The organism is Streptomyces sp. NPDC012637, from assembly GCF_042954805.1.
Taxonomy (GTDB): domain Bacteria; phylum Actinomycetota; class Actinomycetes; order Streptomycetales; family Streptomycetaceae; genus Streptomyces.
On the sequence record NZ_JBIBDS010000001.1, the window covers coordinates 930,697 to 1,026,852 of the forward strand.

Genomic DNA, 96,156 nt, shown 5'->3' on the forward strand with positions numbered 1-96,156 from the left:
CCCTTCGCCCCGTGCCGTTCGGCGGCCTAAGTCCGCTTCCGCGACCGCCGATGATGCGCTAAGGTCACCGCCCAGCGGCATGAAGTGAACGCCGTTTCCGATCAGCCTCGCCCACGGGGGTCGTGTACCGGACAAGGACCCTTAGGTCCCACGCCCCGCACACAACCTGCGCTCCGCGCACGACGTCTTGGGGTCCGTGGGCGATCCCGGCAGGGAGACGATCGTGCCCAGGTCCGGCAGCAACCGCGTCAAGAAGCTCGCCCGGGAAGAGCACCGAAGGCTCGGCCGCAACCGCAGGTATCCCGCCGTGCGCGCCCAGATCACAAGTCCTGGTCCCGTCCAGCCCAGCACTGAACTCGTTCCAGTGTGCGGGAAGCTACAGGGCGGCTACACGATCTGGGGATACGAGGTCCCCATCTACCGGTGCGCCCGCCCAGCTGGCCATGAGGTTCTCGACAGCATGGGCGACATGCCCCCGGGCGACTCCTGCATCGGCAGATTCAACGACCCTGCGCACATCGTGCACGGCGAGTACATGGCCCTGGTCGCCCAGGAGACGGCGATGAACACCGACCCCACAGAGTTGGCCGCCTGGTTCGAGGAAGAGAATCGCGCGCACGCCGAGGAACAAGAGATCCTGCGCCAAGAGTTCGGCGGAGACGAGCACTTCTTCGCTGACATGGCCGTGTAAACGCCTGCGCGCCGTGGACCAAATCTGCCTGGTCTGCGGCGCGCACGCGAGCACATCGCCATACCCGCCGTGCGGGTTCTTCTCCTCGAAAAAAGCCCGACGTCCAAGCATCTAGTGTTCACAGAATGTGTCAGTCGTGGTCGGCGACCACGCACCAAAGCTCCCCTTCCCCCTCCAGCCGCTCAGAGGCTTCGCTCAATCTGTGACTCCCGCGAGGCGGATGCCGGGATACGCAGCAGGCCCCCGATATATCCCGGGGGCCTGCTGCTCAAGGACTCATCGTGGGTTAGTTGGCCTCGCTGTTGCTGTCCTGCTCGGTCTCGGCCGCCGCGGGCCGGCGTGCGGCGACGACGGCGCCGATGCCGGCGGCGACGAGGAGGCTGGCGCCGCCGAGGATCCACGGGGTGGCATCGGCTCCGGTGTGGGCGAGGGAGCCGGCCGGCGCCTTCGGCGTTGCGTTGTCGGTCGCGTCTGCCGCTGGGGCGGTCGAGGAGTCGGCGTCCGGCGTGACGGAATCCGTCGGGGTCGCCTTCGACGCGCCCGAGGTGCTGTCGGTGGGCTCGTCCCCAGGCGTGGACGGGGTGGCGGTCGGCTTCTCGGTCGGCATGGGCTTCGGCGGGGTGGCGGTCTTGGCGTTGGTGACGGTCACGGTCACCGGGGCCCCGGGCGTCACGCTGAAGCTCTTCGAGGGCCTGTAGAGGTCATAGCCCGTAGGTGCCTTGACCTGCTTGACCCAGCACTCGGCCTTCCTGCTGGTCACCGGCAGTTCACCGGTGGCGGTGCCCTTCGGGCCGGTGGTGAGTGTCAGCAGGGTCGCCTCGCCGCAGCCGATGTTCACGGTGGAGCCGGGAAGGAGCTTGCCGGTCTTGTCGTCCTTGGCCTTCAGGAGCACCTGGGCCGGCTTGAACGGGTCGACGATCGTCAGGCGGGCGGCGGCGCCCGGGGTGACGATGACGTCCTGGTCAGCGACGACGTCGTGGAGCGGGCTGCCGGAGGAGGTCTCCTTCAGCCGGTAGACGCCGGGGGCGAGGTCGGTGAAGGTCAGCTGCCCTTGGGCGTCCGTCTTGCCGGTGCCCGCTTCCTGGCCGGTGGCGTCAAGAAGGAGGAAGGCAGCGCCGGGCAGGACGTCGCCGGCCGGGTCATTCTTGACGATGGAGACGCTGCCCGTGTCGGGGGCGGGGGTCTGGGTGGAGGTGGCGGAGGGGGTCGGCTCGGGCATGTTGGCGCTTGCGGCCGGGGCCCAGGTGAGGGTGCCGGTCACCGCGGCGGCGACGGTGGCGGATCGGACGGCGACGCGGACGGTACGAGCGTGCACGAGAAGAGGGCTCCTTGATCAGGTCGTGGAAAGGTCATCGGGTCAGGCCGGGGCCAGGGCCCGCAGGAGAGGGAATGGCGGGTGAATGGCCGGTGGGCTGCTTGGCCGTCGCCGTGGCGATATAGAGGTGGTCACGGGTGTGAAAGGGAACGTCCTTGGCCGCCCGGTGGAACGGCTCGGTGGAGATCAGCGAGGCGGTGAAGGCCGCGACGAGCGTGGTGGGCGTACCGAATGAGAAGCGCGCCTGCCAGTGGGGTTCGCTCGGATATCCGCCCCAGGCTGTCCAGGTCGGGCCGTCGGATCCGGTGGTGGCGTACCGGTGCCGCACGCCCCCGAGCCCGTCCGGCGCGAGGAAGATCTGCGTGCCACCGGTCTTGACCTGATGACTCCAGCCACGGGCGAACAGTGGCGCGTACGCCTCGTACGGCGCGGTCGCGTCCTCGTACAGCCAGTCGCGGTCGCTGTGCCGGTCTTCCAGGTAGAGGTCGAGCAGTTCGGTGTGGAGATCGTGCAGCAGCTCGACCGGTGTGGAGGCGTCGAGGGTTATCTGCCAGGCCGCCGGGCCAAATGGGACGCGGTTGGCGGCGATGGTCCACGTTCCCTTGCGGGGCTTGTCGGGTTCGAGGACGAGGCTCGTCCACAGCCGCAGGCAGGGGCTGGTGGCGAAGGCCGTTCCTTCCTCGGGTTGGTGCAGTGACCAGTCCTTGTCGAAGGGGAAGGGCCAGGCGGTATGGGGACTGGCTGGGCCGGGTCCTGCCAGGTGGCGGGGAAGGACCTTCACGGTCTGGGTGGGGTCGAGATTCTTGAACGGGTCGGCCGACACGAAGTGACTCCTGGAAGGGCCGTGCGGAACGCTGGGCATCGGGGAACGGGCGGGCGGCCGGTCACCGGGTGCGGCCACCGCTGCGGGTGGCCGGCGGGACGGGGGCCTTGTGAGCGGTAAGGCCCGTGGTGCGGCGCGTCGCCGACGCGGCCCAAGCGCCGGGGAACCAGATGGCGGTGTACTGCCCGATGGCGTCACGCAGCCCGGTGGTGACGGCACCCTCCCACGGCGGCTTGCCGGGTCGGCGGTACGTGTCGAACGTGCCGTACTGCTTGGTGCCCTTGCGGGTGTTGTGGGCTTCGTCGCGGCGTTGAAAGGTGCCGTGGTCCACGAAGTTGAGCGCGACCGCGTCGATCTCTCCCCGATCCGCGTGGACGACCGCCAGGCGCAGGCCGCCGTATGTGTCCGCGTGGATGTTTCCGGTGAAGCTGATCCGCAGCCGCAGCGGTGCGCCCGCGACGGGGGTGGCGTAGTAGGTGTTGCCCACGACGGTGCTGTCGGGGAAGGGGAGGCACATTTCGGCGAAGAACTCGGGGGCCTGCAGGGACAAGAGGTGTCTCCGGTCGAGGTCGAGCTGGCGTCAGCGGCCCGGGCTGGGCAGGGCTGGGCGGGTGGTGGTGCTCCAGCGCGGGACGCTGGGGGCGGGGAGCGTGGCCGGTCGGCGTGAGACGGCCCGCTGCACGTCGAGCGGGGTCGGGGCCGGCGGGCTTGGCGGGAGGATGGGGGTGAGCTGGGCCATGCCCTCGACGTAGCTGTGGGTGTCCTGACGCCAGCGCGGCAGCGGGGCCGGGTCGGAGACGCACTCGGTGACGGCCTTGAGCAGGGCCACGGGGGTGTCGGTGCTGGCGGTGGCGTACCAGGCGGGGCGGTCGATGGAGGTGCCGGCCCACAGGCTCCAGCGGGCGTCGCGGGTGGTCAGCTCGGCTTCCGGGTCGAGGCGGCCGGTGGTGAACTCCAGTCCGGCGAGCCCGTCGGCGGACTGGATTGCGAAGACTCCCCAGCGGGGGTTGTCGATCTGCCAGCCGCGTTGAATGAGGGGGACGACCGCGAGGAACGGATCGCGGTCCATGCTCCCCGGGTCGGGCGCGGCGAGGTAGGCGTCCGGGCCGTTCTCGTACGCCTCGGCGAGGGCGGTGGTGAAGGCCCGGACGAGCTCGGTGGGGCAGGAGTCGTTGAAGCAGGCTCCCCAGGCCGGCGCACCGAATGGGTCCTTGTAGGCGTTGATCCGCCACAGGCCGTCGTCCTCGCCTTCGGGGAGGAAGCCGAGGCGGACCTTGCGGTCCGGGGAGTTGACGTAGACATTGCCGAGGTCGTCGTGCTCGAGGTCCCAGCCGAGGTCGAGGAGCGGGGCGAGCGCGGGATCGCCGATCCCGATGGAGCCGGCGAGATGGCGCGGGGAGACGTAGACGTCCCCGTCGTTGTCGGAGCGCGGGTCAGGCTCAGGGCTCATCGGACCGCCTGTGTGGTCACGATGATCTCGTCGCCGGCTATGTCGAGGCGCTCGTTGACCTCCGCGGTGTCGCGGCCGGTGACGATGTAGAACCCGGCCCGGGCTGTGAAGAGGTCTCCGTCGGGCGGCAGGAGGATCGGGTCACCGGTCTGGCGGGTCCACTGCACCTGGCGCAGCCAGGGAGTATAGGCGGCAAACGGCTGGTTGATCCGCCGCTCGGTGAGGGTGCCGGAGGCTGCCGGGTAGAGCATGCGGATGCCCGCGGCCTCGCGCCGGGTTGGAGTGAGGTCCGGGCTGTTGCCGCAGGCGAGGTCGGCGGCGGCCTTGGGCAGGTCGATGCCGGTGGCGAGGCGGACGAGGTGGCCGATCATGTCGCCGCCGATGCGTGCGTTGACCTCGATCAGGCGGGGGCGGCCGTCGACCAGGCGCATCTCGACGTGCTGGACGCCGTCGGTGATGCCCAGTGTCTTGATCGCGGCGGCGGCGACCGGGGCGACCTGGACGAGGAGCGGGTCGTCGGGGTCGACGGTGTGACCGGTCTCCTCGAAGTACGGCGGCGGGCCGAGGCTCTTGCGGGTGACGGCAACGGCGGTGGTCACACCGCGGTGGGTGACGCACTCGACCGAGATCTCCGGGCCGTCGAGGTACTCCTCGACAAGGACCGCGGTGTCCTCGCGGCTCTGGCCGGCACCGGCCGAGGCGAAGGTGAAGGCGTCGGGCAGCTGCTCGGGCCGGTCGATGCGGATCACGCCGATGCTTCCGGCGAACGAGGCTGGCTTGATGACGGCGGGGTAGCCGATGGTCATCGTCGCCAGCTCGGCCTCCACGAGGGACCGGGCCCTCATCGAGGCCGCTGAGGGCACGCCGTGGCGGGCGAACAAGGTGCGGGCGGTGGCCTTGTTGCGGCAGGCCCGCATCACCTCGACGGAGTTCGTGGGCAGATCGAGCACGCGGGCGAGGCGAGCGGTGGGAACGAGATGCCACTCCGTCCAGGTGACCACGCCGGCGAGTTCATGGCGCTCGGCGAGGGCGCGGCCGGCGGCAAGCAGGTCGGTGGTGTTGTCGAGGTCGGCGACGGCGTGATCAACGATGTACGGCTTCTCCCACGTCGGCTCGGTGCCGGTGAGCAGGACAACGTCGTAGGAGGCGGCGACCTGTTCCAGGCAGTAGCCGCGGTACGTCTCATCGCCGGGAGACACGACGAGCAGGCGGGGGCGAGCGGACAAGAAGTAGCTTCTCCGAATCGGTGGAGGACTGGGCAAGGTGATGGGAAAGGACTGTCAGGCGGTGCGGCGGCGCCGCAGCTCGAAGGCGGTGGCCCACTCGGGGTGCGCGGCGATCAGCCGCCTGGCGTAGAGGGCGGTGAAGTTGTTGTTCAGCCCGACCACGCCGTTGGGGAGTTGCCGGCGCAGGTCCTCGAAGAGGTTCTTGAGACCGACGCGCGTGGCGCCGGCCGCGAGCCGACGGGCGGCCATGCGCTCCAGGGCACGGTAGACGTGCGGGTTGCGGGCGTCGAAGGCGTGGAACTGTTCGGTGATGGTGCGACCGCTCGCACGGTTCGCCGGAGGGTGGGCAGGGGGCTGGGGCACGGGACGGTCTCCACGGGCTGGGGAAAGGGTCAGGTGCGCAGGGCGGGGTCGGTGCGCAGGCGGGCGAAGGCGAGGAACAGTCCAAGGGCCTGCAGGACGGCACATCCGGTGATGACATGGCCGAGCGCGTCGGGTGGGGTGATCGCGGTCAGTACGCCAGCGAGGGGGAAGGGCAGCAGGAGGATGAGGATGGTCGCCGACAGGGTGCTGCCGAACCTGTCTGGCGGGATCAGGCGGGAGCGCAGGGTGCGCAGGACGACCGTCATGCCGCCCTCGGCGGACATCAGGACCGCGACCAGGACTAGGTACGAGAGGAAGTCGGGGGCCTGGGAGACGGCGAGACAGGCGAGCGAGCCGAGAGCGGCGCAGGCCGCGCCGACCGGCCACAGGCCCAGGCGGTCGATCGCGAACCGGCAGACGGTGACAGCGAGGAGAGTGGCTGCTGCGGCTGCTGACCAGACCAGTCCGACGGCGGTGGTGGACTGGCCGTAGTGGTTGACGACGATCACGGGGCCCGCGGCCTGAAGGAAGCCGGTGGCGAGGTTGGACAGGGTCAGGCCGGTAACGAGCCAGCCGAGCGCAGGCAGGGAGCGGATGGTGCGCCAGCCGGTGATCAGCCCCGCGCCCGCGTTGTTCTTCGGTGCGCGGGCCGGGGCGACCGGTGACGGCGGTGTGCGCAGCGCGAGGAGAGCGGCGAGCAGCGAGAGCACCGTGATCACGGCGAGCATCCGGGGCGGGCCGGCGAGCAGCAGCAGACCTGCGAGTGCCGGTCCGGCCAGGGTCGCGGTCTGGTCGATGCCGAGCAGGACGGCTTGGACGCGGTGGGCCTGCGGCCCTGCTCTGCGGCCCGCGGCGGCGCCGGCGGTCTCGGCCGCGATGTAGCTGAACTCGGTGAGCACTCCTGTGATGGCGGCAAGGGCCATGACCGTCGCGCTCGCCACGATGCCGGCGGGATGGAGGTAGAGGACGACCGCGCCGGCGGCGATCACCAGCGTGCGGCCGAGGGAGGCGAGGAAGAACACGACCGAGGCGCCGCGCCGGTCGACGACCGCGCCGGCCCACCCGAACGCCGCCAGCCTCGGTATCCACTCCAGGGCGAACGCCAGACCTGTGAGCACGGCCGAGCGGGTGGTGGCCAGGACCAGGAGCGGGATGCCGTAGGTGGACATGGCGAACGCGAGGGCGTCCGCCGTGCGCGGCAGGTAGATGCTGCGCAGCAGTCCTGCGGTGTGGCGAGCGTGCCGGGGCATGGTGTGCTCGGTCACGCGGCGGGCTCGGACTCGGCGAGGCGAGCGGCCTGGGAGTACGTGTCCAGCCACTGGCACAGCAGGTCGCTGATCCGGGCCAAGTCCTTGTCGGCCTGTGCACTCGGCAGAGGGGCGCCCGTCGGGCAGCCGGGGCTGTCACCCGAGCTGGGAGCGAGGGCCTTCGCCATGAGGCCGAGGCTGTGCTGGACGCGGCTGGTGAACTCCGAGATCCCGCTCGGGTACGCGTGTCGCCGGGCCCAACGGGCGGTGGCGTCATAGACGTCGGCCAGTTCCATACCGGCCTCGGTCAGGCCCGTTCCGACGCCCGGACGGACGCGGATGAGACCGAGGGTGCGGGCTTGGTCGGTGGTCTGGCGCAGCTGGTGCGTGGAGAGGTCGGCGAGGGTGCTGGCCAGTCCCCGCGGCGGGATCGGGCCGTTGTCGTCGATCTCGGTGATCAGGCGGATCAAGGGGGGCGAGGACAGCATGGTGACGGTGTCCCGGAGTTCGGCCGTGTTGCAGGAGGTGGTCATCGGCGCGGGCCTCCCGCCGGAAGCGCGGCCTTCGGGCGTGCGGTCGCGGCGTGGGAGAACAGGTCGTGGTTCTGCCACGTCGGGGCCGGGGTCTGCCCCGCTCGGGCCGGCGGGGGCGCTGTTGCCGGGGCCGGCAGGCGCGATTGGTTGCTGACCCATCGTTTCGGGGTGGGTTCGGCGCCCGGGCGTCCCCAGACCGGGTGCCGGGCGGCGTGCGCCAGCGGGTGTCCGGCGGACCACGCGGACAGGGCCCCGAAGACGGGTGCCAGGCCGTCGCCCGCGGCGGACAGGCGGTAGGGCTGCCCGATGCCGTCGGAGTCGACCAGGCCGTCGGCCACGAGCTGGCGCAGCGGGGGGTAAATGTTGGTCCAGTCACTGCTGGGCATGACGATCCTGGCCAGCGCCCGGCCGCTGACCTCTTCGCGGGACTTGAGCACCCACAAGATGGCTGCGGCGTGCCTCCGGGTGAGGAGGGTCAGGCTGTCCTCGATCTGCTCGATCGCTGGCAGCGGCCGGTCGGTCTTCTCCAGATGCTCTTCGGCCCAGGTGACGATGAGCGGAAGGATCGGCAGCAGTGCTGCCCCGCGGTCGGTGTGGCCGTAGGTGACGTGGCGCGGGGTGTGCTGGGTGCGCTGGAGGAGGCCGGCGTCGCACAGGGACTGCAGCTTGGGGTGGAGCTGGCCGTTCTGCAGCCAGGACACCTTGGCCGCGATCTCGCTGTACCGCAGCGGCGGGCCGGACAGGGCCAGCATGATCCGCACGTTCCATCGCGGAGTGATCATGGCGAGGGCCTCGGTGACCCGGGCGATGTCGGCGTCGGTGTCGGGAGGCAGACCGGTGATGGCCAAGGGAGGAACTCCTGGGTGGGTGAAAGGGGAGGGCCCGCAGAGGTCAGCGGCTGCGAGCGGCGCTCGCGGCCGGGACGGGAGGGGCGGGCGCGGCGGGTACGGCCGACGCTGAGCCGGGGGATGGCGCGGGTGCGGGGACGGGTCCGAGGCTCTGGAGAACGGCGGAGGCCGTCCTGGCCTGGACGTCGCGGACGGAGACCGCTTCGGCGAGCCGGCGGGAGCAGTCGAGAACGTGTGACACCTCATGTCCGCCGATCTGCCGCTCGGGATGGACGAGTTGGGCGAGGCGGTCACGGTGGGAGGCGATGCTCCGCTCGGCGTGGGCGACTTCGTCGTGCATACCGAGCAGGGCGGACAGCATCCCGGGCGGCAGATCCTGCGCGTGGGATGCGAGGTCGCCCAGCGGTGCTCTGTACAGGTCCTCGATCCGTCCGGCTATCTCGGTGGACGTGAGGTCGGGCAATCGGGGTCTTTCACGGTCGGCGGGCCCGGACCGCCCCGGCACGCTGTGGTGCCGGGGCGGCGACGGCCGAAGGCAGCGCGATGGTGGCCTTGGGCTGCGTGAACTGGACTGGCCGGAGCTGCCGTACGAGGGGCGGCATGGTGCGCAGCAGGTCGTCGAGCGCGGCGCGGTAGCCGTCGCGGGCGTCGAGCGCCGCCTCCAGCCACTGCGCGTCCATCCGCAGGGTCTCCGCCGACAGCTCGCCCATGTCACGGTCGGGCGCCATGGCCGCGTGCACGCGGTCGCGGACACGGGCGACCTGCTCCTCGGCCAGGGCGAGGAACGACCGCAGCTCCAGGGCACGGGTCACCGCAGGAGAGGCATCGGCGCTCATCGCCGTCTCGTACAGCTTGGCAACGGGGGCGCCGATCACCTCCCGCAGACGGCCGTCGACGGTGCTGGGCTTGAGCCGGGCGCTCATCGCTGCGCTGCCTTCGCCGTTAGCGCCGCCGATGCCGGTGCGGTCGCGGGCCGGTACGGCGGGCTGGTCTGCACGGCCGGGCCCTTACGGCCGGCGCGGTGGGCACGGGCAAGGCGTTCGACGGCGAGATCCTTCTTCCCCGGGGCATCCGGGTCGAGAAGCCACCGCACGACCAGAGCCCGCCCGTCGCGTGCGGTGACCGCGGCGTTGACGCGGTGGGCGAGGTCCATCGTCGGGTCGTCGACCTCGCTGGGCTGGGTCTCCAGCGCGGCCAGCAGGTCGTCCTCCGTGCGGTCGAGCACCGCCTGGGACTCGGCCAGAAGGCCGTGCCACTTGACGATGTCGGTGGCGTCAGGATGGGCAGCCGGTTCCTCGGCAACCGCGGCCGTCAACTGGGCCATGCCCATTCCGAAGCGCGTTTCGATCTGTTCGGTGAGCACGCCCACGACATCCTCTGTGCCGTCGGGTATGTCGTCGGACAAGGAAAACTTCTCTCTCGGGACACGGCGGCCCGGTTGTTCACGGAACGGGACTCGACGAGCGAGCGATCAACTCGGTCACGAGGCAGGCGGTTTGTCGCCGGGTGCTTGTCAGTCGAGGCACATGCGGACGTCGCGGTAGACGTAGGTGCCGGACACCCAGCCCTTCACGCCGGTGGTCCGGTCCGTGATGTAGTGCCAGTTCCCGATGGTCCTGTGGACGGTGAAGCTGTGGCCTCGGTAGAGGATGCCGACCGCGGTGGAGCGGGTGGTCGCCTTGGAGCGGATCGTCACCGCGCGGGTGCCGATGACCCACGGTCCGGGCCGGTCGCAGTCTCGGATCGTCGGCAGGGCGGTCTGCGCGCTGCTGGGCACGGCCGACGGCGCGGCGGTGGCCGCGGTCGCGGACGCGATCGGCAGGGCGAGCGCGCCGAGCATCGCTGCGGATATCGCAATTCGGGTGGAGCGCATGCGGAATAAACCTCCGTACGAGGAAAGGGGAATGCGAAAAGAAGCGGACCGGGCCTTTCGCCCCGTCGGCCGTTTAAGAGTCCGGAGAATCGCCGGTTTGGCCAACCGGCGATCGTCGGCTATGTTTCGCCGCGCCAGCCCGCCTTGTTGTTCAGCGCGATCGGCCACGCGGGCGCGGAGCAGCTGCCTTTGATGGGAGAACCGGGCGGGTCGGCGACGCGGTCGGCCGGACCGGCGGGAGGGGGCCAGCCGTGCCGCAGAGCCGGTCGTCGCACCACTGAAGGGCTTCCTCGACCGTGGCGAAGCCTCCCTCGCGCAGGGTGTGGGTCCAGGCGTCGGTGTCGACCTCCTCGACCACGACCCGGAACGGAGATGGGGATCGCTCATCGAGGGCGCGAAGTGCCACCACGGTGACCCAGTCGTCCGGGTCGTCGCGGGTGTAGGAGTAGCCCATCGCGTAGCGATCTCCGTCGGCCGCGAGGCGTCGCTCCAGAACCCGCGTGGCCTCATCCGCCGGCTGCGGGCCCAGCTCGGGGTCGACGCCGATGGCGTCGGGAGGGCAGCCGCGGTGAATCAGCCAGGACTGCGCCATCGCGGGCAGCGGCAGCGAAGCCTGCTCGAAGCTGAACGTCCGCTTCCCGTGGTCCCGTCGCAGAGGGATGGCGAGGTACTGCAGGGCGCCCGGGTGCCCGTAGGTGGCTGTGCGGTCGTACAGGACGTAGAAGCTGTGCACGCCGTCGGCGGTGTGGTGCTCGGCAAGCGGGACGAGCATGTCCTCGCGCACCGCGACCTGGCGGTAGAACTCGAGGCAGATCTGCTCATCGGCGTCGAACTCATCCAACTCGAAGTCGACTTCAGGCACGTGCCCCTGGTCGGGCGTCGATGCGGTGGCGGACAATAAGGGCCTTTCGGTGGGGTATCAGCACTGTTGTGCCGGTACGGACGGCCATGCCCCAGACCGAGCCGGTGTCTCCAACATCGGGGGCGTGGGCAGCCGGCATAGGCGGGTCCTCCGTGGTTCAGCGGGCGTGATGGTGCGAGGGGCTCTGCGCCGGGCGGGGCAGTCCCAGCATCGCGGAGGCCAGAGGTCCCGGCCTCGGCACCGGGCCGCGGGTCGTCAGCTGCGGGGAGCGGGAGCGGGCCGCATGAGTGCGGGCGCTCAGCGGACGGCGGGTCATCCCCAGACGGCGTCCGACCTCGTCGTAGACGTCGTTACCGGCCCGCGGCCGGACCGCGACGACGTGGATCTCCCGCCGGTACGCGGACTCCTCGGGCGCAGGCCGCACGCCGTAGACGACGCGCCATTCCTTCCGGGAATCGACGAACAGCTTGCGATAGCCCTCCAAGTCACCCGTGAGCCGGAGCCCGAAGCGCTCGGCGTTCACCACTTCCTGCAGATAGGAGAGGGTGAGGTCACGGATGTCGCTGGGAGCCTGGAGGAGATCAGTCAGCGCGCGGGCATCGAAGCTGAGGCCGAAGGCCGGCTGCTGCCCCGTGCTCACGACGTCAGCTCGCCCGGCTCGTCAGCGCCGGGCACCTCGGGTTCCGCCGCGTTCGCCCTCTCCGTGCGAGCGGAGGGAGGCGGGCCGGGCAGGATCCGGTGTGCGGGACGCTCCGGGGAGGTCATGCAGGCCGACAGTGGCCCCCCGGGTGCACGGATCGCAGCGATGGCGTGGGTGAGGAAGTCCCGGTGCCACACGAACAGGCCGGACAGGCCCGCCTCGGGGTCCTTGTGCTGCTGGTACGCGAGCCACAGGGCGTGAAGCCACGCCACGACGTCGTCGTGCTCCTGCCACTGCAGGCACCAGGGCGCCGCCGTGGTGACCTCCGCCCCGTAGACGGGCAGGAGGAAGTCGTCGACCCAGTCCGACAGAGCATCGAGCTCGTCCTCCCGTTCCTCCCCGTCCAGCTCCAGAATCGGTCGCGGCTCCGGCGGCGCAGCCGGTGGCGGTCCGCCGGGTCCCGGCATGCCGAACGCCGCGAACGGTGATCCGCCGGGGGACGGTGCGGAGGCCAGATGGTCGAGCTGCCGCGCCTGCTGGGCGGACTGATCCATCAGCCGTCGGACGCTGGCCTCAATCCCCTCCAGCTGGGGGTCCGGGATCCGGACCGGCTCCAACTCTCCGTCGGACGAGGGTTCTACGGGGTCGTTCATGTAGGGATGGCCTCCTGGAAGGCGTCGGAAGCGGGGACGTGGAAGCGGCGACGGGCAGAGCGCCCGTCGGACCGTGCATCACGCATGGCGCGGCGCCGCCGAGGGCCGAAAGACCACGGGTCTTTTTCCGCCGCTGCACATGCGGTTGTGGTGTCAGGCGGCGAGAACCACGTCCCCCTGGGTAAGGGTTTCGCGGACGGTCTGGGTGAGCCGGTCGGCCGCGATGGACGCGTAGTGCTCGGTCTTCTCCACGCCGATGAAGTCACGGCCCTCCAGCAGCGCTGCGACGCCCGTGGAGCCGGAGCCGGCGCAGAAGTCGAGCACCGTGCCGCCCGGCGGGGCGATCTTGACCAGCTCGCGCATCACCTCGACTGGCTTCTGCGTGATGTGCTGGCGGGCCTTGCCCGAAGGCTGCGACGCGCTGTACATGCCCGGCAGGTAGACCGGGTTCCGGGAGCCGTCGATTGACCCGTTGGACGCCCAGACGATGAACTCGCAGTTCTGGGTGAAGCGGCCCTTCTGGGGCCTGGCCTGCGGCTTGTGCCAGGCCAGCACGCCGCGCCACAGCCAGCCGGCCGCCTGGATGGCGTCCGTCGTGACGGGCAGCTGGCGCCAGTCGGTGAACAGCAGCGCGGTCCCGCCGGTCTTCGTCAGCCGGTGGGCTTCGGTCATGATCTGCGTCAGCCAGAAGCCGTACGAGCGCTGATCCATGTTCTCGCCGGTGAAGTCAGCGAGGGTGTGCTTGGCGTCGCCGGAGGTGTACTTCTGCTTCGCCGAGCGGCTGGTGCGCTCCTTCGCGGTCCGGCCCCCGCTGTTGTACGGCGGGTCGGTGATGACGGAGTCGACGCAGTTGTCCGGCAGGCCGGCGAGAACGCTCAGGGCGTCGCCCTGGTGCAGGGAAAAAGGCAAAGAGAGACCCCGATTCGGGTGTGTGAAGATCCAGGAAGAAGACCCCGTCGCGCAAGGAAAGCCTCGTAGGCCGGAATTGGGCATGCAGAAGCCCAGGGCCACGGACCGAGGAAGGGCGAGGGGATTCCCAAAACTGTAGGGGCGAATTCGCCGACGACCAAGAAGTGCCATGCCTAGGTGCCGGATTCCGGCACCTCACGCCGACTTTTTGGTCAACCGCCAATCTGCACCTACTGTTTTTGAACCGCCCGGAGCACACTGCCGACGGCAATTCCTTCCCCCTGCCTCGCGGAGGTTCCCCCTGCCCCGGCACACCTAGCTCACCTCCTGGCCTACGGAGCGAGCGGCAACTCGCCCGGACCGGCCAGCACCTCGATCGCCCACCACGGCCGCCGCGCCCCTTCCACCACGCCTCGCGCACGCGGCAGGCCGCACACTGCACCCCGAAAGGCCGTTCCGTGACGTCTCGTTGCCCGCCCCTGCCCGAAAACGACTCCGCGCGAGCGGACGAGGCCGGTTGAAGGCGCTCGCCGCCGGCATCGGCGTCGTCTTCCTCTCCCCTCTCCTCCTCGGCGGCACGGCCATGATGATGGCCAGCTCAAGCGAAGCCGCCACCCGCACCAGCGCCATCGACCAGTGTCTGCCCACCCTGGACACCGACAAGATCACCGACCAGGTCACCAAGATTCTCGACGGCGCGGACGCCTCCGCCGTCCGCATCGAGGGCCTGTCGCTGCCCGCCGAGCAGATCCCGAACGCGCAGACCATCGTCGCCACCGGGATCAGCCTCGACGTTCCCAAGCGGGGGCAGATCATTGCGCTCGCCACGGCCATGCAGGAGTCGAGGCTGCGTAACCTCTCCGGCGGTGACCGCGACAGCCTTGGCTTGTTCCAGCAGCGCCCGTCGCAGGGTTGGGGCACTCCCGACCAGATCCGCGACCCGGTCTACGCCTCGGAGAAGTTCTACAAGGCACTGCTCAGCGTGCGCGGTTGGCAGCAGATGACCGTGACCCAGGCGGCGCAGGCCGTGCAGAAGTCCGGCTACCCGGACGCCTACGCCCAGTGGGAGCCGCTGGCCACTGCCCTGCAAAAGGCCATCGCCGCCACCTTCCCCGGCAACTCCGGCGGTTCCGACAAGGACACCGACGACACCGCACTGTCGGGCTGCAGCACGGCGGACGGGTCCCAGTACGGGCCGATCCCCGAAGGGGCCGTGCCCAAGGGCTACTCGATCCCGAAGGACACCGATCCGCGCGCCCGCACGGCGATCGTCTGGGCGATGCACCAGCTCGGCACGATGTACCAGTGGGGCGGCTCGTGCACGGCCCCGCGCGGCCCGGACCCGATGGGCCGCTGCGACTGCAGCTCGCTGATGCAGCAGGCGTACGCCAAGGCCGGTATCCAGCTCACCCGCACCACGTACACGCAGGTCAACGAGGGCAAAGCCGTCTCCGTCAAGGCTCTGAAGCCCGGCGACCTGATCTTCAGCCGCGGCACCGCGGCCCGTCCGGAGCACGTCGGCATGTACATCGGCGAGGGGCTCGTGATCGAGGCCCCGCGCACCGGCAAGCCCGTCCGGATCACGCCGCTCAAGGACTGGGACGTCCTCGCCGCCCGCCGCGTCCTCTGACGCCGGCCCCTTCTCGCGCCGCTCGCGCGCCCCTCCCCCTCTTCTTCTTCACCTCCGCCCGGGCCCGCTTGGCCTGCGCACGCAAGGAGCCCTCCCATACCCATGTCTCCCCTCGCCGGCCACCTCATCCACCTCGCTTACGACCCAGGAATTACCCCCCAGGGCGGCGGCCTGCCCGGCCTGGCCGTGCTGAAGAACGTCGTCAACTCGATCAACCTGTTCGGCATCATCGCCGTTGTCGGCGCGCTCGCCGTCAGCCTCGCGGTCTGGGCGTGGGGCCACCACACGGGTGGCCACCAGGCCGAGGCGAACGGGAAGAAGGGCGCCACCGTCGCTGCGGGCGCCGCCCTCGGACTGGGCGCCGCCAACGGAATCGTGGCCTTCTTCTCCGCCCTGGGGTCGCAGGTTCACTAAATGACGAAACGAATCCTCTCCCTTTCGGCCTACGGGGTCGGCTGGTCGGCCCGCCGCCGCGCCGCCGTGATCGCGATCGGGCTTGCCTGCTTGCTTGCCGTCACCGGTGCGACCGCCTACTTCTCGGGCCGCGGCGAACAGCACCGTCCGACGGCCAGCAGCCCGGCCCCGACGAGCAGCTCGCCGCCGGCGGACGCCGTGCGCGAGCCGACGCCGACAACGGGTTCGGTGCCCCGGCCGCCGCGGATCTCCGACCCCGTCGCGTTCGCCAAGGAAGCCGCCGCGATGCTCTGGTCCTACGACACCCGCACCACCAGCCGCGCGCAGCAGCTCACCGGCATGGAGGCGTGGATGACGAAGGAGACCCAGTACAGCGACTGGGTCTCGATCTCCGCGCAGGTGCCGGACCCGACCCTGTGGTCGCGGATGACCGACCAGCAGCAGTACGCCACCGCCACCGCGGCTGAGGCCCACTACCCGGCCGCGTTCAAGCAGGCCCTGGCCGAGGACCCCGCCGCGATCACCAAGGCGTACATCTACGCCGTCACCGTCACCGGCAAGCAGCGGATCGCCTGGGCCAAGGGCGGCGGAGGAGCGGAGGACCGCTCCGTGACCCTCGCCGTCCAGTGCCGGCCCTCGGCCGACTGCTCGCTCGTCGCCATCGCCCCGCGCGTCGCGCCCTGACCTAAGGAGGTAGCTCCCCCATGGGATTCTGCGACCTTCCCCTCGCGGACAAGGTCTGCGCGGTCGGCGAGGCAGTGGACTTCGCGTCCAACCCCGGCAAGGCGATCGGCGACTGGATGGCGAAGTCCGCCGGCGAACTCGCCGCCGCCTCGGCCGACCTCGCCGCCAAGGCAGTCGACGCCACCACCCAAGTCGACCTGAACGCGGGGTGGTTCCGCGACAACTACGAAACGATCCTGCCCATCGGCCTGGTCGTCCTCGTGGCCACGTTCTGCGCCCAGCTCGTCCGGGCCGCCATCCGGCGCGACGGGCAGGCCCTGACACAGGCGTTCACCGGCACAGCGTCCGGTGTCATCTTCGCCTTCGCGGCCATCGCCCTGACCACCGTCGCGATCGAAGTCGTCGACGCCTTGTCGGCCGGGCTCCTCAAAGCCTCCAACCTGTCGATCGAGACGGCCGTAAGCCGCATCGTCAAGGTCGCCCAGATCGGAGCCCTGTCAGGTCTCGGCTGGCTGGTGATGGTGTTCGCCGCCCTCGGTGCCGCGATCGGCGCCGTCCTCTACTGGTGCGTGATGATGGTCCGCAAGGTCGGCATCCTCGTCATGGTCACCCTCGCGGTGTTCGCGGGAGCCGGCGGCGGCTGGGAAGCCGCACGCCGTTGGCGCAAGGGCTGGATCGAGGCCACCGCCACCCTCGTCGTCTCCAAGCTCCTGATGACAATCGTCTTCGTGCTCGGCATCGCCGCGATGGGCAAGACCGACTCGAAGGACGGGCTCGCCGCCCTCGCCGACGTCATGGCCGGCATCGTCATCATGATCCTGATCCTGCTGTGCCCGTACGCCACCTTCAAGTTCGTCCACTGGGCCGCCGACGGGACCGACGGCGAGTCCATCCACCGTGCCGGCGGCGCCGGTGCGCAGCTCGCAAAGCAGCACGCAGAGAAGGCGACCCGCAAAGCCGCCGCGATGGCGGCAACCGCAGCAACCGGTGGTGCCGGAGCCGGTGCGGGAGCAGGAGCTGCTCCGCAGGGACCGGACTCGATCCCCGGCGGTGGCGGGTTCCCCGGCGACGTCGCCTCCTCCCCGTCCGGCGGAGGCGGAGACCAGGAGAGTTCGCAGACCGGAGGCTCTGGCGTCTCGCCAGGCGGTGACGCCGTCAAGTCCGGCCTGGAGAAGGCGGTCCAGCCTGCGCCGACCAGTGTCTCCGACGACACCAGCGGCCAGGTGGGCGGCAGCCCGGCAGCAGGCGGCGGCTCCGGACCGGGCGCCGCAGCCAGCCAGGGCGGCGGATGGCAGTCCAGCCCGCCGACCACAACGCCGCCGCCACAGGGAGCTCCGCCGTCCTCCGGCTCGACGGTCGGCACGAGCAGTCCGGCCTCGCCGCCGCCTTCGACCGGCCTCTGATCCCCTGCCCGATACCGGGGGCGGGAGGTGACTCACCTCCCGCCCCCACTCCCCCGCGCCTCCAGGACCAAGCCCTTGTCTGATCTCTCCGTCGCCCCGGTCACGGTGAAATTCCCCCACCGCTCCCGCCGCGGCATCCTCCTGGGACTCTCCCTTCCCCAACTCCTCCTCGTCTCCTTCGCGTTGGCTCTCCTGCTGGTGACCGTGGTCACTACGGGGCTGCTCGGCGCCGTCGCCTTGGCCCCGCTGTGGGCGGCGGTCGCCGCGCTCGTCGCGATCCGACGGCATGGGCGCTCGCTGATCGACTGGGCTCCGATCGTGGCCCGCTACGCCCAGCGCCGCCGCGCCGGGCAGACGCTCTGGCTCGCCCGGCCCGTCACCCGCCCCCGGCAGGACGGCGTCCTGCACCTGCCCGGCACCGCCGCCTCCCTCAAGGTCGTCACCCCCGGCAACTCCGCCAACGGCGCCGCCGCCGTCCACGACCCGCACCAGCAGACCCTGACCGCCATCGCGCGCGTCTCCTCCCGGGCCTTCGTCCTGCTCGACCCCGCCGCACAGAACCACAACGTGGCCGGATGGGGGCGTGCGCTCGCAGGCATCGCCCGCACCGGGCACGTCGCCACCGTGCAGGTCCTGGAGCGCACCGTCCCCGACTCCGGCGACACCCTCGCCCGGCACTGGGCCCAGCACGGCCGACCCGACACCCCGGTCGCCGGACAGATCTACTCCGAACTCGTCGCCGCCGCCGGCCCCGCCGCAGCCCCGCACGAGACCTACCTCGCGATCTCCCTCGACCTCAAGGCCGCCAAGCGCCTGATATCGCAGGCGGGCGGTGGTCTGCCCGGCGCGTTCACCGTCATGGAGCAGACCACGGCCAGCGTCGCCCAGGCCGCCCGGAACGCAGGTCTGATGATCACAGGCTGGCTGAGCGCCCCGGAGATCGCCGCCGTCATCCGCACCGCCTACGACCCGAAGGCCCTCTCGGCCCTGCAGCAGTGGTCCGAGACCGGGCACGCGGAGGCGGACCCAGCGGCCGCCGGGCCCGTCGTCCAGGTCGAGGAGTACGACCGGCTCGCCACCGACACCGCCCGGCACGCGACGTACTGGGTGGAGAACTGGCCGCGCACCGAGATGGGCGCCGGGTTCCTGCACGGCCTGATGTTCAGCGCCGGCGTCCGCCGCACCCTCTCCCTCATCTACGTGCCCCAGGGACTCGAGTCTGCGCTGCGCGACGTCCAGCGGAAGAAGGCGGCGATCATCGCCGATGCGAGCGAGCGTGCCCGTCGCGGACAAGTCGACAGCGAGGAGGACTCCGTCGAGTACGCCGACGTCAAGCAGCGCGAGCGACAGCTCATCGCCGGGCACGCCGACGTCGCCCTGACCGGCCTGGTCACCGTCACCGCCGACACCGACGCCCTCCTCGACGCCGCCTGCGCGCAAATCGAGACCGCCGCCGTCACCGCCGGCGTCGACCTGCGCCGCCTCAACTACCAGCAGCCCGACGCCTTCGCCGTCTCCGCTCTCCCCCTGGCCCGCACCACTCTCTGACCCCGCCGCCCCCCACACCGTTGCGGCGGCAGGAAGGCCCCCACCCCTTTGAGCTCCCCTCCGCGTCCCGACGACGCGCACCCCTACCTCCGCGCCGCCACCGCCGGCGTCCGCCACCACGCCCGCGCCCTGGCACGGCCGACACCGCCGGATCCGGTGGACCGCGTCCACCTCGACGTGCTCCACGCACACCTGACCGCGCTGCACCGCTTCCTCGACCAGCTCGCCGAGACCACGCGTCCCCCGTATCCCGGCGCAGGCCGGCACCTCGCCACCGCGCACACCCGGCTCTGGCAGGCCACGGCCGAGGTCCACACCGCTTTTCACCTCCTGCCGGCCACCTCCGCAGACTCGACCGAGTGCCGCCCCGAGCGGCTCCCAGAGGGACCTCCCGTCCTCACGATCTGCCAGCGCCACCTCGCCGCCAGCCACATCATCCGCCGCAAGACCACCCCAGCCGACCTCAACCGCCCGCACACCACCCCGTGCGCGCGATGAGCACCACCCGCCGAATCGAGGGCCCCCGATGAGCCACCGGCCCGCCCGCAGAGCCCGCCGCGCCTCCGCAAGTCCGCTGTTCACTCCGCACGGCACCGACCGAGCCGCGCGGAAGGCCGCTCGTCGCCGGCTCGCCGAAGCCACCGCCAAGGCCCGCGCCGAAGCGGCCGCCCACCCGGCGGGCACCGCGCCGGCCGAGCACGAGATGCCCGCCCCCCTGTACCCGCCGAACGGACGCCCCGGACCTGCCTCCGCCCGCGGGAACCGGCTCAAGCTGCCCGCCCACCGCATGACCACCGCCATCGCGGCCGGGGCGTACCCCTTCCTCGCCGAGGGCGGACTGGGAGCAGAGGGCATCTACGTCGGCCGCGACGTGCACGCCGAAGCGTCGTTCGTGTTCGACCCGTTCGCGCTGTACGGCAAGGTCGAGGGCTTCACCAACCCGAACATCTTGCTGGCCGGCGTGATCGGCCAGGGCAAGAGCGCACTGGCCAAGAGCTTCGCCCTGCGGTCGGTCGCCTTCGGGTACCGGATCTACGTGCCGTGCGATCCCAAGGGAGAGTGGACGCCCGTCGCGCAGGCGCTGGGTGGCACGTCGGTCGCCCTCGGCCCCGGACTGCCGGGCAGGCTGAACCCGCTGGACGCCGCCCCCCGGCCAGCCTCCGTCTCCGAGGCCGACTGGGCCGGCGAGCTCCGCAAGCGCCGCCTGCTGCTGCTCGGCTCCCTGGCCCGGACCGTCCTGGGCAGGGACCTGCTGCCGATGGAGCACACCGCCCTCGACGTCGCCCTCGACTCGGTCGTCACCCGCGCCGCCACCACCGGCCGCACGCCGCTCCTCGGCGACGTCGCCGCCGCCCTGAACAACCCCGACCAGCTCGACTCCGCCGCCGGGATGATGTCCGGGCGGCTCGGGGACGCGGCCCGCGATCTGGCGCACGCGATGCGCCGTCTCGTCCACGGTGACTTGGCCGGCATGTTCGACGCACCCTCAACCGTGGCGTTCGACCCCGGCTCCCCGATGCTCACCATCGACCTGTCCCGGCTCGGCGGCTCCGGCGACGACACCGCCCTCGTCCTCGCCATGACCTGCGCGTCCGCCTGGATGGAGTCCGCCCTCACCGACCCCAACGGCGGCCGACGGTGGATCGTCTACGACGAGGCATGGCGCCTAATGCGCCACGTCGGCCTGCTCCAGCGCATGCAGGCCCAGTGGAAGCTGAGCCGCGGCCTCGGCATCGCCAACCTCATGGTGATCCACCGCCTCAGCGACCTTCTCACCGCCGGCGACGCCGGATCACAGGGCCGCGCCCTCGCCGAGGGCCTCCTCGCCGACTGCTCCACCCGCATCATCTACCGCCAGGAAACCGACCAGCTCCACGCTGCCGCTTCCCTGCTCGGCCTGACCTCCGTCGAGATGGACGCCATCGCCCACCTCAACCGCGGACGCGGCCTGTGGAAGGTCGCCGGACGATCATTCATCGTTCAACATCTTCTCCATTCGCGCGAGCTGTCGCTGTTCGACACCGACGCCCGCATGCACTGAAAACCCGTGGGTTCGCGCCGACTGAAAGACCACCACGCCTTATGCCTGACATCGCAAACCCCGACTACTTCCTCCAGCTGGCCCGCACGCTCGACCGAATGACCGCGGACGTTCCGATTGCCAAACAGCTTCGGCGCGGCGACGACATCAGCCCGGCCATCCGGACGATGGTCAGCGACGCCGGCTGCGTACTGACGGAGATCAGCGAGGAACTGGCGACCAGCTATCGGCACGAGATTCTCCACCGCTTGACCCATGGTCCCGCCGAACGCTTCGGTACCGCCGCACTCGCCCAATGCGCGGTACCCCTAGGAACCGCGCTCAGCCACCTCGGCCACGTCGTCGAGCGGCTCGGATTTGTTCACGGACACGTTCTGCAGCCAGGAACCGGGGCAAGGACCCCTGTTCCGCTCGACTTCCGTCAGCCCCTCCAGGAGCACCTCGACCGCATCGCCCCGCTGTTGCGCACTGCCGCACAGCAGTTGCGCACCAACGCCGTCGAGCTCTCCCGGATCCGCGACGCCCGGTCGAAGACCAGCGCTGTGCCTCTGACACCCATCGGTGCCCGACAAGGGCGCGTCGTGCGCTGAAGCATCGAGTTCAGTCGCCCGTGGCGAACACACGGCAACAGAGACATGCGCGAACCGATGGCAGCCACTCGCCACGAGCCAACCAGAACGGAGCCTCCGTGTCGCACCCCGATCCCGAACAGCACGATGGCGGCGCTGTCCCCGCCACCCTTCACCGCCACGCCCGCCGGGACGCCGAGCCCTTCCTAGCCGCGCACCCGCTCCCTGACGAGCCGCTGCCGCTCCCCGACCTGACTCCCTACCTCACCGCGCTCGCCGAGGCGGAGACGCCCGCCGAGGTCAGCGCCGTCACCCGCCGGCTCGTCGAAACCACCACGCCCGTGCTCGACCACATCGCCGGCCACTTCGTGGCCGTGGCCCTCTGGGCTGGCCACGAGCGCCGTCACACGCCACAGGCGGTGCGCCTCCTACGTGACGCCGCCCACGGTGTCCGGTCGGCTCCAGCGCAGGTCATCCGGGCTGACCTGGAGAACCTGCTGGCCCACTACGCCCCGCCCGCAATAGGCCCAGGTGAGGAACAGGCCGACCGGACCGCCGTCTCCCACCCGTCGTCCCTGGGCCTGGGTCCTTCGGCAGCCTCCAGCCCTCCACCCTCCCGCCGCTAGAAACGCGTCCTTCACGATTCGACTTGGGAGCACATGCCCTCACCCCGCGCTGATCTCTCCGCGTTCGCCGAGGAACTGGCTGAGCGGCTGCCCGGCCGCTGGACCAGCGAGTACACCCACCACGACTCCTACGAAGAGCAATTCCCTGCTGCCGACAGGCTCTGGGACGCCGGGCACGTCGACTACATCGTCAGCCAGTACGTCGTCGGCCACCACGCAGTCCTGCTCGACCAGGACGGACGAACGCTCTATGTGACCGACCGGCCCCGGTACCGCCACCAGTTCGTCGTGGCACCGCTGGAGCCCGAAGATCCGGAGTTCAGGTCCCACCACTTCGCTGGCGTCAAGGAGCCGAGCGGCATCGCCGTCCCCGACCAGCCTGCGCGTGCGGCGGCCCAGGTCACCCTTCGCCTGCTGCCCCGCTATCAGCGAGCCCTGGACACCGTGCTGCGCAACGCGGCCGTCCAGCCCGAACCACCGCACCGCCCCGGACCACCCAAGGTGGCCGATGTCGTCACCCTGACCTGGTACGAGGACGGCGCACTCGGCACGCCGTACAAGAGCGTCCCCGCAGACGCCCGTACGACGCTGTACGCCCTCGGGTGCCAGTACCACCCGCACGAGGCCGCATTCCTGCTGCCCGCCGCGTACGGCGAGGACGGCCGTGCCCTGCGCCTGCGGGTCCTGGTCCACCACCTCGCCCAGAAGGGCATCGGCGTGAACCTCCGCCACACCACCACACCGACGACCACGCCCCCGCGCCTGCCCGGTCCCGCGCCCGCCAGCGCCGCCACCGCGCGCCACCGGTAGGCCGACCGCCGGGCCGGAACCCCACATCGCCCCCGCCTGTCTGTCCCCCCTTCCTTCCGCCTTTCCACAGTACGAGGAGCACTCATCCGCACTGCCCGCCGCACCCTGCCCTTGGTCACCGCAGCTCTCTGCGTCGCCGTGGGCGCGACCGCCTGCACCAGCGACGACAGCGGCCCCTCGGCCAAGAAGACGGCGCCCAGCGCCACCGCCGCGCCGACGCCGGTCCCCGCGCTCACCCCGGCGCAGGCACGCGACGCCATCACCCACTACTCGACGACCAACAACCTCGCGCACGTCAAGCAGGACCGCGCACTTCTCGACACCGTCGAAGGCGGTCCCCGCTATGCGATGTCGCTGGCTGACCTCAAGCAGGACGAGGCCCTGCCGAAGGCGGACCGCGAGCCGTACCGGCTGTGGTCGTACGACCTGTCGGCGACCGACCTGTACATCCCGCGCCTGCAGGACGGACAGCAGCGGTGGTTCGCGGCCGTCACCCGGGGTGGCAGCCAGCAGCAGTTCGCCCGTGTCCTGGTCATGGCCGAGAACACGAAGTCGATGCAGTGGGAGATGGTGGCCACCGTCGACATCGACGATCCCAAGCAGCTCCCGACGATCGTGCTCGACAAGGACGGTTACGCCACCGCCGTCGACGCCTCCTCGAAGTCCCTGACCGCGCCGGTCAGCCAGCTCCGCTCGGCCGTGACCGACAACTTCGCCACCGGAGGCGAGCTGACCGGGAAGAAGGTCTTCGCCCCGACTGCAGCCTCCCAGCGGCAGATCAAGGTCCACGACGAGACGACCCGGAAGTTCGGCCCGCGCGGCACCACCCGATTCGCTGCCGCCGACCCGCAGTTCACCGACGCGTACGCGCTGAAGACCACCACGGGCGCTCTCGTCGTCTTCTCCCACACGCACACCCAGCACGACGCCGTCGCCGCCCCGAGTCTGCGGATCATTCCGGAGAAGGAGGACCGCGCCTGGCTCGGCACCAGCGCGAGCCCCGCCTTCACCTACACGTTCACGTGCTCGGACATCGCCGCCGTGCCGAGCGTGCCCGAGGCGTCCAGCCTCCTCGGGTACGGCTGCCGGCGCACCGACGCCGAGGCCGCTGGCCCGAGCACCTCCGTCTAGCGGGACCTGTACGCCAGCACCCCGACTTCGTTACCCGCTCGGCTACGCGCTGAGCGATGGCTATCGCCGGCGCCTCCTGGTAGGCACAAGGTCGTCGGGCAACCCAAGGTGCTGGGTGGCTTCCTGGAGCGGCTGGGTCAGCGGCCGACCAGCCAGGATGCGGTTGATGGCCTGTCCAGCTTGCACCAGGGATACAGCGACACCAATGACATCGCTGAACCCGCTCGGGCGGGGACGAGTCCGGATCTGCCACTCATTCGAACCGCTGCCCACGGGTGCCAAATACAGCTTCCCCGTGTCGCGGGTGGTGTGACTGAATCCGCTTAGGTGCCGATACACGAGGTACGACGGCTTCGCTCCATAAGCGGTCATCAAAGTCTCGGTGTTCCTGAGTTCGTTCTTCAAACGGGTGATCTCTGGGGTGAGCTGGCTTTGCCTACCGGCGACATCGCGGCGGATGCGGTCCTCGTCCCCGAGCTCACCAATGGCCCAACCCACTTCAACAGCAGCGTTGATGAGCTTGACCAGCTCCTCATCACCGTAGGCGTCCACCGCCTGCAAGGCAGCCACCCCGCCGTCGATGAGCCATGGCAGCGCCAGTGCGTGGGTCACCAGGTTGCGCGTTACCGGGGCGACCAGGAGGCCGTTTCCGGCCTTCGTCTGCTCCAGTACGAGCCAGGACGAGTCCGTAACGAGCATCCACCAGCTCCATGCGGTGCGCGCCACGGCCTCATGCTCGCGCTCGAACGCCACGCCCGTACCGGCAGCAAGGCTGTCGCGAGCTGCGACCAGCTGCTCAATGACTTCCCCAGACCGCCGAGCGGTGGCTTCGTCATGGGTGAACTGCACCATCACCCCAGCTTAGGCACGAAAGGCCAGACGAGAAGGGTGGCCGCCCCGAGGGCTGCCCTCTCGCCACCGACTCATCCGCCGTCCCGGACCAACCGCCTGTACCGGCGTCTCCCCGCGCGGCGGCCACACGTCTCCCTTCTCGTCCGCCCTTTTGGAGAATTCCCTGACCACGCCCCCGATCACGGTCGTCATGGCCTCCCGCCTGCGCGAGGACCGTCTCGACTACCTGACCGCCATGCACGCGAGCCTCACCCGGCAGTCCGTACCGTGGGAGGCGGTGATCGCCCTCGACGGCGCCGATCCGAGCAGTCTGCCCGCCCCTCTCGCGGCCGACCCGCGCATCAGCACGCTCGCACTTCCCCGCCCGGTCGGCGCCGCCTGCGCCCGTAACCTCCCGCTCGCCCAGGTCCGCACCAAGTACGACGCCATGGCCGCCCGGCTGTCCACCTTGGAATCCACTGGCGTGGGCTGGTGCGCCGGGTGGAGCATGGACCTGCACCGTCATGAACTACTGGGCACGGCCGCAGGACACGATCCCGATCGGGCCGACCACGATCCTCGCTCGCACCGACCTCGTCCGCGCAGCCCCGATAGGTGGCCTCGTACAGGGCGAGGACTACATGGCGGCCGTCGGCGTCACCAACCTCGCGCCCGGGATCCTGCTGCGCCTGCCGGTGTACCGATACCGCAAGCACCCTGGGCAGATGACTGCCCATCACGAATACGACCAGCTGGAAGCGGCAGCGCGCGAGCACGCCTGGCAGTACGGACACGCCCTTCGCACCGCCGCCCCAAGCGCGGTGCTCCGGGAACTGCAGTTGCCGAAGCTGCTCCCCGTGACCATGCAAGACAGATGAGAAAACCGGGCTCTTATGGAGAGCTCCGTGACCTACCTCTTCCCGTGGCCGCACCGTCCCGGCCCCGCCGTTGAGAACGCCTCACCGCCAGATGGTCACCAACACCCCCCAGGATGTCAGTGCCGCCGTGTACGTTCCGGATACGAGGTCAGTTCAGGCACACATGGTTGGATCGGAGAGCGAGAGCCAGTTCATGGTACGAAGCACACCGATCACACGCAGCGGACATCTCAGAGGTCGACCTGGAGACTTCTGGGACATCGCCGAGCTCAGGGCCTCTGGGATCCTTGCTCCGCAGTCCGGAATCCGAGCCGATCGACGGGGTTCACATGCCGGCCTGCTAATGCGGACACCGAACATCCCGCACAACGCCACTGGTTGGCGCACGGACGGATTGTTGCACTACCTGGGTGCTTCGCCTGTCTTCGACGGACCTGTACAACACTGGGGTGCTTTGAGTCATCCCTCGAATGCTCGACTCCTCGCAGCGGCCGAGGAGGGGCGTCCCATCCATGTCTTCGAGACAGGAATGCGCACCGCGCGTTACATCGACGAGTTCATCCTAGAAGACGTGGGGCCATCTGAACCCGTCCGGGTTGGGAACGGTTTCGCCTACCCACCTGTCTTCAAGTTGCGTCCTACAGAGACCGTGGCTCATGTTCCGGGGCAGCTCGCCGCTGTCTGCGACACGCAGGTGGTGAGCTTCAGGTCAGTCGAACGTGCCGATTTGCTGTGCGATCAGAGCGCCCTAGGTACCGCAAAACTCCGTCCGGAGAACAGACTCGTCCTCAACTTCTGCCGCCACCTGAACCGCAGCGGCCATTCGACCCTCAGCCTGCAGATCAGGCATACACCTAATCACGCTCCCATGTTCACGGACATTTGGGTGGACTCGGCCTATCTCCTGATCGAGGCGAAAGTGAAACCCGATCGCGAGAGCGTCCGAATGGCACTGAGCCAGTTGGCCGACTACACACGCTTTCTGGACCACCCAAAGAGGGCAGTCCTGTTGTCTGCACGGCCGACGCCCGACGTGATTGCTCTCGCCCACTCCCAGCAGTCGGCAGTTATCTGGCCCACTCTGGGGGGCAATTGGGTTTCGAGCATCGGCTGGCTCAGCCAACTCGGCATCTCTCAGGCCCCGGAGTAACTTCACAACTGCAGTGCCGGGTGTCATTTGTCCCCATCGGCGCCTCACGTGGAGCGGCAAAAGGACTGAACCGCCTACCCGACCCGGTCCCCGGCAGGTGCCGACTCGCTGAGGCGCAAATCGTCTTGGGCGCGATTCCGGCTGCACGCACCGGCGAACGTCGTCCTGCCGCCTCCCCTCGACCGCGTGACAGGGCGATCACGGAGCGGTTTCTCGCCGCGCACGACAGGGTCGTCCATCACGCGGAACCGCGGCCGTTCCAAGCCGAAGCAACCGCCCGCATCCGCGCCCGTGCACGGCACCTGGATGGCAACGGCCGACTCCGGCCGGTAGGGCGACGCCACCCGACTCGGCATCGCCGCGGCCGACGGACGGCAGCCGGCTAGTTCCTACAGGGCGCCTGGCTCAAGTGCCGCACCGTCCTGGACCACGTTTCCGCAGTGCTCGGCCAGCGCCGCCCCGTCGTCACCCCATAGCTCGAGGACACCGATGTTCTCGTACGGCTGGCCGGCGCTTTCGGTGACGCCGAGACCCGGCGCGAGGAGCTCGCCTACGGCACTCCGCTGACGACCCCGAGCGCAAGGCGTGGACCTGGTCGGCCGTCGACACGTGAGTCACCCACGTCGAAGCGTTCCTGCGCATGCCCGCGCGCTGCTCCCCGTCCCAGTGCCCTGCCCTGGCCGTCTCGGCGCCACCCGGCGCTCTCCCGCCGGCCGCCCCGTACCCCGCCGCTGACCTGCGGCACCACCATAAGGAGACCCCCTCTTTGGATCGTGGCACCCACTTCACCTTCGGTACCCACGAACAGCACGGCTTCGTCGCCGCCTTCCACGCCTCCATGCCGGCGCACCTGGCCCACTGGTACCTCGAGCGGGAGCAGTTCGAGCCCGTCCCCGACCAACCGAGGCTGTTCCGGCTGGCCGAGCCCGAGCGCGACGGGCCGCGCCGTACCCGCCAGGCCGTCCACGACCTGCGCCGCCACGGGTACACCGTGCACGCCGACGTCGCCCTGGATCCGGCCGCCTCGGCCAGCCCGCCGCGCCCAGCTCGGCCCAACGGGCTGATGGAGCGCCGTCGCCGAGTCGCCCAAGCCGCGGCCGGCCGGTCACCGCAGCGCGGCCCGGCACCGACCACCTCCCCGCCGTCGGCGCGACCGATCCCGCCGAAGCCCACCTACGCACCCACCGTCCACCTGACCGCCTCCGCCGCGGCTGGGCGGTCGCGGTGACCCCGGATGCGAAGCCGATCAGCATCACCCGCGGGCCGGGCGGCGAGGTGGAAGTCGCCGGCGTTTTCGACGCCTTCGCCGGAGACATCCTGCGTCGCGCCGGCTTCCTGTTCGATCCGTCCCTGAGCGGGCACTGGATCCGGCTGCCGTTCGACATGGGGCGCGACTGGGAGAACGAGCACGCGACCTGGGCGGCCGACATGCTCGCCGCCGCCCGCTACCCCGTGCGCCTTGCTCCTGGCCTGCGCCGCGAAACCGGCGGAGCGGTCGTCCCCGCCGGGCCCGCACGCCCGCCAGTCATCACGGCGCAGGCCCCTCCCGGTCGCCGGGCCGCCCGCTGACCCACACCGACCACCAGGAGGAGCAGATCCTTGACACCCGCGCGACCGACGTCGCAGTCCTCGTCGCCCAAGCGCGTGGCTTCCACGCGCGGATGGCGGTCATCGACCGCGAGATGGAGACCGCGCTCGGCACTGTCCGTGATCGCTACGGGCGGACGGTCCACCCCGATGCCGCAGCAGCAGCGCGCACCCGCCGGAACCAGGCCGCTGCCGAGGCATACGCGGCGCTTCTCGCCCCGCACGCCGACCAGCTGCTGAACCTGGCCCGCCGGGTGCTGGACGAGCTGCCGCCCGCTCGGCACACCGTCGCCTGGCGCGACCTGCTCGGCGCCCTCGCCACCTCCCACGCCGAGATCGCCCGCGTCCTCGACCGCCCCGCTGCCTCTGGCTCGGCCGCCGAGCGCGACCAGCACAGCGTGGTGTGGCCCCACCTCGCCGCCTGGGCGGATTACGGCTCCATCGCCACCCACCTCGCCGATCTGAACCACCAGCCGAAGCCCGAGCTGCCCGACGAGGAACGGCAGATGTGGACCGAGAGGTCCCACGCCGCCCGGGCCCGGGGCGAGCTGGATCTGATCGAGTCGTGGTACGCGGCCGACGGCCGCCAGATCACGCTCGCCTATCTGGTCGAGGACGAGACCTCGACGGTGATCGCCCTGGCCGGAGCCCCGGACACGCCGGGCTGGGAAGTGATCGGGCATTACGAGCACGAGTACGCCGCCGGACAGGCGCTCCCACGCCCCGTCCCGCCCGGCGTGCTGCGGCCCGACATCTCACGGTTCGACCGCCCGGAGCCCGCGCCCGAGCGGCCCCTGCAGGAGCTGCTCCGGGACGTCGTCGAGGCCCGCGCCGCCGGGGACGTCTCCGAGGTCCTGTTCAGCGCGACACAACAGGGCCACGACGCCGGGCCGATGGTCCGTCTGCAGGAGCTCCTGCAGACGGCCGGAGTATTCGCGAACGCTCTGGAAAGCGTGCAGGGCCGGCAGATCGCAGCCCGGCTCGACGCCCTCGGCCGTCAGCTCGACTTCCTCACCAGCGAGGTCCGTTCCACGGCCGAGGATCTCGAAGCCACCGTCGCCGTCCTGCCACCTCACCGCGTGCCGACACCTCCGCGGATCCGGCCGCGCCCCGCTGTGGACACCACACCCCCGGCTCCGCCTCCCCGCACTGCAGTCCCCGTACGCCGCACGTAGCGGCCCCGCCCGTTCCCTGACAGAAAGCTCCCGTTGTCCCTGACCGCTTCGACCGACCCGACACCACGCATCACCTACGGTGCGGTGCTGGGCAGCCCGCACGTCGCCCGCCTCCTCAGCGGCACCCTCACCGGCCGCCTCCCCAACGCCATGGCACCCGTCGCCATCGTCCTGTGGACCCTCGCAGCCGGTGGCAGCATCGCATTCGGCGGCCTGCTCTCCGCCCTGTACGGGCTCGCGTCCGCGCTGTCCCAGCCGGTCAAGGGACGGCTCATGGACCGCTACGGCCAGACCGCCGTGCACCTACCGACCGCGCTACTCAACTCCAGCCTGCTCATCTCCCTGCCGGTCGCAGCACCGTACGGCGGGCAGGCGCTCGCCACGACCATGGTCGTCGCCGCGGGGCTGACCTCGGTGCCGTTGGAGGCCGGGCTGCGGGCCTTGTGGCCGAGCGTGCTCCCCGATCCTCGGCTGCGGCACGCCGCCCTCGCTCTCGACACCGGCACGCAGGGCCTGCTCTACATCGTCGGCCCCCTCGTCGCCGCCGCTCTGGCCTCCGTGCACAGCCCCGCCCTCGCGCTCACCGTCACCGCCGTCCTCGGCCTGACCGGCACTCTCGTCGTCGCGACCGCGCCGCCGTCCCGCTGCTGGCGGCCCTCCCCGACAACCGCCGGTAGACACGCGCGGCGGCTGGCCGGTGGCGAACTCGTGGCACTATTCGTCTCCCTCACCGGCATCGGCTTCGCGATCGGTTCCCTGAACGTCTGGGCGGTCGCCATGGCCGACCAGCACGGCCGGGACATGCTCTCCGGCCTGTTGCCAGCCGCTTTCTCGACCGGCAGCTTCCTCGGCGGCCTCGTCTACGGGCACCGCGCTTGGCCCGGCTCCACCCCGCGCCAACTTCTCTTCGCCACAGTCGCGTTCCTGGCCGGGTGGCTGCCGCTGCTCGCCCTCCCCGGCCCACACGCGGCGACCGTGGCAGTCGTCCTGCCCGGCGCGTCCCTCACCGTCGTCGTCGCCTGCGCCTACCAGGTCACCGACGCCCTCACCCCCGCGGGCCGCACCAGCGAGGCGTACGCGTGGCTGATCCTTTCGATCGGCGTCGGACAGGCCGCTGGCACCGCGCTGTCCGGGCGCCTCGCCGACCACGTCCTCGGCATCGCCGCGCTCCCCGCCGTCGGAGCCGCTTTCGCTCTCACCTTCCTGCTCCTGGCCCGCCCCGGCCACGCACCCGCCCTCCGTGGCTGGAACCGCCGCGAGCACGCCTGAGCAGGCACCTGACTGCCCGCCTTTGCACACCTTCAAGGAGATTCATTCATGGCTGTACGTACGAAGTGGACCGTCAAGCACGTGTGCGGTGACGAGGTCGTCCATGACCTGTCCAACCGGCCCGCCGACCGCCGCGCCGGCTTCGCCCGTTGGCTCGCGGCCAGGGACTGCACCGAGTGCTGGAAGGCGGCGCGCGACGCCGACACAGAGTCCAAGGAGGAGTGGCTCGCGGCCAAGCGCGCCGAGGAGCAGCAGGCCGCCGCCGAGTGGGCCGAGAAGTTCGACATGCCGCCGCTGGAGGGCCCTGAGCGGGCCCTGGACTGGGGCGCGCGCTCTCGCCACCAGCTCATGACCGCCGCGCACACCGCGCTGGTCGTGGAGGGGACCTGGGACGAGGCGGACTGGGCGGAACTGGAGGAGAAGGCCCGTACGGTCACCAGGGCTGGGTGGTGGATCGACCAGAGGGACGCGGAGGGCTCTGACCTGCTCGAACTCCTCGACGCAGCCAGTGAGGCGGATCTCGGGACGGAGAACCCGTTCCGCTGACGCGGACGGAACATAGCCGACGATCGCCGGTTAGCCAAACCGGCGATCCTCCGGACCATTGTTCCTCCCACCGCCACTCCGCTCCGTGTGGAAGGAATTCTGATGACCCCGCCGGCCCGTACGCCTGCGCCCACCCCGGCCTTCGCTCCGACGCCCGACCCGCTCACCCCCGCCCGGGACATCATGCACGCCCATTTCCAGGCCGGCGACCAGGTCGTCGTCCTCAAGGGCGTCGCCGGCGGGGAGCTGTGGGGTGACGCGATGCGCGTCGTCGCCCCGTCCTGGCACACCCCGACCGACGAGGACGGATGGCGGCTTCGCAACGCAACGGGCGGAGCCCAGACGTACATCACAGCCCACCCCCGCTATCTGGTGCACCTCTCGCGGCGCTGCCCGGACTGCCTGATCTACCTGCGCGCCATGGAGGACCACCTCCTGCCGAAGTTCCCCGGGCAGGACGCGCTGGTCGACTGCAGCTGGTACACGACCACGGCCCTCGGTCAGCTTGTGCACGTCGCCGACGCGCGGGGTGGCCGGTGAGCCTCCCCGTCCGCCGTCCCGGCCGCGCACTCGCCCTCCTCAAGGCCAAGGCCCGTGCCACCGCGAATCCGGCGAACCCGACGTGGCCCGGTCGTCTGGCGGCGGACCTGCGTGAACTCGGCGCGGACTGGCGGGAGTCGGCCGAGGTCTGCGCGGATGTCGCCTGGGCGGCCCGCGCCGCCGGGCACAGCGTCCTCAGCCTGCTCAGCCCGGACCAGATCGCCGCCTCCCACCTCGACCCGCACCCCGCCCGCACGTACCGCCACCTCTATCTGAGCGGCCTGCGGTACGACTTCCGCTGTCCCACGCTCCAGTTGGTTGTCGAGCAGCTCGATCCGGCCGTGCGGGCGGGGCTGGACTGCTACAGCCGGGCCCTGTACGCGTTCGCGCTGCTGGGTCAGTCCCGCCCCGAGGGCCTGGACCTCATGGACGAGGTCCTCGCGGAAGCCGGCGATCACGGCAAGACCCTGCATGTTCTGCTGCACGGCCTGTGGCTCGACCAGGACCTTGACCAGGGCGCGGAGCGGCTGCTCGCCCTCAGCAGCCGGCCCCCGTTCGACACCGGAACGGATCCGATCGTGCTCTTCCGCGTGGCTGGCGCACTGCGCCGACTCGGCCGGTACGACGAGGCGTTCGCCGCCATCGACCGGGCGCTGGATCTTCTGCCTCCGGGCGACGCGGCAGTGCACGCCGGTCTCGTGCGCGAGCGCTCCTTGATCGCTGCCGTCCGGGACGCGCGCCGGCATCGCTGCGCCCGAGCCCTCAAAGGCACGACGGCATGATCCTCCGCGTCAACGAGCGCTCCCACACTCCGCACGACCCGCTCAGCGCGGCCCTGGGGCGTCCGCTATCGGCGGAGGAGGTGCTGACCGAGCACACCGTCGTCGCTCACTGGCAGGGCCTGTACTACTTCACGCTGGACGGCGACCAGACGATGTGGACAGCCGCCCAGTGGGCCGAGCACCTCGAAGATCCCCTGGTGCAGTGCCGGGACGGTCGGCGGGCAATCTTCCACCTCGACGCCCGGCTCCACCCCGACGACCGTGACCTGGCCGATGCGGAATGGGCCGAGGTCGCCCACCGCCTCGCCCGCGCCGCCGGCATCGAGACACCAGGCGACAAGAACGGCTGCGCCTGGATCTCCGTCCAGGGGCAGCGTGGCCGCCTCGACCTGATCGCGAGCCTGATCAGATACGACGGCACTTGGCAAAAGCAGCCCGCCGACCATCTGCGCCGGCTACAGGAGGAAGCCCGGCGCATCGAGCAGGACCTGCACCTCACGCCCGTACACGCTGCAGCCGAGCAGCGGATCGCCTCCCGGCCGGTGCCAACCGCCTCGACCCAGCTCGCGACAGTCCTCGCCCAGCTCGCCGATGAGCAATCCGGTCCGCTGGCCACCGTGCGCGGACTCGTCGAGCACACCGCCCACCGCATCGCCCAGCAGCCGGGGGCCGCCGGCCACGACCTCGCGTACCAGCTGGAGCTGATCGCCCGACGCCTCCACGGCATCCAGCACGACCTCGACACCACGGCCGCCGCTCTGATCACCGCACCCCGCCCGCGCGTGGCCGCCCCGGCGCCGCCCGCCGTCCAAGCCCCCGCCGTCCAAGCCCCCGCACGTCGATCACCGTAGGAGAAGCGTCTCTTTGCCCCTGGCCGACCGATTCCTGACCGTCCGCCGCGATCCGCACTCCGAGGAGGTTCTCGCCCGCGGCGGAGACCCCGAGGCTCACAGCGTCCTGCAGCGCGCGGGCTTCGTCCCGGTGGTCCGCGTCCACGAGACCTACCACCGCGCCCCCAGCAACCTCATCGAGGACGACGAAACCCGCCTCGGTATCGAAGCCGTGGCCCGGCTGCGGGCTGTCGGATACCACGTCGACTGCGACGAGGACTTCGACACCGATCGCCGCCCGGCCCACGATCCGCCGCTGGGCTCCGTGGTCTCCCATCTCGCCGCACGCATCCGCCAGGCCACCAACACCTGGGAGGCCGCCGGAGTGCTCACCGAGCTGACCGCGGCCCACGACGGCATCCTCGCCGCCCTCGAAGAAGTCCTCCTCGCCACTGCCGAGTTCCACGACGGTCTCGGCGACGCCGCCTCGCCCTACACCGCGCGCCGTCTGCGCTACGTCGCCGACGAGCGCCTCCGCATCATCCGCAGCGACCTCGCCCACACCCGCGACGCGCTCGCGGACCGCAACGCCCCGCACCCCGGCCGCAACACCTGCACAGAAGAGGTCCCCGCCACCGAACGCGAACGCTCCGCCGTGTGCGCCTGCCCACCACCGCCGCGCACCGCGCCGGCCCCGCCGCCGCCTCCCGTGGCCGCCGGGCTGCGCCGCTAACAACGCCCCATCCCGCCAAGGACACCATGCACAACCACGAAGACTCCGAGCGCCTCGCCTCGTACGCCGATGTCCTCGCCGGCGAACTCCCCGGCGCCTGGACCAGCAGTTACCACCCGTGCGACCACAAGGACGACCTCGCCGAACTGGCCGACCGGGTCTGGGATCTGGATCTCGTCGCCGAGTCCCTCGTCGAGCAACCGCTGACGCAGGCAGCCGTTCTGAGCCGCCCAGACGGCGCCCAGCTCGTCGTCCTCGACCGGCATGACGGACGCGACGGATTCCTCATCGCCGCCGTTGCCCCCCGCAGCCTCCCCGACGAGGCGTACCGCGGAGTACGCGAGCCGAACGGCATCGCCCTCGTGGACGACCCCTTCCTGAGCGCCGAGCAGGTCGCCAGCGATCTGCTGGCCCGGTACGACTCCGCGCTCGCCCAGGCCCGCCACAACGCGGTCGACAGCGTCCATCCGTCCCAGCCGGAGCGGGTCGTCCTGACCTGGCAGCCGGATGGCAGCCTCGCCGCCGCTCCCGTCGGCGAGACCGCCGCCGCGATTCTGGCCGCCAACGGCTTTCTCCCCGACGAGCAGACCGGCATCTACCGCCTCAGCGGTGACGACACCGCCGCGCAGGCACGCGCCGTGCGCGCGACCGGCCGGCAGCTCGACGCCCAGGGCATCGGCACAGCTCTCCAGCACCCCTCGGGCCGGGTCGCCCCCACGTCCACTCCACCTGCAGCACCAGCCCCGACTGCGTCCCGGGCGGGGGCCACCCGGGTGCGATGAAGCAGAGCCAGCCCCGCTCTGACATACCCCGCCACCGCTGAACTGGAGAAACGTTCATGGGCAACCGCGCTGACGCCCGCGGCAGCGATGTCGAGATCTACCGCAAGGCCCTGACCGACACGATCCACGCCGACACCCGTACCGGTGCTACCGAACAGCTCCTCAACCTGCTCGACCAGCTCGGCCTTAAGCGCCAGGAGGTCCGCACCGCCGGCCCCGTCTACGTCTGGCACGAGGTCCCCGAACACCTCGGCTTCGACGAGCAGAAGCGACTGGCGAGCCGCGCGATCCCCGCCCTTCTCACGGCCGGATACAACGTCAACTGCACCGCCGATGTCTTCGACGAAACCGCCTACGAGCAGGCCGTGCACGAGATCCGCTCTGGCCAGAGGCGCCCGTCCGCCGGGCACCCGCCGCCGGCGGCTACTCCTTCGCGCCGCGCGCCGTCCCGTCGCACCCCGTAAGCCCTCACGGTGGTCCCGGCGTCTCGCCGGGACCACCCGCACCGCACACACCTGACTTGGAGAACCCTGTAGTACCCCGCATTCCCCCGCCGGTCTCTCGGCTTCTGAAGCCCCGTCTCGCCACCGCGCTGTTCCGACGCTACCTACGCGCCTGCATTCCCACCGGCCCCGACCGGACCGTACCCGTACCGCTGGCCGGCGCCCGTCCCGAGGCGGTCCTCGACGAGTCCCGCCGGATCGGCCACGGCCACCACCACTGACCCCGAACCCGCCCTGGAGAAGCATGACCCATCCCGTCCCGAACCTGGTTCATGTGGCCGACGAACTCAGCCACCAGCTCGGCCAGCTCGCCGACCATCTCGCGCAGCTTCCCCCTCATGACGCCACACAGGTCATCGCCCGCGTGGTAGATCCCGCAGACGGAGTCCTCGGCGGATTCACCCACCTCGTGGCCACCAGCAGCGTGTTCGCCAAGAACCAGGCCGAACGCGGCACGCTGCCGGCCGAGGTGTGGCTCGCCTTGGGGCGGGCCGCGAACGAACTCGACGCCATCGGTGGGGACCTGGACGAACACCGCGACACCCTCCAGCACATCAGCACTCGGCCACGCGCCCAGGCGGAGAAGCCGGCGTCCCCCGCTCCGCTCGTCGTCCGGCGGCGCCGGTGAAGAAGCAGTGGCAGGGCTGGGGCCCGGGCGAGCAGGCCGAACAGCACTACCTCGTCGAGCCCCGTGCCCTGGCCGGTGGCGGCGACGTCCGCCACGTCTCCGAGTTCCTGCGCGCCTCGGGCTGGCGCGACAGGTCAAAGGCAGGCGGTCCGCTCTTCCTGGAAAGCCCCGACCGCGCCGTCCAGATCGCGTACGACCCCTACGTGCTTCCGGGCGGCTGGACGATCCACGGCCAGGCGGTCGGAAACCAGTCCGAGTGGTGGGCGATCCTCGGCCGGCAGACCCCGGTGGAGATCGTCGCCGGTCTCACCGACGCCCTTACCCGGCCCCGCTCCGCCCACGCCCCCAACGTGTGGGCTCCACTGGAAGAACAGCACTGGCACGCGCGTGCCGACGGCCTGCACTACACCGCCACCAGCCCGGACGGCTCGGCCTGGATGCAGTTCCACCACGATCCGAACGGCCGCGCAATGTGGTGGTCCGAGGCGAAGGACCAGCAAGGCAACGGGTGGAACGCCCAGTTCACACCCAGCACGCCGATGCACCTCGTGCAAGCCTTCTCGACCGCTCTCGCCAGCCCCGAGCCCGTGATGCGCCCGCGGGGACGCGTCCCGCACAGCGTGCAGATCCGCACCACGTCCGTGTCCGTCCTGCCCTCCCAGCTCAGCGCCTGGCAGCAAGCCCGGATCACCGCCGCCCGGGCCGCCACCTGGGCCCGCAACTCCGTCCGAAGCCCCCGGCCTCGCACCACCACCCGGCTACACGCCCACACCGGCGGCACCCGCACGCACCGCTGACCCGAACGTCTCTTACCCCAAGGAGCCCCTTGCCCGCACCGACCCTCGACGACATCCGCAACGCCACCGAGACCTTGTCGCGCCTCACCGAGTACCTGCGCGATAACCCCGAACCGGCCGAAGCACTCGCCCTCGTCGAGCCGCTCCTCGACGAGTACACCGGCGTCCCCATCCAGCTCGGCGACGCCCTGCGCGCCCTCGCCCGCGCCCTGCAGGACCACCCCGACCGGCCGCGCGGCCCCGAAGTCAGCCTCCTGTTTGCCGAGTTGCGCACTGCTGCGTGGGAACAGACCGACCAGTACGCCCTTCACTACGCCATCGACGACCTCCGTGCCTTGTACGCGAAGACTCCGCCGCCCGCGCAGGGGTGTGGCCGGTGCCGGTGAGCGAACGGCAGCTCGCTGCCTTCGCCGACAAGCACGCCTGGCGGATCCCGTTCGACACCACCCCGCGCCACCTCGCCGGCCCCGGTGACGTCCGGCACGTCACGCACGGCCTGGCCGCGGCTGGGTGGACCCACACGTCCGACCCGCTCAGCGCCGAAATCGTCCTGACGAGCCCCGACCGCCGACACAGCCTCCAGTTCGACCCGCAGTCCGCCACCTCCGCCTGGTGGCGGCTGCGGGCCGAGCCCACGGACACCGAGCCGCGCTGGTACGCCGAGTTCGGCGAGCTCGTCCCCGCCGAGGTCCTCGGCAGCCTCACCGCCGCCCTCATCGCCCCGCCGCCCGCCCAGCGGCCGGACCTCTTCCCCGTGCTGGAGTCGGCGGGCTGGCTGCTCGACGCACGGAACGCGGCTCGATCAACCGACGCCATGTGCCACGTCGAACATCGGGCCGACCCAGGCGACAGCGCTACGGCGTACTGGCACGTCGAGACCTGCGAACCGGGATACGGCACCCCGATGGGGCGCCGGATCTGGCACGCCTGGTTCGACGGCCGTACGCCCGAACACCTGGTGAACGCCTTCATCACGGCGCTCGCCGACCCGGCCCCGATCCAGCGCGGCATGTACGACCGCACTGCCCACCACACCGCCGTGCAGAAGCCGAGCCCGCTCAGCCCGCAGCAGGTCGTCGACGCCCACATCAGCCGGCTCGACACCATCCGCGCCCAAGCCCGAGCGACCGCACGCCGCCGCCCACCGGCCGCGGCAGCCCCGGCGAAGGCGAACACCGCACGTCCGTCCGTTCGCCGCTGACCCCGATTGGACACCCTGATCATTTCCCTCAACCCCACCGACCACAGCGAGTTCCTCAGCCACCTCGACCTCTTCGTGCGCGAGAGCGAGCGAATCCTCGCCGCTTGGGACGCGTACTCCGAGGACCACACCGACCTCGACGGCTGGCCGTACGACGAGGACGCCTACGGACTGCGCAAGAGCCGGCGAGATGCCGACACCGCCGAGGCGTTCGAGTCTGTCCGCGCCGGTGCCCGTCATCTGCTCGCCACCGCCGAAACACAGCTCACCGCCCTGCCCGCACGCACCGTGCAGAACCGCTGGGTCTGGCAGCTCGGCACTCTCGACAACGCCCTCGAACGGCTGGAGTCCCTGCACGCCGAATGGCTGCAGACCCGCGACAGCCTGCCCGCCAACGCCCGGCCGGGCACCGACATCTACGAGGACGCCCTCGCCGGCTACCACGCTGAGGCGTGGAGCTACCTCGACGACTGGGCCACCCACGGCCGCGCCATCCTCGACATCCACGCCGCCGCCCTCAAGGCGCCGCCACGGATTCTGAGCGCCGCGCGGGTCCCGGTGGCAGCGGCGGCCCGCCGCCGGGCGGGGAGGCCCGGGTGACCATCAAGATCGAGCAAGCGCTCATCTCACCCCGCTACCTCGCCGGCCCCGGCGACCCAGCCTGGGTTACCACCGCCCTGCACGAGGGTTCCGGATGGAGTCACGGCCACGACCCGCTCATGCCCCGGGTCATCCTGACCAGCCCGGACCAGAAGACAATGCTCCGCCTCGAGCCACACCTGAACGAGCCGTGGTGGCACCTCTCCCACCGCGACGGCCGCACCGGATCCGTCTGGAACGCGTCCTTCGGCGGCGGAACACCCGTCGAGCTGATCGCCGCGGTCACCGACGCGTTCACCGACCCCGACTACCACGCACGGAAGGGCGCCGACCCGTACCAGCCGCTGCGGCGGGCCCGATGGGACGCCGCCCCCAACGGCCAGTTCCGCTCGCCGGACGGCCGCGTGACGGGCGAGCGCTTCAACTTCTCCGGCAGCCGCAACTGGCGCATCACGGCCACCCTCGACGAGGACGACCCTGTGTGGCACGCCTGGTTCAGCGGCGGCACGCCCCCAGCCGTCGTGGCCGCGTTCATGCAGGCCCTCGCCGATCCGGAGCCGGTGCGCCGCTCCCACGAGCAGACCATCGGCTTCCCCCGCCGCCGGATCACCCTGCGCTGGCAGGAGTGGCCGGCCGAGAGCGTCGCCCGGGCGCTGCCCGAGCGGATCGAGCGCCTCGCCTCCCGGCGCACCAGCGCTCCGCCGCCCGCGCCGCCCGCTCCACCGACTGCGCGTCGCCGCACCCGCTGACACTCCCTCGGCCGCCGAGGCCCGCACCGTTCAAGGAACCGCCGCTTGCCCCCTGCTCCCTCCTCCAGTTCCGACGGCTACGACATAGCCCTGAAGATCCTCCTCGGCGCCCTCGCTATCTTCCTGCCCCTCGCCTCGATCGCCTGGCTGGTCAGCAACCTGACCGCCTGGGCGACCGGCACCGGCCCCTGGGTGCCGTACCGGCCCGGCGACGCCCTCCTCCACCCCGCACAGCTCTGGCCCCAGGCCGGAGAAACGTCCCTGCTCATCAGTACGCGGATCGTCCCTGTCCTGCTGACGCTTCTCCTCGCCGCCGGCGCCGGCGTCCTGTGGTTCCGCTACAAGAACCGCACCGGGGGCCGGAAGAAGGTCGACGGAATGGCGAAGGCCCGCGACATCGAGCCGCTCCTCGCCAAGTCGATCGAGGCCAAGGCCCGCTCCCTCAGGCCGAGCCTGAAGGACGCCAAGCACATCGCGCCGACCGACACCGGCATCCTCCTCGGCAACCTCGCCGGGACCCGCCACGAAGTGCGGATGGGTTTCGAGGACGTCGCCGTCGCGATCATGGCCCCGCGGTCCGGCAAGACCACCTCCCTCGCCATCCCCTCCATCCTCGCCGCGCCGGGCCCGGTACTGCTGACCTCGAACAAGGCCGCGGGGGACGCCTTCACCACCTGCCTCGATGCACGCGAGCAGGTCGGTCGGGTGTGGTCGATGGACCCACAGCAGATCGCCCACGCCGAGCGGACGATGTGGTGGAACCCGCTCGCCGACGCGCGGACCCTCGACGGCGCGGGCCGACTCGCCGGGCACTTCCTCGCCGCTTCCGTCGACGCCTCCCAGCAGGGCGACTTCTGGTCCAAGGCCGGCAGCAACATCCTCAGCCAGTTGTTCCTGGCCGCGGCGCTCGATGAGCGGCCGATCACCGACGTGATGCAATGGCTGGCCTTCCCTGCCGACCGCACCCCGCTCGACATCCTGCGGGACCACCAGTTCACCGCCGTCGCCTCCCAGCTCAAGGGCACCGTCGAGGGCCCGCCGGAAACCCGTGACGGCATCTACGAGACCGCCCGCCAGTACGCCTCCGCCCTCCTCAACAGCGAGATCGCCGCCTGGGTCACCCCGCAGAAGGACGTCCCCGAGTTCCGGCCGGCCCAGTTCGTCACGTCCAGGGACACGCTGTTCCTGCTGTCGAAGGACGGCGGCGGCGGTGCCTCGGCGCTGATCGCCGCGTGCGCGGACTCCGTGATGCGGGCCGCGACCGCCCAGGCCGAGCGCGCCGGCGGCCGGCTGGACCCGCCGATGCTCGCGATCCTCGACGAGGCCGCCAACGTGTGCAAGATCAGTGACTTGCCCGACCTGTACTCGCACCTTGGCAGCCGCGGCATCATCCCGATCACCATCCTGCAGAGCTACCGCCAGGGCCAGAAGGTCTGGGGCGACGCGGGCATGGACGCGATGTGGTCCGCAGCCACCGTGAAGGTGATCGGGTCCGGCATCGACGACCCCGACTTCGCCGACAAGCTGAGCAGGATGATCGGCGACCACGACGTCGAGACGACGTCGACCTCGATCTCCGAGTCCGGCAAGTCGACCTCGATCAGCATGCGGCAGGAGCGAATCCTGCCCGCCGACGCGATCCGCGCCCTGCCCAAGGGCTCCGCCCTGTGCCTGGCCACCGGCATGCGCGTCGCGATGCTCGACCTGCGCCCGTGGTACCTCGAACCGGGCGCCGAGGAACTGGCCGCAGCCTCCGCCCGTGCCTCGAAGGCCATCACCACCCGGGCTGTCGCCAAGGCAGCGCCGAAGCAGAGCGACTTCGGTCCCACAGCCTAGGGCCCGGGAGCCCGGGTCCTGAGCCCCGTTCTTCCACGTGCGCGGCGTCCATCGGGACCTTGACGAAGCACGCGCCTCACCGACCGTCCTCAACTCCATCCACCACGAAGAGGGGTCTCAAATCCCGCTCGTCGGCTCCACCGCCCCTCACGTGGCCCGCTGCAGATGGGCCCGCCCCGCTGGAATCGCCAGCGCCGCGTTGAGGGCACACCGGCCCCCTTCTAAATCCCCTCACCGGAGTTCCCTGTGCCCAATACACGTCCTGCGACGGAGGTGTTGTCGGTCTCCACCAGCGACGGCAGCACGCTGTCCGTCTACCGCGACATCCCAACGCTCCCGCGGTCCGACGGCGCGACGATCGTGCTGGTGCATGGTGCGTCGGTCACCGCGGACCTGTGGCGTGTCCACACCCGGCACCTGACCGGCATGGGCTTTCGCGTCCTGCGCTACGACCAGCGCGCGCACGGCCGCACCCCACGCGGCCGAGCACCGATGACCATTGAGCAGCTCGCCGACGACCTGCACCAAATCCTGCGCGCCCTCGCCCCCACCGGGCCGCTGGTGCTCGCCGGACATTCCCTCGGCGCACTCGTCCTCCAAGAACTCGCCGCTGGGCGCCCGCAGCTCCTGTCCCGGATCCAGGGCATGGTCCTGCTGTCGGCCACCGCACGCGGGGCGAGCGTGCTGCCCGGACGCGGCCCGCGCGCCCTGCTGCTGGCCGCTGGGCGCAGCCTGTTCGCCCTGGTCTGCGCCCACGCGCCTCAGGCTGTGGACCGGGTGCGGCGCCTGCTGCCCCACACCCACCGCTACGCCCTCACACCCCGCGCCAGCACCGCGCCTGACGGACCGCCGCCGTGCCGCCACGGCGTACGCCACACCCTCACCGATGACCTCGCAGCGCTATGGCATGCCCTGCGCTGCTACCGGGCCGACCACCTGCCCGTGCTGGAGCAACTCGGCGAGCGGCTGCTGCTGATGGCCGGCGCGGACGACGAGCACATCCCCGCCGCCCACACCAGGGAGATGGCTGACCGCCTGACCGCCGCCCGCCTGGAGATCCTGCCCCGCACCGCACACGCCCTGCCCATCCGTCACCCCGCACTCATCAGCGCCCGCATCGGCTGCCTCGCAGCCGGGCCGCGCCCCCGCCATCACCTCCTCAAGGACCCGCCATTTCCGAACTCCCCGCATTCCGAGCAATTTCACTAGGCGCCGGCATTCAGTCCAGCACCATGCTCGCCCTGTCAGCAGAAGGCGTTCTCCCGAAAGTCGACTACGCCATTTTCGCCGATACCGGATGGGAGCCGAAATCCGTCTACGACCATCTCGACCGCATCGAGCGTGAGATCGCAAAGCCCGCCGGGATCCCCATCCTGAGAGTCTCTTCCGGAAACATCCGAGATGACGCCCTTAATCCAAATCACCGGTTCGCCTCAATGCCCCTCTACATCCTCAACAAGGACGGCCGACCTGGGATGACCAGGCGCCAGTGCACCGGGGAATACAAGGTGAAGCCCATCAAGAAGAAGGTTCGGGAGCTCCTTGGATATCCCTATCCGATACGGATCCCCAAGGGTGTATTCGTGGAGCAGTGGATCGGCATATCCACCGACGAATTCCACCGCGCCAAGGACGCCGACGTCAAGTACATGCGCAACATCCACCCCCTCATCGACATGGGGTGGTCACGCTCCGACTGTATCCGATATCTGACTTCGCTCGGCCTGGCCGACACGCCGAAATCAAGCTGCCTCGGATGCCCATTCCACGGAAACGCCCAATGGAGAAAAATCCGCGACACCTGTCCCGAAGAATGGCGCGACGTCGTGGAGTTCGACGCCTCCATCCGGCAGGGCAATGCCCGCGCGAACGCGAGCGGCAACCGCCTCCTGGGCGAGGCGTTTCTCCACCGCTCCCGGGTACCGCTGAGCGAAGCGCCGATCGACCACGTCACGGCTGCCGAGTGGGCCGCCCTCCAGCAGGAGCTGGGCGCAGCACCGGACACACAGGAGCTGGAACAAGGCGTGGTGGACGGGTGCTCGCCGTGGGCATGCCGCGGTGAAGCCGAGCCGGTTCAGGACGACTTCGGGCTGGCCTCTTGATCCTGGATCTGTTCGCTGGGCCGGGCGGCTGGAGCCATGCTCTGTCTGTGCTCGGAGCCCGCGACGTCGGCCTCGAGTGGGATCCATGGGCCTGCAAAACCCGGGCGGCAGCAGGACAGTTGACGCTGCGCACTGACGTGGCCCTTTATCCAGCGTGGCCGTTCGTCGGGCGCACCCGGGGGTTGATCGCGAGTCCGCCGTGCCAGGCGTGGTCGATGGCCGGCAAGCGGCTCGGCCTGGTTGACCAGCCCCTGGTCCACCAGGCCGTCGCCGACCTCGCCTCCGGCCGCGACACCCGCGAGAAGCTCCTGGCCGCCTGTCGGGACGAGCGATCCCTGCTCGCGGCGGAGCCCATGCGCTACCTGCACGCCCTCCATGCTGTCGGCGATCCGGCGTGGGTGGCCATGGAGGAGGTCCCCGACGTCCTGCCGCTTTGGCGCCAGTACGCGGCCGTACTGCGCCGCTGGGGTTTCTCCGTGTGGACCGGGATCCTGAACGCGGCCGATTACGGCGGACCCCAGACACGCCGACGAGCGATCCTGCTTGCCTCCCGTGTACGCACCGCTGAGCCGCCCCCGCCGAGCCACGCCCAAGTCGCCGAGCCGGACACGTTGTTCGGGCCCGGCCGCGCTCGCTGGGTGAGCATGGCCGAGGCTCTCGGCTGGGGAGCCACCGACCGCCCAGTGCCCACCCTCTGCGCCGGCGGCGGCCCGGGAGGCGGCCCCGAGCCGTTCCCGTCCGGCTCCCGCAAGACCCTCTCCGACGCCCGTGCACGTGGCACCTGGACTCACCGGGCCGACGCAGTCGTGCTCCAATCCCGCCGGGAGGGAGCCGGGTGGGCTGCCCGGCACGGCACCCGAGACAACCGCCCCGCCGACGCCCCGGCACCCACGTTCACCGCGGAGGCGCATCGCTGGTCGTGGTCCCTGCGGAGCAACAACCAGGCCAACGCCACCGTCCGATCCATCGCAGAGCCGGCAGGGACGCTGTTCTTCGGGCACCGCGCGAACGAATGCACCTGGGTCGCCGAACCTGTCAGTCCACAGCACGTGGACAAGCCCGAGGTCGTCCCGGAGCCGATACGGATCACCGCCCGCGAGGCCGGCATCCTCCAGACCTTTCCCGCCGACTACCCCTGGGCCGGGAACAAGGGCCAGGTATTCAGCCAGATCGGCAACGCAGTCCCGCCGCGCCTGGCCGCCCATGTCCTCGCCCCGCACATCGGCGTCCCGTTCAACCCCGACAACTTCACCCTGGCCGCCTAATGCCCCACACCCCCAACAGCGAAGACGAGGCACCGTACGAACCGACCGAGCGCCCGCCAGTGCACTACGCCGAACAGGCCCTGCTCGGCGCCCTCCTTCTCGCCCCCACCCTCCTTGAGGACTTGGCCGAAGTGGAGCCGGCATCCTTCGCCAACCCCTTCCACGCCGCCGTCTTCGCCGCGATGCGCACCGTCCGCGCCCCAGAGAGGGAAGCCCACCGGGCCGGGCCGGACTGGTTGAACGTCGTCCTTGCCAAGGCCCAAACAGAGGCCGCTGGACTGACTCCTTCGTTCCTGCACACCCTGATCTCCGCCTGCCCCCGGCCGAACCACGCGCCCGCGTACGCGGCGATGGTCCGATCCGAGCACGCCCGGCGCACAGTCCGCCTTCACGCCGAGAAGCTCGCCCAGGCCGCTGCGGACACCACGGTGCCGGACCGCCCCGGACACGCCCTTGCCGCAGCCGATGCACTCGCCCGCCACCTGGACGAGCTCGCAAGCCGTTTCCCCTCCCACTCCAGCCCCATGCCCCGCACGCCCCCACCCTCGTCGGCCCCGCCGCCGACAGACACGGAGGGGGATCTGGAGGCCGAACAGTGTCTGCTCGCAAGCGGCGTGGCCTGGCCCGTGTACGTGAAGGAGATGCGCTGGCTCAGCGTCGACGACTTCCTTCACCCCGTCCACGCCGGGCTATGGCAGTGCGTGACCGCGCTGGCCCACCGCGGGGATCCCGTGGATCCGGTCACCGTGCTGTGGGAGGCCCAGCACCGCAGCGTCCTGGCCGCTGGCATCACCCCGGCCGACACGCTCGCCCTGCTGTCGACGCCCGTCGGCTCCCCTGACTACTGGGGCGAGCGGCTCGTCGAGCGCACCCTGCTCACCCGAGCCCGCCACGTAGCCGACAGGGTCACCGCCTACGCCGACGACCGGGCCAACAGCGTGCACCAACTGGTCACCGGCAGCCGCCGGGCGCTCGCCGACCTGCACGCTGTCCGCAGCCGCTGGCAGCGGGCGACCCGTCCGCCCATGGCCACGACTGCACAGGCCGAAACCACAGTCGCCGCGCGTGCCAGCCCCCGCAGCCGCAACATCATCCCGACCACGCCCGCCCGAGTCCCCCTTTCCCGACCTACCCCTGGCCGGACCCCGTAGCCGAAAGGCCCTGATGCCCTCCGCCCCCGCCGACGCCCACGTCCACTTCGCACTCCACCCGGACCACCATCCCGCCGTCATCGCCACCACGTCCGGCCCGACGAGCGACGCCGCCCGCTCCCGCCTGCACGACCTCGGCTTCCGCAGCACCGGCACGACCACGATGGTCCTGGCCCGCATCGACCGCGAAGAGCCCCGCTACACCGCCAAGGCAGCCGAACAGCTCCGGCAGTACGGCTTCACCACCGAGATCGCCCCCGCCCTCCAGGAGGAGATCGACACCGAGTGGACTTGGGCGAACTACCCCATGCCCTGGTGCAGCCGCGACGAGATCCGCGAGGTCGGCGCCGAGGCCCAGCGCATCCACGACGACATCGCCTCAGGCCGCCTGACCATCCACCTGCACGCCCACGACGGCCACACCACCGTCGCCGTCGGCTCCTACACCACCGGCGTGCGCCGGCACGTCCACCTCCACGGTGAGAACCACCTCCGACAGGTCTCCAGCTCGTACGACGACGAAGCGGAGGCTATCGCCGAGTTCCACCGGCTCTACTCCGTCGCCGTCCGACCCGGCCCCGCCCCGCTCACCGACCTCGAACAGGCCGTACGCCAGCTCCCTTCGGGCAAGCCCCCGGCCACCACCGAAAGCGTCCCCGCGCCTGCGGCCGAACCGCCGGTCGCGGAGCCCGGCGAACACGAGGCGCTCCTCCAGGTCCTGTTCGACGAGGAGCGCCAGTGGGAGAAGTACCGCCCCTGCGACGAGACGACCATCGCCTCCCACGAATCCCTCACCGCACGAGTCGAGTTCGACCACGAGGCGCGGCACCGGACCGACGTCGCCTGGACGATCGCCGAGTACGACGGCCCGGTCGGCGAACGCCTCTGGCACGCCACCATCACCGCCGGCACCCCCGTCTCCCTGATCCGCACGATCCTGCAGCATCTCGACGCCCCGCCCTTCACAGCCGTCGGGGAAGCACACGACGTCCTCCGGGCCGCCGGATGGCACCCGGCGAGCCACCCCGTCCGCACCACCTGGACCGCCGCAGCCAGCGCCATCACCTTCGAGCACACCCCGCACTCCGCGACCGACCGCTGGACCCTGTACGGCGGGGACAACCTCGACCTCGCGGCTTGGACGATCCGCCTGTCCGCCGGCGTGGGCGGAGACCTCCTCGCTGAACTCGCCTCCACCACCACTACCCTCGTCGCCGCCCCCACACCCGCCCCCGCGCCACGGCCTGCCCTCGCGCCTCGGCTTCCGATCGCCGTCCCGCGAGCCCGAGCGGCGCACCGGTGACGGGCTCACCGCCGCCGCTGGTCACACGCGTGCCCACCGAATGCGACAAGCCGCTGACATGTACCGATGCCCACTATGTATTGCAGTCGGACACTCTGTACCGAGACGCACTTCCGCCCTCCGAACCGTCCAAGGAACTGCCCGTCCCGGCGCGCGGGTGCAGCCGGCTCCGCTACCTTGTAGCCGCATGACGGCGTTGATCATCGGCGGCAGCGGCTTCCTCGGGTCTGAGCTGCTTCGTCAAGCACGTTCCGCAGGCCACGTCACGGCCGCATCGTTCAACTCCAATGCGCCCAACGGCGCCACGGGCGCATGGCACCACCTCGACCTGCGCGACGCCCGCCGGATCGACACGCTCCTCGACGCCATGACGCCGAGCATCGTGATCAACGCCAGCAGTGGCGACGCCGATTGGTCCGTCACCGCCGACGGCTCCTTCCGGCTCGCCACAGCAACGGCGAGGCGGGGTGTCCGCCTGGTCCACGTCTCCACCGACGCGGTGTTCTCCGGGGCCGACGTGCACTACGACGAGACGGCGCTGCCAGATCCGGTCACTCCGTACGGGGCCGCGAAGGCGGCCGGCGAAACGGCGGTCCGGCTCCTGCATCCCGCCTCGGTCGTCGCCCGTACCTCGCTGATCATCGGCGACGGCGGGTCCACGCACGAACGCCTCGTCCACGAACTCGTCGCCGGGACACGGCAAGGAGCACTGTTCACGGACGACGTCCGCTGCCCCGTGCACGTCACGGACCTGGCAGCCGCTCTCTGGGAACTCGCTGTCTCCGACGCCGCCGGCGTCTTCCACGTGGCCGGCCCCGATGCCGTCAGCCGATACGCGCTCGGCGTGCTCGTCGCCCGCCGGGACGGACTCGATCCCGCCCTTCTGCCCGCCGGCCGCCGGACAGGCAGCAACCTGCCGGGACCCCTCGACGTGCGCCTCGACAGCCGCGCTACTCGGCAACGGCTGAGCACCCGGCTCCGCGGAGCACTGGAGTTCCTGTGCGACACGTGAGGCGAGCGGGGAACCGTTCCCAGCCCGATGACGGCTACTGGCCGAGCACCGTGGTACGTGCGCGCCGTGCGCGTCCAAGAGCTTCGCCGTACGAGTGCCAGCGTTGCAGAATCGCCTCAGCTCCATATCGGCAGACCCGTCAGCGAGGCAGCATCGTGTTCTCCCTCTTCCACCGGCGCAAGGGCGGCGCCCCCGAGCTCGGTGCTACGGCCCCGGGCGAGATGGGTCCGTTCGGTGTCTCCCCTCATCCGGACGACGTCGGCCGTTCAAAGCCCGATCGACCGGTTCTGGCCCGATGGATGAAGGACGCCGACATGTCGCGCCATCCACTCGGGGATCTGTTCGATGTCGAAGAGGCCGAGCTCTGGCTCGGCGTTCTTGACCAGATGCTGAGCGACATCGACGCGATCGCCGGCGAGGACCGCCGCTGGAAGGACAAACGCGCGGAGTTCGCGAAACTGACCTCTATGTCCCTCCTGCTAGACATGCGGGCAGAGTTCACCATGGCCATCGCCCTTGCCAGCAGGGGCATCTCGTACCAGCTTGGGAACACCTCGGTGCGGAACCCCGACTTCCTCGTAGAGGACGTGGAGGGCACCATCGTCGCCGGCCTGGAGGTCACGACCGCCGCCCCGCTGGGGATGACACACCTCGCAGAGCGCATAGAGCACGAACTCCGAAAAGCTGGCCTCGTCGAAGTGGGTGTCCGTCTCACGTTCAGCCACTACCCGACGCGCCTCAAGGCGGACGTCCAGGACGCGATCATCCGTGCCCTTCTCGACCGCGCCCCCACCGTTGTCGCGGGCGGCATCACGGAACCGGTGGTCGTCGAGTGCGACGACGCCCTGGTCAACGCGGGGCGGTTGACCGTCACCGTGCGCGTCGAGACCAGCAAGGATCCGCTGGACTGGGAAGTCAGTGGCGCGGAGCTCGCTGGGCCCATGGCATCGGCCGTCTACGCCGCGCTCAACGCCGGCACCGAGTCACGGAAGGCCGAACAAGGCCGCTCGCTCGCACCTGCCCCCGTTCTCCTGGCTGTCGACCTTTCGCGCTACGGCGCCGCATGGATGCGATCGGGTTGGGTCTGGGCCCAAACGCTCGCGGCCTCTGAGCACTTCACCTCCGGCTATCCCTTCGCCGGGGTTGCGGTCTTCGGCCAGAGTCTTGTGACTCCCGACGTAGTGGGGATCGGCGTGGCGATCAGTCCCCACCTCGCCCCAGCAGGCCGTCAGCAGCTAGAACGCCTCTGCAAGAAGCTCGGCTGGGCACACCACTGCCCTTCCCCACCGGAGAGCGCCCAGCCGGGCTCGGTCGACCACTGACTGCGGCGCCTGACCCACTCCGGGGGTGCCAGTGGTCCCGTGCCCTCGTGGGGCATCCGCCGGATGCGGCTGCCCCACGTCCCTCCCTTCAGGGAGCTACCGCAGGGTCCGCCGTCCGAGCGTCAGGAGCCCGATCCACAGTGCGCCGCTCGCGCCGAACAGGGACACCCAGGTGTCGGCCGGTACGTCGAAACCGGCGAGAAGCGCTCCGAGGCTCACCACCCCGGACAGTCCCGTCAACGCTCCGGCCAGGCCCTGGCCGATACGAAGCCAACGCGGCGGCCGGGATGTCGTCGAGGCAGCGGATTCGAAGGTGGGCATGGGAGTCCTCCCGTTCGTACTGAACCTGGGCTGCTCGGTGGCTTCGTTGAGCAGCACGGCCAAGCTACGGTCGGGAGGCCGGATAGCGGCAGGTACACGAATTGGCTCGAATACCAAGGGGGGTGGCGGCCGTGGAAGCCACCGGTTGTGACCGAACTGAGTCGGCGCCAGGTTGCGAGGACGGTCATGTGCACGTCTCCGGTGTCGGGCGGCGCCAAGAGTGGTCCGTGACGATCGGGTTCCGGCAGGGCGCCAGCCAGCTACCTCATGCCGCCTTCCTCCGCATCTCCCCCTCGGCACCGGGTTCTCGGGTCATCCTCGAGGAGTCCGTTATCAAGGGGGTCGACTGGGAACGTGTCCTCGCCGTCGGCTACGCCCAGTACCTGCTCGGCTCGGACGCCGCCCGAAGCGTTGACGAGATCGGGTGCGCGCGTCCGGAAGGCGGCAGCGACGGCTTCTCCGGGCTCGTCGCCGACCTCTACCGCGGCAGCATCGCGGCGCAGCTGCCGCCCAGGCAGGTCCTCATGCGCATTCTCCAACGCGGACCGGACAGCGTGAACGACCTCAATAAGGAAGCCCGGGACCGCGGCCTGCTCGGGCCTCATGATCCGCGCCTCACCTTCCGCCCCCAGCCACCGTCGTCGCCGGTCCAGCATCATCCGCGGACTCTGCCGGCCGACGCGAGACCGACGTGGCAGATGGATGCGTCCGCCGAGGGCGCCATGCTGTTCGACCTACCAGGAGCGCAGGACTACGTCTTCCACGTGGGCGTCCGCTTCTGCAGGGCTGACGAGAAGGGCATCCCGCCCCGATACCTCTGCGGTCCGGCGGGCGGCAACGGGCCGGCTGGCGTGTTCCCTCAGGCCCTCGAAGTCCGTCCTGCGACCTGGCACGCCGGGGGTGCCACGGTGAACCTGACCGCCAAAGCCATCTTGGCGTTGCCCCTCGCCCTGGCTCTGGCCCTAGGCCCCGAGCTTCAGATCGGCCATCTCCCGACGGCGATGTCCACGGCCCTCACCGGCAATCATCCACGTCGAAGCCCTCAACATCTCCAGGCCGTCGCCAGCGTGCACCGCTTCGCCCTCCACCAGGGCACCAAGCCCCACGACCTGGTCGCCCAGGTCTGGCGGGTGGAACTCCGGACGGCTATGGAGTGGGCGCGGAGAGCGCGGAGGGCTGGCCTTCTGGACACCCGCGCCAACGAACTCAAGGCGCTCAGTCCGCCGAGGTGGCCCAGGCGGCCCGGCACGGACCTGCGCACAGCCCACACCTGACAGCAGGGCGTGGCCGTCAAGTCTCCCCCCGAGCACCTTGCGGGCGCTGTCGCCCGCACGAGGGACGCGGTAGCAGGCGCATCCCACTCTCCGCCAGGCCCATGGCGGGTGCGGAGGCGCGAGCCGTCTGCAACGGAGGTCTGTCTCAGGCTTGGTGTGCTGCGTCTGGGGCTTGGTACGTTCGGGCACATGACGCTGCGTTCGGTGGATCTGCGTAAAGAGTCGGTGGAAGCCGTACTGGACCGTGTCGAGCGGTCACTGGGGACGAGTCTGGATCGCGAGAGCGTGGTACGTAAGCGCCGCTCGGTGGGGGCGCGTACGGACCGGGGCACGTGGGTGCGTGTCGAGCGACGCGGGCTGGACCGGATCGGAGTCCAGGGAGGGGACGGCACCGCGTCCGCGGAGGCGCTGTCCGAGGTCGCGAAGCCGGCCTGGTTCGCCGGGGTGGCGTGGCGGGACGAGACGGAGCCGGTGATGTGGCGGGCGGACGAGACGGAGCTGCTGCCCGGGGTGCCGGTGGGCAGCGCCGTGCTGACAAAGGAGCCGCAGCTGTCCGAGGAGTGGTGGGCCGCGTTGAACACCTCCCTGGATGCTCTCGGTTCGCAGCGCACCAACCGGATCGCGACGCCGGACACCGAGACCCTGACGCAGGAACTTGTCACGGGGACGATCCACGGTGTCTTCCCCGACGTCGATACGACCCTGGGCGAGTGGCGTCCGGCCCACGCGGACTTCAACTGGGCGAACATGACGGCTCCGGTGTTCTGCGCGTTCGACTGGGAGGACTGGGGTATGGCCCCGCGTGGCCTGGACGCGGCGAACCTGTGGGGGGCGTCTCTCGCCGTCCCATCCCTCGCCTACCGAGTCCGCAGCGAGCGACGTGACGATCTGGAGAGTCGGGATGGCCGGCTGATGACGCTGTTCGTCGCCGCGAAGATCCTCGGCCCCTACGCCGACCCGGACGACCCCCGGCTGGGGGCCGCCCGGGAGACGGCGGAGCGAGTGGTGGTGGAACTTCAGACGCGCTGCTGACGACGGGCCCGGAGGAGCCGCCGGTACTCCCGGACGGCCTGGTCGTCGACCTCGTACGCCAGGGCGTCGACCAGCTCGTGCAGGTGGTCGGTGTTGTCCGTGCCGACCGCGACCGCGTCGACCGGGGGCAGTCGGAAGGCGGAGCGGTAGACGGCCTGGACCGGTGTGGCCGACTCGAAGTCCTGCAGGAAGATCCGCGGGTCGAACCTCTCCCACGCCGCCTCGGTCGTGCTGCCACCGAAGGGGCTCATGCCCCACACCTGCACCGGTCTCCACTGTCTCACTAGGGCCTCGGCCGCTTCGAGGATGTCGGCGCCCACAAGCAGTCCCGCCCGGATCATGAGGACATCAGGACGGGGCGCGTCAAGGTTCACGAGCGGACGTTGGTCCCAGCTCGATATCCCCCACCTGCCACACAGTCCCGCTCGTGCTGCGTCGGCCAGGACGGCGCACGCCCGCGCCAGCGCCTCGGCTCCGGGGCGCGAGTGCTCGGGGTTGTGCAGGAACACGACCTCCGGTTCCCGTCCCAGATCCTTCGCGGCCAGCTCGACCGCGGCACGCAGCCGGGCGGGGGCGAGGGAGTGTTCCCCAGGGAAGTAGCCGACCTTGGTGGAGACCGAGAACTTCGGCAGGAGGTCGCCGGCCACCATGCTCAATACCTCGTGGGAGCGATGGCGGAGGTAGTTCGAGGCGGTGTCGAGGCGCGTTACGCCGAGGCCGGCGGCTGCTTCGAGTACCTCACGGGCGTGACCAGACCGGTATAGCCCGAGGACGACGTCTCCGTCAGTGGTTCGCACAGGCGCTCCGTGATCAGCAGGTCGGCCAGGGTGGTGGTGTCCTCGTCGGCGCCGTCGAGGTGAACCGGGTGACCCGACAGGAGCGTGCGAAGGCCCGCTTCCGCACGCTCGTGGAAGGTCAGTCGCTTGCCGCCGCCGCGAACCTGGACCGTGTCACCGGACCGGACGATGCGGGGGGCGAACTCGGTTACGGCCACGACGCCGTCAGGTCGACCGAAGGCGGCCACGTGGGGCATGTGACGTGCCGGCGGGGTGCTGGAGCGCAGTTCGTCCAGGTACCGCTCGGGGCTGTGGGCGGCGGCCAACGTACTGAGCCTCTCCGTCAGCGCCACGGGCCCGGTTTCGCCGGCGCCTTCCAGGTCGCGGCGGAACGCCTCATCAGCGCGGGCTGCATCGGAGAGGAAGTTGACCCATGTGACACCGGTCCGTTTGGTGAACCCGAACGTCACGTGCAGCGAGTGGCCGTCGCTGCCGGAGCCGAGGCGAGTTGCGGTGTGCCAGAAACCACGGGGGATGTGCATGACGTCCCCGGCCCGCATCGTGCCCTTCCACAGCACCTCCTCTGAGGGCGTGCGGTTGCGTTCCGCGTCGCGGTACATCGGCGCTGGCCGGGACGGACCACGGACCTCCCACGACTTCTCGCCGGACAACTGCACGGCGATGACCTCGTGGTCATCCCAATGCAAATGGAATCCGTCGGTGTCGCCGACCGCGAGGTAGGCGTTGGCGGAGGTCAGCTCGCCTGACCACCAGCCCAGGGCCCGGCAGGCGACTTCCAGCGTCGGGTCGAAGAAGTCCACGTGATCCAGCACCACGGTGCCGCCGTCGTTGAGGATGCGTCCGAGGGCCGCCATGTCGGCCTGGCTCACGGCCTGTTTGCGCCGGTTGACGTTGGTGGACAGGAATATGGACGGGTGGATCTCCTCGCCCTCGGCGTAGCAACGCAGTTGCGGGTTGGCCAGGTGGCGGCGCTTGATCAGGTCCAGGAGTTTGTGCGGGGTCAGCAGGCGGGCAGGCAGGTCCGGGTCCGTGAGATGGCCGCGCGCGAACGCGGCTCCCACGGAGCCCGGCCCGTCCCAGCCGAGAGCTTTCTCGATGTGGGTGACGAGCCGGTGCTCCATGGATTCCCTTACTCCTTCGGGAGGTTCAGGTCGCGGTTCTCGCCGTCATCTCCAGCGCTGTTCTGCGAGCTGGTGATGTCGGACCGCTCGGACTCGCTACGGTCGTGCGCGGTCGCCAGCTCTTCCACCGCGATCAGAAGCGCGGGGCTGGTACCCGACGTCTGTGTGGAGGCCCTGTCTGCCATCGACGCTCTCCTCTCGGTCACTACCACCCGGTTCCGGGCGAAGGAACGAGTTAACCCGCGTCCAGCAGATGCCAGTAGAGCGAGATTCGGACACACGTACGGAGCGGCTGCCCTCGCCGCCGCTGACGCCGCATATCTGGCCAGGATGGCGCGGGACCGGTCGCTGCACTCGCGCGCCCGCGCGATCCGCCCCAGGGCGCAGACGAGAGAGATGCGGGGGTGCACTGCCGAGGTGCCCCAGGGCTTCCGTCCTCACGGACGTGCGAGATCGCCTCACGGATCTGGTCCGCCAGGGCTGTGAACACCTTGCACGGTCAGACGCACCGGAATCGCAGCCGCGAAACACAGCGCGGGATCGTCGGTTGGCCAAGCCGGCGATCCCGCGGATCATTGATGGTCCACCGTCACGCCCTGCCCGTCCGTCGAAAGGCATCTCCCGACGACCAGACCACCCGCGAAGCGCGAACGGCCAAGAGGCCGGCAGACGATCACACCGCCGCGTAGCTCGCCCGGAACAGATCCTGCGCCCGCTCCACGTCCCTCGGCGTACGGAGCTGCACTTCCAGATCGCCCGTTCCGTGGTGGCCGAGACCGGACACGTCCCGAGTGAAGCCCGGAACAAGGTCGACGTCCTTCGGGTCAACCTTCAGGTAGACCAGGAGCTTGCTCCGCTGCGGCGGACACACACAGGCGAAGTTCCGCAGCCGCTGATACGCCCGGTACATCTTGCGCTCGACGCGGTTTACACCGTCCCCGAGACCGAGCAACGCCTCGTCGACCGCACTCGCCAACTCCGCCATCGACGCGTTCTGGACGCTGGCTGCCGCCCGAGCGACCGTCTGCCGACGAGCCTGGCGAGTCACCCGCGTGCCACCGCTGACGGACGCCACGGTCTCAAGCCCGAGCAGATCGTTGCCGAAGAGTCGGTAGCGGACGAGGTCGATCGAGCGCCGGTGCTCGCGCACGGCGTGCACGTCGTAGCGGGTGAAGTCGCCGGCGATGCAGATCAGGCGAGGGCCGCTCCACAGCACCTGGGACGCGGCCGTCCCCCCGAGCCGGTCGCGGACCAGGTGCTCAAACTCGGCCCGGTGGTCCACCAACCATCTGAGATAGAACAACCCCTGGTTGATGACGCCGGCATCGACCCCGCGCTTGTACTCGACGATCACCGGTGACCCGTTCTCGTCCAGCCCAAGCGAGTCGATTCGGCCACCGTGAACTGGCCCGGTGCTGTACTCGCTGGCCAGGAAACGGACCCCCAGCAGCGTCTCCATGTGCGCCTCGACGAGACCCTGCACATCTGCCTCGACCTCAGCAAGACGCGGCGTGACCTCGGTCACGCCGCCTTTCGTGTTGAATAGCCTCAGCGCCGACACCGTCCTCTCCTCCGATTACGGGGCTGCAACGCCGGACGGTGATCGAATTCTTTCCGTCTGATCCTTCGGAACGTGAAGATTCCGTGAGACCCTACGCACGGCCCGGCGGGGCGCGCGCGTCCCACAGGTCTCCAGGGATCCGCTGATCTCACATACGTCCCATAGGCCGATGGGGCCAGCGCCTGGAGCACTGCGTTTTCGCAGGTCAGCCCGCGTAGCTCAGCGGATAGAGCAGGCGCCTTCTACCCCCGCCTGCTCTACGGCATCGGCTCATGGCGTACACCTGCAGAGGGTGAGCTATAGAGAAATCTGGGCCGTTGGTCGCCCAGTGCAGGGATAGCGGACTGACGCCCTAGCCGATGTGTTCGAACCAGCGAGGGGCGACATGGTGCCAGCGCTAGGGAATGAGCGTTCGGACGCAGGTTTCCCGATCATGAGCCAGTGAATATGACAGCCGAAAAGAATCGCTTGAGCGTTCGACTTCGGAGCATTGTCAGTGCCGTGTCCTAAGGGCTGTCCCGTAAATGATCTATGGCACGCCGATTGCGTATCGGACCCTGCGCTCATCCAGCGAGGGTGAGGTTGTGGAGTCGGGCGATGCCGAGCATGGCGTGGTGAACCCCGTCGCCCTTGAGGCGGCAGTCGCGGAGGACCTTCCACGTCTTCATTCGTGCGAAGGCGTGCTCGACGCGAGCGCGGACCTTGCGGTGGGAGGCGTTGTGCTCCTCTTTCCAGGCCGGTAGTTCGGCCTGGCCGCGTTCCCGGCGGTGTGGGATGACCAGGCCGGTGCCGCGGTAGCCGCCGTCCGCGATCACGGTTGTCCTGCCGACGGCGGCCTTCGCGCCGGACAGCTCCCATGCCTTGCAGTCGTTGCGGTTGCCCGGCAGGGGCCGGCCGACGGCGACGACGAGCTGGGTGTCGGCGTCGATGACGACTTGGTGGTTGGTGGAGTAGCGGTAGTTCTTCGAGCGCTCGGCGATGCTGTGGTCGCGGGTGGGAACCAAGGTGCCGTCCACGATCAGCACGGCATCCTTGCGGAACCGCCGGCGCTGGCGCAGAGCGAGGGTGGGCCCGAGGTGGTCGATGATGCGGTCGGCAGCCGACTTCGAGATCCCGAACAGCGGAGCGAGCTGCCTCAGTGTCAGATTGGTTCGCCAGTAAGCGACGACGAGCAGCACGCGATCCTCCAGCGGTAGACCCCATGGTCGCCCCTTGCGTGCCGGGGCTGCCTCCTCCTTCCGCAGAGCGGTGATAAGCGCGCTGAACCGCTGCGGGCTCAGTCCGGTGAACGGGCCTATCCAGCGGGGCTCCGATGCCGTGATCACACCAGTCATGGCGAGATCATCTCCCGGGCCTGGAGAGTCGTGTGGAGCTACGGGATCTCGGGGTACTGGGGGCGCTTCCGCTTGAGCTTGGCCAGGTCACTGAGATCGATGCCGGTGGCTTTGGCGTACTGCCTGGCCCAGTCGGCGACGGATTGCCGGAAGAGGTAGTCGGGGTAAGGAGTCACCGGTTCCTCGCCGCGGTTGCGGAGCTTGGCGACGGCTGCCCGCTCCAGATCCTGATCACCGCACTGACGAGCCAGAAGGATGGCCTTCGCCAGCCGTCCCGGCTCGTTGTTGGCTGGGGTGAACGACCACACCCCGTCCCGGTGGATGTGGGTGCCCGCCAGGAGCAGCAGTCCCAGGTCGTGGACGTCACGGACGAAGCGCAGGGAGGACGGCCCGTAGCGAGTAACGCCGCCGGCGATCTCGGCGGAAAGCGGGACGCTCCCCGCCGGCCAGAGATAGCAGGCGGCGGGAGGAATGTCCGAGAGATCTCCGCAGCCGGACGGCGGGGGGTGGTCGATCCGGATGCCCACCCCACCGAAACCGTCCATCCGGTCACGAAGATCGATGTAGTCCGTGTAGACCATCCAGCCGAAGGCCGACCGGTCGGAGCGGTCCTTCCAGATCGAAGCGTGGTGCACAGACTTCCCCGGACGAACGTCAGCTTGCCCCCATCGACGCTGACAGGAGCCGTGCCGAGCAGCTCGACGAACTGATCGGCCATCCTTCTTACCGTCCAGGGGCGCGTCACGACGGCATGGTAGGCGCTGACCGCAGGGGCCAGACCACCAAGGCTCCTGTCAGACCGCCCATCATTCGTAGATCATTTACGGGACAGCGCTTAGCGTGAATTCCCGGTTGAGCAGATGATGTTGGGAGGGCTCTCGGTGTTCTTTGGCGAGTCATCTGCGGCGTACGAGAGCATCACGTCGCGGATGAAGGCGCTGGCCGTGGTGCGGCCGCTACTGGCGATCGACGACAGTCCGGCGAAGCGGGAGCGGGGCTGGGAGGGGTACCGGCTGGCCGAACTCGCCCTGGCAGCCATCGACTTCGTGACGCTGCGGATAGGGGCGCGGACGGCAGTTCGACAGGAAGCCGTCGTGGAACAGGTGGCTGAGTCTGCAGCGCTCCAGGTCCCCGGGCGGGCGGGTACCGAGTACCGGGAAGTCGCGCGCTGGCTGGTGGAGCGGATGATCAACACCGAGAGACACGACCGGTGCTTTCGGCACGAGATCGGCAGCGTGACAAGCGACGGCTTCGTCGTCAGGGAGTTTCCGTTCCAGATCCTCAAGGACGTGCCGGACGAAGCCGGGCAGGCTGCGCTGACAGTTACTGATGCGGCCATCACGGTGCTCGTCCATGCAATCGATGTGGACATCGCGTCCGAGCAGATCGCGGCGGAGGCCAAGCTGGCCGCACTGCTCAAGCGCGCGCGGATCGGTGAGGCGTGGCAGGCCGCCCGCACCGCCCACTTGCAGAGCATCCGGTACGCGAAGGAACTGCTCGACCGCATGGAGGAGATGAAGCGCAACGTACGGGCCGTCGACTGGGAGGTAGATCTTGAGGGCCCGCTGAAGGAGGCGCAGGAGCACGTTGAGGAGAGGTCTCGGGCGGAGACTCAGCTGAAGGCGCAGGTGGCGCAACTACTCGAGGTCACGGAAGAGGAACACAAGCGGCAGCAGCTGGAGGCACTGGATGCTCTGATCGAGGATTGTCTGCAGCGGCACTTGATGCTCATCGACATGCTGCTCAGGGTGGTTCCTGAGTTCCGGCGCCAGCAGGACCGGCAGATCTTCGTACCTCCCGTGGTCCACACACGGGTGCATCTGCGCAGCCAGCTCCTGGAGCCGGCGCTCGAGCTGAGTCTCAAGGACAGCAAGCAGCCCCTGGAGACGTTCGTGCGCGGGGTGCTGGGTCCGGTCCGCCCGCGGGTGATGTACCTGCCGGACTACTTCGAGGCCCTCACGCGGATGCCGGAACAGGCCGAGATTGAGCTGGTCGCGGTCGGCGCATCGGATGACTGGGAAGACACGTCCGATCCACCGAGGTTCGACGACGCGCAGCATGCATGGGTGGACAGGCTGCTTTCGGCTGTCCCCGGGGAGGGCGTGCGGCTGTCTCGGTTGCTCGAGCGTGCCCGCCAGTGGGGCGAGGGCAGAGGGCCTGGTGACGATACTGACCATCTGCTGGCTATGGAGACCGCGCATCGGTTTCGGCATGTCCCCGTCGCCGAGCTGGCGCGCAGTGAGGAAGCCGTCGTTGTCATGGATGACGGGACTGAGTTGGACGACCCGGTTTTCGGCGGCAGCGACTTCCTGCTGTTGCCGGCCGTGGGTGAGTCGGTCTCCGACAACGTCAATGCGGCCCCCGATACGCAACCGTCCCATTCGCCAGAGTTTGCTCCCCGCGCCACGAATGACGATCTGGAGCCGAGTGCATGACGCAGTACGACGATGTTGCCGCAGCAGCCCGGATGGTGGCTCTGGCTATGACACGTGGCAAGTCCCCAGCACGTTCTGGAGAGTATGCCCGCCTCGTGCGGCGGTTCGATACGGAACCGGACTTCGCACAGCTGGTGCGGAGGGTCGCGCAGGGCTTTGACCTCACGGTCCACGAGGTGCACCCGCAGGCGGGACTGGTCCTGGCAACCACGCGCGAGACGGATTTCGCTGTCTCGGTCACCGACCTCGTGCCGAATGCGGAGAACCGGCCGCTGTACCTGCTCGCCCACCTGGCCATCGCGTCGCGAGCCTTCCCTCGTCCGGAGCACTTGGACGACGACGAGCACGTCGCCCGGGTCTCGGTGCAGAAGGTCGACGAAGACGTTAGGGCCTATGCGACCGTCCTTGAGCGCCGTGCTGCAGCCGCCGACGAGGACACCGACCCGCCGGCTGGCAGCCCCGGCCTGGAGGGATTGTGGCGGGCCTACCTGCGTCGCAACCCCACCGGTCGTACGGGCAAGGACAGGACTCCGCGCTCGGCGACCTACGCGCTGGTGAGGAGGGCGTTCACGCATCTCGAGCAGCGCGGGTTCGTCCGCGCGACGAGTGAGGAAGAGGGCGGCACGTACGCCACCAACGTCCTGTACAGGCTGCACATCCGTGACCAGGCAGCCCGGGAAATGCTCCAGGAACTGGCCGCCCTGGGCGTGGCGGCCTTGCCGCACGACGATGCTCCACTCTCATCCGAGGCTCCGGAGCAGCCCGACGCTTCGGGCCACGGCATGCTCCCGGACTCCGCCCCAGCCACCTGACGCCATCGCGATGTAAGGACCCCTCTCGATGTACGAGTTGAACCGCATCCTGCTGCGCAACTTCGGGCCGCTCGATGCCCGCTACGAGGACGTAAACCTGGACTTTTCTGGCGTGGGCCCCCTGGTTGAGACAGCATCCCTGATGCCGACGCCCGGACACGTCACACAGCGGCCCTCGCCGGCCAGTCTGGTCATGCTCCAGAACGGCGGCGGCAAGGGTGTGCTGCTGACCGGCATCACCTGCACCACGATCCCGCTGCGTCACAATGACCCCGAGGAGCTGCGGAGCTTCGTCGTTTCTCCGGCTCAGCCCTCCCATGTCGTGCTGGAGTGGGCTGATGCCCGGACTGGCAGGCTCTTGGTCACCGCGCAGATCCTCGCGCCCGAGGGTGATGGCAAGCTCAAGCGCCGCTTCTACAGCTTCCATCCGGGCGCCGCCCTGTCCGCGGACGATCTACCGTTCCACCGCGATGGTCACTGGCTGCCGTTCGACCACTACTACACCGAGCTGTGCGAACTGCAGGCCACGGTCGAGGCGTTGGAACTACAGATCGTGGACGGGCAGGAGAAGTGGGAGAAGCATCAGGCCGGTCTGGGTCTCGAACCTGGCCTCTTCGATGTCCAGCGCAAGATGAACGCCACCGAGAGCGGGGCGGCCGAGGCGTTCACCACCTCCAGTGCGGCAGCGTTCGTCCAGTGGCTGCTGGAGAAGGCCAACGACGACGACAAGTACACCAGCCTCGGCAGTGCCTTCGAGACCTATGCCGGCGCCCACGACCAGCGCGAGAAACTGGTCAAGGAGCGGGAGTTCGCGCTGGCCATGGAGGAGACCTGCGCCCGGGTAGCCGAGCGGTACCAGGAGCATACCGACCAGCAGCACGAGGCTGGCCAGGCCAAGGTCGACCTCACCGCCCTTGCCGCAGGGCTGATGCGTCGGCATCAGATCCTCACCGCCGCCGCACAGGCCACCACAGGCACGGTCAATGCCGCATACCGCGCACATGAAGCAGCCAAGCAGGAACTGGACATCGCCAATGCACGTGTGGCGCATGTACGTTGGGCTGCCTGCGGCATCGAGCTGGGCGAATCAGCCGAGGAACAGAAACGAGTCACCGCGACGACGCAACGGCTGGAAGACAGCCTTGCGGGCTGGCGCAGCGTCCCGGTCGCTGTGCGTCACGCGGCTGCCCAGGAGCGCCACGGCCGCATGCAGCGGGCCCTCTCCGAAGCCGAGGAAACAGCCGCCCCCTATGTGCAGGCGTGTGATACCGCCGCGGCAGCACTGCGGGCGGGCTACGCGGCGGCCGAAACGCAGGCACGCGCCGAGGCCGGCAATCTGGGGAGGGAGATCTCCGAGTCTCGCAGCAAGATCCAGCAGTGGCGCGAGCGAAGCGACTCGCTCCATAAGGATGCCGGTACGGCTGAGGGAGACCTGCGCCAGTTGCGCCGTCAGGTGCAGGACTTCGAGGAGCAGCTGCGCTCCGCACAGGAAGAGGGAAAGGTGCAGCCCGGCGACAGCGCTGCGGACGCCGCCTCCCGGATGGACGGTGAAGCTGATCACCACGGCCAGCTCCGTGTAGAGGCCAAGAAGGCACAGGATGAGGCCCGCAGTCGCCGGACACGGGCATATCAGCAGCTGCCTGCGCTGCAGGAGCGGGCTCTCGATGACCGCCGCGCAGCAGAAGCTGCGGAGGCGGAGACCGGCCGACTCCGTGTCCGCGCCGAGTCCGTGCGCCGCCACCCCGTGACTGCGGAACTCCTTGAGCTCGGCCTCGAAGACGTGCAAGACGGCAATGCCCTGACCTGGCTCGCGGACCACTACGCTGCCCTGCAGAGCTTGATCGAGCGGAAGATCACCGCTCTGGACGGTGCGCTCAGGCGGACACAGCTCCAGCACAGTGCGGATGAAGAACTCCTCGCCGCTCTGGACACCAGCGACGGCCTCCTGCCCGCCACCAAGGAGGTCCGCTCCCTGTGTGCCGACCTCTGTGCCCAGGGCATCGACGCCGTCCCCGGCTGGCAGTGGCTGCGCGACAACGTCCCTGCAGACGATCACCAGCGCCTCATCAACGACCACCCAGACCTGGTCGGCGGCATCATCGTAGGCGGCGGCCCCACAGCGCTGGATCAGGCGCGGCGTCATCTGGAGCGCACCCGTCCCCTGCCCACGGCGGCCGTCGCGGTGGGAACCGGGGAACGGATGCTGACGCCAGTACCCGACTCAAGCGGCCGGATGGTGCCCGAGCCGACCCCGGCCCTGCATGACGAACAGGCCGCGGCACTCGAACGAGCTGCGGTCGAAGCACGCCTGGCGGCCTCCGCCCAGGCACTGGGTGAGCTCGATGAACGCATCCGTGTCACCCGCGACCTGGGCAACAAGATCACGTACTGGCTGGACGAGGTCGGCTCCGTGAGCGTGGGGGGCCGGCTCGAACAGCTCCAGGAGCTCCGGAAGGCAGCGCAGGCATCCCAGGCCAGCCTTGAGGTCGCGCGCGCCAGTGCCGAACAGCACGACGACGCCGTCACCGCGGCCGAGGAGGTCTACACACAACAGGAAACGGCTCACCGCGAGGCCACCGAGGCCGCGCAGGCGATGCGCCATCTCGCGGAAGCCGAGGCGAAAGCCAGCCAGGCACGCGACCGGATCACCGTGCTCGCGGAAGCGGCTCAGCAGCGTCAGCGCGAGCTCGAGGAGCTGGGCGAGAAAGAGGGGACGGCCCACGGCGACATCGCGCGCATGACCCAGGCGGTGGAAGCCGCCGTCCAGCAGGCCCAGAGCCATGCGCAGGCGCGAAAGAAGGTCGCCGCCACGCCCGAGGCCGAGCAGGCTCAGCACGCCAAGGGAGCACCCTGCGAAGCGCTCACCGTCCTCCAGCACCGGTACGAGCAGGCAGTCGAGGACCTGCGCAGTGTGGCCATCGGAGAAGACCAGCGTCAGCGTGCCATGGAAGCAGAAGACGCCTTGCGCGCGTGCCAGGACGAGTGGGCGCAGGTCCCCGACCAGGTCAAGCCCTTCGCCCAGGAATACAGCCGCTCTCCCGCCGCGGCGGATGACGTCCAGCGCGACGCAGTACAGCGCGATCTAGGCCAACAGATCAACAGCCTCCAGGACCAGCTACGGCGCCTGCGGGACACGGAGAGCCGTCTCAAGGAACGACACCGCACGCTTGCCGCCGCGGCACAAGACATCAGCCCTCAAGACGTCACGCAGTGGTCCCCACACTCCCTCGAAGAGGCTTACGACCTGACCGCCCGTGCCGAGCACGCCCAGGCGGAGGCGCAGCAGGCGGAACGTGGTGCCGGCGAGGAGTACAACGCGGCCCGTAGGCAGCAGAGCCAGCACACTCGCGAACTTGACGCCTTCGGTCATGTCCTGGCCCGCTTGGATGCCACGATCGAACAGCTCGGCATTCAACCCGCGGACGCCGCGTACGAAGGCACCGCAGATGCGGCCGAACCCGCCGTACGGCAAGCCACAGCCCGCTACGAAGACGCCCGGCGCAAGGTCGCCAGCACCGAGCGCCGCGTCGAAGACAGCGTGTCCTTGCTCAAGGACCAGGCCGGCGACGTCCGCTTCGAGCAACTCGACATCCCCTTGCGCAACCAGATCTCGGCTCTTGACCGGCGGCACATCCCCGCCGCCGCCCGAGAGTGGACTACGGCGTTGCACCGCGCTGCCGCAGCCCTGACGACCCAGCTCGAAGGTATGAGCAAGGCGCGTGAGGCCCTTGTGTCCCAGCTCAGCGGCTTCGTCACCGAACTTCTCCAGCAAGTGGACCAAGCGAGCCGGTTCTCCGTCTTCCCCGACGGCCCCACGCCCTGGGCAGGGCAGCGCTTGCTCACCATCCGCTACAGGAAGCCCGAGCCCTCCGTGCTCACTGCCCATATGCGCGAAACCATCGACAACCTCGCCGCCAACCCGCGCACCCGCAAACTCAAAGGCACCGAGGTGGTCATGCGCTGCCTGCACGCAGCCGTTCCCCGCTTCACCGCCGAGGTCATGAAACCCAACGCCACCCAACGGCTCGAACGCGTGCCCGTCGAGAAGATGGGCAAGATCTTCTCCGGTGGCCAGGAACTGACTGGCGCCATCCTGCTCTACTGCGCTCTCGCCGCGCTGCGCACTTCCCCCGGCCCCCGTAGCCGCACCCGCCACGGCGGACTGCTCCTCCTGGACAATCCCATCGGCCGCGCCAACGCCCCCTACCTCGTCGACATCCAAACCCAGATGGCGGCAGCCCTCGGCATCCAGCTCATCTACACCACCGGCCTGAGCGACGATGCCGTCACGGCCCGGTTCCCCGCCACCATCCAGCTGCGCAACGACGCCGAAGCCCGCACTGGCCTCTCCCGCATCCGCCTCGACGACCACGTCCGCAACGCCCTCATCCCCACCCCTCGGACCGCCCCGGACACCCACGAGCCCGAAGCAAACGGATACCTCAGCTCCGCACGCTTGTACACCAAGGGGGATACGGACCGATGACGACGCCCACCCCCGAGCAGCTTCCTCGCCTCTCACCAGGCGCCGCCCGCCTCAGTGCCGCACTGCACGCTCGCGCCGAGAAGGCCACCGTGCCGCGCGCCACGGTGATGGAAGCCTTCACCGCGGCCCTACCCGGCACCGCCCGCGGTGAGGACTCCCGCACCGCACTGGCCACCCTGCTCGAAGAACTCTCCGACGCCGGCACCCTGCGACTCCCCCACGGCCAGAGACACAAATGGGACGCAGGCCGTCCCGCCCTGCCCGAACAGATCCGGTTGCCCGCAGTCGCCCCCCGCAAGCCCGCTTCTGTCGCCACACGGCGCTCCTACCGCCCTGAACTCGACTGGGCCCACACCGCGTACCTCACCTCCGCCCACCACGAAGACCTGGCCCTCATCAACCGATGGTTCCGCGACACCAGCAATCGTCCCGAATTTCGCGTACCGATCCCCCTGCGTGAACGCTCCTACGAGATCTTTCAGGACGAAAAGCGCCTCGATGGTCTCGTCTCCGGTGCGCTCTTCGCCCCCGGCCGCCTCACCCTGGAACAGCTCAGCACCTTTCGCGAACCACCGCCCCTCGCCTACCGACTGCTCGGCGACGGAGACACCCTCCTGGTCGCCGAGAACAGCGACACCTACGCCACACTCCGAGACCTGCTCACCCCGAATCCCGGGCGCACCAGAGCCGTGGCCTTCGGCTCTGGACGAGCCTTCGAAGCCTCCATCGAAACGGTCAAAGAGATCCATGGAATCCAACGGATCGTCTACTACGGCGACCTGGACGCTGAAGGGCTGTCGATTCCCGCCCGTGCCTCAGTAACAGCCACCCAGTGCGGGCTGCCCTCGGTCGAACCCGCCTCCGCGTTGTACGACCTCCTCCTGAGCCACGCCTCCACCCCGGGCCAGATGGTTTCCGATGAGCGCGCCCACACGCTTACGGCCTGGCTGCCGCCCAGACTGCGACAGAGGACTCGCGAGGTCCTGCTGCCAGGCCGCCGTATTGCACAGGAAGCCACCAACCGTAACCAGCTGGCCGCCGACGCCACCTGGTGCCCTTGAGTTCGTCGACCGGGATCGCGTCGACACGACCCGGCCACCAGGCGTCCAGGTGCTCAACGAAGTCGTCCGGCGCGGCTCGGCAGCCCTCCTTCTCACCCAGACCGAGGACGGCTCTGGCCACCAGATAGGAGTCAAGCCGCTTCCCAGAGGCCGGCATCCAGAATTCGAGCAGCCTTGGTGATGCTGCCCGGCATCAGGTGACGATAGGTCCGGTAAGTCTCCTCGATGGACTTGTGCCCCATCCACTCCGCAACATCGGTGATGGGTATGCCGCTCCCTAGCGCGTTCGAGGCGAAGTAGTGCCGGAAGCTGTACATCCCGACGCCCTCCGCTGCAGGGAGGTCCTTGAAGAGCTTCTGGACACGGCGGCGTTCCATCGGCTCCGTGTAGTAGCCGCTCGGGCCGCGCAGCAGGTAGCCGTCCTTGGTGGTGCCGTGCTGCTCCTCGTAGCGCTCCAGCGCCTCCTTCACCGAGCGCGGGAGCGGAACCTCCCTGAACTCGCCCGCCTTGCGGTGCTTCAGCTTCGCAGGCTTGTGCGTGTTGGAGTGGATCTGCTCGTGCACCCGATAGACGTCGTCCGCCACGACATTGTTGACGTTCACCGCCCGGGCCTCACCGTTTCGCAGGCCGCATCCAACCATCATGACGATCTCAAGCGCGAGATCGTCGTCGGCTACAGCCAGCGCCTTCTTCACGTAGGCGAGGGACGGGATAACCACCTTCGCGCGAACGTATTCCGGTTCTTGGACGCCCTTTACCGGATCGTCTGCCATGGCCCCCTTTCCGTAAGCATCTCGCAAGATGGCCTTGAGGGTGCGGAATATGTTCACCTGATTTCCGCGACCGACCTTGTCGGTCTCCAATTCATCCAAGAAGCGCTCGACGACTATCGGCGTGACCGAGTTCAGCTTTCGCGATCCGAGGCGGGGAACGATGTGCACATTGATCGAGCTGTCGACGTGCTCACCTGTGGAGTATTCCGTCATCTTGCGCTGCCGGGGGCGCCACAGCTTCGCGTATTCCTCGACCGTCTGCTGGCCCAGCTCACGGCGGGCCTCGGCGACGGACGGCGCCGTACTCTTCTTCTCTTTGTAGATCTCCGTGAGGCGCTCGATCGCGTCGTCCTGCGTGCCGTACCCGGACTCCTCGCGCTGCTTGCCGAGCGCGTCCCTGAAGCGAATCGCGTACGGGTGCGGGCAGCGGGTGGGCTTGGCGCAGTCACATTCCTTGAAGAAGGAGCCCATGCCGCGGGCGAGCTGTCGAGCCACGTGTCGAACCTTCCGAGCGGGAGCGAGGAACCATGCACAGGCGCTGCGCAGAGGGCGGAAGGTCAGCAAGCGGAGACAGGGCTGCGACGCATGCTGACCTTTTGCTGACCTGAGGGGCCCCCATCATGCCCCTGACCTGCACAGACGTCCAAATGCTAGATCTTGGACTTGAACAGAGTGCGCAGCACTGTGGACTCCTCTGGGACGGCTCCCTGCCTGCTTTGTGCAGGTCAAGGGCGGTCCCGACTGTACACCGGCACGTGCCGGACGATGTTTGTGAGGAACATCGCTCCGCCCGGGCGATACGGCCCTCACCTGGGCTTTCACCCCGTCACCGGCGACTGTTCGGGCAATTCTCCGGGAACGCTCTGCGGCCCATGCTGACCGAATGCCGACTTACCTGATGAAGCGTCAACCGAGCGAGCCCCTGTCCGCGTCCACATACCGCAGACCTGCCGAACGCCGAGGGTCGGAACCTGCGCGCGAGTACGGACACTGCGCGGCGGATGCCGGCCGCAGCCCGTGCCTCGTGAGTTCAGCGCGGAGCGATCGTCACGATGTCAGGCGCGATGTCCAGCACCAGGAGCGCCGCCGCCACGTGGGTCGGGTTGTCCTCCACCTTGACGGTGGAGAGCTCGTTGGCGCGTGAGACGCGCCGTTCGACGGTGTTGCGGTGCGCGTAGAGGTCCGCGGCCGCCCGGGTCGTACTGAAGCCGCACTGCACGTAGGTGAGCAGTGCCTGTCGCAGGGCTGTGTCGGCTTCGGCCAGTGGCCCGAGGGTGTTGACGACGAACCGGCGCGCGCCGGGCCGGTCCTTCGTGAGCGCGTCGATCAGCTCGACGTCGGCGTAGGCGGTGAACCGCCTGCCGGACCCCAGCCGGATCACGAGCGCCTGCGCCGCGAGGGCGTCCTGGTGACTGGAGCGGAATCCTTCGAGTCCGCGTCCCGGTCTTCCCACCGCCGCGCGGACCGCGTCGGTCGCCGCGAGGTCCTTCTCCACGTGGTGAAGGTCCGGGACGGCTTCCCCCGAGAGCCAGATCCACCGCGACGTGGCGCTGGCGCGCGCCACCAGGGCGCTTCGGCCTCCGGCGGAGCAGCGCACGGCGGCGATCGCCTCGTCCAGGGCACCGGCCTCCTGGGGATCGTCGACCCAGAGGACGAGGCCCACGTGCCACCGCGCCATCCGGTAGCGCAGGCGTCCTTCGGCGAGGTCCTCCGCCATCGGCGCCCCACTGGCGATCAGCTGGATCAGCGCGATCCCCTCGGCATCCGTGTTCCCCATCGCCGCGGCGAGGCCGGCTTGCCGCAGGGCCGCGACGGAGTCGAGGGCGTACTGCACCAGCGACTGCGCCGTCACGTCCAGGACCCCCACGAGAAGATCGGGATCCGCGCAGTCCGCCACGCATTCCTGCAGCCATCGCCGCCAGCCGATCCCCAGGGCCACCCGCCAGGCGACGGCGAAGTCGGGCGCGATGCCCCGGGAGACGAGATCGTTGATGTACGCCGTGGTCCTCGGACTGACGTAGGGCTCTACCCTCCGCCCCGGTTGCTGAACGTTTGCGGTCAACCACTGGACCACCTCAGAGCGGTTGAGCGCGCGATCCTCCTCGACCAGCGATGCGTCCGCGAGGAGAGCGGGATCGTTCTGGGCGACGAGAGAGGGCCTTGCGAAGGCGTCGATCAGGGCGTCCGTTTCCGTCAGCAGGCGCTGACACAGGGATCTGATCGCATCGGCGACCTCACGCGAGGGCGGGGGCCACAGCTCTTCCATGTCCTCAGTGTCCCTCTGCTCTCGGGGAGCCGGGGCTCCCGACATGCTGTGTCCCAGACCGATGAAGGATTGTCGGCGGCCTGGCCGACGGCGAAGGCGTGACAGCCCTCGGCCGCTGTTTACTACCACTAAACGGCGGCAGGTTAACCACGCCCGGGACGGCGCCACAAGGGCTGGACGCCATCGCCCCTCTCCTCCCCCCTCCGCAGCGAACGCCCCTGGCACGCATGCCTTAGCCTCGTGCCACGGAGAGGACTCGTCCGGGTCGGCCCGTCACCTGACAGGCACACGACCTCGGCCTCGGGACGGGCGGTGAGCACACCATGTCCATCGGTGACGACGGGACAGCAGAAGGATCGGAACGCGGCGCCGCCGCCCTCGAGGCGTCCACGGGTGCGCGGCTGCGGAAGATCAGGCTCGACCGCGGGTTGTCGTTGACGGAGGTCGCGCAGCGGGCCGAGGTCACCAAGGGCTTTCTGAGCCAGTTGGAGCGTGGGCTCACCAGCGTGTCCGTCCCGACGTTGCTGCGCGTCTGCGAAGTGCTGCGGATCGGGGTCGGGGAGCTGTTCGCGTACCCCGAAGAGCACGTCGTGGACGGCGGAAGCAGGATCGACATGGGCGGTGAGGGCGTGGCCGAGTACCTGCTCACGCCCGCCGGCACCACGGCGTTCCAGGTCTTCCGCTCCGTGATCGAGCCGGGCGGGGGTACCGGAGGGCCCTACCGGCTCGACACCGCCACGGTCTTCGCGATGGGGCTGAGCGGTTCGACCCGTCTGATCGTCGGGGGCGAGACCCGGATGCTGTCGGCAGGGGCGTCCACGTCGTTCTCCGGCCAGACGCTTCACCAGTTCGACAATCCGGGTACGACGGTGAGCGAGGTCCTCTGGGTCCTGTCGCCTCCCCTGCCGCGCGCCGCGCGAGGGCCCGCCTAGATCCTGTCGTCGCATGCCTGGCCCGCGTCAGGAGTGGTGCGAGGGCGGCGGCTGTTGCGCAGGACCCGACGGTGTTGTCGTAACGGGTGGCGATCTCACACCGCGCCGTCACGGAGCAGGCGTCGCCCGATCCTCAGGAACCCCCGCGCCTACGACGACGGAGCGCCCGCCGGGCCCGTGTCCTGCTGCCGTTGAAGAAGTCGTTGAACCGGTCCAGCCCCCAGACGGCCCGGAGGACGAACGGCTGCAACAGCAGCGACATCGACGGCGAGTACTTCGGGGCGTCCGACCAGATGCCGGCGAGGTCCTCCGGCATCTCGCCGTCGACGATGTAGTCGGCGAGCTGATGGGTCACGTACGGCACCTGGCAGAGGCCGTGGCCGTTGCAGGCCATCGCGTAGAAGACGTTGTCACCCACCTGCCCGGCGACCGACAGCCAGTCCGGGCTGATGCCGATCCAACCGCCCCAGGCCCGCTCGATGGCCACGTCGGACAGCGACGGGAACCGGTTGGCCAGGTCCTTCCCCATGTCCCGCACGACATCGGGGTCCGGGACCCGGTCCGGGAGCGGGTAGGTCTGGCCTCGCTGCGCTTTGCGGACCCCGCAGACGATGGTGTTGCGCTCGGTGAGCCGGTAGTGGGTCATCAACTGGTGCTGGGTGATGATGCCGGACCGACTGGTCCAGTCCAGCGCGGCGAGCCGCTCCGGCGCGATGGGTTCCGACTCGATCTCGATGACGTACAGCGGCGTCGCGAGGTTCTTGGGCGTGATGTCCCACTCGCCGCCGTAGACGCTGGTCGCGAGCAGCACCTTGTCGGCCCGCACGGTGCCACGCGGTGTCGTGATCTCGACGATGCCGCCTGTGCGCCGGACATCGCTCACCCGCGTCCGCTCGAAGACCTTGGCCGAGGAGGCGAGCAGTGCGCGGCGCACGCCACGGGCGAGCTTGCCCGGGTTCAACATCCCCCCGATGGATTCCCTCATCCCGCCCACGAAGCCGGCGGGGAGGCCGAGCTCCTCCCTGCTGCCGACGGTCCCGCCCCCACCGAAGGCGCGCAGGATCGCCGCCTGGGTACGCACCCTGAGCATCATGAGGGGTGAGACCGCACCCCACACCAGGCCGTTCGCCACGTAGTCGCAGTCGATGTCGTGCCTCTTGATGAGGTCTTCCACATAGCGGCCCGCGTGCTCCGCCAGTTTGGCCATGACCGGCATCTTCTTCGGGGACTGGAGGCTGAGCATCCGCAGGTCGCCGCCCGGCGCCCCGGCGATCTGACCACCGTTGCGCGAGGCCGAGCCGTAGCCGCAGAACTCGGCCTCCAGCAGGACGACGTCCTGGTCGCGCTCCGCGAGGCGCAGCGCGGCCGCCATGCCGCCCATGCCGCCGCCGATGACGGCGATGTCGCAGGTGAGGTCGCCGTCCAGCGCGGGCTGCACGTCGTCCGGCGGGTCGATCCAGCCGGTGAAGCTGGTGTACTTCGTGCTGTCGGTCCTCATGCTGTCCCGATCTCCTTCCAGGTGGGGCGTCCGCCCCACTTCGTGCTCTCTCAGTCCTGAGAAGTCGTGGCCCCGAGTGAGGCCCGGCCCGCTCGCCGCTCTCCCTTGGCCGCGACCGAACGGACGGGCAGGTCCCCCATCGTCAGGAGACCGGGACGCGCCTCGACGACCGCGGTGGAGGCGTTGACCGCTGCCGCGACGGTGCTGAGGAAGGAATCGAAGCCCGCGGAGGAACGGAGGTCGATGACCTGCTCCTCTCCGACGATCCGGTAGTCGTCGCCCGCGGCCACCTCGTCGGCCGGCTCGAAGAACCCGAACGTGATCTCCAGGTCGATCACCACCTCGCCCTTGAGCACGCCCCGGGCGGCGTGAGTGACCGCCGCGATCTGCCCCGGTTCGATACGTACGTGGTCCCCGACGCGCGGCGAAGTCGTCACGACAGCGGGTTCGACCTCTCCCACGTCCACCGAGTCGAGATCCCATCCGAGCCCTGCCGCGAGCGCCCCGATGGCCTGCTCGAAGCCGTGGTGCCCGACGACCTCGCCCCGGCTGCGAGCCGTCGCGAACTCGCGCATGGTCAGACCGAGGCCGAACTTCGACAGGATCGCGCCGTAGCGTGACATGTTCGTCCGCCGGCGGATCCGCACGCTCTCCACACGCTGGGTCAGTGCGGTCAGGAGGAGGGGAAGGGTGTCCATCAGGACGCCCGGGTTCGCCCCGCTGCCCAGGACGGTCACGCCGTGCGCCTTCGCCGTGTCGTCGAGCCGCCGGGCCAGGTCGGGGTGGCTCCGCCATGGATGGGCCAGCTCTTCGCAGATGCTCAGAACGTTGTACGAACGTTCCAGCAGCGGCAACAGGACGTCGGCCGCCCGGTGCAGATCCGAGACGGTCGCCACGATCGCGAGGTCGGCGGCGGGCAGCTCGGCCGGGTCGCTCACGACGACGACACCGTTCGGGTGGCCACCGAGGAGCACTCCGAGGTCCTGACCGACCACGCGGGGGTCCCGGTCCGCCGCTCCCACGATCTCCACGTCCGCGCGTCGCAGCAAGGAAGAGGCGATGGCCCGGCCAGTGGCACCGAGCCCCACCACGACAGTCCGATTCTTCAACGTCACTCCCTCGGGCGCCTCGGTCGGCCCGCCCACGACACGGTGCTCGGCGACACGGGACTTCGCCGGTGGCGGTTGCCTGGTACCCCACTGTCACAGGCCACGGCCGTGGTGAGAACGACACTGGGCACCGGCTTCCTCCGGGGGCGGTGCACGGTGCACAGACCGGCCGCGCCCTTGCGGCTCACGAGCTGACCGGCACGTCGCTCAGAGGCGCTCGTAGACAGCAGGTCGGCGCGCGCGCAGGACGAGGGCCTGCACCGCGCCGACCACGGCCGAGAGGGCGACGAGGCCGCCGATCACCCAGGCACCCTTGGTGGTGCCGACAAGAAGCGGGAAGTTGGCGACCATCATGCAGACCACGCAGGCCAGGCCGAGGAAGGCGACGGCCGGGGCCACGACCGTCCGCCACACCGAAGGCCGCCCGTCGGCGCGCCGGAAGAAGCCGATGACGGCGAGGCTGGTGGCCGCCATCAGCAGGACGATGCCGAGCGTGGCGGCACCGGAGAACCAGGCGTAGAGGTCTCCGATCGGGTCGAGGCCGAGCGAGGCGACGACGAGCGTGGTGACGAACGCGACCGCCGAGGCGACGGCGGAGGACGCCGACGGTGCGCGGTGCCGGGGGTGGACGACGCTCAGCGACGCCGGGAGCGCGCCGGCCCGGGACAGCGCGAACTGGTAGCGCGTCACGACGTTGTGAAAGGCCAGTACGCAAGCGAACTGGCTGGTGATCAGCAGGAGTTGCATGGCGTCGGCCCAGACGGACCCCACGTAGCTCCGCGTCAGCGTGAGGACCAGGCCCTCGGGGTCGGCCTGCGCGGCTCCGACCACCGAGTCGACGCCGGCCCCCACCACAATCGCCCACACGGTGAACGAGTAGAAGGCTCCGATCACCAGGATCGCGACGTACGTCGCCCGCGGGACCGTGACGTCGGGGTCCTTCGCCTCGTGGCGGAACACGGCCGTCGCCTCGAAGCCGATGAACCCGAAGAGGGCGAACATGACGCCGAGGCCCAGGGAGCCGGTGCCCACGATCGAGGGCGACACCGGCTCGGCCGTCAGTCCGTGGGCGCCGCCGTGGCCCACGATGCCGAGATCCAGGACCAGGAGCAGCAGGGATTCCAGCACCAGCACGGCACCGAGCACCTTGGCGCTCAGTTCGATGTCGCGATAGCCGAGGAAGGCGATGACGCCCAGCGAGACGAGCGCCCAGCCCCACCACGGGGAGCCGACGTCGGCGTACCGCTCGATGACGTTGCTGGTCGCGACCCCGACGTAGGCGTTCACCCCGACGAGAAGCAGCGTGTAGGAGAAGAGCGCGAGGGTCGCCGCCGAGAGACCGGGGATCCGGCCCAGCCCCGCCTGGACGTAGGCGTAGAAGGCCCCCGCGTCGCGTACCCGTCCGGCCATCAGCGTGAAGCCGACCGCGAAGACCAGCAGCAGCACGGTGGACAGCGCGAAGTACAGCGGCATCCCCGGGCTGCCGCTCACGGCGAAGGCGAGCGGCACCCCGCCGGCCACGAGGCCGAGCGGTGCCGCCGCGGCGACGACCATGAACACGATCTGCAACACGCCGAGCCCACGGTGGAGCGGGTTGCCCACTCCCGCTTCACCGCCGGGTCCTTCGGCGTGCCCTGTCTTGGAGAGGTCGGTCATCGCGATCACCTTTCGGCTCACGGGCCGGTACCGGCTCGTCATGGGTGGGTGAAGGGGTGCGTGAAGGTACGCCTGCGCGAACGAACGGGTGCGGGTCCCTCGCGGTGGCCGGGCCGGAGCGGCAGGAGGTGGCTCCTCCCGCCCGAGAAGACGTGCCCCGTGCGGGTTCCGGGTCGCCGGCCGCTTCCGCTCGGCCGCGATCGGGGGAGCGACGGCGGCGATCCTTCTGCGGCTCGATACGTCTGTGGGCCCCGCTACGCGGCGAGGTCGTGACGACAGCGGGTTCGACCTCTGCACACGACCTCGACCCCTGCCGTTTAGTACCACTAAACAGCAGGGGGAAACCTCTACCACCCCGGTCTTGCGCCCGCAATGGCCGCGGCAGCAAGAAACCGCTGGACGGCCGTCTCCGGCCGCCCTCCCGGAAGGGCCGGGCCGCCGTTCGGGCTGGGACCTCCGCCCGAACGTCGGACACCGTAGGGGCACAGCGGCCCGGCGCGCCTGTGCATCGTGCACCGAGCCCCGGCGAAGGAGGTGCCCGCTGTCGTTCTCGCAGGCGGTCCTCGCTGGCGACAGTGAGGCAACCGCCACAGGAACAGCGAGGAAACGCCATGACAGCTGAGGTGTTGGACGCCGTCGAGGAGTTCGACGTGGTGATCATCGGAGCGGGGATCTCCGGGATCGGCGCGGCCACCTATTTCAGCCGGGAGCTGCCCGACAAGTCGCTCGCCGTACTGGAAGCGCGCGACGACATCGGAGGCACGTGGGACCTGTTCCGCTATCCCGGCATCCGCTCGGACTCCGACCTCCACACGTTCGGATACGCGTTCAAGCCCTGGCGCCACGAAGCCGCGATCGCCGACGCTCCCCTCATCAAGGAGTACCTCCACGAGACCGTCGAGGAGAACGGCCTGGAGCGCTTCCTCAGGCTCGGCCACCGGGTCGTCCGCGCGGAGTGGTCCACGGCGGACTCACGGTGGACCCTCACCGTCCAGACGTCGGACTCCGCCACGGGAGCGACCCGGACCAGGACGATCCACGCGGGATGGGTCTTCGCCGCCACCGGCTACTACCGGTACGACGAGGGGTTCTCCCCGGAGTTCCAGGGACGGGACGAGTTCGCGGGCCGGATCGTCCATCCGCAGCACTGGCCCGAGGGACTCGACTACAGCGACAAGAAGGTCGTCGTCATCGGCAGCGGCGCGACCGCGATCACTCTGGTGCCGGCCATGACCACCGGGGCGGGCGCCGCCCGGCACGTGACGATGCTGCAGCGCACCCCCACCTACGTCATGGCGCTCCCCCGCGTCGACAAGGTCGCCCTGGCGCTCACGAAGCTGCTCGGGGAAGAGCGCGGGTACGCCGTGACGCGGTTCAAGAACATCTGGACCGAACACGCCGTCGTGAAGGGCCTGCGGACCTTCCCCAAGGCAGGACGGGCTTTCATCCGGCGCGAGAACGTCAAGCGCCTTCCCAAGGGATTCGACGTCGACAAGCACTTCAACCCGCCCTACGACCCGTGGGACCAGCGGGTGTGCGTGGCGCCGAACGGCGACTTCTTCGACGCGATCAAGGAAGGAAGGGCCTCCGTCGTCACCGACGCCGTGGCGAGGTTCAGCAAGCGCGGCATCGTCCTGGCGTCGGGCGAGGAGCTGGAAGCCGACATCATCGTCACCGCGACGGGGCTGAACCTTCGGCTCTTCGACGGCATGCCCCTCGTGGTCGACGGGCACCAGGTCGACATCGCGGACGCGCTCTGTTACCGCGGCATGCTGCTGAGCGGGATGCCGAACTGGGCGATGGCGATCGGCTACACCACCTCGTCCTGGACGCTCAAGGTGAGCCTGATGTGCCGTTACTTCATCGACCTGGTCAGGCACATGGACGCCCGCGGATACGACACGGTGGTTCCGGTCGCACCGCCGGGAACGAACCGCAGGCCCGTCATGGACCTTCAGGCCGGATACGCCAAGCGCGGCGAGAAGCTCCTGCCCAAGCAGGGACCCGAGAAGCCCTGGCGGATGGCGATGTCCTACCCCGAGGACGCCAGGGCGCTGCGCGGCCCGGTGGCGGACCAGAACCTCCGGTTCGGCACCCGCCGGGCGGCCGCGCCGGCGTCCGACGGGAGGCGAGCCACCCGTGCCTGAGACGAGCGCCGTCGAGAGCGCCGACCAGTACGCGACCCTGCCGTCCGGGATGACGATCTGCTTCCGGGACCACGGCGACAAAGACGCCCCGGCGATGCTGCTCATCGCGGGACTGGGCGAAGACCTCACCTTCTGGACCGACTCGTTCGTCGGCTCCCTCGTCGCCCACGGTTTCCGGGTCGTCGCGATCGACAACCGTGACGTCGGCCAGTCGACGTTCGTCGCCGCGCCCCCTCCCGGGCTCTGGCGTCAGATCGCCGCGCGTCCGCGCGGCGACGCGTACACGCTGGCCGACATGGGCCAGGACGCCGTCGGCGTACTCGACCATCTCGGGATCGCGCGAGTGCACCTGGTCGGGCGGTCGATGGGCGGGATGATCGCGCAGACGATCGCGGCCACGGCACCCGAGCGGGTCCTGTCCCTGACCTCCCTCTACTCCACGACCGGGGCGCGCAAGGTCGGTCAGCCGGCCCTGTCGACGATCCGGCTCCTCGCCGCCCCGCCGGCGAGGAACAGAACCGCGGCGGTCCGTGCCCACCTGAGGCTCACCCGTCACATCGCGGGAACGGAACATCCCATCGACGACGCGGCCGAGGCGGCCATCGCGGCGCGCGGCTGGGACCGCAGCGGCGGCGACCCGGCGGCCGGCACGGCGCGCCAGATCCAGGCCATCCAGCGCTCCGGGGACCGGACGGCGCAGCTGAGCCGGATCACCGCCCCGACGCTGGTCATCCACGGCGACCGGGACCTGCTGGTGCACCCGAGCGGCGGCGCCGCGACCGTCAGGGCGATCCGCTCGGCCCAGCACGTGGTCATCCCCGGCATGGGCCATCACCTCCCCGAGTCCCTCGTCGACCCCATCACGACCTACATCGCCCAGCACGCGAACCGCGTGGGTGAAGGAGGCAGTCATGTCCGGATCCCGTGAGCCCCGCTCCGGGAGCACCACGGTCGACGTCGTGGTCGTCGGTGCCGGTTTCGCCGGTCTGAGCGCGGCGGAGCGACTGGTGAGCACGGGGCGGTCCGTCCTGGTCGTGGAAGGCCGCGACCGGGTCGGAGGCCGCTCGCTCTCCGGCGAGGTGGCCGGCGTGAAGGTCGACCTCGGAGCGACCTGGGTGGCCCGGCGCCACACGGCCGTCCGGGACCTCGCGAGCCGGGTGGGGTGCACCACCACCGACCAGTTCGCCCAGGGGCGCAACGTGCTGTGGATGGCGGGCCGGCGCCGCACCTACAGCGGCACGATTCCCAAGGTCTCCCCCGCGGCCCTGGTGGACATGGCGCGCATGCAGGCGGCGGTGAACAAGCTGGTCGCGACCGTCGACGTGGACGCGGCGTGGGAGACGCCGGGGGCCGGCCGGCTCGACGCCGTCTCGTTCGGCGAGTGGCTCGACCGGAAGAACGCGCTGCCCGGCACCCGCGCGCTGATGACCGTCATCAGCAAGGTGCAGTGGGGCTGCACCCCGGGAGACGTCTCCCTGTTGCACGCACTGCGCTACATCCGTTCGGCGGGCGGACTCGACCACATGCTGGACGTCGAGGGCGGCCAGCAGCAGGACCGGATCGTCGAGACCACCCAGGAGATCGCCCAGCGGGTGGCGGAGCGGCTCGGCGACCGCGTGCGCCTGGAGACACCGGTGCGCCGCATCGCGCAGGACGACGACGGCGTCACCGTCCGGACCGACTCCGGCGAGATCCGGGCCCGGTACGCGATCGTCACGGCCTCGCCGGCGCACCGCGCCGCCATCGCCTTCGAGCCCGCTCTGTCCGAGCGGGGCGAAGGGCTGACGCGGACCTGGCGCATGGGCGTGCTGAGCAAGGCGTTCGTGGCCTATGAGAGGCCGTTCTGGCGGGCGGAGGGATGCTCCGGCGAGGCGGTGACCGACACCGGGACCGTGTTCATCACCTTCGACGTGTCCCCCGCCCCCGGCGGACCGGGCGTCCTGATGGCCTTCTGCGATCCGCGCGTCTTCGACGGCTTCGGCCCCGCGACCCGACGCGACCGGGTGGTCCGGCAGCTCGCCGACCTCTACGGTCCACAGGCGCTCGCCCCGATCGACTACGTGGACCACTGCTGGGGAGCGGAGCCCTTCGCCCCGGGCGGCCCCAATCCCGCCGTCGCCCCCTACGCGACCACAAGCTTCGGCAGGGCGCTGAGCGAGCCCCACGGGCGCGTCCACTGGGCGGGCTCCGAAACCGCCGGCGAATGGGCCGGGACCATGAACGGCGCGGTCCTGACGGGCCAGCGCACCGCCGAGAGCGTCCTCACCCTGCTGACCCGCGACGTCCGAGAGGGGGCGTCCCGATGAAGGAGACGCTGTTCCTGCTGGCCGACCTGTGGATGATCTTCGCCGGTTACTTCTACGGCTGGAGATTCATCCGCCGCTACGGCAACTACCTCCTGGGCCTCGAATGGATGGTCGTCGCGACGTCGGGCACCAACTTCCTGCTCTGGTCGCTGCTCGGGGCCAAGAGCGACAGCGTGCTGTACGACGTGGCGTACTTCTTCGACGCGTTCTCCAGGTCGGTCGGCATCACGCTCATCCTGGTCCTGGGCCTGATGAAGGTCACCCATCGCTACAAGCCGAGCCGCGGCGTCGACGTCGCCGTGTTCGGGGTCGCGATCGTGGCCGCCCTGTTCCTCCGCCCCTTCCACGGCGCGGATCTCCACACCGACCGCGGTGCGTTCTGGGTCTCCGCGTTCTACGTCGTCGTCAACCTGCTCACGGCCGCGTTCCTCTGCTTCTTCGTCAAACGGCTCTGGAGCGCGGACGCGAGGTGGCCGGCGGTCTGGACCGGACTGGTCACGGCCGCCGGGACCACCATCGCGATCACGTACGACTTCTTCCCCCTGCCGTTCGACGACGCGAACCGCACGCTCTTCTACACCGCCGCGCTGGCGACCTGGGGCACCCAGGGATTCGTCTACTTCCGCGCCTACCGCGCGCTGCACGACCGCAACGCGGCTCTGGACCCGAACCCGGCCCGCGCGGCCGGGGCCCCCGCATGAACCCGAATCACGACGAAGGAGTCAGTATGGCGAAGCGGCACGTGTACGCGGTGGTGGATCCCGCCAGCGGCAAGCTGGTCAAGGAGTACCCCACCGCGACGGACGAGACCGTCGACGCGGCGCTCGACGCGGCGGCGCACGCCTACGCGCAGTGGTCGAGGCAGACCTCCGTGGCACAGCGCGCCCAGCTGCTGCACGCCGTCGCCACCCTGCACGACGAGCGCAGCCGGCAGCTCGCCGAGATCATCCACCGGGAGATGGGCAAGCCGGTGGAGGAGGCCGTCGGGGAGGTCGAGTTCAGCGCCTCGATCTACCGGTACTACGCCGAGAACGCGGAGAGGTTCCTCACCGACGAACCGATCGAGCTCCTGGAGGGAGAGGGCACCGCCTTCGTCCGCCGCCAGCCGGTCGGCGTGCTGCTTGGGATCATGCCCTGGAACTACCCGTACTACCAGGTGGCCCGGTTCGCCGCACCCAACCTCGCCCTGGGCAACACCATCGTGCTCAAGCACGCCTCGCAGTGTCCGGAGTCGTCCGCGGCCCTCCAGGAGCTGTTCACGGACGCCGGCTTCCCCCAGGGCGCTTACGTCAACGTCCACGCCACCGGGGAACAGATCGGCCGCGCCATCGCGGACCCCCGCGTGCAGGGCGTCTCCTTCACCGGTTCGGAGCGGGCCGGCGCGGAGGTCGCCGAGAAGGCCGGGCGCAGCCTCAAGAAGGTGGTGCTCGAACTGGGCGGCTCGGACCCGTTCATCGTGCTGTCGACCGACGACCTCGACGCCACGGTCCAGGCGGCGGTCGAGGCGCGGTTCGAGAACGCCGGGCAGGCGTGCAACGCCGGGAAGCGCTTCATCGTCGCCGACGACGTCTACGACGCCTTCCTCGCCGCGTTCACCGAGAAGGTGCTCGCGCTGACCGACGGACTGGCGCCGCTCTCCTCGGTCGCCGCCGCCGAGTACGTCGAGGAGCAGGTCGGGCGAGCCGTCGCCGAGGGGGCGACCTTCGTCTCCGCACGGCAGCGCGAGGGGGCGTACTTCCCGCCCGGCGTGCTGACGGGCCTCTCCCCGGCGTCGCCGGCGGCCGCCGAGGAGCTCTTCGGTCCCGTCGCGACCGTCTACCGGGTCGGTTCCGAGGACGAGGCCGTCGAGCTGGCGAACGACACCCCGTACGGCCTTGGCTCCTACGTGTTCACGACGGACGCCGAGCAGGCGCTGCGCGTCGCCGACAGGATCGAGGCCGGCATGGTCTTCATCAACGGCGTCGGCCTCGAAGGCGCGGAACTTCCCTTCGGTGGCGTCAAGTTGTCCGGCTTCGGCCGCGAGCTGGGACGGGCGGGAATCGACGAGTTCGCCAACAAGAAGCTCATCCGCACCGCTCGGACGTGACCGCCCCCAACACGGAAGGAAGACCTTCATGACGATCGAGTTCGACGCCGCCGTCTTCAGGACGCCGAACGAACCGCTGACCATCGAGCGGGTGACGATCCCCTCGACGCCTCCGCCCGGCGAGGTGCTCGTGCGGCTCCAGGCGAGCGGGGTGTGCCACAGCGACCTCCACGTCCTCCTGGGCGAATGGGAGGTTCCTACGCCGATGATCCTCGGCCATGAGGGAGCCGGGATCGTCGAGAGCGTCGGAGAAGGCGTCACGACGCTGAAGAAGGGCGACCACGTCGTGCTGTCCTGGACGCCCTCGTGTCGCCGCTGCCGCTACTGCATCAGCGGCAGGCCCGTCCTCTGCGACATGGTGAGCGAGCACTCGGCGAACCACCTGTCGTTCGACGGCCGGCCCCGGATCACGTCCGCCGGCGGGGACGACATCCTCAGCTTCGCGGGCCTCGGAACGTTCGGCGAGTACGCCCTCGTGCCCGAGTCGGGTGCGATCGCCGTCCGGGACGACGCCCCGTTCCCGCAGGCGGCTCTGGTCGGATGCGCCGTCACGACCGGTGTCGGCGCGGCCGTCAACACCGCCAACGTGCGGCCGAGCGACACCGTGCTGGTCCTCGGCTGCGGCGGCGTCGGCCTGAACGCGATCCAGGGTGCCCGGCTCGCCGGCGCGCGGAAGATCATCGCCGCGGACATCTCCGACGAGAAGCTGGAGCAGGCGCGCGTCTTCGGTGCGACCGACCTGATCAACAACGGCCGCGAGGACTTCGCGGACCGGGTGCGGCAGCTCACCGACGGACGGGGTGTGGAGATCGCCATCGAGGCCATCGGGCTGCCCCGCACCATCGAGGCGGCCTACGAGGTCCTGACCCGGGGCGGCACGGCGGTGGTCGCCGGGCAGGTGGCGGACGGCCTGAAGGTCTCCATCGACCCCTTCGTCATGTCCGATCAGGAGCTCTCGCTCATCGGCTCGAACTACGGCTCCAGCACGCCGGATTCCGACTTCCCGCTGCTGATCGACCACTACATGAACGACCGCATCGATCTGGACTCCCTGGTGACGAGCGTGATCGGTCTGCAGGACGTCAACGAGGCGTTCGACCAGATGAAGCGCGGCATCGGCATCCGCTCGGTGATCACGTACTGAAAGGCAGGGGCGATCTCATGGCCCTGGAATCATCCCGTTCGGCCTTCGAGCGAGCCCGCCGCAGCGTCGGCGGGGGTGTGGGGTCGGGCCTGCGCGCCGCGATGCCACCCCATCCGCTCTTCGTGCGCGAGGCACGGGGCGCACACGTCTGGGACCTGGACGGCGACCGGTACGTCGACTACGTGATGGCCTGGGGGCCGCTCGTCCTCGGTCACAGTGACCCGCGTGTGCTGTCAGCGGTGTCCGAAGTCGCGACAAAGATGCAGGTCGTCGGCACCGGCCACCCGCTCGAATACCTCGCGGCGGAAGCGGTCCTCGAAGCCGTGCCGCACGGCGAGCGACTGCTGTGGAGCAACACGGGGACCGAAGCGGTGCAGGTCGCGCTGCGCCTCGCGCGCGCCGCCACGGGACGGCGCCGCGTCCTCAAGTTCGCCAAGAGCTACCACGGCTGGCACGACACCGTGTACGCCGGGATGTCCGAGGACGACTGCGATCGCCCCGCCACCCCTGGTGGGGCCGGGCAGTCGGCCAGCGTGCTCGACGACCTGGTCGTGGCTCGCTTCAACGACGTACAGCTGGCCGAGCGCTTGTTGAGCGAGGCCGTCGAGCGCGACATCGCGGCCGTGCTCGTGGACCCGGTGATGAGCAACGCTGGTGTGGAAGCACCCTCACCGCGGTTCCTGTCGACCCTGCGGACCCTCTGCGACCGGCACGGCGTCGTCCTCGTCTTCGACGAGGTGATCGCCGGGTTCCGGATCGCCCGGGGCGGGGCGGCCGAGAAGTACGGCGTCCTTCCCGACCTGTCCGTCTTCGGGAAGGCGATGGCCGGCGGTTTCACCCAGAGCGCCGTCGTCGGCCGGGCCGATCTGATCGACCAGGTGACGTCCGGCGTCGTGCACGCCGGAACCTTCAACGCCAATCCGATCGCGCTGGCGGCCGTCGCGGCGACGATGCGCGTCCTGGCCGATCCCGCGGTCTACGAGCAACTCGAACGGACCTCGTCCGAGTTCGAAGCCCTCGTCGGCGCCGTTCTCGGTTCGTCGCCCGACTTCGGCAGCTTCAACCGGGTCGGCTCGCTCCTCCAGTACGTCCCCGCCGGGGGCGCCACGGGGCTTCACGGAACGAGCGGGCTCTGGGCGGTGATCCTCGAAGGGATGCTGCGGCAGGGCTTCCTCTTCATGCCGTCCGGCAAGGTCTTCCTCAGCACGGCGCACACCACCGCCGACGTCGAGGCGACGGCCGAGGCCCTCGACCGGCTCCTGCGGAAGTTGTGACACCCGCATCGAGTCACGCGTTACCCCCACCCGCTCCGAGCCAGGCCGCGTGTTCTGTTCCCCCGCGGCCTGGCCCGGTCCACCATTCCGGAAATGGCACCATGCTGAACCTCTCGGTCCTGCTCGAGGACTCCGCCCGCACGCACCCGAACCGGGACGCGGTCGTCCTCGGCACGACGCGTCTCACCTACGCCCAGATCGACGCCGCCGCCAATCAGGTCGCCAACCTCCTGGTCGACCGCGGCATCTGGCCCGGCGACAAGGTCGCGCTCAGTTGTCCGAACGTGCCCTGGTTCCCGATCGTCTACTACGGGATCCTCAAGGCCGGGGCCGTCGTCGTCCCCCTCAACGTCCTGCTCAAGGGCCGGGAGGTCGCCTACCACCTCGCCGACTCGGAGGCGAAGGCGTACTTCTGCTTCGAGGGCGGCGAGGGCCTGCCGATGGGAGCGGAGGGGCACGCCGGGTTCAGCGAGACCCCTGCCTGCGAGCACTTCTTCCTCATCACCGCCGACCCCTCGGCGGACAGCCCGTTCGAGGGCGTCGAGACCATGGGCGCCGCGCTGCGGGGCACCGCGGCGACGTTCGACAGCATCGGGACGTCGGGGGACGACCCGGCCGTGCTGCTCTACACCAGCGGTACGACAGGGCAGGCGAAGGGCGCCGAACTCAGCCACGCCAACCTGGTGCTCAACGCCCTCGCGGTCAACCAGCTGTTGGAGAACCGGCCGGCGCTGGACACCCATCTGGTCGTGCTGCCGCTGTTCCACTCCTTCGGCGCGACCGTGCAGTTGAACGCCGGCTTCTCGACGGCGAGCACGCTGGTGCTGCTGCCGCGGTTCGACGCCCGGCAGGCGGTGTCCCTGATGCAGCGGGAGGACATCACCGTCTTCGCGGGTGTCCCCACCATGTGGTGGGGTCTGTTGCAGGCGCTCACCGAGGACGTCGATGTCGAGAGGATCGCGAGGAACCTGCGCGTCGGAGTCTCCGGCGGCGCCGCGCTCCCCGCGGAACTCATCAAGCAGGTCAGGGAGCGACTGGGCGTCCAGGTCCTGGAGGGCTACGGCCTCTCCGAAACCTCGCCGGTGGTGACCTTCAGCGATCCGGCGCGGGAGCCCCGTCCCGGGTCGATCGGCGTGCCGATCTGGGGCGTCGAGGTCAAGCTCGTCGACGCGGACTGGTCGGAGGTCGAGGACGACGGCACCGGCAGCGCTGTCGGCGAGATCGCGGTCAAGGGCCACAACGTGATGAAGGGCTACCACGGCCGCCCCGAGGCCACCGCCGAAGCCGTCAGGGACGGTTGGTTCCGCACCGGCGACCTGGCCCGCAGGGACAAGGACGGCTTCTACTACATCGTCGACCGGGCGAAGGACCTGATCATCCGCGGCGGCTTCAACGTGTACCCGCGCGAGATCGAGGAGGTCCTGATGACGCACCCGGCGATCAGCCTGGCCGCGGTCGTCGGCGTGCCGCACGAGAGCCACGGCGAGGAGATCAAGGCATTCGTCATCCTCGAGCGCGGCGCCGAGGCCCGCCCCGACGAGCTGGTCGCCTGGGGCAAGGAGCAGATGGCCGCCTACAAGTACCCGCGCATCGTGGAGATCGTGCAGACCCTCCCGATGACGTCCACCGGAAAGATCCTCAAGCGCGAGCTCACGTGACCGGCGCGCCGAGGCACGGACATGGGTGGGAAGGACGGCAGATGACAGTGGATGAGGGCCGCCGGCGGGACACGTTCTCCGACGGGTCCGGTACGCGGACGGACGCGGTTCCCGGCTCGCTCGTGGCCGCCTGGAAGGCACGCGTGGCGAAGAACCCGGAGGGCATCGCGCTCCGCTTCTTCGACGGTGCTCTGTCCGCGCGGGAGGTGGACGCGGCATCGGACGCCCTGGCCGCCGCGTTCGAGGCCCGCGGGACCGGCCGGGGTGATCGCGTCGGGGTGTACCTGCAGAACGTGCCGCAGTACGCGCTGGTGCTGCTGGCGCTGTGGAAGCTGGGGGCCACGGCGCTGGGGCTCAACCCGATGTACCGGCGCCAGGAGCTCCGCCGGATCATCGACGACTCCGGGGCGGTCGGCGTCGTCTGCGCGGACGAGGACGTCCACGAGACGCTCGGCACGCTCGCGGGGAGTTCGGTGCGGTGGCTGATCAGCACGTCGGCGCTGGACTACCAGTCGCGGAACGATCCGCGGGTCTTCGCGACGACGAAACGCCCGGCCCCCGCGCCGGACGGCGACCTGGTGGCCCTGATCGGCGAGTTCGCGGGCCGCGGCCCCTCGTCCGTGGAGCCGACCCGCGACGACGTCGCGTTCCTGACGTACACCTCGGGGACGACGGGCCCGCCGAAGGGCGCCATGAACACCCACGGCAACGTCCTGAGCGTGGTGGGGACCTGCGCGTCGTGGATGGGTGTGGGCGACGGGGACGTCGTGTTCGCCATGGCCCCGCTGTTCCACATCACCGGCGCCGTGGTCAACGCGACGATCTCCCTGCTCACCGACACCACGCTCGTCCTGGCGGGCCGGTTCCACCCCGAGGTCGCCCTGGAGACCTTCGCCGAGTACGGGGTGACCTACACGATCGGCTCCATCACCGCGTACAACGCGATCTACGAGCTCCCGCAGGCCGGACCGGAGCACTTCGCGACGGCGAAGGCCCTGTACTCCGGGGGCGCGCCGATCCCGCCGACGACCGTCGAGCGGTTCCGGCAACGGTTCGGCGTCTACCTCCACAACGGCTACGGCATGACCGAGACGACGTCCGCCGTCATCGCCGTGCCGCCGGGTGAGCGGGCACCGGTGCACCTGCCGAGCGGGACGCTGTCCGTCGGCAAGCCGCTGCCGCATCTCACCGCGCGCGTCGTCGACCTGCACGGTGATCCCTTGCCGAGCGGGGAGCAGGGCGAACTCGAACTGAGCGGGCCGCAGGTGGTGCCTGGGTACTGGGGCAAGCCCGAGGCCACCCGCCGGACGATGCCGGAGGGCCGGCTGCGTACCGGTGACGTCGCGGTGATCGACGAGGAGGGCTGGGTCTACCTGGTGGACCGGCTCAAGGACCAGATCAACGTGTCCGGGTACAAGGTCTGGCCGCGCGAGGTCGAGGACGCGCTGTACGAGCATCCGTCGGTCCTGGAGGCCGCGGTCGTCGGGCAGCCGGACGCGTACCGCGGGGAGACCGTCGTCGCGTACGTCTCGCTCAAGGCGGGTCTGAACGCCACGGCGGAAGAACTGATCGCGTTCTCCCGCGACCGGCTGGCCGCTTACAAGTGCCCCCGCACGATCCATTTCCTCGCCGACCTTCCCAAGACCCAGAGCGGCAAGATCCGGCGCGCCGAACTCCGTGACACGGACGGCACCGGGCCGGCGCGCCTCGCGAAGGACTGATCCATGAGCAAGAACCACACCGGCCGCTTCTCGGGCCGCACCGCCGTCGTGACCGGAGCGAGCCGGGGCATCGGTCTCGCCGTCGCCGAACGGCTCGTCGCCGAAGGGGCGCGCGTGTGCCTGACCGCGCGCAAGGCCGGTCCCCTCGAAGAGGCGGCGGCCTCCCTCCCCCCGGGCAGCGTCATCACCGTCGCCGGCAGGGCGGACGATCCCGACCACCGCCGCGAGGTCCTGGACACCGTCGCGCGCGAGTTCGGCGGGCTCGACGTCCTCGTGAACAACGCGGGCATCAATCCCGCCTACGGCCCCGTCATCGGCCTGGACCTCGATGTCGCCCGCAAGGTCCTGGAGGTCAACGTCCTGGCCACCCTCGCCTGGGTGCAGGACGCCGTGGCCCACCCGAAGCTCGGTTTCACCGAACGTCGGGGCGCCGTCGTGAACCTCTCCTCCGTCACCGGCGACACCCCGTCACCCGGCATCGGCCTCTACGGCGTGAGCAAGGCGGCGGTCTCCCACCTGACCCGGACCCTGGCCGCCGAACTCGGCCCGGAGATCCGCGTCAACGCGGTGGCCCCCGCCGTGGTGAAGACCCGGTTCGCCGAAGCCCTGTACGAGGGCAAGGAGGCCGAGGCCGCCGCCGACTACCCGCTGCGCCGCCTGGGCGAGCCGTCGGACGTCGCCTCCGCCGTGGCCTTCCTGGCCTCGCAGGACGCCTCCTGGGTCACCGGGCGCGTTCTCACCGTAGACGGCGGCCTCACGGTCGCCGGCGGCACCGCGTAACGACCGCACCCATCCCACAAAGGACAGCCATGACTACCCCTGACCTTCCGCCCGAGGTCGCCGAACTCGCGGAGCGCACGCGCCGGTTCATCCGCGAGACCGTCATCGACGCCGAACCCGCCCCCGGCGGACGTCTCGACCGGGCCACCCGCGACCGGCTGCAGGCCGCCGCGAAGGAGGCCGGCGTCTTCGCGCCGCTCGTGCCGAAGCAGTACGGCGGGCAGGGCCTGCCCATCGAGCACTGGTCGCCGGTCCTCCAAGAGGCCGGCTACTCGCCGATCGGCCCCAGCGTGCTCAACTGCATGGCCCCCGACGAGGGCAACATGCACATGCTCAACCTCATCGCCACCGAGGAGCAGAAGAAGCGGTATCTCGCGCCTCTGGCGGCCGGCGACGTCCGGTCCTGCTTCGGGATGACCGAGCCCCACCCCGGAGCGGGATCCGACCCGGCGGCGCTGCGGACCACCGCCGTACGCGCGGACGGCGGCTGGATCATCGACGGCCACAAGCGGTTCACCAGCGGAGCCGTCGGTGCCGCGTTCTGCATCGTCATGGCGCGCACCCCTGCCGTCGACGGCTCCCCCGAGGGGGCCACCATGTTCCTCGTCGACATGACGAACCCCGGGATCCGGGTCGGCGAGGCGATCCACACCGTCGACCGCGCCATCGACGGCGGCCACCCGCACCTGTACCTGGACAACTGCTTCGTCCCCGACGCCGCGGTCCTCGGCGAGGTCGGCCTCGGCTTCCGGTACGCGCAGGTACGGCTCGGCCCCGCGCGGCTCACGCACTGCATGCGGTGGCTGGGGCTGGCGCGCCGGGCGCACGACATCGCCCTCGACCGGGCCGCGAAGCGGGAGCTGTTCGGCGGTCCGATCGACTCGCTCGGCCTGGCCCAGCACCTGATCGCCGAGTCCGTCATCGACATCGAGACCTCCGACGCGATCATCACCAAGACCGCGGCCCTGCTGCACAGCGACCCGAAGGCGGGCTCGGCGATGTCCTCGGTCGCCAAGGTCCACTGCTCCGAGGCGATCTACCGGGTGATCGACCGTGCCGTCCAGATCTGCGGCGGCGACGGCGTCTCCGACGGACTCCCCCTCGCCCAGTACCTGAACGAGGTACGTCCGTTCCGCATCTACGACGGCTCCAACGAGACCCACCGGTGGGCCATCGCACGCCGTGCCTCGGCCGGTCGGCGGGCCACTGTCCAGGCCGGTGAGCGATACCTGGGCGACGCCGTCGGCGGCCGGGACGCGGGCGCGTGATGCACACCGTCCCCGACGGCGTGGAGGTCGTCGCGAGCCGCGAGCGGGCCCGTCATCTCGACAGCCCTCCGCTCCTGGTCCTCGACGCGGTCACCGGCTTCCTCGACGCACACGACATCGGTAGCGGGCCGATCGCGTGGCAACGCATCGGCGACGGCCACTCCAACGTCACCTACCTGATCGAACGTGGCGGTGAGTCCGTCGTCCTGCGCCGCGGCCCGCGCCCGCCGCTGCCGAAGTCGACGCACGACATGGTGCGCGAGGCCCGCATCCAGAAGGTCCTCCACGGGCACGGGGTACCGGTGCCGGAGATCCTCGCCGTCTGCGAGGACGACGACGTCCTGGGCGTGCCGTTCTACCTCATGTCCCGGCTCGACGGCACGGTCGTCACCGACACGATCCCGCCCCACCTCGCCCCCGCCGAACAGCGCCGGCTGACCAGCGAGGCGGTCGTCGACACCCTCGTCGCCCTGCACGGCATCGATGTCACCGAAGGGGAACTCGCCTCCCTGGGCCGCCCCGAGGGGTATCTGCGTCGACAGGTCGAGCGGTTCCGCGGCCTCTGGGAGGTCAACACCACCCGCAGCCTGCCCGCGGTGGAGCGCATCGCGGACTGGCTCGCCCAGAACCTGCCGACGAGCCAGGCGGCCTCGGTGGTGCACGGCGACTACCGCATGGGCAACCTCATGTTCGCCCCGCAGGCCCCGGCCAGGGTCCTCGCGATCCTGGACTGGGAGATGGCCACGCTCGGCGACCCGCTCGCGGACCTGGGCTACCTCACCGCCACCTGGTCCGAGGCAGGCCGCCCCACCACCCCGCTCGAACTCACCAAGGTGACCCGTTCACCCGGCTACCTCACCCAGCGCCAACTGGCAGAGCGCTACCAGCGCCGCACGGGCCTCGATCTCACCCCGCTCCCCTGGTACCAGGCCCTCGCCCTCTGGAAGGCGGCGATCTTCTGCGAGGCCATCCACACCCGCTGGCTGCGCGGCGAGCGCCCCCACGACACCACCTTCGGACCGTCGCTCGAAACAGGCGTCCCCCGGCTCCTGGAGCGGGCCGGGCACTACGCCGGCCTGACCGCGACCAGCCGCCGCTGACGCCCGACGCCGCGGTGCGAGGCGCTTCACCAGCCTCACCGCGGCCGGGCCGTCGTGCTCTGACGTCACGCCGAGGCCGCCGTTCGCCGTAGAGCCGACGTGACCTCCTCCGCGGACGTCGCGCCACCGTCCGACCTCGGCGGTCGCCGGCATGGCTTCCGACCGGTACGGAGCACGGCTGCACCGCCCGTCCTCGACGGCTGCGACCGTCCCGCACCCCCTCGCACCGAGTCCGTCTTCCCTGTCCTCCAGAGAGAGGTCCCGTGTCCTCCGATTCCTCCCAGCATTCCCCCCGTGACACACGGATGCTGGTCACCGTCAACGCGCTGCCGCTCGCCGTCGGCGTCCTGCTCTCCTGCTCCACGACTCTCGGAGAGATCTCCGTGTACGGCCGTCTCACCCTCGCCATCACGTGGGCATTCACCCAGCTGGTCGTCCTCGTCGGCGGGACCTGGTGGTACGAGAACCGGGCCGCGTCCTCCTTCGCACCGGCCTCGGCGACGACTACCGCCTCCCGTTCGGCCGGGGGCGCGTGGTGACGACGCACCTCCTGAGCGTCGGCTCGCCCGATCTCATCGGCACCGCCGCGAGGGGCGCGGTGATCAGCGCCTTCCTCGTCTTCATCGGCCTCTGCCTGCTGTGGGTCTTCACGCTCGCCACGCAGGACGACGACCCGGAACGCCTCTACGTCGCCGGCCGGTCCCTCCCGCCCGTCTTCAACGGCGTCGCGATGGCGGGAGAACAGATCACGGTCGTCATCCTGGTCTCGCTGCCGGGAGCGATCGCCCTCTTCGGCTACGACGGAGTCTCGACCGCCGTCGACAGCGCCCTCGCACTCGGCGTCTTCCTGCTCCTCGCCTCCAGGATTCGCGCGACCCGCCGCTACACCCTGGGCGAGCTGTTCTCCCTGCGCGCCGAGGGGCCGGGAGTACGGATCGCGGGTGCCGCGGTGACACTGTGCATCGCCGTGCCCCTGCTCATGGTGCAACTGCGGGCCGGCGGCATCACCACCGCCCTTCTGATCGGCATGCCGAGCGAGCGGGCCCAGGTGGTGTGCACGGTGCTGATGGGACTCCTGGTCACGTGCTTCGCAGGGGTGGCCGATCTGCGCGGCACCAGTTTCGTGCAGGCCGCCAAAGTGCCCGTAGCCTTGGCGACGCTCGCCGCGGTGACCCTGCTGGCGCTGCGCTTTTTCGACTGGAGTCCCGGATCCCTGCTGTCGGCCGCCATGGACAAGAGCGTGTCGCCGGACGAGTACCTCAGCCCTGGACTGTGGAAGCACTCCGCCGGAGGCGGAGCGCTCGGCACGCTCAGTGACCACATCGTCGTCATCCTCGGAACCGCGATGATGCCCCACCTGCTCCTGCGCGTCAGCGCCAGCCGGGACGTGCCCGCCGCCCGGCGCTCACTGAGCGTCGCCGTCGGGCTGACCGGCCTCTTCTATCTGCTGCTGATCACGACCGGCTTCGCCGCGGCCGCGGTGGTGGGCAGCGGACGGATCGGAGCGGTCGACGCGAAGGGGCAGGGAGCACCGATCCTCCTGGCGTCGGAGGTGCTCCCCCACCACTCCACCGGCCGGGTCGTGCTCATCACCCTCGTGGCCTGTGTCGCCTTCCTCGCCGTGCTCACGGCCGTGGCGAGCGTGACCTTCGCCGCCGCCGTCTCCGTGACCCGCGACCTGCTCGGGCGGGAGGGCCGTGCCCGGATCGGGATCGGAGAGCCGGCGGTCCTGCGGCTGTCCGTCGTCGCGCTCTGCGTCGTGAGTCTTCTGCTCACCACCGCCGTACACCGCTATCCCATCGAGTTCCTCCTCGCCTTCTCGCTGAGCCTCGCGGCCACGTGCGTGTTCCCCGCGGTCGTCTACTCGTTCCTCTGGACCGGCTTCAACCGCCGCGGGCTGCTGTGGCTCGTCTACGGAGGGCTGTCCCTGTGCACCCTCCTGACCCTCGCCTCCCCCGCTGTGTCCGGGACGAAATACGCGCTGCTGCCGGAGCAGGACTTCAACCTGTTCCCGCTCCACACCCCCGGCCTGGTCTCCGTACCGGCGGCCTTCCTCCTCGGATGGCTCGGCAGCACGCGTCCCTGGGAGCGGACCGCACACCCCCGGCACACGACGCCGGGACCCGCTTCTGCCCGTAGCGCACCCGGAGCTCGCGTCGACTCCGGCAAGGACGCCGTGAGCGGATAGCTCCGCCGTGCCCGCGACCGGACTGTGCATCGTGCACCGGGCCCGGGCGAAGCAGGTGCCCGCTGTCGTTCTCGCCTGCGGTACCGGCTGGCGACAGTGAGACGACCACCACAGGAACAACGCGGAAACGCCATGACCACGAACCCACCTGACCGTCGCGGGGACGCTGCGCGGGAGTCCCCGGAAGACGGAACGCCCGCGGCTGATCGAACGGTCGATCAACCGCGCTTCGGATCGAGGAAGAGGACGCACATGACGACACAGAAGAAGACCCAGGCGCTGACGTCCGTGGCGAACGACACGCCGGCGGAGGAGATCCTCGAGATCGTGACCCGTGACGGCGGCGTCATCATCAAGGGTTTCCTGACGCAGGAGCAGATCGTCCGCTTCAACGCCGAGATCGAGCAGCCGCTGCGGGCGCTCGCCCCGGGCTCCACCCACGAGGACGAGATCGTGGCCGCGTTCCACGGCAGCAACACCAAGCGCCTCACGAACCTGGTGACGCACAGCGCCACGTTCCGCAGCGAGGTCATCGACCATCCCCTGGTCCACGAGATCAGCGACCTGGTCTTCCTGCAGGAGTCGGGCACGTACTGGATGACCACCGCCCAGGTGATCGAGATCGGCCCCGGCAATAAGGCGCAGATGCTCCACCGCGACCTGGAGAACTGGTTCCCGTTCATCGGCATGGGGCCCGGCGGGCCGGAAGTCACCATCAACTTCCTGGTCGCCCTGACCGACTTCACGGAGGAGAACGGCGCCACCCGCGTCATCCCCGGAAGCAACCACTGGAGCGACTTCGAGGACCGCGGGACCCCCGAGCAGACGATCCCCGCCGTCATGAACGCCGGGGACGTCCTCCTCATCAGCGGCAAGACCGCGCACGGCGGCGGGGCGAACCGGACCGGCGACGAGTACCGGCGTGGCCTCGCCTTCACCTTCAACGCGGGCTTCCTCACCGGCGAGGAGGCGTACCCCTTCCTCGTCGACAGGGAGCTCGCCAAGACGCTCTCGCCGCGCGTCCAGCGCATGCTCGGCTTCCGCTCCCAGTACCCCACGGGCTCTCCCGGCCTGTGGCAGGTCGACTACGCCGACCTGGGCGACCACCTCGGCCTCTGAGAGCCGGGTCGTTCAGAGGCCGCCACAGCCGTCCGAGGAGCGCACGCCATGGCTTTCCCGTACATTCGCACTATGGGAACCGAGGTCGATGCGTTCCTTGGTCAGCTGGCCCGCCGCCTCAGACCGCAGGTGAAGACGCTGGCCGGCCTGCTGCTCCAACGCCTGAACGGCGAGCTCCCCGAGCTGTGGGAGAACGCGGACATCGCTGCCCTGACCCTGGAGGAGACCGCCCAGCACGTCACCGCCCTGCTGGACCTCCTGGAGGCCCGCCCCGGCGCGAGCGCGCCGGAAGCTCCTCCGGCCGCCTTGGACATCGCCCGCCTCTACGCCCGGCGGGGGATCCCGGTGAGCCGGCTCCTCCGCGCCTACCGGCTCGACCATCTCACCCTGCTCGAACAGCTGCAGGCCGAGGCTCCCCGCCTCACCGGCGACTGGCGCATGGTCAACCAGGCCACGGTGAGGCTGGTCGCAATCGGTTTCGACTACGTGGACCGTTCCTCGGAAGAGGTCGTCGCCGCCTACCAGGAGGAACGCGACCGTCTGCTGCAGCGTCGGCTCGCCCTCACCGACAGAGCGAGCAAGCGGATCGGGACCACGCTCGACATCTCCCGCACCGCGGAGGAGCTGACCGAGGTCTGCACCGAGGACTTCGCCGACTTCGTCACCGTCGACCTCTTCGACTCCGCACTCGACGAGACCGGCACCGGTCCACCGGAGGCCCTGACGCAGCGCCGCGTCGCCCAGCGCTCCGTCCTCGACGACTGTCCGGAGTCCCCGCTCCGCGTCGGTGGGACCCACACCTACCCCGACGACTCGGAACCGGTTCGCGCACTGACCACCGGACGGTCCGTCCTGCACCACATCGCCGGGACCGAGATGCCCTCGTGGGTGGCGCCGTCGGAGTCCCACGGCCGAGCACTGCGCGACCTCGGTCTCCACTCCGTACTCCTCGTGCCTCTGCACGCCCGTGGGGACACCCTCGGTCTGGTGCAGTTCGTACGCCATCGCACCTCGGCCCCCTTCGACGACGACGACCTCCTGCTGGCGCAGGAGATCGTCTCCAGGGCGGCGGTGTCCATCGACAACGCCCGCCGGTACACCCATGAGCGTTCCACCGCGCTCGCGCTCCAGCGGACCCTGCTGCCGCGGAACACGGTGAAACACGCGGCCGTCGAAACCGCCTCGCGCTACCTGCCCGCCGGATCCCGAGCCGGCGTGGGCGGCGACTGGTACGACGTCATTCCCCTGTCCGGGGCCCGCGTCGCGCTGGTCGTCGGCGACGTGGTCGGTCACGGCCTGCGCGCCGCCGCCACCATGGGCCGGCTCCGCACGGCCGTCCGTGCCTTCGCCGACATCGACCTCATGCCCGACGAACTCCTCACCCATCTGGACGACGTGGTCATCCGCATGCAACGCGAGGAGTCGCCGGACGAGGGCGAGACCAGCGCCACCTGCCTGTACGCGATCTACGACCCCGTCTCGCGCAGGTGCTCGCTGGCCAGTGCCGGCCATGTCCCGCCGACCGTGGTGACCCCCTCGAAGATCAGCGAGAACTTGCCGGAGGTACCGATCGGACCGCCTCTCGGCCTGGGTGGACTCCCCTTCGAAACCACGGAGTTCGAACTGCCGGAGGACAGCCTGCTGGTCCTGCACACCGACGGGCTGATCGCCGGCCGCACGCGTGACGTGGACCAAGGACTCGCCACGCTGCACGACGTCCTGACCTCGGCGCCGGACTCGCTGGAGGAGATCTGCGACCGACTCCTGGCCGCACTGCTGCCCGGCCGCCCCGCCGACGACGTCGCCCTGCTCGTCGCCCGGACCCATGCCCTCGACCCGGACCACGTGGCCACGATGGACCTCCCGTCCGATCCGGCAGCCGTGTCCGGGGCCCGCCGCTTCGCCTCCGACGTCCTGACTGCCTGGGGGGTGGAGGAACTTTCCTTCACCACGGAGCTGATCGTCAGCGAACTGGTCACGAACGCGATCCGCTACGGCAAGAGCCCCGTCCAGCTGCGACTGATCCTCCAGTCGACGCTCACCTGCGAGGTCTCCGACGCCAGCAGCACCGCCCCGCATCTGCGCCGCGCCCGGATCTTCGACGAAGGCGGCCGCGGTCTGCTCCTCGTCGCCCAGTGCGCGGAGCGCTGGGGCACGCGGCACGGTCGCGAGGGAAAGGTCATCTGGGCCGAGCAGGCCCTCCCCTCGGACAGCGCGTCGACTGCCGAAGTGGCGTAACGCCTGGTCCGGACCGACTTGATCGCTCGACTAAGTCGATATAGTGGGTCCTATGGCTCATGTTTCCGCGGCGGAGCGCCGCCCCCAGCTGATCAAGGCGGCCATCGACCTCATGACCCGGGAGGGCGTCGCCGCGGGGAGCACCCGTGCCATTGCCGCGGAGCTCGGTGTCGCACAGGCCACCGTCCACTACACCTTCGGCACGAAGGAGGACCTGTACCGAGCCGTCATGGACCAGATCACCGACGAGCTGGTCGCGCAGGTGCGGCGGGCGGCGCCGGAGGACGCGGGCTTCGAGGAGACCTTCAGCGCCCTGGCGGGTGCCCTGTGGGGCACCGTGCGCGAGCCGACGTCGCACCACCAGCTGCTCAGCGAGCTGACCATGTTCGCCCTGCGCGTGCCCGGTCTCAACGAGGCCCGGCAGAGCCACTACCGGCGGGTCATAGAGGTGACCGCGCAGGTGATCGCGGAGACGGCCGAGAGGACGGGGCAGGAACTGGCCGAGTCCCCGGAGACGGTGGCCCGGTTCTTCCTCTCCGGCTTCGACGGGCTCACTATGCAGGTCCTCCAGTGCCTGCCGGACGAGGCCACCGAGCGGACGGGGCTGAGGGCACTCGTGGGCGCCACCGTGGCGCTGGCCAAGGGGGACCTCGACCTGCCTGACGTACCGATGGCCTGACGCGACGCGAAAACGGTGGTGGGGGGCCCCCGCGGGGGGGGCCCCCCCCCGGGGGGGGGGGGGGGGCGCCGGCCCCCCCCCCCCCCCCCGCGCCGCCCGCCCCCCCCCCCCCCGCGCGC

93 protein-coding genes and 1 pseudogene are annotated in these 96,156 nt (G+C 70.0%); 64 read left to right on the forward strand and 30 right to left on the reverse strand.

Translation table 11 applies throughout. The annotated features are described in order from the left end of the window. Nucleotides 1-460: 460 nt before the first annotated feature. Nucleotides 461-691: a hypothetical protein gene (locus ACFY8W_RS04225; RefSeq protein ID WP_391099990.1), complete on the forward strand. Its 231-nt coding sequence runs from the start codon at nt 461-463 to the stop codon at nt 689-691. Nucleotides 692-977: 286 nt separating this feature from the next. Here ACFY8W_RS04225 and ACFY8W_RS04230 read toward each other — a convergent pair whose 3' ends face one another. The 17 genes from ACFY8W_RS04230 to ACFY8W_RS04310 form a co-directional block, all read right to left on the reverse strand. Beyond that, the gene (locus ACFY8W_RS04230; protein WP_391099993.1) at nt 978-2,006 is read right to left on the reverse strand and encodes a SpaA isopeptide-forming pilin-related protein; all 1,029 of its coding nucleotides are present in this window, start codon (nt 2,004-2,006) and stop codon (nt 978-980) included. Between the two features lie 34 nt (nt 2,007-2,040). Beyond that, the gene (locus ACFY8W_RS04235) at nt 2,041-2,829 is read right to left on the reverse strand and encodes a DUF317 domain-containing protein (protein ID WP_391099994.1); all 789 of its coding nucleotides are present in this window, start codon (nt 2,827-2,829) and stop codon (nt 2,041-2,043) included. Nucleotides 2,830-2,890: 61 nt separating this feature from the next. Further along, the gene (locus ACFY8W_RS04240) at nt 2,891-3,379 is read right to left on the reverse strand and encodes a hypothetical protein (protein ID WP_391099996.1); all 489 of its coding nucleotides are present in this window, start codon (nt 3,377-3,379) and stop codon (nt 2,891-2,893) included. Between the two features lie 30 nt (nt 3,380-3,409). Next, nucleotides 3,410-4,279, reverse strand: a complete 870-nt coding sequence (locus ACFY8W_RS04245; protein WP_391099997.1) for a DUF317 domain-containing protein — start codon at nt 4,277-4,279, stop codon at nt 3,410-3,412. Next, on the reverse strand, nt 4,276-5,505 hold the full coding sequence (locus tag ACFY8W_RS04250) for an ATP-grasp domain-containing protein (RefSeq protein WP_391099999.1): 1,230 nt from the start codon (nt 5,503-5,505) through the stop codon (nt 4,276-4,278). The genes ACFY8W_RS04245 and ACFY8W_RS04250 overlap by 4 nt, the downstream gene beginning before the upstream one ends. Before the next feature lie 54 nt (nt 5,506-5,559). Continuing rightward, nucleotides 5,560-5,868, reverse strand: a complete 309-nt coding sequence (locus tag ACFY8W_RS04255) for a hypothetical protein (RefSeq protein WP_391100001.1) — start codon at nt 5,866-5,868, stop codon at nt 5,560-5,562. A 29-nt stretch (nt 5,869-5,897) separates the two neighbouring features. After that, nucleotides 5,898-7,118: an MFS transporter gene (locus tag ACFY8W_RS04260; protein WP_391101706.1), complete on the reverse strand. Its 1,221-nt coding sequence runs from the start codon at nt 7,116-7,118 to the stop codon at nt 5,898-5,900. 11 nt (nt 7,119-7,129) lie between these two features. Then, nucleotides 7,130-7,648, reverse strand: a complete 519-nt coding sequence (locus ACFY8W_RS04265; RefSeq protein ID WP_391100004.1) for a hypothetical protein — start codon at nt 7,646-7,648, stop codon at nt 7,130-7,132. Further along, the gene (locus ACFY8W_RS04270) at nt 7,645-8,496 is read right to left on the reverse strand and encodes a winged helix-turn-helix transcriptional regulator (RefSeq protein ID WP_391100006.1); all 852 of its coding nucleotides are present in this window, start codon (nt 8,494-8,496) and stop codon (nt 7,645-7,647) included. The genes ACFY8W_RS04265 and ACFY8W_RS04270 overlap by 4 nt, the downstream gene beginning before the upstream one ends. Before the next feature lie 43 nt (nt 8,497-8,539). Further along, entirely contained in the window at nt 8,540-8,959 is a 420-nt protein-coding gene (locus ACFY8W_RS04275) for a hypothetical protein (RefSeq protein ID WP_391100009.1), read from the reverse strand. Between the two features lie 10 nt (nt 8,960-8,969). Continuing rightward, the gene (locus tag ACFY8W_RS04280) at nt 8,970-9,419 is read right to left on the reverse strand and encodes a hypothetical protein (RefSeq protein WP_391100011.1); all 450 of its coding nucleotides are present in this window, start codon (nt 9,417-9,419) and stop codon (nt 8,970-8,972) included. Further along, nucleotides 9,416-9,901, reverse strand: coding sequence for a hypothetical protein (locus ACFY8W_RS04285; RefSeq protein ID WP_391100013.1), 486 nt, complete (start codon nt 9,899-9,901; stop codon nt 9,416-9,418). The genes ACFY8W_RS04280 and ACFY8W_RS04285 overlap by 4 nt, the downstream gene beginning before the upstream one ends. Before the next feature lie 108 nt (nt 9,902-10,009). Beyond that, the gene (locus tag ACFY8W_RS04290) at nt 10,010-10,369 is read right to left on the reverse strand and encodes an SH3 domain-containing protein (RefSeq protein WP_391100016.1); all 360 of its coding nucleotides are present in this window, start codon (nt 10,367-10,369) and stop codon (nt 10,010-10,012) included. Nucleotides 10,370-10,520: 151 nt separating this feature from the next. Continuing rightward, entirely contained in the window at nt 10,521-11,267 is a 747-nt protein-coding gene (locus ACFY8W_RS04295; RefSeq protein ID WP_391100018.1) for a hypothetical protein, read from the reverse strand. Between the two features lie 121 nt (nt 11,268-11,388). Continuing rightward, the gene (locus ACFY8W_RS04300) at nt 11,389-11,871 is read right to left on the reverse strand and encodes a hypothetical protein (protein ID WP_391100020.1); all 483 of its coding nucleotides are present in this window, start codon (nt 11,869-11,871) and stop codon (nt 11,389-11,391) included. After that, complete coding sequence (locus tag ACFY8W_RS04305; RefSeq protein WP_391101709.1) at nt 11,868-12,425, reverse strand: DUF4913 domain-containing protein; 558 nt, start codon at nt 12,423-12,425, stop codon at nt 11,868-11,870. The genes ACFY8W_RS04300 and ACFY8W_RS04305 overlap by 4 nt, the downstream gene beginning before the upstream one ends. A gap of 252 nt (nt 12,426-12,677) precedes the next feature. Next, nucleotides 12,678-13,433: a DNA methyltransferase gene (locus ACFY8W_RS04310; protein WP_391100022.1), complete on the reverse strand. Its 756-nt coding sequence runs from the start codon at nt 13,431-13,433 to the stop codon at nt 12,678-12,680. 517 nt (nt 13,434-13,950) lie between these two features. On the opposite strand from ACFY8W_RS04310, the gene ACFY8W_RS04315 reads away from it, so the two are divergent. From ACFY8W_RS04315 to ACFY8W_RS04365, 11 genes are all read left to right on the forward strand, one after another. Next, nucleotides 13,951-15,063, forward strand: coding sequence for an NlpC/P60 family protein (locus ACFY8W_RS04315; protein ID WP_391100025.1), 1,113 nt, complete (start codon nt 13,951-13,953; stop codon nt 15,061-15,063). Between the two features lie 102 nt (nt 15,064-15,165). Then, entirely contained in the window at nt 15,166-15,477 is a 312-nt protein-coding gene (locus ACFY8W_RS04320) for a DUF6112 family protein (RefSeq protein ID WP_391100027.1), read from the forward strand. After that, entirely contained in the window at nt 15,478-16,161 is a 684-nt protein-coding gene (locus ACFY8W_RS04325) for a hypothetical protein (protein WP_391100029.1), read from the forward strand. It abuts the gene before it with no gap. Between the two features lie 20 nt (nt 16,162-16,181). After that, nucleotides 16,182-17,564 (forward strand): ATP-binding protein, encoded by a 1,383-nt coding sequence (locus ACFY8W_RS04330; RefSeq protein ID WP_391100032.1) that lies wholly within the window; start codon nt 16,182-16,184, stop codon nt 17,562-17,564. Nucleotides 17,565-17,639: 75 nt separating this feature from the next. Further along, nucleotides 17,640-19,112, forward strand: a complete 1,473-nt coding sequence (locus ACFY8W_RS04335; protein WP_391100034.1) for an SCO6880 family protein — start codon at nt 17,640-17,642, stop codon at nt 19,110-19,112. 48 nt (nt 19,113-19,160) lie between these two features. Further along, nucleotides 19,161-19,610, forward strand: a complete 450-nt coding sequence (locus tag ACFY8W_RS04340) for a DUF6238 family protein (RefSeq protein WP_391100037.1) — start codon at nt 19,161-19,163, stop codon at nt 19,608-19,610. A 28-nt stretch (nt 19,611-19,638) separates the two neighbouring features. After that, a complete protein-coding gene (locus ACFY8W_RS04345; protein WP_391100039.1) occupies nt 19,639-21,153 on the forward strand; it encodes an ATP-binding protein in 1,515 nt (504 codons plus the stop codon). A 41-nt stretch (nt 21,154-21,194) separates the two neighbouring features. Beyond that, nucleotides 21,195-21,743, forward strand: a complete 549-nt coding sequence (locus ACFY8W_RS04350; RefSeq protein WP_391100041.1) for a hypothetical protein — start codon at nt 21,195-21,197, stop codon at nt 21,741-21,743. A gap of 98 nt (nt 21,744-21,841) precedes the next feature. Next, on the forward strand, nt 21,842-22,348 hold the full coding sequence (locus tag ACFY8W_RS04355; RefSeq protein ID WP_391100044.1) for a hypothetical protein: 507 nt from the start codon (nt 21,842-21,844) through the stop codon (nt 22,346-22,348). A 33-nt stretch (nt 22,349-22,381) separates the two neighbouring features. Beyond that, nucleotides 22,382-23,158 (forward strand): hypothetical protein, encoded by a 777-nt coding sequence (locus tag ACFY8W_RS04360; protein ID WP_391100047.1) that lies wholly within the window; start codon nt 22,382-22,384, stop codon nt 23,156-23,158. Between the two features lie 111 nt (nt 23,159-23,269). Beyond that, nucleotides 23,270-24,289 carry a hypothetical protein gene (locus ACFY8W_RS04365; RefSeq protein ID WP_391100050.1) on the forward strand — a complete coding sequence of 340 codons (1,020 nt, stop codon included), beginning with the start codon at nt 23,270-23,272 and terminating at the stop codon, nt 24,287-24,289. A gap of 60 nt (nt 24,290-24,349) precedes the next feature. On the opposite strand, the gene ACFY8W_RS04370 is transcribed toward ACFY8W_RS04365, so the two are convergent. Then, nucleotides 24,350-25,141, reverse strand: a complete 792-nt coding sequence (locus ACFY8W_RS04370) for a hypothetical protein (RefSeq protein WP_391100053.1) — start codon at nt 25,139-25,141, stop codon at nt 24,350-24,352. Between the two features lie 235 nt (nt 25,142-25,376). Here ACFY8W_RS04370 and ACFY8W_RS04375 point away from each other — a divergent pair. The 28 genes and pseudogenes from ACFY8W_RS04375 (at nt 25,377) to ACFY8W_RS04510 (ending at nt 49,861) form a co-directional block, all read left to right on the forward strand. Continuing rightward, nucleotides 25,377-25,998, forward strand: a pseudogene (locus ACFY8W_RS04375) (glycosyltransferase). 529 nt (nt 25,999-26,527) lie between these two features. Further along, entirely contained in the window at nt 26,528-27,148 is a 621-nt protein-coding gene (locus tag ACFY8W_RS04380; RefSeq protein ID WP_391100055.1) for a hypothetical protein, read from the forward strand. 766 nt (nt 27,149-27,914) lie between these two features. Further along, complete coding sequence (locus ACFY8W_RS04385) at nt 27,915-28,376, forward strand: hypothetical protein (protein ID WP_391100057.1); 462 nt, start codon at nt 27,915-27,917, stop codon at nt 28,374-28,376. Next, entirely contained in the window at nt 28,373-28,717 is a 345-nt protein-coding gene (locus tag ACFY8W_RS04390) for a hypothetical protein (protein WP_391100059.1), read from the forward strand. The genes ACFY8W_RS04385 and ACFY8W_RS04390 overlap by 4 nt, the downstream gene beginning before the upstream one ends. Nucleotides 28,718-28,809: 92 nt before the next feature. Further along, complete coding sequence (locus tag ACFY8W_RS04395) at nt 28,810-29,910, forward strand: hypothetical protein (protein ID WP_391100062.1); 1,101 nt, start codon at nt 28,810-28,812, stop codon at nt 29,908-29,910. Nucleotides 29,911-29,943: 33 nt separating this feature from the next. Then, the gene (locus ACFY8W_RS04400; protein WP_391100065.1) at nt 29,944-31,179 is read left to right on the forward strand and encodes an MFS transporter; all 1,236 of its coding nucleotides are present in this window, start codon (nt 29,944-29,946) and stop codon (nt 31,177-31,179) included. Nucleotides 31,180-31,227: 48 nt separating this feature from the next. Next, the gene (locus ACFY8W_RS04405) at nt 31,228-31,725 is read left to right on the forward strand and encodes a hypothetical protein (RefSeq protein WP_391100067.1); all 498 of its coding nucleotides are present in this window, start codon (nt 31,228-31,230) and stop codon (nt 31,723-31,725) included. A 102-nt stretch (nt 31,726-31,827) separates the two neighbouring features. Then, complete coding sequence (locus tag ACFY8W_RS04410) at nt 31,828-32,265, forward strand: hypothetical protein (RefSeq protein WP_391100070.1); 438 nt, start codon at nt 31,828-31,830, stop codon at nt 32,263-32,265. After that, on the forward strand, nt 32,262-33,047 hold the full coding sequence (locus tag ACFY8W_RS04415) for a hypothetical protein (RefSeq protein WP_391100073.1): 786 nt from the start codon (nt 32,262-32,264) through the stop codon (nt 33,045-33,047). The genes ACFY8W_RS04410 and ACFY8W_RS04415 overlap by 4 nt, the downstream gene beginning before the upstream one ends. Then, nucleotides 33,044-33,898: a relaxase/mobilization nuclease gene (locus ACFY8W_RS04420; protein WP_391100076.1), complete on the forward strand. Its 855-nt coding sequence runs from the start codon at nt 33,044-33,046 to the stop codon at nt 33,896-33,898. Before ACFY8W_RS04415 ends, ACFY8W_RS04420 begins: the two co-directional genes overlap by 4 nt. 13 nt (nt 33,899-33,911) lie before the next feature. Further along, nucleotides 33,912-34,610, forward strand: a complete 699-nt coding sequence (locus tag ACFY8W_RS04425) for a hypothetical protein (protein ID WP_391100078.1) — start codon at nt 33,912-33,914, stop codon at nt 34,608-34,610. Nucleotides 34,611-34,636: 26 nt separating this feature from the next. Further along, a complete protein-coding gene (locus ACFY8W_RS04430) occupies nt 34,637-35,392 on the forward strand; it encodes a hypothetical protein (protein WP_391100081.1) in 756 nt (251 codons plus the stop codon). A gap of 56 nt (nt 35,393-35,448) precedes the next feature. After that, nucleotides 35,449-35,856, forward strand: a complete 408-nt coding sequence (locus ACFY8W_RS04435) for a hypothetical protein (RefSeq protein ID WP_391100084.1) — start codon at nt 35,449-35,451, stop codon at nt 35,854-35,856. 56 nt (nt 35,857-35,912) lie between these two features. Then, nucleotides 35,913-36,116: a hypothetical protein gene (locus tag ACFY8W_RS04440; protein ID WP_391100087.1), complete on the forward strand. Its 204-nt coding sequence runs from the start codon at nt 35,913-35,915 to the stop codon at nt 36,114-36,116. Between the two features lie 23 nt (nt 36,117-36,139). Then, nucleotides 36,140-36,523 carry a hypothetical protein gene (locus ACFY8W_RS04445; protein WP_391100090.1) on the forward strand — a complete coding sequence of 128 codons (384 nt, stop codon included), beginning with the start codon at nt 36,140-36,142 and terminating at the stop codon, nt 36,521-36,523. Continuing rightward, nucleotides 36,520-37,320 carry a DUF317 domain-containing protein gene (locus ACFY8W_RS04450; protein ID WP_391100092.1) on the forward strand — a complete coding sequence of 267 codons (801 nt, stop codon included), beginning with the start codon at nt 36,520-36,522 and terminating at the stop codon, nt 37,318-37,320. The genes ACFY8W_RS04445 and ACFY8W_RS04450 overlap by 4 nt, the downstream gene beginning before the upstream one ends. A 29-nt stretch (nt 37,321-37,349) precedes the next feature. After that, nucleotides 37,350-37,706 carry a hypothetical protein gene (locus ACFY8W_RS04455; protein ID WP_391100094.1) on the forward strand — a complete coding sequence of 119 codons (357 nt, stop codon included), beginning with the start codon at nt 37,350-37,352 and terminating at the stop codon, nt 37,704-37,706. Next, nucleotides 37,697-38,521 carry a DUF317 domain-containing protein gene (locus ACFY8W_RS04460; protein ID WP_391100097.1) on the forward strand — a complete coding sequence of 275 codons (825 nt, stop codon included), beginning with the start codon at nt 37,697-37,699 and terminating at the stop codon, nt 38,519-38,521. The genes ACFY8W_RS04455 and ACFY8W_RS04460 overlap by 10 nt, the downstream gene beginning before the upstream one ends. Nucleotides 38,522-38,527: 6 nt before the next feature. Next, nucleotides 38,528-39,121, forward strand: coding sequence for a hypothetical protein (locus tag ACFY8W_RS04465; RefSeq protein WP_391100099.1), 594 nt, complete (start codon nt 38,528-38,530; stop codon nt 39,119-39,121). Next, complete coding sequence (locus ACFY8W_RS04470) at nt 39,118-39,870, forward strand: DUF317 domain-containing protein (RefSeq protein ID WP_391100101.1); 753 nt, start codon at nt 39,118-39,120, stop codon at nt 39,868-39,870. The genes ACFY8W_RS04465 and ACFY8W_RS04470 overlap by 4 nt, the downstream gene beginning before the upstream one ends. Before the next feature lie 45 nt (nt 39,871-39,915). After that, a complete protein-coding gene (locus ACFY8W_RS04475; protein ID WP_391100103.1) occupies nt 39,916-41,706 on the forward strand; it encodes a TraM recognition domain-containing protein in 1,791 nt (596 codons plus the stop codon). 273 nt (nt 41,707-41,979) lie between these two features. Continuing rightward, nucleotides 41,980-42,915, forward strand: a complete 936-nt coding sequence (locus ACFY8W_RS04480; RefSeq protein ID WP_391101711.1) for an alpha/beta fold hydrolase — start codon at nt 41,980-41,982, stop codon at nt 42,913-42,915. 23 nt (nt 42,916-42,938) lie between these two features. After that, nucleotides 42,939-43,808 carry a hypothetical protein gene (locus ACFY8W_RS04485; protein ID WP_391100106.1) on the forward strand — a complete coding sequence of 290 codons (870 nt, stop codon included), beginning with the start codon at nt 42,939-42,941 and terminating at the stop codon, nt 43,806-43,808. Further along, a complete protein-coding gene (locus ACFY8W_RS04490) occupies nt 43,805-45,073 on the forward strand; it encodes a DNA cytosine methyltransferase (protein WP_391100109.1) in 1,269 nt (422 codons plus the stop codon). Before ACFY8W_RS04485 ends, ACFY8W_RS04490 begins: the two co-directional genes overlap by 4 nt. Continuing rightward, nucleotides 45,073-46,224 (forward strand): DnaB-like helicase N-terminal domain-containing protein, encoded by a 1,152-nt coding sequence (locus tag ACFY8W_RS04495; protein WP_391100111.1) that lies wholly within the window; start codon nt 45,073-45,075, stop codon nt 46,222-46,224. The genes ACFY8W_RS04490 and ACFY8W_RS04495 overlap by 1 nt, the downstream gene beginning before the upstream one ends. Nucleotides 46,225-46,237: 13 nt before the next feature. Further along, a complete protein-coding gene (locus ACFY8W_RS04500; protein ID WP_391100113.1) occupies nt 46,238-47,527 on the forward strand; it encodes a DUF317 domain-containing protein in 1,290 nt (429 codons plus the stop codon). A 187-nt stretch (nt 47,528-47,714) separates the two neighbouring features. Then, nucleotides 47,715-48,539, forward strand: coding sequence for a sugar nucleotide-binding protein (locus ACFY8W_RS04505; RefSeq protein WP_391100116.1), 825 nt, complete (start codon nt 47,715-47,717; stop codon nt 48,537-48,539). Nucleotides 48,540-48,694: 155 nt separating this feature from the next. After that, nucleotides 48,695-49,861 (forward strand): hypothetical protein, encoded by a 1,167-nt coding sequence (locus ACFY8W_RS04510; RefSeq protein WP_391100118.1) that lies wholly within the window; start codon nt 48,695-48,697, stop codon nt 49,859-49,861. A 96-nt stretch (nt 49,862-49,957) separates the two neighbouring features. Here ACFY8W_RS04510 and ACFY8W_RS04515 read toward each other — a convergent pair whose 3' ends face one another. Beyond that, on the reverse strand, nt 49,958-50,182 hold the full coding sequence (locus ACFY8W_RS04515) for a hypothetical protein (protein WP_391100121.1): 225 nt from the start codon (nt 50,180-50,182) through the stop codon (nt 49,958-49,960). Between the two features lie 227 nt (nt 50,183-50,409). On the opposite strand from ACFY8W_RS04515, the gene ACFY8W_RS04520 reads away from it, so the two are divergent. Next, nucleotides 50,410-51,456: a hypothetical protein gene (locus ACFY8W_RS04520; RefSeq protein WP_391100124.1), complete on the forward strand. Its 1,047-nt coding sequence runs from the start codon at nt 50,410-50,412 to the stop codon at nt 51,454-51,456. A gap of 189 nt (nt 51,457-51,645) precedes the next feature. After that, complete coding sequence (locus ACFY8W_RS04525) at nt 51,646-52,488, forward strand: hypothetical protein (protein WP_391100127.1); 843 nt, start codon at nt 51,646-51,648, stop codon at nt 52,486-52,488. On the opposite strand, the gene ACFY8W_RS04530 is transcribed toward ACFY8W_RS04525, so the two are convergent. The 6 genes from ACFY8W_RS04530 to ACFY8W_RS04555 form a co-directional block, all read right to left on the reverse strand. Then, complete coding sequence (locus ACFY8W_RS04530; RefSeq protein WP_391100129.1) at nt 52,473-53,285, reverse strand: aldo/keto reductase; 813 nt, start codon at nt 53,283-53,285, stop codon at nt 52,473-52,475. The genes ACFY8W_RS04525 and ACFY8W_RS04530 overlap by 16 nt on opposite strands. Then, entirely contained in the window at nt 53,195-54,406 is a 1,212-nt protein-coding gene (locus ACFY8W_RS04535; protein WP_391100132.1) for a JmjC domain-containing protein, read from the reverse strand. The genes ACFY8W_RS04530 and ACFY8W_RS04535 overlap by 91 nt, the downstream gene beginning before the upstream one ends. An 8-nt stretch (nt 54,407-54,414) precedes the next feature. After that, on the reverse strand, nt 54,415-54,591 hold the full coding sequence (locus ACFY8W_RS04540) for a hypothetical protein (RefSeq protein WP_179499972.1): 177 nt from the start codon (nt 54,589-54,591) through the stop codon (nt 54,415-54,417). Between the two features lie 488 nt (nt 54,592-55,079). Further along, complete coding sequence (locus ACFY8W_RS04545; RefSeq protein ID WP_391100135.1) at nt 55,080-55,967, reverse strand: DUF5655 domain-containing protein; 888 nt, start codon at nt 55,965-55,967, stop codon at nt 55,080-55,082. Nucleotides 55,968-56,530: 563 nt separating this feature from the next. After that, entirely contained in the window at nt 56,531-57,301 is a 771-nt protein-coding gene (locus tag ACFY8W_RS04550; protein ID WP_351853631.1) for a transposase, read from the reverse strand. 38 nt (nt 57,302-57,339) lie between these two features. Then, a complete protein-coding gene (locus tag ACFY8W_RS04555; RefSeq protein ID WP_391100139.1) occupies nt 57,340-57,936 on the reverse strand; it encodes a hypothetical protein in 597 nt (198 codons plus the stop codon). 246 nt (nt 57,937-58,182) lie between these two features. Here ACFY8W_RS04555 and ACFY8W_RS04560 point away from each other — a divergent pair, with 246 nt between their 5' ends. From ACFY8W_RS04560 to ACFY8W_RS04575, 4 genes are read left to right on the forward strand one after another with little or no spacing between them, the layout of a single operon-like run. After that, entirely contained in the window at nt 58,183-59,736 is a 1,554-nt protein-coding gene (locus ACFY8W_RS04560; RefSeq protein WP_391100141.1) for a hypothetical protein, read from the forward strand. Beyond that, the gene (locus tag ACFY8W_RS04565) at nt 59,733-60,548 is read left to right on the forward strand and encodes a hypothetical protein (protein WP_391100143.1); all 816 of its coding nucleotides are present in this window, start codon (nt 59,733-59,735) and stop codon (nt 60,546-60,548) included. Before ACFY8W_RS04560 ends, ACFY8W_RS04565 begins: the two co-directional genes overlap by 4 nt. A 28-nt stretch (nt 60,549-60,576) precedes the next feature. Further along, nucleotides 60,577-65,034 (forward strand): hypothetical protein, encoded by a 4,458-nt coding sequence (locus ACFY8W_RS04570; protein WP_391100145.1) that lies wholly within the window; start codon nt 60,577-60,579, stop codon nt 65,032-65,034. Beyond that, nucleotides 65,031-66,095 carry a Wadjet anti-phage system protein JetD domain-containing protein gene (locus ACFY8W_RS04575; protein ID WP_391100147.1) on the forward strand — a complete coding sequence of 355 codons (1,065 nt, stop codon included), beginning with the start codon at nt 65,031-65,033 and terminating at the stop codon, nt 66,093-66,095. Before ACFY8W_RS04570 ends, ACFY8W_RS04575 begins: the two co-directional genes overlap by 4 nt. A 131-nt stretch (nt 66,096-66,226) precedes the next feature. On the opposite strand, the gene ACFY8W_RS04580 is transcribed toward ACFY8W_RS04575, so the two are convergent. Together ACFY8W_RS04580 and ACFY8W_RS04585 are read right to left on the reverse strand one after the other, a co-directional pair. Further along, the gene (locus ACFY8W_RS04580; protein ID WP_391100150.1) at nt 66,227-67,363 is read right to left on the reverse strand and encodes a tyrosine-type recombinase/integrase; all 1,137 of its coding nucleotides are present in this window, start codon (nt 67,361-67,363) and stop codon (nt 66,227-66,229) included. 535 nt (nt 67,364-67,898) lie between these two features. After that, nucleotides 67,899-69,134 carry a helix-turn-helix domain-containing protein gene (locus ACFY8W_RS04585; protein WP_391100153.1) on the reverse strand — a complete coding sequence of 412 codons (1,236 nt, stop codon included), beginning with the start codon at nt 69,132-69,134 and terminating at the stop codon, nt 67,899-67,901. A gap of 323 nt (nt 69,135-69,457) precedes the next feature. Between ACFY8W_RS04585 and ACFY8W_RS04590 the strand changes: the two genes are divergently transcribed. Then, on the forward strand, nt 69,458-70,066 hold the full coding sequence (locus ACFY8W_RS04590; RefSeq protein ID WP_391100156.1) for a helix-turn-helix domain-containing protein: 609 nt from the start codon (nt 69,458-69,460) through the stop codon (nt 70,064-70,066). A 133-nt stretch (nt 70,067-70,199) separates the two neighbouring features. On the opposite strand, the gene ACFY8W_RS04595 is transcribed toward ACFY8W_RS04590, so the two are convergent. From ACFY8W_RS04595 to ACFY8W_RS04605, 3 genes are all read right to left on the reverse strand, one after another. Then, nucleotides 70,200-71,564 carry an FAD-dependent oxidoreductase gene (locus ACFY8W_RS04595; protein WP_391100158.1) on the reverse strand — a complete coding sequence of 455 codons (1,365 nt, stop codon included), beginning with the start codon at nt 71,562-71,564 and terminating at the stop codon, nt 70,200-70,202. A gap of 50 nt (nt 71,565-71,614) precedes the next feature. Beyond that, nucleotides 71,615-72,673, reverse strand: a complete 1,059-nt coding sequence (locus ACFY8W_RS04600) for a dihydrodipicolinate reductase (RefSeq protein ID WP_391100160.1) — start codon at nt 72,671-72,673, stop codon at nt 71,615-71,617. Between the two features lie 207 nt (nt 72,674-72,880). Further along, entirely contained in the window at nt 72,881-74,329 is a 1,449-nt protein-coding gene (locus tag ACFY8W_RS04605) for an APC family permease (protein WP_391100163.1), read from the reverse strand. A gap of 611 nt (nt 74,330-74,940) precedes the next feature. On the opposite strand from ACFY8W_RS04605, the gene ACFY8W_RS04610 reads away from it, so the two are divergent. The 17 genes from ACFY8W_RS04610 to ACFY8W_RS04690 all read left to right on the forward strand — a co-directional run bounded on the left by ACFY8W_RS04610 (nt 74,941) and on the right by ACFY8W_RS04690 (nt 96,037). Beyond that, nucleotides 74,941-76,476 carry an NAD(P)-binding protein gene (locus tag ACFY8W_RS04610; protein ID WP_391100165.1) on the forward strand — a complete coding sequence of 512 codons (1,536 nt, stop codon included), beginning with the start codon at nt 74,941-74,943 and terminating at the stop codon, nt 76,474-76,476. After that, on the forward strand, nt 76,469-77,404 hold the full coding sequence (locus ACFY8W_RS04615) for an alpha/beta fold hydrolase (RefSeq protein WP_391100167.1): 936 nt from the start codon (nt 76,469-76,471) through the stop codon (nt 77,402-77,404). Before ACFY8W_RS04610 ends, ACFY8W_RS04615 begins: the two co-directional genes overlap by 8 nt. Beyond that, nucleotides 77,388-78,782, forward strand: coding sequence for an FAD-dependent oxidoreductase (locus ACFY8W_RS04620; RefSeq protein WP_391100170.1), 1,395 nt, complete (start codon nt 77,388-77,390; stop codon nt 78,780-78,782). The genes ACFY8W_RS04615 and ACFY8W_RS04620 overlap by 17 nt, the downstream gene beginning before the upstream one ends. Continuing rightward, a complete protein-coding gene (locus ACFY8W_RS04625) occupies nt 78,779-79,483 on the forward strand; it encodes a transporter (protein ID WP_391100172.1) in 705 nt (234 codons plus the stop codon). The genes ACFY8W_RS04620 and ACFY8W_RS04625 overlap by 4 nt, the downstream gene beginning before the upstream one ends. A 26-nt stretch (nt 79,484-79,509) precedes the next feature. After that, on the forward strand, nt 79,510-80,868 hold the full coding sequence (locus tag ACFY8W_RS04630) for an aldehyde dehydrogenase family protein (protein WP_391100174.1): 1,359 nt from the start codon (nt 79,510-79,512) through the stop codon (nt 80,866-80,868). A 28-nt stretch (nt 80,869-80,896) separates the two neighbouring features. After that, nucleotides 80,897-82,012, forward strand: coding sequence for a zinc-binding dehydrogenase (locus tag ACFY8W_RS04635; RefSeq protein WP_391100177.1), 1,116 nt, complete (start codon nt 80,897-80,899; stop codon nt 82,010-82,012). A 17-nt stretch (nt 82,013-82,029) separates the two neighbouring features. Beyond that, a complete protein-coding gene (locus ACFY8W_RS04640) occupies nt 82,030-83,286 on the forward strand; it encodes an aminotransferase class III-fold pyridoxal phosphate-dependent enzyme (RefSeq protein ID WP_391100180.1) in 1,257 nt (418 codons plus the stop codon). Between the two features lie 101 nt (nt 83,287-83,387). Beyond that, entirely contained in the window at nt 83,388-84,944 is a 1,557-nt protein-coding gene (locus ACFY8W_RS04645) for an AMP-binding protein (RefSeq protein ID WP_391100182.1), read from the forward strand. 41 nt (nt 84,945-84,985) lie between these two features. Beyond that, nucleotides 84,986-86,665 carry an AMP-binding protein gene (locus ACFY8W_RS04650; RefSeq protein ID WP_391100184.1) on the forward strand — a complete coding sequence of 560 codons (1,680 nt, stop codon included), beginning with the start codon at nt 84,986-84,988 and terminating at the stop codon, nt 86,663-86,665. Between the two features lie 3 nt (nt 86,666-86,668). Beyond that, nucleotides 86,669-87,445, forward strand: a complete 777-nt coding sequence (locus ACFY8W_RS04655) for a glucose 1-dehydrogenase (RefSeq protein ID WP_391100186.1) — start codon at nt 86,669-86,671, stop codon at nt 87,443-87,445. 29 nt (nt 87,446-87,474) lie between these two features. Beyond that, nucleotides 87,475-88,713: an acyl-CoA dehydrogenase family protein gene (locus ACFY8W_RS04660; RefSeq protein WP_391100189.1), complete on the forward strand. Its 1,239-nt coding sequence runs from the start codon at nt 87,475-87,477 to the stop codon at nt 88,711-88,713. After that, the gene (locus ACFY8W_RS04665; protein WP_391101713.1) at nt 88,713-89,813 is read left to right on the forward strand and encodes a phosphotransferase; all 1,101 of its coding nucleotides are present in this window, start codon (nt 88,713-88,715) and stop codon (nt 89,811-89,813) included. The genes ACFY8W_RS04660 and ACFY8W_RS04665 overlap by 1 nt, the downstream gene beginning before the upstream one ends. A 305-nt stretch (nt 89,814-90,118) precedes the next feature. Further along, nucleotides 90,119-90,352: a hypothetical protein gene (locus tag ACFY8W_RS04670; RefSeq protein ID WP_391100191.1), complete on the forward strand. Its 234-nt coding sequence runs from the start codon at nt 90,119-90,121 to the stop codon at nt 90,350-90,352. Further along, the gene (locus ACFY8W_RS04675) at nt 90,349-92,001 is read left to right on the forward strand and encodes a transporter (RefSeq protein ID WP_391100194.1); all 1,653 of its coding nucleotides are present in this window, start codon (nt 90,349-90,351) and stop codon (nt 91,999-92,001) included. The genes ACFY8W_RS04670 and ACFY8W_RS04675 overlap by 4 nt, the downstream gene beginning before the upstream one ends. A gap of 252 nt (nt 92,002-92,253) precedes the next feature. After that, nucleotides 92,254-93,120: a phytanoyl-CoA dioxygenase family protein gene (locus ACFY8W_RS04680; protein ID WP_391100196.1), complete on the forward strand. Its 867-nt coding sequence runs from the start codon at nt 92,254-92,256 to the stop codon at nt 93,118-93,120. Nucleotides 93,121-93,168: 48 nt separating this feature from the next. After that, a complete protein-coding gene (locus tag ACFY8W_RS04685; RefSeq protein WP_391100198.1) occupies nt 93,169-95,358 on the forward strand; it encodes a SpoIIE family protein phosphatase in 2,190 nt (729 codons plus the stop codon). Nucleotides 95,359-95,410: 52 nt separating this feature from the next. Further along, on the forward strand, nt 95,411-96,037 hold the full coding sequence (locus ACFY8W_RS04690) for a TetR family transcriptional regulator (protein ID WP_391100200.1): 627 nt from the start codon (nt 95,411-95,413) through the stop codon (nt 96,035-96,037). The last annotated feature ends 119 nt before the right edge of the window (nt 96,038-96,156 follow it).

Coding starts and splice junctions, on each gene's coding strand:
- ACFY8W_RS04225 (WP_391099990.1), top strand. CDS start 461: ATGGGCGACATGCCCCCGGGCGACTCCTGCATCGGCAGATTCAACGAC.
- ACFY8W_RS04245 (WP_391099997.1), bottom strand. CDS start 4,279: ATGAGCCCTGAGCCTGACCCGCGCTCCGACAACGACGGGGACGTCTAC.
- ACFY8W_RS04260 (WP_391101706.1), bottom strand. CDS start 7,118: ATGCCCCGGCACGCTCGCCACACCGCAGGACTGCTGCGCAGCATCTAC.
- ACFY8W_RS04265 (WP_391100004.1), bottom strand. CDS start 7,648: ATGACCACCTCCTGCAACACGGCCGAACTCCGGGACACCGTCACCATG.
- ACFY8W_RS04280 (WP_391100011.1), bottom strand. CDS start 9,419: ATGAGCGCCCGGCTCAAGCCCAGCACCGTCGACGGCCGTCTGCGGGAG.
- ACFY8W_RS04290 (WP_391100016.1), bottom strand. CDS start 10,369: ATGCGCTCCACCCGAATTGCGATATCCGCAGCGATGCTCGGCGCGCTC.
- ACFY8W_RS04305 (WP_391101709.1), bottom strand. CDS start 12,425: ATGGATCAGTCCGCCCAGCAGGCGCGGCAGCTCGACCATCTGGCCTCC.
- ACFY8W_RS04320 (WP_391100027.1), top strand. CDS start 15,166: ATGTCTCCCCTCGCCGGCCACCTCATCCACCTCGCTTACGACCCAGGA.
- ACFY8W_RS04325 (WP_391100029.1), top strand. CDS start 15,478: ATGACGAAACGAATCCTCTCCCTTTCGGCCTACGGGGTCGGCTGGTCG.
- ACFY8W_RS04330 (WP_391100032.1), top strand. CDS start 16,182: ATGGGATTCTGCGACCTTCCCCTCGCGGACAAGGTCTGCGCGGTCGGC.
- ACFY8W_RS04345 (WP_391100039.1), top strand. CDS start 19,639: ATGAGCCACCGGCCCGCCCGCAGAGCCCGCCGCGCCTCCGCAAGTCCG.
- ACFY8W_RS04350 (WP_391100041.1), top strand. CDS start 21,195: ATGCCTGACATCGCAAACCCCGACTACTTCCTCCAGCTGGCCCGCACG.
- ACFY8W_RS04360 (WP_391100047.1), top strand. CDS start 22,382: ATGCCCTCACCCCGCGCTGATCTCTCCGCGTTCGCCGAGGAACTGGCT.
- ACFY8W_RS04370 (WP_391100053.1), bottom strand. CDS start 25,141: ATGGTGCAGTTCACCCATGACGAAGCCACCGCTCGGCGGTCTGGGGAA.
- ACFY8W_RS04380 (WP_391100055.1), top strand. CDS start 26,528: ATGCGCACCGCGCGTTACATCGACGAGTTCATCCTAGAAGACGTGGGG.
- ACFY8W_RS04395 (WP_391100062.1), top strand. CDS start 28,810: ATGGCGGTCATCGACCGCGAGATGGAGACCGCGCTCGGCACTGTCCGT.
- ACFY8W_RS04405 (WP_391100067.1), top strand. CDS start 31,228: ATGGCTGTACGTACGAAGTGGACCGTCAAGCACGTGTGCGGTGACGAG.
- ACFY8W_RS04410 (WP_391100070.1), top strand. CDS start 31,828: ATGACCCCGCCGGCCCGTACGCCTGCGCCCACCCCGGCCTTCGCTCCG.
- ACFY8W_RS04420 (WP_391100076.1), top strand. CDS start 33,044: ATGATCCTCCGCGTCAACGAGCGCTCCCACACTCCGCACGACCCGCTC.
- ACFY8W_RS04430 (WP_391100081.1), top strand. CDS start 34,637: ATGCACAACCACGAAGACTCCGAGCGCCTCGCCTCGTACGCCGATGTC.
- ACFY8W_RS04435 (WP_391100084.1), top strand. CDS start 35,449: ATGGGCAACCGCGCTGACGCCCGCGGCAGCGATGTCGAGATCTACCGC.
- ACFY8W_RS04445 (WP_391100090.1), top strand. CDS start 36,140: ATGACCCATCCCGTCCCGAACCTGGTTCATGTGGCCGACGAACTCAGC.
- ACFY8W_RS04485 (WP_391100106.1), top strand. CDS start 42,939: ATGCTCGCCCTGTCAGCAGAAGGCGTTCTCCCGAAAGTCGACTACGCC.
- ACFY8W_RS04495 (WP_391100111.1), top strand. CDS start 45,073: ATGCCCCACACCCCCAACAGCGAAGACGAGGCACCGTACGAACCGACC.
- ACFY8W_RS04500 (WP_391100113.1), top strand. CDS start 46,238: ATGCCCTCCGCCCCCGCCGACGCCCACGTCCACTTCGCACTCCACCCG.
- ACFY8W_RS04505 (WP_391100116.1), top strand. CDS start 47,715: ATGACGGCGTTGATCATCGGCGGCAGCGGCTTCCTCGGGTCTGAGCTG.
- ACFY8W_RS04515 (WP_391100121.1), bottom strand. CDS start 50,182: ATGCCCACCTTCGAATCCGCTGCCTCGACGACATCCCGGCCGCCGCGT.
- ACFY8W_RS04525 (WP_391100127.1), top strand. CDS start 51,646: ATGACGCTGCGTTCGGTGGATCTGCGTAAAGAGTCGGTGGAAGCCGTA.
- ACFY8W_RS04535 (WP_391100132.1), bottom strand. CDS start 54,406: ATGGAGCACCGGCTCGTCACCCACATCGAGAAAGCTCTCGGCTGGGAC.
- ACFY8W_RS04540 (WP_179499972.1), bottom strand. CDS start 54,591: ATGGCAGACAGGGCCTCCACACAGACGTCGGGTACCAGCCCCGCGCTT.
- ACFY8W_RS04550 (WP_351853631.1), bottom strand. CDS start 57,301: ATGACTGGTGTGATCACGGCATCGGAGCCCCGCTGGATAGGCCCGTTC.
- ACFY8W_RS04565 (WP_391100143.1), top strand. CDS start 59,733: ATGACGCAGTACGACGATGTTGCCGCAGCAGCCCGGATGGTGGCTCTG.
- ACFY8W_RS04570 (WP_391100145.1), top strand. CDS start 60,577: ATGTACGAGTTGAACCGCATCCTGCTGCGCAACTTCGGGCCGCTCGAT.
- ACFY8W_RS04575 (WP_391100147.1), top strand. CDS start 65,031: ATGACGACGCCCACCCCCGAGCAGCTTCCTCGCCTCTCACCAGGCGCC.
- ACFY8W_RS04585 (WP_391100153.1), bottom strand. CDS start 69,134: ATGGAAGAGCTGTGGCCCCCGCCCTCGCGTGAGGTCGCCGATGCGATC.
- ACFY8W_RS04590 (WP_391100156.1), top strand. CDS start 69,458: ATGTCCATCGGTGACGACGGGACAGCAGAAGGATCGGAACGCGGCGCC.
- ACFY8W_RS04595 (WP_391100158.1), bottom strand. CDS start 71,564: ATGAGGACCGACAGCACGAAGTACACCAGCTTCACCGGCTGGATCGAC.
- ACFY8W_RS04605 (WP_391100163.1), bottom strand. CDS start 74,329: ATGACCGACCTCTCCAAGACAGGGCACGCCGAAGGACCCGGCGGTGAA.
- ACFY8W_RS04610 (WP_391100165.1), top strand. CDS start 74,941: ATGACAGCTGAGGTGTTGGACGCCGTCGAGGAGTTCGACGTGGTGATC.
- ACFY8W_RS04620 (WP_391100170.1), top strand. CDS start 77,388: ATGTCCGGATCCCGTGAGCCCCGCTCCGGGAGCACCACGGTCGACGTC.
- ACFY8W_RS04625 (WP_391100172.1), top strand. CDS start 78,779: ATGAAGGAGACGCTGTTCCTGCTGGCCGACCTGTGGATGATCTTCGCC.
- ACFY8W_RS04630 (WP_391100174.1), top strand. CDS start 79,510: ATGGCGAAGCGGCACGTGTACGCGGTGGTGGATCCCGCCAGCGGCAAG.
- ACFY8W_RS04635 (WP_391100177.1), top strand. CDS start 80,897: ATGACGATCGAGTTCGACGCCGCCGTCTTCAGGACGCCGAACGAACCG.
- ACFY8W_RS04640 (WP_391100180.1), top strand. CDS start 82,030: ATGGCCCTGGAATCATCCCGTTCGGCCTTCGAGCGAGCCCGCCGCAGC.
- ACFY8W_RS04645 (WP_391100182.1), top strand. CDS start 83,388: ATGCTGAACCTCTCGGTCCTGCTCGAGGACTCCGCCCGCACGCACCCG.
- ACFY8W_RS04650 (WP_391100184.1), top strand. CDS start 84,986: ATGACAGTGGATGAGGGCCGCCGGCGGGACACGTTCTCCGACGGGTCC.
- ACFY8W_RS04655 (WP_391100186.1), top strand. CDS start 86,669: ATGAGCAAGAACCACACCGGCCGCTTCTCGGGCCGCACCGCCGTCGTG.
- ACFY8W_RS04660 (WP_391100189.1), top strand. CDS start 87,475: ATGACTACCCCTGACCTTCCGCCCGAGGTCGCCGAACTCGCGGAGCGC.
- ACFY8W_RS04665 (WP_391101713.1), top strand. CDS start 88,713: ATGCACACCGTCCCCGACGGCGTGGAGGTCGTCGCGAGCCGCGAGCGG.
- ACFY8W_RS04670 (WP_391100191.1), top strand. CDS start 90,119: ATGCTGGTCACCGTCAACGCGCTGCCGCTCGCCGTCGGCGTCCTGCTC.
- ACFY8W_RS04680 (WP_391100196.1), top strand. CDS start 92,254: ATGACGACACAGAAGAAGACCCAGGCGCTGACGTCCGTGGCGAACGAC.
- ACFY8W_RS04685 (WP_391100198.1), top strand. CDS start 93,169: ATGGCTTTCCCGTACATTCGCACTATGGGAACCGAGGTCGATGCGTTC.
- ACFY8W_RS04690 (WP_391100200.1), top strand. CDS start 95,411: ATGGCTCATGTTTCCGCGGCGGAGCGCCGCCCCCAGCTGATCAAGGCG.